A 107,522-nucleotide genomic window follows, 5' to 3' on the forward strand; every position below is an offset into this window, starting at 1 on the left:
GCCGCAAGCCACGGCTCCCAGTCGGGAGATTCCCGGAACGACGACGGCGATTGCCCGAGCCGTTGCCGAAAGGCGCGAGCGAAGGCATCCGGTGCATCGTAACCCGCACCCATCGCTATGTTTGTGACGCTTTGGGCGTCCATATAGGCCAGCTCGTGCGAAGCGCGCTTCATACGGACAAGCTGGACATAGCGATGCACGGATAACCCGAAGGTCGCCTTAAACTGCCGGTGGAAATGAAACTTCGAGAAGGCCGCAACACCGCTCAGCGTTTCCAGGTCCAGATCACTGCCAAGATGCCGATCGATGTAGTCCAGCACTCGCTGCATCCGGGTATGGTAGTTTTGAAGCGCCGCCTTCATCGTCCTTCCTCTGTGGCGGCTCCAGCTGGTTGTTCGACCCCTGATTGCAACTTGCTGTCCGGCCCATCAAGGAATCGCAGGGCTGTTGAGGTGAATGGAACGATGGGATCATAAATAGGAGCGTGCTCGCCGCCAGGAATAATCCATAACGCGGCATCCGGAATAGAACGGTAGATGCTTACAGAAATTTCAGCGGGAAAAAAGCGGTCGCGATCACCGTGCACAACAAGTGTACGAGCTGCAATGGTTGATAGATCTTGTTCGGTGAAATTCATATCATCATGGTTTTCGCCCAGCGCGTTGAACTGTGCGATGAGTTGACTGATCTGTTCGTCGCCGCGTTTTGCGCACTCTCGATACATTTCCTGAACTTGTTGGGGCATGACACCGAACGAAGCTCTGCGCATGATAACCCTTGCCTGATCTGGGAAATGGGTAGTTGCACTAATTAATACCATTGAGTCGATGCGCTTGGGTTGGCTCGTTGCCATGTGCAGTAGCGTCATTCCGCCAGAACTGATGCCCATGGCCGAGAAGTGATCAACCCCCAGCTTTTCAAGCAAGAGGAACACGTCACTGGCCGCTTCCCGATGTGTGAACTTGTTCCCGGGATTGGTGGAGTGACCATGGCCACGCAGATCCACGACGATCAGTCGATGGCGCTCCGAGAGCTTGGCGGTAAAGGGAAGCCAGTTCTGTGCACAACCGCCAAATCCATGCAAGAGTACCAGAGGCTTTCCGACTCCGTACTCCTCGTAGTACATCTCAATGTCGTTGATTTGAACGGTATGCCCGCGAGTGGTTGTCTGTTTGGGAGCGTACGTCTTTGTCATGGGTGTGTCTCTTAAATGCGCGATGAGGTGAACAGCGGCCTGCAGGCCCATGGAAATGAAACCTTCGAAAAGGCCGCAACACCGGTCACCGTTTCCAGGTCAGATCACTGTCAAGATGCCGGTCGATGTAGTCCAGTACCCGCTGCATCCGAGCACGGTAGTTTTGAAGCGCCGCCTTCATCGTCCCTCCTCCGTGGCGGCTCCAACTAGTCGCTTATGGCCATAACGTGCTCGACCGATCTTGCGGTTTTGTCACGGGTCGCGGAACATCGCCAAGGACCGTTTGCGGGCACGCCCAATTTATCGACGAGCGGCGGAAAAGGGGGCGTTTGCGGCTGTGGCTTTCATATCGCGCCGAACTCCGATTCAAGCTCAAAATGAGCCGATATGACCTGAGCGACTTCTATGGCCCGGGATCAAGCCGCTGCGGCCCAGCAAGCCGAGGGGCGTGCCCCGTGCCGATGATCGGGACGTGCTAAACAGCATATTTTTTGTGCTTCGATCGGGAGCACCATGGCGCGACCTGCCAGAACGCTATGGACCGCGCACCACGCGCAAGGCCTCCCGCTATGACAAGTTCGCCGCCAATTTTCTCGCCATGGTCCAGCTCGCCTCGTTGCGGCTGTGGTTGCGCGCTTATGAGTCTACAGTCTAGACTAGCCAGCCGCACCGCTTCCCCACGGCCCGTGGAACGCACCAGCCCCGTCGATACGCTCGAAACCATGCGCGCCGAAGAAGTCGCGCTGCGCCTGGATCAGGTTCGAGGTGCCGCGGCCCTGCCGGTAGCTGTCGAAATAGGCAAGCGCGGAAGACAGCGCCGGCACCGGCGAGCCGGCTTCGGAAGCCTTGGCCACGATGCGCCGCAGCGACGGATGCGCTTCCTGCATCAGGGCGATGAAGGCCGGCGCCATCAGAAGATTGGTCGAAGCGCCGCCGGAGCCGAACGCCTCGGCCATGGTGTCGAGGAGCTGCGAACGGATGATGCAGCCGGCGCGCCAGATCCTGGCAATGGTCGGCATCGGCAGGTTCCAGTTGAACTCCTTCGAGGCGCCGCTCATCACCGCGAAGCCTTGCGCATAGGCGGCGATCTTGCCGGCGAACAGCGCCAGTTCGAGATCTCCAAGCAATGCGTCCCTGTCACCGGAAATCTTCGCCACGCCGATGTTGCCATAGGCTTTTTCCGCCGCCAGCCGCTCTTCCTTGATCGACGACAGCACGCGCGCCGCCACCGCCGCCTCGATCGCGGTCGCGGGAATGCCGAGCTGCTGCGCCTCGATGACCGACCATTTGCCGGTGCCCTTCTGGCCGGCGCGGTCGAGGATGATGTCGACCACCGGCTTGCCGGTCTTCGGATCGCCGGCGGCGAGCACCTTGGCGGTGATCTCGATCAGGTACGAATTGAGCCTGCCCTTGTTCCAGTTGGAAAACACCGTGCCGATGTCCTTCGGCCCCATGCCGAGGCCGTCGCGCAGGATGCCGTAGATCTCGGCGATCATCTGCATGTCGGCATATTCGATGCCGTTGTGGATGGTCTTGACGAAATGACCGGCGCCGTCGGTGCCGAGCCATGCCGCGCAGGGCTCGTCGTTGAACTTGGCCGAGATCGCGGTCAGCACCTTCTCGACGCGTTTCCAGGAATCCTCGGTGCCGCCGACCATGATCGACGGCCCGTGGCGCGCGCCCTCCTCGCCGCCGGACACGCCCATGCCGATGAAAGTCAGGCCCGAGCCCGAAAGCTCGGAGAAGCGCCGCATCGTGTCGCGGAAATTGGCGTTGCCGGCATCGATGACGATGTCGTTGGCCGACAGCACGCCGCGCAATGCTTCGATCTGTTCGTCGACCGGCTTGCCGGCCAGCACCATGATGATGATCGGGCGCGGCGGCCGGATCGCGGCGGCGAGTTCCTCCAGACTGTAGCACGGCACCACCATATCCCTCAGCGCGCCGGCGTTCTCGACAAAGGCGTCGGTGCGTGCCCTGGTGCGGTTGAAGACGGCGATGCGGTGGCCGTGCTCGGCAATGTTGAGCGCCAGGTTGGAACCCATCGTGCCAAGGCCGATCAGACCGATTTCGGCTTTTTCCATCGTCTCTTCCCTGCTTCCGGATCGTTCGTTGAGGCCGCGATTTGCGGACGGTGTCCTTGTGGTGATGATTGACGGGCCTTCAAGCCTGCGTCAACCGCCTCGCCGAATTGTGTTGCCTGGATTGCCGGCCGACCTCGTACCGAAGCGCCTAGCGGTCCAGCCTTACGGCCCTGATGTCCACGGGCGCTTCGATCTTCACCATCTCGAAGTCCGAGACCAGGATGTCGATGCGCACCGTCCAGCGGCCGGGAACCGGGATGACGAGGTTGTCGACACGCCAGCTGCCGTCGCCGGGCTTGGTCGCCGCGCGCTTCAGCGGCTCGATGCCGGAATCGGGCTTCGACAACGCCAGCGTCACCTCCTTGGCGTCGAGCGGCCCGAAATCGCCGGTCATGATGATCATCGAAGCGACCACCGGTCCGGCATGGCCGGGCGTGATGCTGAGATCGGCCATCGCTTGCAGCGCATGGATATGGACCGAGACCGGCTGGGCGGCCGCGATCGCCAGTGCCCGTGGCGGCGGCGTGAAGCGCCAGCCCGCGGCAACGCCGAAAATCGCCAGCACGATCAACATCTCGACGCCGATCGAGCGAGCGAGCCTGCGCTGCACTTCCGTCGCTCCGGCCTCGGCCGCTGCGGTGAGTTTCCAGCGATTGACGGCGGCGAGCGTGAACAGAAAGACCAGCAATCCCAACTTGATCAGCAAAAGCTTGCCATAAGAAGTGCTGACCAGCGCCGCGGGCGTCTGCACCTGGATGATCGCCAACACGACGCCGGCGGCGACAAGTACGATCACGACGGGCAGGATCATGCGTGAGAACCGCCGCAGGATTGGCGCGGCCTCCGCCGATTGACCTTTCAGCACCAGGCCGAGCGGCATCAACGCGCCGGCCCATAAGGCGATGCCGGCGCCATGCAGGAACACCATCGCCCGCGTCAGCCATTGCGGTTCGGCGGCACTGGCGTGGCCGCTGGCGGCAAGCGCGATCCCCACCCCGACCAGTCCAGCGAGCGCAAATGGCTTGGCGACCGCGCGCGGTCCGGCCAGCGATAGCAGGCCGAGTCCCAGCGCGATCAGGGCGACCAGCACCGTCCAGCCGAAGCTGGTGTCGAGCCCGGTCCGCCAGATGACCGGCTGCGCCAGATGAGAGAGCGGCGCTTCGAGTGCATCGAGCCCCTGCAAGCCGAGCGACAAGGGTGCCGCGATTAGACCGCACAGGATGGACGCTATGACGAAACGCCGGCCGGCCTGTTCGCCCCGGGCCAGCCAGGCAAGGGCGAAGGCACCGCCGACGCCGAGGAAAAGGCCGATATAGAGAAGGACCTTGCCGATCCAGATCGCCGACCGCTGCGGCCAGTCGACGGCCTCGGGCACGGCCGGCGGCTCGCTTGGCGCGCCGATGGAAAACAGCAGCGAACCGCCGACCGGATGGCCATCGGCGGAGATGACACGCCAGCTCAGCACATGCGTGCCGGACTTGAGCGTCTGCGGATTGTCGATCTCGACCGTCTGGTCGCTGAGCCGAAAGGACGTCAGCGGAACCGGCGTACCGTCGGGCTTCACCAGGGTCAGCACCAGCGGCGAGACCGGCTCGCTGAAGGTCAATGAGAATTGTGCCGGCCCTTGTGTCAGCACCCCGCCGTCGGCCGGGTCGGTCCTGATCAACGCGGCATGGGCAAAGGCTGGATTTGTCGAGGCCATGACGACGAGCAGCATGACCATCGCCAACACCCCGCCGGCAACCCGGCCGACGAGCTTGCCGGCCATAGCGGCCGTCCTAAGTAGGGATATCGCGTTCATGTCATCGCCATCGAAGCGGCGGCGCGCGCTCTCGATGAGGGCGCGCCGCCAGGAGATCATTTCTTCGACAACAGCTTGATGCCGGGCGCCGGGTTCTCCAGCGCGTCTTCATCCTGCCCTGCCGCCGGGATCTCGATCCACCGATCGGTGGCGCCGTCGCATTCCTGGACCACCGGGAAGTAGAGTTTCTGGCCCGCGGGGAGATCCGCCGTCAGTGTCGCGCGGAAGACGAACTCGTCGTAAAATTCGTCCGGCAGGCTGCCACTGCTCCAGTCGACTTCCTTGACCCCATCGGTCACCGCCTGACCGTAGAGCTGGTAGGATTTGTCGTATTTGCCCTTCTTGGTCTGCAGCGTCCAGCCCGGCTTCGGCATCGGCTTCACCGCGATCACCCCTTCCGGAATCTGCACGCGCACGGCGGTCGTCGCCTTGCCGTCGCACCCGTGCGGCACGCGCAGGACAGCCTTATAGGTCGAGCCGACCGCCGCTTCCTGGGTTTCGAGCGTGATGTGCGCGAAGGCGGCACTGGTTCCCAAGACAAGAAACGCGCCGGCCGACAGAAGATACTTGTTCATGATGGTCCCTCTGATTTTAAAGGTGTCGAACGGGCGCGATCAGTTGGCGTGGTCATCCATGCCACCCATTTCGCCCATACCTTCGACAGCAAAATCCACGCTGACGGTGCCTGCCTTTTCGAAGGTCAGCGTGGCGGAGAACTTTTCGCCCTGCTTGGGTTGCCGCTTCAGGCCGATGAACATCAAATGATAGCCGCCAGGCGCAAGTGCCACCTTGCCGCCAGCCGGGATTTCCAGGCCGTCGGCAACCGGCCGCATGGTCATGACGCCGTCCTTGACGCCCATCTGATGCAGTTCGGCCTTTTCCGAGATGTCGGAGGAAATCGACAGCAGCCGGTCCGGCGCGTTACCTTTGTTGGTGACGGTGAAATAGCCGCCGGCGACCTTGGCGCCGGCCGGCGTGGCACGCGACCAGGGATGCCCGATCTCGAGATCGCCGACCTTGAATTCATGCGCGAAGACAGTCGGGGCGCCGACGAACACCAGCGCAAAAGCCAGCACGGCGATGCAGAGACGCTGCTTGAAGCTGCGTAAAATGCTGCCGGGCATGGCACGCGCGGCGGTGCGGAAAAATTGGGACATGGTTGCTCCATGATATGATGGTCCGCGCCGTTGCCGGTCGCGAACAGTTTGATCTTTGGATGGGTGGGCCTGCGAAAGGTTCCGCCGGGCAAACAGGCTCAGGCCTTCAGCGGCGGCGCGCGCGGGTTCGACGGCGAGCGCTCGCGCGCGAAGTCGAGATGGAGGATCGCCGGAAAGACGAAGGCGACTGCTTCAAAGGAAAGGCTGCCAAGCGCCAGGCCAGCCTCGGGCGGCGGCGCGAAGGCCGCCGAAGACATGCCGCAGCTGAGCACGCAGCATGCCGGCAGATGTGACGGCGGTGGGTTGCCGCCGGGAAGCTGGGCCGCCCCCTCACGGGTACAGATGACGTTGCCGAAGGCATCGAGTTGCGACGCATTCGGCCCGGTGCCGAAAGCGAACGCACCGAGCATCGACTGGAGTAACAGCAGACAGGCCGCGACAAGCGCGACCGGCATGCTCCACCGTCTCCGCCCCTTGTTCAAATGAACTGCCTGCTCAAACCATCTGCCTCTTCAAGCAATCACCGGAGATATACCTACCACGGGACCGGGACGTCGAAAATCGTCAAATCCAGGCTGCGGCAACGCGGCATATCAGGATTTTTGTGGCGGCCGGCTTTCCGGGATCGAGGTCAGCAATGTCTGGCGCGCCGACTTCAGGTGCTTGCGGCAGGCGGCATCGACCTTGCCGAGGTCGCGCGATTTGAGCGCCTCGATATAGGCGAGATGCTCACCGATCGCGACCTCGTTGCGCTCGCGCTCCTGTGCCTTGTTCCACTGGTAGTGGTAGTGGAAGATCATGGCGATGACGTCGTAGAAATCGACGATGAAGCGGTTGTGCGACGCCCGGTGGATGAGCCGGTGGAGGCGCTCGTCCAGCTCCGAGAATTCGGTAAAACGGGTGGCGATCTCGCTTGCCAGCCGGCGATGCTCGTCTTCCAGCCTGTCGAGATCGGCCCACACCGCGCTGTCCCGCGGCAGGGCGGCGAAGGCTGCCGCCGAGCGCAGTTCGAACATCTCGCGGATTTCGGTCAGCTCCAGCGCGAAGGCGCGGGTAAAACCCTTCAGCACCCAATGGCTGTTGCGGCGCTTCTCGATCAGGCCGAAGCGGGAGAAGCGGATCAGGAACTCGCGCACGCTGGTGGTGCCGACGCCGATCTCGCGCGCCAGTTCGAGCTCGTTGATCTGCATGCCGGCCTCGGCGCCGCCGGCGAGCAGTCTGCGCATGAACGACCGCTCGATGATTTCGGCCAATGTGTCGGTCTCTTCCTCGGGGAAGAAATCATCGGGGCGCGGTTCGCGCAGTACTGTCTTGGCACGCTTGTTCCAGGCGATCAGCCCGGTCTCTTCCATGCGCGCCAGAATGGTGCGGACGGTCGTGCGGCTGACGCCAAGCAAGGTGCCCAGTTCCGGCTCCGAAGGCAGGCTGCGCGTTTCGTCGAGCAGCCGCAGGCAGCGGTTGTAGGCATCCTTGTAGACGTTGTTGCTCTTCGACATCCCTGACCCGTTGCACACCGGCGCTTGCGGCGGCCGGTTTGAAGCGCAATATGACGTTCCCCCGACCCTGAAAAGCGAAATCGCTTTCTGGAACACCCGAGGATATGCGGAACTCCCCAGCGAAAAAACAATTGACGCAAAACTGTTTTTTCACGATAAAAGACATTATCTTTTAACGAGCGCGTGTCAATCCGCCCGCGCATCCCAGGATCACCCAGGAAACCGCCCGTGAACGCCTCCAACAGCATTCTTCTGTCCCCCGCCGACAATGTCGCGGTCGCCAACGGCCGCATCGAGATCGGCACCGCGCTGCCAGGCGGCGCCGTTGCCGCCGCCCTGATCGAGCCTGGCCACAAGGTGGCGATCAAGCCGATCGCCGCCGGCGAGTCGGTGGTGAAATACGCCCAGGCAATCGGTCGCGCCACCCAGGACATCGCGCCGGGCGAGCACGTTCATTCGCACAATCTGGTTTTCGAATCCGGCCGCTTGCCGGTGGTGCCGCCGAGCGAGGCCGAGCACGCAACCGAGGCCGACCGCGCCCGCACCTTCATGGGCTATCGCCGCGCCGACGGCCGTGCCGGCACGCGCAACTTCATCGGCATCGTCGCCAGCGTCAATTGCTCGGCCACCGTCTGCCATGCCATCGCCGACCAGGCCAACCGCACGCTGCTGCCCAAATATCCCGGCATTGACGGCTTCGTACCGATCGTCCACGGCCAGGGCTGCGGCATGAGCGGCACCGGCGACGGCATGATGGTGCTGCACCGCACACTGGCCGGCTATGCCCGCCATCCGAATTTCGGCGGCGTGCTGATGGTCGGGCTCGGCTGCGAGGTCAACCAGCTCACCCTTTACGGCCAGAAGGGCGTCGCCGCCGGCAAACGCCATTTCAACATTCAGGACGCCGGCGGTTCGCGCAAATCGGTCGAAAAGGCAATGCTGGTGCTGGCCGAAATCGCCGAGGAAGTCGGTCAATTGAAGCGTGAGCCGATCCCGGTCAGCGAAATCGTCGTCGGCCTGCAATGCGGCGGCTCCGACGGCATGTCGGGCATCACGGCCAATCCCGCATTGGGCGCGGCCGTCGATATCCTCGCCGGCGTCGGTGGCATCGGCATCCTTTCCGAGACGACGGAAATCTATGGCGCCGAGCACCTGCTCGCCTACCGCGCGGCAACGCCGGAGATCGCCCAGAAGCTCGACGGTTTCGTGAAGTGGTGGGAGGATCACGTCGCCAAGCACGGCGCCTCGATCGACAACAACCCGTCGCCCGGCAACAAGCGTGGTGGCCTCACCACCATTCTGGAGAAGTCGCTGGGCGCAGTCGCCAAGGGCGGCCAGACGCCGCTTAACGGCGTCTTCGGCTATGCCGAAAAGGTCACCGGCAACGGACTGGTGTTCATGGACACGCCCGGCTACGACCCGGTCTCGGCCACCGGCCAGGTGGCGGGCGGCGCCAACATCATCGTCTTCACCACCGGCCGCGGTTCGTGCTTTGGCTGCCGGCCGACGCCGTCGATCAAGGTCGCCAGCAACTCGACCATGTATCACACCATGGAAGAGGACATGGACGTCAATTGCGGCGTCATCGCCTCGGGCGAAAAGACCATCGCCGGCATGGGCCGCGAGATCTTCGAACTGATCGTCGAGACGGCTTCCGGCCGCAAGACCAAGAGCGAAGACTTCGGCTACGGCGATAACGAGTTCGTGCCCTGGCATCTTGGCGCAACGCTCTAACTCATTGTTTTTTCGCAATTCCGGGCGGAAAACCGCTGCACACTTTTCCTGGAATTGCTCTAGATTTGATTGATATCTGAAGACGGCCAGCCCGGACAACGGTCGGGAACGGGGAGGTTTCGCATGGAGAAACGCCGCATCGGCAAGACGGCGCTCGAAGTCACCGAGGTCAGCTTCGGCGGCGCGGCACTCGGCGGCCTCTACCGCGCCTGTTCGCGCGAGGCGGCGATGGAGACCTTGCAAGGCGCCTGGGAGGCCGGTCTGCGCTATTTCGACACCGCGCCCTTCTACGGTTTCGGCCTGTCGGAACGCCGCTTCGGCGACTTCCTGCGCTACAAGCCGCGCGATTCCTATGTGCTGTCGACCAAGGTCGGCCGCCTGTTCCGCCCAGTGCCGGACGACCAGGTTCCCGATCATTCCTATGTCGATCCGCTGCCCTTCGCGCTGGACTATGACTATTCCTATGACGGCATCATGCGTTCGGTCGAGTTCAGCTATGCGCGCCTTGGCCTCAACAAGATCGACATCCTGTTCGTCCATGACATCGGCGCCTATACGCATGGCGTCGAGAAGACCAAGCTGCATTTCCGCGAGTTGATGGATGGCGGCCTCAAGGCGCTCGAAGAGCTGAAGCGATCCGGCGTCATCTCCGCCTATGGGCTTGGTGTCAACGAGGTCCAGATCTGCCTCGACGTGATGCGCCGGGCGCCGCTCGACTGCATCCTGCTTGCCAGCCGCTATTCCTTGCTCGACCGCAGCGCGGAAGCGGAACTGCTGCCGCTGTGCCGGGCGCGACAGACGTCACTGGTCATCGGCGGCGTGTTCAACTCCGGCATCCTGGCGACCGGGCCTGTGCAAGGCGCGCATTTCGATTATCGCCCCGCCAGCCACGATGTGCTCGACCGCGTCGGTGCCATGGAAAGGATCGCCACCGAGGGCGGTTATCCGCTGGCCGCTGCCGCGTTTCAGTTTCCCTTGCATGAACCCGCGGTCGCCACGGTGCTGACCGGCACCGCCAAGCTGGCAAACCTGACCCGCAATCTCGAACTACTCGACGTCGACGTGCCGGAGACGGAATATGCCAAATACCGTCCCTATACGCTGGTGCAGGAGCAGGCGTGAAACTCGTGTCCGCTCGCAGTGAACGGGTGATCCAGGTCTCACATTCTTGCGATCCCAGAAAAGAATGAACATTCCATATTGACGAAATGATGGAATTAATATTCCATACGTTCACGGAACGGAAACGGGAGCGTTTATCGGCGGCAAGGGAGGAGCGGCGCGGCGATCTGGCCCTGCCAGACCTCGGCAGGACTGGCGCGAAACAGCGCTTGCATCGGCAGGGTCGATGCACTATCAAAACATGGCAACTGTTTTTTATTGATAAAGTTCTGTTTGGGCCGCGCCTATCCAAGCGGAGCTTCCGTAACGTTCACCGGGCGACTTAGGGAGGAAACCTAATGAAATTCGTGACCAGCATTCTCAACCGCCGCGCGGTCGTGGCTCTTGCGGCCGCCTCCATGCTTGCCGGCGTGATGCACTCGGCTCCGGCTTCGGCGGCGGACGTGACCATCCCGATCATCGTCAAGGACACCACGTCCTTCTATTGGCAGATCGTTCTGGCCGGAGCCCGTAAGGCAGGCAAGGACCTGGGCGTCAATGTTCCGGAACTCGGCGCACAGGCAGAAACCGACGTCAACGGCCAGATTTCGATCCTGGAAAACGCCGTTGCTGGCAACCCGGCCGCGGTCGTCATCTCGCCGACCGAGTTCAAGGCACTTGGCAAGCCGATCGATGAAGCCGCCGCCAAGGTCAAGGTCATCGGCATCGACTCCGGCGCCGACTCCAAGGCCTTCACCTCGTTCCTCACCACCGACAACGTCCAGGGCGGCCGTGTCGCAGCTGACGGTCTCGCCGCGGCCATCGGCGCTGCCAATGGCGGCAAGGTCGAAGGCAAGGTTGCCCTGATAACGGCACTTCCCGGCGCCGGCTCGCTCGAACAGCGCGCCCAGGGCTTCAAGGAAGAGCTCAAGGCGAAATATCCTGGCCTTGTGCTGGTGGCCGACAAATATGCTGACGGCCAGGCCACGACCGGCCTCAACATCGCGACCGACCTGATCACCGCCAACCCGGATCTGAAGGGCATCTTCGCCTCCAACCTGATCATGGCGCAGGGCGTCGGTCAGGCTGTGGCCGAGAACAACCTTGCCGGCAAACTGGCCCTGATCGGCTTCGACAGCGACGAGAAGCTGATCAAGTTCCTCAACGACGGCGTCATTTCCGGCCTCGTCGTCCAGGATCCGTACCGGATGGGCTATGACGGCATCAAGACCGCGCTTGCCGCCTCGAAGGGCGAGAAGGTCGAGGCCAATGTCGATACCGGCGCCAATCTGGTGACCAAGGCCAATATGAAAGAGCCGAAGATCGACGCGCTGCTCAACCCGAAGCTGAAGTAAGAGCAAGGCAGTATCGAAATCGTCTCCGGGGCTTCGTGCCCCGGAGACATAGGCTGCCAGCACAAACGGCTTGGCAATCCGCAGGCTTAAGCTAGGCTGTGTTTCGGGGGCATATCCTTGCCTCGCCGCGTGCCAATCGTGAGGCCAATCTGGGAGGCCAATCTGGGAGGATTGTCATGACGTCGACGGCGCAGGAACTGCATCCGGCACCCGTGCTGGAACCAGGGCGGACCATCCTCGAATTGCGCGGGCTGGAGAAGCGCTATCCCGGCACCCACGCGCTGAAGCCGGTCAACCTCGCCTTCAAATCCGGCGAGATCCACGCCATCGTCGGCGAGAACGGCGCCGGCAAATCCACGCTCATCAAGCTTCTGACCGGCGTCATGCCGCGCACCTCCGGAGAAGTGATCTGGGAGGGCCAGCCGGCAGCCTTGGCGACGCCGCACGAGGCGATGGCGCTCGGCATCAATGCCGTGCACCAGGAGGTCGTGCTCTGCCGTCACCTGACGGTCGCCGCCAACATGTTCCTCGGCGAGGAGAATTCGCGCTTCGGCATGCTGCAGCAGCGGGCCATGGTCAAGGAAGCGCAGAAGATCATCGACGATCTCGGCTTCGACCTGCCGGCCCATGTCACGCTGGGCGACCTGACCATCGGCCAGCAGCAGCTGATCGCGGCCGCGCGCGCCACCGTGCGTGGCACCAAATTCCTGATCTTCGACGAGCCGACCGCCTACCTGACCCGCAAGGAGGCAGACCAGCTTTTCACCCTGATCCGCCGTCTGAAGACCGAGGGCGTGACGATCATCTACATCAGCCACCGCATGGAGGAAGTGTTCGAGCTCGCCGACCGTGTTTCGGTGCTGCGCGACGGCACGCTGGTCGGCACCCGCAACATCGCCGAGACCAATGACGCCGAGCTGGTCAAGATGATGATCAACCGCTCCATCGAGCAGGTCTATCACAAGGAGCATTTCACGCCGGGTGCAGCAATCGTCGAAGCACGGAACCTGTCCGGCAAGGGATTTGAAAATGTCTCGATGACGGTTCGCGCCGGCGAGATCGTCGGGCTCTACGGCCTGATCGGCGCCGGGCGCAGCGAATTCGTCACCACGCTTTACGGCCGCCACCGCAAGTCTGCCGGCGATATCCTGTGGGAGGGCAAGCCGGTTCAGGTCAATTCCGAGCATGACGCGATCAAGCTCGGCATGGCGCTGGCGCCGGAAAGCCGCCGGGACCAGGGCCTTTGCCTCAACCTGCCGGTCGGCTTCAACCTCAACCTGCCGATCTACAAGCGCATTTCGAACAATTTGCTGATTTCGAACGCGCAGGAGAAGACGCAAGCCGATCGCCAGATCGCCGATCTTCGCATCAAGACGCCGACGCGGAGCGCGCTGGCGTCCAGCCTATCGGGCGGCAATCAGCAGAAGATCGTCATCGGCAAATGGCTGGCGCATGGCGCCAAGCTGTTCATCTTCGACGAGCCGACGGTTGGCGTCGACGTCGGCACCAAGGCCGAGATCTATCGCCTGTTCGGCGCGCTGCTGTCGAAAGGCGCCGGCATCATCCTGATCTCGTCCTATCTGCCGGAAGTCTACGAGCTCGCCGACACGCTGCATGTGTTCCGGCGCGGCAAACTGGTGGCAAGCCACGGCTTTCGCGCCGCCAGCCACGAGGACATTCTCACGCAGGCACTCGCCGAGAAACAAGAAAAGCTGGGAGGACAGATATGAGCACCGAGGCGATTGCTGTCGAAAAACCGAAGCGCAACTATAACGTCCTGTTTGGGCTGACGCTTTTGGCGCTGTTGATTCTGCTGTGGATCGTGCTTTCCGTGGCAACGCCAAGCTTCGCTTCGGGCAACAACATCGCCAATCTTTTGCGCCAGGGTTCGATGATCGCCATCATGGCGGTCGGCCAGACCTTCGTCATCATCACCGGTGGCATCGACCTGTCGGTCGGCGCCGTGGTCGGCTTCGCCACCGTCGTCGTCGCCATGATGATCAATGCCGGCTTCCCCATCTGGCTCGCCATTCTGGTGACGCTGCTGGTCGGGGTTGCCATCGGCATGTTCCACGGTTTCGGCATCGTCAAGATGGGCCTGCCGCCCTTCATCATCACGCTGGCGACGCTGACCTCGCTGCGCGGCATCGGCCTTTTGATGACCAATGGCAATTCGATCAACATCAACAGCGACACCTTCACCGCGTTCTCGCGCAATTCCTTCATCGGCATTCCCAACCTGTTCTGGATGGTCATCCTGGTCGGCATTCCGGCCTATATTTTCCTGCACCACAGCCGCTGGGGCCGGTACCTGTTCTCGGTCGGCTCGAACGCCGAGGCCTCGCGCCTCTCCGGCGTCAACGTGCAGCGCACCATCTACATGGCCTACACGCTGTCCGGCCTGTGCGCGGCCTTCGTCGGCGTGCTGCTTGCCGCCCGCATCGGCATCGGCAACCCGACCCAGGCCGAGGGCTGGGAGCTGCAGGCAATCGCCTCGTCGGTCATCGGGGGCACCTCGCTGTTCGGCGCCGTCGGCTCGGTGCACGGGCCGCTGCTCGGCGCCTTCATCCTGGCCACCATCAACAACGGCGCCAATCTGCTCAACGTAAACTCGTTCTGGCAGCGCATCATCACCGGCGCGCTGATCATCATCATCGTCTACTTCGATGGGCTGCGCCGCCGCGGCAAGTAGACAATCTCCGGATCAATCGCCGGGCCGGCGATTTTCATTGCAGGCTGGATTGAAGCATGAAAGCCGTCGTCTGCCGCTCACCGGGTGACCTTGCCCTGGAAGACCGCCAGGCGCCCGGCGCGCCACCGCCCGGCTGGGCGCTGGTCGCGGTCAGCCATGTCGGCATCTGCGGCACGGACTACCACATCTTCGAGGGCAAGCACCCGTTTCTCGCCTACCCCCGCATCATGGGCCACGAAGTGTCGGGAACGATCGCCGCAACTGGCGAAGGCGTCGAACTTGCCGTCGGCGAGCCGGTCGTCATCAACCCCTATCTTGCCTGCGGCAAGTGTATCGCTTGCCGGCACGGCAAGCCGAATTGCTGCGTCAGGATCGAGGTGCTCGGCGTCCATCGCGACGGCGCCATGTGCGAACGGATCCTGGTGCCGGCGCAAAATCTTTATCCGGCAAACGGCCTGTCGCTGGCCGACGCCGCCGCAGTCGAATTCCTGGCCATCGGCGCGCATGCCGTGCGGCGCGCGCAAGGCCAGCCCGGCGCCCGCACGCTGGTCATCGGCGCCGGCCCGATCGGGCTCGGCACCGCCATCTTCGCGCGCATCGCAGGGCTTGACGTGACGCTGCTCGACATGAGCAGCGAAAGGCTCGGCTTTGCCGCCAACGAACTCGGTTTCAAGACCCTCGACGGCTCGCGCGGCGCGGTGCCCGATCTGGTCAGGCAGGCGACCGGCGACGAAGGCTTCGATGTGGTCTTCGACGCCACCGGCAACACCCAGTCGGTGCAGTCGGCCTTCGCCCATGTGGCGCATGGCGGAACCCTGGTGCTGGTCAGCGTCGTCAAGGACGACATCAGCTTTTCCGACCCGGAATTCCACAAGCGCGAGATGACGCTGATCGGCAGCCGCAATGCGCTGCGCGCCGACTTCGACCACGTCGCCGCCTCAATCCGCAACGGCGCCGTGCCATTGCCCAAGCTCGTCACCCACCGCACCACGCTAGCCGAAACGCCGCGCGACCTCGCCCGCTGGGCGCATGAGAAATCCGGCCTGATCAAGGCTGTGATCGAGGTGGGTCATAACATGGCAGGCGGTGAACACGTCCCGAATTGACGACGCCCCGCGCAGGTCGACCCCCACTCCGTCTCGGCTTCGCCGAGCCACCTCTCCCCCGATCGACGGGGTAGAGGGAAGGGTGCGAGCCTATTGCAGCCAACGCTCCTCAGCCAGACTCGCTCCTTCTCCCGCCGCCAGCGGGCTACCTTCCTTTCCCTCCGGAGGGGGGAGAGGTGGCTCGGCGAAGCCGAGACGGAGTGGGGGAAGGCGGTCCTCAAACGCCAAGCCGCTGACAAGTAAGCGCGACCGAGCTGGTCTGATATCAGCGTGAGTCAGATAAATCACGGTCTCGTATAAGGCCGGCACATCCTAAAGTGCCGACAGTTTAAGCTCCACCCGCTCGGCCGGGAAGCGCGACTCCGAGAACTGGATCGGCTGGCCGTCGGGCGTGACGTTGACGGCGACCGTCACCAGCACGATGGCGCCGGGCTGCAGGCCGAGGTCGGCAAGGTCGGCGGCATCGGCATGACGCGCCGACAGCATGGTCGATTGCCTGAGATAGTCGTCTATGCCGAAACGCGCCAGCGATGCGGTGATGGACCCGGTTTGCGCCATCGCGGCATCGATGCCGGCAAAGCGCCTGGCATCGAACCAGCCGGCGGCGCGCGATACCGGCCGTCCATCGGCTTCGCCGCGCGTTTCCAGGCGTATCACGTCAGCTCCCCTGGCAAGGCTCAAGGCTTCGGCGACGCGACGGCTGGCCGGCTCGACCGATGACGCGAGCAGGACAGTATGCCGTTCGGACGCCTGCCCTTGCAGCCCCGCCGAAAAGCGTGTGCGCGCGCCGATCGGATAGGACAGCCGCTTGCGCGACAGCACGAAGGTGCCACGCCCTTGCTCTGCCCGCAGCACCCCTTCCTGCACAAGAGCGGCAATAGCACTGCGCACTGTGTGACGGTTGACGCCATAGCGCTCGGCAAGTGCCACCTCCGGCGGCAGCGCGGCATTTTCCGCAAAATCTCCAACCGCGATCGCGTGCAGGATCTTGTCGGCGATCTGCCGCCACAGCGAGACACCGCTACGCCGCTCGATGCTGTTGACCGTCAGGTGCCTGGTCATTGCTCGTCCGATCTGTTTGCCATGCGTCCTTTTGCGCCTGTCACGCACTCGTCATGGACTCGCGGTAAACAATAGGTATAATTTGTATAGTTGTCTATATCAATAGACAAATTTAGCCAAGAGGAATGTTGCCGATGCGAGGACAGGAAGCCCGTGACCAGGCAGAGCGCACGGCCGCCATGGCAACACTGGCGCAATCCAGCGGCGATGACATCGTTCGGCTCTGGAACGAGTCCGGGCTGCCTTCGGACGCTGAACTGCTGCGCGGCCCCGAGACCGGCCTTGTCACTGTGCGCGGCCGTATCGGCGGCGGCGGCGCGCCCTTCAATGTCGGCGAAACGACCGTTACCCGCGCCACCGTCCGTTTGCCGTCCGGGCAGGTCGGCCATTGCTATGCGCTCGGCCGCGACAAGCAGAAGGCAAGGCTGGCGGCCATCGCCGACGCGCTTTGGCAGGACCCGGCCCGTCGCGCCGAGGTGGAGACCGGACTCATAGCGCCGCTGCGGTCGGCCCTGACCACGGCGCATGAACGTCGCCGCGCCGAGACGGCGGCAACGAAGGTGGATTTCTTCACCATGGTTCGCGGAGAAGACTGATGGACATCGCGGCACAATCGATCGAGGGCGGTTTCGCCGATCCGGTCTTCAACGCCCAGACCGTGTTCCGCGCAGTCATGGATGCGATGGCGCGGCCGGGCAGCGTGCAGCCCCTGCCGGCGTTCGCCCGCCCGCCGGCGCCGCTCTCGGCAACCGCCGGCGCCGTGGCGCTGGCACTTTGCGACAACGACACGCCGCTCTGGCTTGACCCGGCTTTGCAGGCTTCCGCCGCGATCAAATCCTGGCTTGGTTTCCACACCGGCGCAGCACTGGCCAACACACCGGCCGATGCGCATTTCGCTTTGATCGCCACGCCGGCCGAGATGATGGCGCTCGACGGCTTTTCGCAAGGCACCCAGGACTATCCCGACCGGTCGACGACGCTGATCCTGCAAGTCAGCGATCTCGTTTCGGGCGCCCCGCTGTTGCTCGAAGGCCCCGGCATCGAAACCAGCGCCATGATCGCGCCGGCACGGATGCCGCGTCATTTCGTCGAGCAATGGAAGCAGAACAACCAGCGCTTTCCGCGCGGCGTCGACATCATCCTCGCCACATCAGACGGCGTCGCCTGCCTGCCGCGCACGACGCGTATCAAGACGATGGAGGCCTGAGATGTATGTCGCGGTAAAAGGTGGCGAAGCGGCCATCGCCAACGCCCACAGCCTGCTGGCCGACCGCCGGCGAGGCGACCGTTCGGTGCCCGCGCTACGCCTCGACCAGATCGTCGAGCAGTTGGCGCTCGGCGTCGATCGGGTGATGAGCGAAGGCTCGCTCTACGACCGGGAACTGGCCGCACTCGCCATCGTCCAGGCGCGCGGCGACATGATCGAGGCGATCTTCCTGGTACGCGCCTACCGCACCACTTTGCCGCGCTTCGGCTACACGAAGCCGATCGACACCGGCGCCATGCTGGTCGAGCGGCGCGTTTCGGCGACCTACAAGGACCTGCCCGGCGGCCAATTGCTCGGCCCGACCTTCGACTACACGCACCGGCTGCTCGACCCCGAGCTTGCCGCCGGCGGCGATGTCGCCGAGCCGCTGCAGCGCGAGACCGAAGCGCAAGCCATGCCGCGCGTCTCGGCGATCCTCGCTCGCGAAGGCCTCATCGAGCCCGACGGCAACATGCCGCAGGATCACGTCCCCGGCGACATCACCCGCGAGCCACTGGAATTCCCGATGGCGCGCGACATCCGGCTGCAGGCGCTGTCACGCGGTGACGAGGGCTTTCTGCTGGCGCTCGGCTATTCTACCCAGCGCGGCTATGCCCGCAACCATCCTTTCGTCGGCGAAATTCGTATAGGCGAGGTCGAGCTGGAGCTTGATGTGCCCGAACTGCCCTTCGCCGTGCCGCTCGGCACCGTCCGGGTCACCGAGTGCCAGATGGTCAACCAGTTCAAAGGCTCGGCCAAGGCGCCGCCGCAATTCACCCGCGGCTACGGCCTCGTCTTCGGCCAGAGCGAGCGCAAGGCGATGGCGATGGCGCTGTGCGACCGGGCGCTGCGCGCGACAGAACTCGGCGAAGATGTCGTCGCCGCCGCGCAGGACGAGGAGTTCGTCATTTCGCATTCCGACAACGTCCAGGCGACCGGCTTCGTCGAACATCTGAAGCTGCCGCACTATGTCGATTTCCAGGCCGAACTCGACCTCGTACGCCGCATGCGCGCGGAATACGACGCCCGCGAAAATCCAGTTAAGGCGGAAGAGAAGAGGGAGGCAGCGGAATGACCTTAGCTGCCCGCGCGGCCATGCCCACCGTCGTGGGAATGGCCGCTAAACCCTCCACCGTAGCCACCACTGCTCCCGGCAACGGTCTCGCCATGCGCGCCTTCCTTCGGCGCAGGAAGAACCATTCTTCGAAGGGCAAAGGCTACAGCGCAGACAAACACCAGCAGCAGGATTCCGAGGTGCACCCATCCGGTTGCGGTCATCTGAGCTTAGACCTGTTTCCGCGTCTTGGACGCCAATTCAATAGCACAACGCGGATGTGATCGCCATGACCGACATCGCCACCTACAACTTCGCCTATCTCGACGAACAGACCAAGCGGATGATCCGCCGCGCCATCCTCAAGGGCATCGCCATTCCCGGCTATCAGGTGCCGTTCGCTTCGCGCGAAATGCCGATGCCCTATGGCTGGGGCACTGGCGGCGTCCAGGTCACCGCCTCGATCATCGGCCCGGACGATGTGCTGAAAGTCATCGACCAGGGCGCCGACGACACCACCAATGCGGTCTCGATCCGTGCCTTCTTCAAGAAGGTCGCCAATGTCGCGGTGACGACCGATACCGCCAGCGCCACCATCATCCAGACCCGCCACCGCATCCCGGAACACCCGCTGACGGCGAGCCAGGTGCTGGTCTATCAGGTGCCGATCCCCGAGCCGCTGCGCTTCCTCGAGCCGCGCGAGACCGAGACACGCAAGATGCACGCGCTGGAGGAATATGGCCTGATGCATGTCAAGCTCTACGAGGATATCGCCAGGCACGGCCGCATCGCCACCACCTATGCCTATCCGGTCAAGGTCGAGGGCCGCTACGTGATGGACCCGTCGCCGACGCCGAAATTCGACAATCCCAAGATGCACCGCTCGCCCGCCTTGCAGCTGTTCGGTGCCGGCCGCGAAAAGCGAATCTATGCGGTGCCGCCCTTCACCGAAGTGGTCAGCCTCGACTTCGAGGACCATCCGTTCGAGGTGCAGACCTTCGACCAGCCCTGCGCGTTGTGCGCGGCCGAGAACGTCTATCTCGACGAGGTCATCCTCGACGACCATGGCGGCCACATGTTCGTCTGCTCCGACACCGACCACTGCGAGAAGCGGCGTGAGGAGGGCCATCGCGGCCATCTCGCCCCAGAAATCCATCTTGCCCCAGGAAACATGGAGCCGGCGCAATGACCGACGAACCGCTGCTGCGCGTCTCGGCGCTGTCCAAATTCTACGGCTCGCGCGTCGGCTGCGACAATGTCTCCTTCGACCTGTGGCCGGGCGAGGTTCTGGCTGTCGTCGGCGAGTCCGGTTCCGGCAAGACGACGCTGCTCAACTGCCTGTCGACCCGGCTGCTGCCAAGCTCCGGCACCGCCAGCTATCGCATGCGCGACGGCCAGTTCCGCGAGCTCTACCGGATGAGCGAGGCCGAACGCCGCTTTCTGATGCGCACCGACTGGGGCTTTGTCCACCAGAACCCGGCCGACGGGCTGCGCATGACGGTTTCGGCCGGCGCCAATGTCGGGGAGCGGTTGATGGCGGTTGGCGACCGTCACTACGGCAAGATCCGCGCCACGGCCGTCGACTGGCTGTCTCGCGTCGAGATCGACGAAGATCGCATCGACGACGAGCCGCGCGCCTTTTCCGGCGGCATGCGCCAGCGCCTGCAGATCGCCCGCAACCTCGTCACCGGCCCGCGGCTCGTGTTCATGGATGAGCCGACCGGCGGCCTCGATGTCTCGGTGCAGGCGCGCCTGCTCGATTTGTTGCGCGGCCTGGTCACCGATCTCGGCCTTGCGGCCATCGTCGTCACCCACGACCTTGCCGTGGCGCGGCTTTTGTCGCAGCGCATGATGGTCATGAAGGACGGCCGCGTCGTCGAAAGCGGTCTCACCGACCGCGTGCTCGACGACCCGCGCGCGCCCTACACCCAGTTGCTTGTTTCCTCGATTCTACAGGTCTGAAGATGATTGCTCTGGCGTGTGTTGGGCCGCAAACGAACGATGATTGGAGGACCTTCTGATGCCGACGCCTCTCGTTGTTTCCGATGTCGCCAAGAGCTTCACCATGCATCTGCGCGATGGCATCAAACTGCCTGTCGTCGCAGGCGTGTCTTTCTCGATCAGGGCTGGCGAATGCACCGTGCTCGGCGGCCCGTCCGGTGCCGGCAAGAGCTCGATCCTGAAGATGCTCTACGGCAACTACGCCGTCGACGAGGGTCAGATCATCGTCATGCACGAAAACGGGCTGATCGATCTCGCCACCGCCAGCCCGCGCACCGTGCTTGCCATACGCCGGCAAACGATCGGCTATGTCAGCCAGTTCCTGCGCACCGTGCCGCGTGTGTCGGCGCTGGATGTCGTGGCCGAACCGCTGGTCGAGCGCGGCGAGGACCGCGAGATCGCCCGCGGCAAGGCACGCGCCTTGCTGGCGCAGCTCAACCTGCCGGAAAAACTCTGGGCACTGCCGCCGGCAACCTTCTCCGGCGGCGAGCAGCAGCGCGTCAACATCGCGCGCGGCTTCATCACCGAGCATCCGATCCTGCTGCTCGACGAACCGACCGCCTCGCTCGACGCCAGGAACCGCGATGTGGTGATCGAACTCATCGCCGCCAAGAAGGCGGTGGGCGTCGCCCTGCTCGGCATCTTCCACGACCATGACGTGCGCGAAGCCATTGCCGACCGCATCGTCGACGTCACCGCTTTCGCGCCCGGAAAAATCGCCGCATGACGAGAAAACTGTCGGAGACGCCGCTGGTCCACCCGACGGCGGATGTGCAGAATTCGACGCTCGGCCGCTGGACCGAGATCGCCGACCGCAGCCGGGTTTCCGAGAGCACCCTCGGCGACTATTCCTACATGATGCAGGATTGCGCTGTCTGGTGCGCGACGATCGGCAAGTTTTCCAACATCGCGGCCGCCGTGCGCATCAACGCCACCAACCATCCGACGTGGCGACCGACGTTGCATCATTTCACCTACCGCGCCTCCGATTATTGGGAGGACGCCGAGCACGAGAGCGAATTCTTCGCCCAGCGCCGCGCCAGCCGCGTCACCATCGGCCATGACACATGGTTCGGCCATGGCTCGACCATCCTGCCCGGCGTCACCGTCGGCGATGGCGCCGCGGTCGGCGCCGGCGCCGTCGTGTCGAAGGATGTCGCCCCCTACACCATCGTCGGCGGCGTGCCGGGCCAAACCGATCCGCGAGCGCTTCGACCGCCGCACGGCCGAACGCTATCAGGCGCTCGCCTGGTGGGACTGGGACCATGCAAGGTTGCGCACAGCGCTCGATGATTTCCGGGAGCTGTCGGCCGAGGCCTTCCTGGAAAAATACCAGGGATAGTCGCTCACATCATTGCCATGGGCGAGCCTGTTTCATATCCCTGACACATCGCCGGGGCAGGACGCGATATTTCCCCCTGGAGATCGCAATGCCTGCTTCTGTCAAACCCTCGCTCGCCGGATTCTTTGCCGGCTCCAATCCGACCGCCCCGGCGCATCTCGGCACGCGCTACGACACATCAGGCAGTTTCCTGCTCGAGCCGGGTAACACCGTCGTCAGCCATCTGGTCAGCGGTTCGCCGTCCGAGGCTGTGGTGCTTGCGGTGCGCGAGCGGATGCTGGCGATGCCCGACGCCGACCGGCTGGCCTTCACACCCGTCTCCAGCCTGCACATGACGCTGTTCCAGGGCATCATCGAATATCGCCGCCGGCTGCCCTACTGGCCGCGGGACATGCCGCTCGACACCAGCATCGACGCGATGACCCGCCTCTATCTGGAACGGCTGAAGGGTTTCAAGGGCTTTGGCCCGTTCAACATCAAGGTGGTCGAGATCGTGCCGACCGGCCTCACCGTTGCCGGTGCGACGGATGACGACGTGCGCATCATGCTCGCCTGGCGCGACGCTTTGGCGATGCCGTTCGGCTACCGCCATCCCGACCACGACACCTATGTCTTCCACATCACCTTCGCCTATCAGATCCAGCGTTTTGCCGACGACAAGGCGGCCGAATGGCAGGCGCTGTTCGATGACTGCCTGGCGCTTTTCGCGCGGCAGGCCCCGGTGATCGAGATCAAGGCGCCCGCCTTCTGCAGCTTCAGGGACATGGAGCACTTCGAGGAGTTGCTGGTGCTCGGCTGATTGCCCGCGATGCGCATGACGCTTGCGTCTGTGGGCAGTAACAAAACTGACATCAATCCGACACCGCAAGTTCACGGGGCTGCGCTAGCGAGGTCCTAACAGACCTTCAACGCGACTGGACTGGAAACGACCATGTCAGCCACGCTCGAAATCCGCAGCGTCACCCGACGATTTGGCAAGAACACTGCCGTCAGCGATATCAACATCTCGATCCCGCAGGGTCAGATGGTGGGTATCATTGGCCGTTCGGGTGCTGGCAAATCAACCCTCCTTCGCATGATCAATCGTCTCATCGATCCCAGCCAGGGATCGATTTTTTTTGACGGTGCCGAGGTCTCCCAGTTGCGCGGTTCGCCGCTCCGGCGCTGGCAGCGCGACTGCGCCATGATCTTCCAGCAGTTCAATCTGGTGCCGCGTCTCGACGTGCTGACCAATGTGCTGCTGGGCAAGCTGAACCACCGTTCGACCATGTCAAACCTGCTCGGCATGTTTTCCCGCGCCGAGTGCGCCGAGGCGGTCGCCGCGCTCGAGCGGCTCGACATCGCCCGCACCGCAATGCAGCCTGCCGGCACCTTGTCTGGCGGCCAGCAGCAGCGCGTCGCCATTGCCCGCGCCATGATGCAGCAGCCCAAGGTGATCCTCGCCGACGAGCCGATCGCTTCGCTCGACCCGCTCAACGCCAAGGTGGTGATGGATTCGCTGCAGGACATCAATCTGCGCGAAGGCATCACTGTCGTCACCAATCTGCACACGCTGGACACCGCCCGCACCTATTGCAACCGCATCATCGGCATGGCCGCCGGCAAGGTCGTCTTCGACGGCCCGCCGGAAGAACTCAACCGCGAGGCCGTGCGTCTCGTCTATGGCGCCGACAGCAATGGCGGCGAAATCTCCGAGGCCATCACCTCGACCAGCGTTGCCTTCAAGCAAAAGATCGCCGCATCCGCCGGACCGCTCGAGCCCGCATTCCCGGGTTATTAAATCCATGATCCCGAAAGTGGGACCCGGTTTTCTCCGACAAACGGGAACCGTTTTGTCCGAGATCATGGGCCAAGAAAGAGCGACCTGGATCGCCAGCCCCCGTCAAGGGCACCTGTCAAAATCACCAACGCTGCCGGCGCGGGGCCGGAACCTACAGGAGAGATATCCAATGTTCAGGAAGATGGTTTTCAGCGCCGTTTCGGTGCTCGCCATGGCAACAAGTGCTGCCCACGCCGCCGACATGAAGGAATTTCGCGTCGGCATTCTCGGCGGTGAAAATGAGACCGACCGGCTGCGCAACTACCAGTGCCTCGCAGACCATTTGAAGGCCGAATTCGGTTTCGAGAAGGTCTCGCTGTTCCCGGCCGCCGACTATGACGGCGTCATCCAGGGCCTGCTCGGCGGCACTCTCGACTTCGCCGAACTCGGCGCCTCCGGCTATGCCAGCGTCTACATCAAGGACCCGAAGGCGGTCACCCCGATCCTCACCACCCAGCAGACCGACGGCGCCACCGGCTATTATTCGATCGGCCTGGCGCTCAAGTCTTCCGGCATAACCGACATCAAGTCGGCCAAGGGCAAGAAGCTCGGCTACGCCGATCCGGATTCGACCTCCGGCTATCTGATCCCGCTGACCCAGATTCCGAAGACCACCGGCGCCTCGAACGAAACCTTCTTCGCCTCGACCCAGTTCAACGGCGGCCATGAGAACAACATACTGGCCATGCGCGACGGCAAGGTCGACGTGGCGGTGGACGACTCCTCGGGCATCGGCGACTTCAAGAACGGCTACACCTCCGGCACCTTCCACAAGGTAACCGCCAAGGGCGCCGTCGACCCCAACGACTTCGTCGAAGTCTGGCGCTCGGGCCTGATCCCGAACGGTCCGCTGGTCGTGCGCACCGCGCTCGGCGACGAGATGACCGCCAAGCTGACCGCCTTCTTCACCGCCCTGCCGACCAAGGACAAGGCCTGCTTCGAGGGCGTCGAAGGTGGCGATTTCACCGGCTACGTTCCGGTGAAGGCCGACTTCTACAACGTCATCGTCGAAGCTCGTAAGGCAGCCATCGGCGGCTAACGGCGAAATCGGAAAGGGCGGTGTTCAAAGCACCGCCCTTTTTGTGCGTCCGATCATGACCCTTTCCGTGACAGCCCCCTCCGCCGCCACCCACCAGATGGCCGATGCCTGGCAACGCCAGACGTCGCTGCGCCGGCTCTACACAGTGCTCGGCGTCAGCTTGCTGCTTGCCGCGATGTTCGCGAGCATGTGGTTCGCCGACGAAGCCAATGCCGGACACTTCTTCGAGCGGCTGCCGCACCTTCTGGATTTCCTGAGCTGGCTGATCCCCAAGGATTGGAACGACGTCTGGCGGGCGCTGTTCGACATTGCCTCGCCGCATGACACCGGCACCCAGGAATACAATTTCCCGCTCGGCCGGGTCTATGTCTGGGGCAGTTTCTATATCCCTGAATATTTCGAGCTCATGCTCACCACGGTGAACGTGGCCCTGGTCTCGACCTTGATCGGCTTCATCTTCGCCGTGCCCTTTTCCTTCATCGCCGCGCGCAATCTGACGCCGCATCCCGTGCTGAGGCTCGTCGTCAAGCGCTTCATGGAGCTGCTGCGCGCCTTTCCGGAGATCGTCATTGCCGGCCTCTTCGCGGCCATCGTCTCGATCGGTCCTATAGCCGCCATCATCGCCATCGGCCTGCATTCGATCGGCGCGCTCGGCAAGCTGTTCTATGAGATCAACGAGAACATCGACATGCGCGCCGAGGAAGGCCTGAGGGCGGTCGGCGCCAACTGGTTCGAGCGGGTGCGCTTCGCCGACCTGCCGCAGGTGCTGCCCAACTTCATGTCCTATACGCTGCTCCGGGTCGAGATCAACGTCCGCGCCTCGACCATCATCGGCGCCGTCGGCGGCGGCGGCATCGGCGAGGAATTGAAACTCTCGATCTCACGCGGCTTCGGCGCCAAGACACTGGCGCTGGTGCTGCTGCTGTTCACGACGATCTTCCTCGTCGACCAGTTCTCCGCCTGGCTTCGCCGCAAGCTGATCGGCGAACAAGCCTTCCTGATGGGAGCTTAGCCATGATCCCGAACCGCAGGACCGCGTCAGCGAAAAGTGGAATCCGGTTTTCGGAAAAGATCATGGCAAAACCCGAAGATGGAGCCCCATCCCGGTTCTATCGGCATGGATCAGGCTCGTGATCATGGCGACGATGACCGCAGACGAAATCCGGTCGATCGAGGAGCGCTACCCGCAAGTGTTCCAGCGGCCGCTGTACAGGCGCTTCGCCCCGCTGTTCCTGTTCGCCGGCATCCTGCTTTATCTCATCTACGCCTTGTGGTTCTTCAACCTGCCGCAAGTGCTGCGGGAATCCCACTGGGAGCGCCTGCCACTCTTCCTGTCGCAGTGGGTCAGTTATGATCTGCAGCCCGAGTTCCGCCTCGACCAGCCCGAGATCACGCCGAAATACCCACGCTTTTCCGCGCTTGGCGAGAACCCAAATCCAGACTGGGTGATCAAGAATTCCGACGGCTCTTTCACCGTGCAGATTGACGGCCAGGCCAAGTCAGTCACTTTCGACAAGACCTATGCCACGATTGTCGCCTACGGGCAGACGGTGCCGGTGTCGCTGACCAGCGGCAAGCCGGTGGTAACTGGTCCGGTGCCCGACTGGCTGACCGTGCATGACGACGAGGTCGTCGCCAAGATGGGCTTTGTCGGCGAAGTGCGCGTCACCGTCGACCGCGTCAAGGTCCGCAAGCGCTTCCTCGGCTGGGCGAATTTCGTCTTCGACACCCGCTCGCCCTTCTTCGGCAAGTCGGCCCGTGAAGTGATCTCGCTGATCGTGTCCGGGCCCGAACTCAAGCCGGGCACCTCGAACCTCGCGCTGGCGGGGAACAATATCTGGAACAACGCCCAGTGGCAGCACGGCGACGTCTGGACGAAGTTGTTGCAGACCATTGTCATGGCCTTTCTCGGCACGCTGCTCGGTGGCATCGTCGCCTTCCCGCTTGCCTTCTTCGCCGCACGCAACATCACGCCGAACGGCCTGCTCAGCCAAGTGCTCAAGCGTTTCTTCGACTTCATGCGTTCGGTCGACATGCTGATCTGGGCGCTGTTCTTCACCCGCGCCTTCGGCCCCGGCCCGCTGGCCGGCAGTGCCGCGATCTTCTTCACCGAGATCGGCACGCTGGGCAAAACCTATTCGGAAAGTCTCGAGAACATCGACGACAAACCGCGCGAGGGCATCAAGTCGACCGGCGCCAACGGTTTGCTGGTGCAGCGCTATGGCGTGATGCCTGAAGTGATTCCGGTCTTCATCAGCCAGACGCTCTACCAGTGGGAATCCAACACCCGCGGCGCCACCATCATCGGCGCCGTCGGCGCAGGCGGCATCGGCCTGAAATTGTGGGAAGCGATGCGCACCAATTCCAATTGGGCCAACGTCTTCTACATGGTGCTGCTGATCCTGCTTGTCGTCTTCATCTTCGACAACCTCTCCAATTTCCTGCGCCGCCGGCTGAGCCGCACCATCCACGACTACAACAGGATCCAAGCGCAGCAGGGTTGATCAGTTCGCGATGTGGAACTTGCCAGAGGTCGGCGGGACAGCGAAGCTGCCGATCTCCCCCCTTGAGGGGGAGATGGCCGGCAGGCCAGAGGGGGGCGCGAAGGAACGCCAACCTCGTCTCGTTCGGTACTGCCGGTGAGCTCGCAGGTTAGCGGTTGGGCGGCGCCATCGGCCCCTACGCCGCTTTCTTCCACCCATTCCTGATATGCTTGTATCCCTCGCGATAAACAGCTTCCGGGGTTTCGGAAAAATCGCGCCACACCTTGGTCGCCGCCGCCAGGTCCTTGAGCGAACGCCCGAACGCCTCGATCGTCAGCCAGTCGTCATAGCCGCTCTTGCGGATGGCCGAAAATGTTTCCGTCCACGGAATGTTGCCACGCCCCGGCACGCCGCGATCATTCTCCGAGATGTGGATATGGACGACATTCCCGCGGTGCTTTGTATAGGCGCCGATCGGGTCGGCCTCCTCGATGTTGGCATGGAAGGTGTCGTACATCGCCTTGATGTGTGGCCGGTCGATGACATCGACATGCTCCGACAGATCCGCCATCGTGTTGACGAGATAGCATTCGAAGCGGTTGAGCGCTTCCAGCCCGATGGTGACGTTCTTCTTGCCGGCATGGTCGCCGATGGCGCGCTGCGAAGCGACCGAGCGCTTCTTCTCGGCCGCCGTCGGTCCGGTGCCGGAAAAGGCGCCAAGCGTCGAATGCAGCGGCCCGCTCAGCGTGCTGGCACCGAGCGCATGGGCGCAGTCGATAGCCCATTTCATGTAGTCGATGCCGGCCTTGCGGGTCGCGGCGTCGACCGAGATCAGGTTCATCGCCGGATCGCCCATCGCCGACACGGCGGTGCGCTCGAGCCCGATGCGGTCGAGCAGCTCACCCAATTTCTGGTAGTCGTCGGCCGTGCCGGCGAAGATCGGTATCTCGACGCCATCGAAGCCGGTCGCCTTGATGTCGCGGAGCAGCGGCTCGTGTTTCTTCGACACCGCCGTCGTCCACAAGAACATGCACATGCCGATTTTCATCGACGCCCCTCCCCCGTGAATTCCCCTCGCCGGTCGAAGCTACAGTTTCGTCCACGCCCCGTTCTTCTTCGACGACTTCACGCAGGCCTCGATGAAGGCCATGCCCTCGACGCCATCCTGAATGGTCGGGAAGACGACATCCTTGCCTGGCTTGCCGCCCTTCTTGCGTGCCGCGCGGATGGCGCGCGCCGCCTCCTGGTAGATGTTGGCGAAGCCTTCGAGATAGCCCTCGGGGTGGCCGGACGGCACGCGGCTGACACGGCCCGCCACCGGCAGTGCGCCGGCGCCATTACGGGTGATCAATTGCTTGGGCTGACCGAACGGCGTGTACCAGAGATAGTTCGGGTCGGCCTGCACCCATTCCAGACCGCCCTTGGAGCCGTAGATGCGCAGCTTCAGCCCGTTCTCATGGCCCGGCGCCACCTGGCTTGCCCAGATCATGCCCTTGGCCGGGTGCGTCTTGCCGGCTGGCTTGAAGCGCAGCATGACGTTGACATTGTCGTCGAGCAGCCTCCCCGGCACGAAAGCATCGAGATCGGCCGACAGGGAATCAAGCTCCAGCCCGGAGACGAAGCGCGCGAGGTTGTAGGCATGGGTGCCGATGTCACCCAGCGCACCACCGGCGCCCGCCTGCTTGGGGTCGGAGCGCCAAGCCGCCTGTTTCTGGCCGGTGGCGGCGAGATCCTCGGTCAGCCAGTCCTGCGGATATTCCGACTGCACGATGCGGATGTCGCCGAGTACGCCCTTGGCCACCATCTCGCGCGCCTGCCGCACCATCGGATAGGCGGTGTAGTTGTGGGTGAGCACGAACACCCTGCCGGTCTTCTCGACTATCGCCGCCAGCTTCTTCGCCTCGGCCAGCGTCGTTGCCAGCGGCTTGTCGCAGATGACGTGGATGCCAGCCTCGAGGAAAGCCTTAGCTGCCGGCACGTGGACATTGTTGGGCGTGACGATGGCCACCGCCTCGATACCGTCGGGCCGCTTGGCCTCGGCCTTGGCCATCTCGGCATAAGAGCCGTAGCTGCGCGCCGGGTCGAGCCCGAGCTCCTCGGCCGAGGCTTTTGCGCGTGCGGGATCCGATGACAGCGCGCCGGCGACCAGCACGAAATCATTGTCCATGCGCGCCGCGATCCGGTGCACCGCGCCGATGAAGGCACCCTGCCCGCCGCCGACCATGCCGTAGCGGATCGGGCCGCCTCCCGTTTCCGACTTCGATGCGCCGACCATGTTTTTCTCCTCGCCGTTGCCTACCTCCCCCTTGAGGGGAGGTCGATCCGCGCAGCGGATCGGGTGGGGTCGTTGAGGTGGATGTTCGGCATGAACCGACCCCACCCGGCCCTACGGGCCACCCTCCCCTCAAGGGGGAGGGGAAGCAGTGTTAAATTCCCATCATGCCGCGCAGCACTTTCTTGTCGGTGGCGCCGCCGGCGAAGTCGTCGAATGCCTTTTCCGTCACCCGGATGATGTGGTGCTGGATGAAGGGCGCGCCCTCCGCCGCGCCATCTTCGGGATGCTTCAGGCAGCATTCCCATTCCAGAACCGCCCAGGAATCATAGTTGTATTGCGTCAGCTTGGAAAAGATGCCGCCGAAATCCACCTGTCCGTCGCCGAGCGAGCGGAAGCGGCCGGCGCGGTTGGTCCAGCTCTGATAGCCGGAATAGACGCCTTGCCGGCCGGTCGGGTTGAACTCGGCGTCCTTGACGTGGAACGCCTTGATGCGCTCGTGATAGATGTCGATGAAGTCGAGATAATCGAGCTGCTGCAGGAGAAAGTGCGACGGGTCGTAATTGATGTTGCAGCGCTTGTGGCCGCCGACCGCGTCGAGTAACATCTCGAAGGTGGCGCCGTCGAACACATCCTCGCCGGGATGAATCTCGTAGCCGACATCGACGCCATTGTCCTCATAGACATCGAGGATCGGCTTCCAGCGCTTGCCGAGTTCGGAAAACGCTTCCTCGATCAACCCGGCCGGCCGCTGCGGCCAGGGATATAGGTAAGGGAAGGCTAACGCTCCGGAGAAGGTCACCGAGGCGTCCAGCCCGAGATTGCGCGACGCCTTGGCGCCGAACTTCATCTGTTCGACCGCCCATTTCTGCCGCGCCTTTGGATTGTTGTGCACCGAAGCCGGCGCAAAGCCGTCGAACTGCGCGTCATAGGCCGGATGCACCGCCACCAATTGCCCTTGCAGATGCGTCGACAGTTCGGTGATCTCGACGCCGGCATCGGCGCAGATGCCTTTCACCTCGTCGCAATAGGCCTTGGAAGAAGCCGCCTTCTTGAGATCGAACAACCGCGCATCCCAGGTCGGGATCTGGACGCCCTTGTAGCCGAGCCCGGCCACCCATTTGGTGATCGAGGCCAGTGAATTGAACGGCGCGGCGTCGCCCGCGAACTGCGCCAGAAACAGTCCAGGGCCCTTCATTGTCGTCGGCATCGGCATCCTCCCTCATTTTTCTCGCGACCGAGCATAGCGCCGATTGGAAGCAGGGCCAGCCACTTTGGTCTTTTTCACACCGCGCGATTGCGCGCGCCGTCATTCTGGTATTACCAAATATGGAAATTTGGTCAAGCCTCGCGATGCGCCATCCAGGCTCTCCAAGCACACGAAAGAGAGAGCTATATCTCAATATAATCAATGGTGTAACTTACACAAAAAGTTGCATTGCCGCGCTTCTTGCCGTCCAGAAGAATTTGCTGTAGACCTCGCTTAAGGCCCAATTGGTCGAACCAGTTTGCAGGAAAAGGCTGGGGATGCCTTGGGGGGGGACCTTTGCGTCGCCTTTTGGCGATGCAAGTCGCAGGCGAGCCATAAGGCGAACCACAAAGACGAATTTGGGAAGGACAGACCATGCATCTTTCGACGCACAACTGGATGCGCGCGGAGCCGTTGGAGACGACGCTCAAGCGCATCAAGAAATTCGGCTATGAGTCGATCGAGATTTCCGGCGAGCCCGAGCAGTACAAGACCAAGGAGACGCGGGCCTTGCTGAAGGAGCATGGCATCCGCTGCTGGGGCGCGGTGACGCTGATGTTGGGCGAGCGCAACCTCGCCGCCAAGAACCAGGGCCAGCGCGAGCGCTCCGTGCAGTATGTCAAGGACGTGCTGACCATGGTCAGCGAACTCGATGGCGAGATCATCACGCTGGTTCCGGCAACCGTCGGCAAGGTGGTGCCCGACGGCACCGAGGAAGAGGAATGGAAGTGGGTTGTCGACGCCACCCGCGAATGCTTCACCCACGCCAAGAAAGTCGGCGTCAAGATCGCCGTCGAGCCGCTCAATCGCTTCGAAACCTATCTGTTCAATCGCGGCGCCCAGGCGCTGGCACTGGCTGACGCGGTCAGCCCCGAATGCGGCGTCTGCCTCGACGCCTATCACATCCACATGGAGGAATTTAACGTCCACGACGCGATCCGCCAGATCGGCAAGCGGCTGTTCGACTTCCATGTCGCCGACAACAACCGCTTTGCCGCCGGCCTTGGCCAGATCGACTGGCCGAGGATCGTCGCGACGCTGAAGGAGGTCGGCTACGACGGCGCGCTGACCAACGAGTTCGTCGCCCCGGTCGACCGCACGCCGGCCGCACCCTACCCCGACATGGTCGAGCGCCACCCGGTCGACATCTCGCCCGAGCAGCTGAAGTTCATCCAGGATCACGGCTCCAGCGTGCTGACGGAGAAATTTTACACCGACCAGATGCGCATCACCGCCGAAACGCTGTTGCCGCTGATCAAGTAGTCGACTGCCTGTTGGGAAATTTGCCCTTCCGCCCTGACCGGCGGCAGGGCCGGGGATTAATATGCGCATCAAGACGGTCCAAGCCTGGTGGGTCCGCGTTCCGATCGAAGCCGCACGGCAGCACCGCAGCGACTTCGGCCAGGTGACGACCTTTGACGCCGCCATCCTGCGCATCGAGACCGATGACGGGTTGGTCGGCTGGGGCGAGGGCAAGAACGCCGCCGGCAGCGCCGGCAGCTATGGCGCGCTTGTCCATATGCTGAACCATGAGGTCGGCCCGCAATTGATCGGTCGCGATCCGGCCGATATCGGTGTCATCTGGGAGATGCTCTACAACGGCGTGCGCCATGACAGCGCCGCCCGCGCCGGCCACGCCATGCCGCAACTGGCGCGGCGCGGCGTGAGCATAGCCGCCATCAGCGCCGTCGACATCGCGCTCTGGGATATTTTGGGCAAATCGCTTGGCGTTCCTGTCTGGCGGCTCCTCGGCGGCCGCAAGCTCGACCGCATGCCGGCCTACGCGTCCGGCGGCTGGGCGTCCGCCGACGCCATCGGCGAGCAGTTGAAGTCCTATATCGCCAGAGGCGGCTTCAAGGCGCTGAAGATGCGCGTCGGCGCCATGGATGGCGCAGCCCACGTTTCCGCCGCCCGCGTCCGTGCCGCACGGCAAGCGCTCGGCCCCGATGTCGAATTGATGGTCGACGCCCACGGCACCTACACGGTGGCCGAAGCCAAGCGCTTCATCCACCTCGTCGGCGATCTGGATCTCGCCTGGTTCGAGGAGCCTGTTATCGCCGATGACAAACCGGGGATGGCCGAAGTGAGGGCATCAGGCGCCGTCCCGATCGCGACCGGCGAAAGCGAAGCGACGCGCTACGCTTTCCGCGATCTCGCCGTGCTCAAGGCAGCCGACATCTTCCAGCCGGATCCGGCCTTCTGCGGCGGCATCAGCGAGGCGATGAAAATCGGCACCATTGCCAGCGCCTTCAATCTGCGTTTTGCGCCGCATCTGTGGGCCGGCGCTCCCTGCTTCTTCGCCGGGCTGCATGTCTGCGCCGCCTCGCCATCGAGTTTCACCGTCGAATATTCGCTCGGCGCCAACCCGATGATCCATGATCTGATCGAAGAGACTGTCGAAGCAAAGGACGGTATGATAGCGATCCCGGAAAGACCGGGTCTGGGATTCACCATTTCGGAGCGGTTTCTGGAGGCGCACGCGCAACGCGATTGACGATGAAAGAAAAGAACCTTCTCGCGGAACTCGCCGCCTATCTCTTCTCCCATTCGGACAAGGAGACCGGCCGAACGCCGTCGGAACGTGAACTGGCGGAGCATTTCGGCGTCAGCCGCGGCCAGATCCGCGAGGCGCTCGCCATCCTCGAAGCCATGCGCATCGTCGAGCGCCGGGCCAAGTCCGGCATCTACATCGACACCAAGCAGGCCAGCGTCGAGGCAATGGCCCTGTTCGCGCGCGCCGGCCTGCCGCTCGATCCGATCCAGATCTATGAGACGGTCGAACTGCGCAAGATCCATGAGATCAAGGCGGCCGAACTTGCCTGTTCGCGCGCCACCGAGGAGAATTTCGAGCGCCTGCGCGAAATCCTGAAGGCGTCGGAAGACCGCATCGCGGCTGGCGAAGGCCTGGCCAAGGAGGATCGCGAATTCCACCTCGAGATCGTGCGCGCGACCAAGAACAGCGTCTTCCACAATGTCTGCAGCGTCTACTACATGATGGGCGAACAGCGCCTGCCGATCTATTTCAACGACCCCGAGCGCAGCGTGCGCTCGCATGCCGACCACATCCAGATCTATGAAGCGCTGCTGCGCCGCGACGGCAATCTCGCCCAGGCGCTGATGAGCGCTCATCTGCAGGGCGCGGAGAGCTACTGGAAGGGCCTGATCGAGGGCCGCGGCCAGGAACCCCAAAGCCCGGCGCTTGAAAGAGCCTGACCGAGATGGCCCGCATCCTCACCACGCATCCCCTGCACCCGCGCGCCTCGACCATGCTGGCCGGCGCCGGCGAACTCGTCGTCGCCTCCGCCATCGATCCGGGCATGCTGGCCGCCGAGGCGAGAAACGCCGACATCGTCATCGTACGCGCGCCACTGCCGCCGCAGCTTTTCGAGGGTGCCGCGAAGTTGAGGGCAGCGATCCGCCATGGCGCCGGGCTCGACATGATCCCGATGGAAGCAGCATTCGCCGCCGGCGTGCTGGTGGCGAATGTCCCGGCGGTCAATGCCCGCTCGGTTGCCGAACACGTCATGTTCGCGGCTCTTGCCCTGCTTCGCCGCTTCCGGGTCGTCGACCGTGACTTGCGGGCGAAAGGCTGGCTCGCCGGCCGCGAGCACGCCAACGCCAACAGCGAGCTTGCCGGCAAGACGATCGGCATTGTCGGCCTTGGCGCCGTTGGCCAGGCGGTCGGCCATATCGCCGCATACGGCTTCGACCTGAAGGTAGTGGCAACGACACGCAGCATGCAGCCGGCGCCGGACAAGGTCGGCTTCCTGTCGATCGACGCGCTGGTCGAACAGAGCGACATCATCGTTCTGTGCTGCCCGCTGACGCCGGAGACGCGCGGCCTGATCAACCGCGAGAGGATCGCCCGCATGAAGCCGCATGCGCTGCTGATCAACGTGTCGCGCGGACCGGTCATTGATGACGACGCCCTGATCGAGGCTTTGCGCAAACGCCGTATCGGCGGTGCCGCGCTCGACGTGTTTTCAACGCAGCCGCTGCCGCCAAATCACCCCTATTTCAGCTTCGACAATGTCGTCATCACCCCGCATATGGCTGGGATCACCGAGGAATCGATGATGCGCATGGGCGTCGGTGCGGCGGGGGAAGCGTTGCTGGTGCTGGCCAACAAACTGCCGGTCAACCTGCGCAATCCAGAAGTGATCGATCACTACCGGCGGCGATTTCCGGCCGGCATCTAGAGCAATTCCAGGAGAAGTGTGACACGGTTTTCCCGGGAAAAGCGCGTAGCGCTTTCCCTAGCGGAATTGCGTCAAAAACAAAGAGATAGCGCATCGCGGTTTCGCCCCAATTCTCCGCGACGCTGAACCCATGTCCGATCTTCGCCTCGCATTTCTAACCACTATCGCCGCGTCGATCTGTGCCATGCCGGCTTTTGCCGCGGCCGAGAGCAGCTATGTCTATTGCGACAACGGGCTGCGTTGCTTCAAACAGCCTTGCTCGTCGAACAGCGCGCTCGACCTCGCCACCGGCACGATCATCACGGGCGTGTCGATCGACAGCAGCGGATTGCCGCAGGCCGACAAGGCGATAACCGATCTTTCAGACGCGCTTTATGCCGGAAAGATCGTTGTCAGGGGATCGATCGAGCACCGCACCCAGACCATCACCGGCAAGGACTACAGCCTGCAGTGGCTCATCGCGACCCGCATCGTGCGCACCGCCAAGGACAGCGAACGCAAGCACTGTTCGTCCCACTGATAGTCACAGGGGTCACGGACCAAGCAGCCGCTCTACTTCAGCCGCGATCCGCAGCAGATGGTGGTCATGGCCATTGCGCGCCACCAGCATCAATCCTGCCGGCCGCACCATGCCCGGCATCGGCAGCGAGATCGCACAAAGGTCGAACTGGTTGGCGACCTGCGTGTTGCGCAGCAGCAGGCCCTCGATGCGATCACGCAACTCGGCATCTTCTGCCATCGAAACGGTGGTCGGCGCCGTTACCGGCGTGGTCGGCAGGGCCAGCACATCGACCGATGCCAGCCGCTCGTCCATGGCGGCGGCGAGCGCGGCGCGACGGCGCATTGCCCTGATGTAGACCGGGGTCGGCAGCATTGCTGCCCGCGACAAGGGTCCGCTGACGTGTGGGTCGACCGGCACCGGTGCCCCTGTCGCCAGCCAGTCTGCATGGATTTCGGCCCCTTCCATTGCCGCGATCGAACCACGCTTGGTGGCCGAACGCATGTCGGCGAGCAAATCGTCTATCGACAGATCCGCGACCCCCGCGCCTGCCAGTTTGGCCTTGCCGAGACAGTGCTCGAACGCTGCCGCGACCTCGCCTTCTGTGTCTCCGAATAGAACACCCTGCGGGATGCCTATGCGAACCCCTGCAAGGGCAATCGGCGCCAGCGCGGTCGGCTCCTCGCTGGCCGTCACGGCATCGGCGGCGGCGCACTGGGCAACGGTTCGGGCAAGCGGACCGATCGAGTCCAGTGTGCCTGACAACGGGAAAGCACCGGTCAGCGGCACGCGCCGCGCGGTCGGCTTGAAGCCGACAACGCCGTTGAGCGATGCCGGAATGCGTATCGAACCTCCGGTATCGGAACCGATCGATATTTCGCTCGTCCCCTCGCCCACTGATACGCCTGCACCCGAAGACGAGCCGCCCGGGATGCGGCTGGCATCGATCGCATTGCCGGGCGTGCCATAATGCTGGTTGTCGCCGATCGCGGTGAAGGCGAATTCGGTCATGTTGGTCTTGCCGATGATGACCGCGCCGGCCTGCCGCAACCGGTGGACAATGGCGGCGTCGCGTGTTGCCGGTGCGGCGTTCCTGAGCATAAGCGAGCCGGCCGTGGTCGGCTCCCCGGCGACATCGAACAGATCCTTGATCGAGACAATGGTGCCGTCGAGCGGTCCCAGCGTCACGCCTGCCCGCTTGCGGGCATCGCTGGCGTCAGCCGCGGCCCGCGCGGCCTCGGTATAAAGCTTGGTGAACACGCGCTCGTCACCGGCGCGGGCGGCGATGCGCGCAAGGATGTTTTTTTCCAGATGATCGCGGACTGACTGCATTTCGGTGTCGGACTCCGGACGCCTTGAACGTCTTAAGGGGTAGTGGCCAGCGATGGCTTGCCGAGACTTAACCCGGCGCAGGCGGTTTTGCACCCTGTCGACTGCGAGGAAGAACGCGATGCTCTACACAGGCAGCTGTCACTGCGGCAAGGTCGCCTTCGAATTCGAAGCCGAGCTGACTGGCTCCGTACGGTGCAATTGCTCGATCTGCTCGCGCAAGGGCGCCCTGTTGTGCGCCATCCCGCACGAAACCTTGCAGGTTCTGGCCTGGGGCGATGATCTCGGAACCTACACATTCGGCAACCATGCCATCGCGCACCGCTTCTGCCGCAGCTGCGGAATCCATCCTTTCGCGGAAGACGTCCGCGAAGGCGGTGAACGCAGCGCCTACATCAATCTCCACTGTGTCGTCGATCTCGATCCTTCCACCTTGCCGGTCTTCAACTTCGACGGGCGTTCAGCCTGAGTCCGTCGCCAGCCCATCGCATCGGCTGCATTGACAAGGTTCGTTTGTCGCTGCCATCACGACGGCATCGGCCCGAAAACCGTGATGGTTCTCGGGCCGGGGCATGGCGTCTGGGATTGCTTGTTTGTGTCAGCCGATGGAAGAGGCTACTCGGCCTGCTTCGGGCCGCGCAGGAACACCACGATGGCCGCCAGCAATGTCGCCGTGCCGCAATAGGCGAAGGCGCTGGCCACGCCGGCATGATCGACCAGCAGGCCGCCAAAGACGGCGCCCAGCGCAATCGCCACCTGGAACGTCGCAACCATCAGCCCGCCGGCGCTTTCGGCTTGATCCGGTGCTGCCCGCACCAGCCAGCTCTGCAACCCAACCGGCACCGCGCCAAAGGCAAAGCCCCAGACCGCAACCGCAGTGGCGGCGATCATCGGCGAGGCGCCGAAGACCAGCATCGAGGCGGCCGCCAGCGCGATCAACAAGGGCGCCAGCGCGACGGCTGCCTTGAGGTTGCGTTCGGCCAGTATGCCGCCAACGACATTGCCGAAGAAGCCGCCTATGCCATAGGCCAGCAGCACCAGCGAGATCGTTTCGATGTCGAGCACCGGGACCTTCTCGAGGAAGGGGCGGACATAGGTGAAGCCGGCAAAGTGTCCCGATGCGACCAGCAGCACGACGAGCAGCGATATCCTGATCATCGGTCGCTCCAGCACATCGAGCAGCGTGCGGAAGCTCGCCACACCGACAGGCGGCAACTTCGGAATGGTGGCCACCTGCACCAGCAGCGCCAGTGCGGCGACGACTGTCGCGATCATGAACGCCGTGCGCCAGCCCCAGACGTCGCCGACATAGGCGCCGACAGGAGCGGCCGTGACGGTGGCCAGTGAAACGCCGGTCAGGATGATCGACATGGCGCGCGGCATCAGGCGCATCGGAACCAACCGCAACGCCATGGCTGCCGACATCGCCCAGAAGCCACCCAGTGCGACGCCGAGCACGACGCGGGCAAGGAGAAGCACGGGGAGCGATGAGGCAAAGGTGGCCAGAAGGTTGGACAGAATCAGGAATATCGTCAGCATCCACATCACCAGCCTGCGGTCCATGCGCCTGGTGATGATGGCCATGGTGGGTGCGGCGATCGCCGCGACGATCGCGGTTGCCGTCACCGCTTGCCCCGCCACGCCCTCGCTGACGCCGAGATCGCGCGCCATCGGCGTCAGCAGGCTGGCCGGAAGGAACTCCGCCGTCACCAGGCCAAACACCCCAAGCGCAAGCGAGACCACGGCGCCCCATGCCGGTTCGGCTCGTTCATCGGAGTCCGCAGGGTTCAGAAGTGTGGCGTCGATGACGCCTGTCGCGGGTTCGGCCATGGTCAGTCTCCGATCTGTTTGCAGCGCCACATAGGGATTGACCGACTGCGGGCTCCACCCGTTACATGCCTTGCCGCCGCGGCTTGGCTATGTGGCCGGTCTCCGGTTTGTTTGCAGCGCAGCATTTGGCTGCAACGCAACATAGGGAGTGACCGCCTGGAGTTTCCATGCTAGAAACCCCATTATGTTTGACCATTCGTCCAAAATCCCGATCACAGGCGATCCGCTCACCGACATCTTGCGCGGCCTGCGTCTCGATGGCGTCGAGTATGGCCGCTGCGAAATGAAGGAGCCCTGGGGTATCCAGTTCCCGGCTCATCCCGGGGCGCGGTTTCATTTCATCGGCCGTAGAGGCTGCTGGCTGAAGCAGCCCTCGGGCGAATGGGTGGAACTGAATGCCGGGGATGCGGTGCTGTTGCCGCGCGGTGCCGCCCATGTCCTGGCCAGCGAACCCGGCGCCGAGGCCTGGCCGATTCACGGCTACGAGCTCGAAGAGGTCTGCAAGGACGTCTACTGCACGTCGAATGAAGAGATGTGCGGCAAGGACTGCCAGCCGGGAACGCTGCTGTTTTGCGCCAGCATGTACTTCAACCTCGATGGCCTGCATCCCCTGCTCGGCATGATGCCGGATGTGATGCGCACGCATGAACTGGAAGCCTATGAGCCGGGCATTCCGCATCTGCTGGACGCGATGGCGCGCGAAGTGACGATGGAGCGCGTCGGCTCGGGCGGCATTCTGGCGCGGCTTGCCGATGTGCTGGCCGCCACGGTCATCCGCTCATGGGTCGAACGTGGCTGCGGCGACTCATCCGGCTGGATCGCGGCGGTCAGGGACCGCGAGATCGGCCGGGTGCTGGCCGCCATCCACCTCGAGCCGCACCACGACTGGACGGTCGAGACGCTGGCCAGGATGATGGGCGCCTCGCGATCGGGATTTGCCGAGCGTTTCGCCACCATCGTTGGAGAAACGCCGGCAAAATATGTCACCCAGGTCAGAATGCACCAGGCAAGACAGTGGCTGGTTCGCGACCGGATGAAGATCTCCGTCGTTGCCGCGCGTCTCGGCTATGAATCGGATGCAGCCTTCAGCCGCGCCTTCAAGCGCGTCATCGGCTCGGCGCCTAGCCACCTGCGCGCCGAGGAACAGACCGATATCCGCCAGGCCAGCTGAGCCATGTCGGCCGGTGATTGCTAAGGGCCCGGCAGATGGCGCCGCTTATGGTTGCGAGTTGCGTGTCTCCGTCCAGTCGACCATCAATTTGCGTTCGGCAAAAAGCCAGGCGCCCTTCACCTTCATGAATTGGTCGAGATAGCGGATCGACGCCAGCATCAGCGTTCGCTTCTCACCCTTCACTGTCAGGTGATGCGCGATGCAGTAACTCTCCCCGCTCGCCCGGTCGCCGTCGAGGTGAATCGTGCTCTGGCCGTTGAAATGCGTGGTCGCCTGATACTGGTTCAGGTCGGCGAAAACAGGCGCGAGAGCGTCGCGGCCGTGAAGGACATAGGTCGGTTCGGCAGACCTGCTATCCATGAACACATGAAATACCGTGTCTTGCGCGAAGAGCGCCATTTGTCCCTTGGCGTCCCGTCGATCGGCGCAATGGGCATAGGCGTCTATCAGGTTCCGGATCGCGAGGCGGTCGGCCGCCTCTTCGGGCGTGATTGCATTGACCATGCGCTATCCCCTTGCCAGGCTGGCGGAACATCAAAGCAAGGAGAGCTATGGCGCATCGCTGGTGGCTTGTCGAGCACCCGGCCGCAACGGTATCCATCGTCAAGGACTCCACCCTCGGCGCCCTTGACGAGCGCGCTTTGGGCGGAGGGTAGCCGCGCTCAGCCCGCGTGCCTCAGGCTCACGCCGCTGCCCTTGTCGAACAGCACCACCTTGTCCGGGTTCCAGGCAAAGCGCACCGGCTGCTCGATGGCGACATCGGTCCTCGCCGGCACAGTGGCGCGCAGCATGGTGTCGCCGATGCGCAGCGTCAGGATCTTTTCGACGCCGTGGTTCTCGACGTCGTGGACACGCGCCTCGACCGGCGCGCCACTCTCGAGATAGACATCCTCGGGACGAATGCCGAAGACGAGCGGGCGACCATCGGTCGCCGCACTCGCCTTTAGCCCCCCAAAAGCCTTGGCTCCCCCTGAAAAAGGCAGTTCGAAGTTCAGCGGCGCCATCACCGCGCGGCCGTTCACGAGCGTGCCGTCGATGAGGTTCATCGGCGGCGAGCCGACGAAGCTCGCCACATAGGTATCGCGCGGATTGTTGTAGATTTCGTGCGGAGTGCCGGTCTGGACGATGCGGCCATGGTTGAGCACGCCGACCTTGTCGCCCATCGACATCGCTTCGATCTGGTCGTGGGTGACGAACAGGAAGGTGGCGCCGAGCTGTATCTGCAGGTTCTTGAGTTCCGTGCGCAGCGCCTCGCGCAGTTTGGCGTCGAGCGCCGACAGCGGCTCGTCCATCAGGAACACGCGCGGCTTGCGTACGATGGCGCGGCCGATCGAGACGCGCTGCATCTCGCCGCCTGACAGGCGATCGGTCTTGCGGTCGAGCAGGTGCTCGATCCTGAGCGTGCGGGCGGCGCGGTCGACACGGTCCTTGATCTCGGCATCGGGCAGCCGGCGGATCTTCGGCTTCAGCGGGAATTCGAGATTTTCCCGCACCGTGTAGCGCGGATAGAGCGAATATTGCTGCAGCACCAGCGCCACGTCGCGCTCGGCCGCACCCCAGTCGGCAACGTCGACCCCGTCGATGAAGACCTGGCCTTCGCTGGGCTTTTCCAGCCCTGCGATCAGCCGCAGAGCCGTCGTCTTGCCGGCGCCTGTCTCGCCGAGCAGCACAAAGAACTCGCCATCGGCGATGTCGAGATCGAGCCCGGTCAAGGCAGTGTGGTTGCCGAATGTCTTCGATATGTTTTTCAGCTGGATATGGGCCATCAGAGTCTCACATCAAGCGACTTGCCGCTTGCCTTGTCGAAGAAATGCGCCTGGGCCGGATCGATCCTGGCGAACACCTTCTCGCCGGGCCCTGCGACGAAGCCGCTCTTGGTGCGGGCGCGCAGCATCTTGGAGCCGACCTTGAGGTCGACGATGTCGAAAGAGCCGAGCGGCTCGACGATCTGCGTCTCGACCGGCAGGAACCCTTCGGCTGCGTCGCGGCGAATGAGGACGCCTTCCGGTCGGATGCCGAGCGCCAGCTGGCCGCCGGCATGGCCGTTGAGCTTCGACAGCAGCGTGCGCGGAAATTCGAAGCCGGCAGCAGCCCCGCCGACCGTCACCGAAACCGAGGAGGCCGTGTCGGTGACCGCCGCGTCGGCGACGTTCATCACCGGGCTGCCGACGAACTGCGCGACGAACAGATTGGCCGGGCGCGAATAGACCTCGTCCGGCGAGCCGACCTGCTGCAGCACGCCTTCATGCATGATGACGATGCGGTCGGCGAGACTCATCGCCTCGATCTGGTCATGCGTGACATAGATGGTGGTCGAGCCCTGCTTGATGTGCAGCCGCTTGATTTCGGCCCGCATCTCTTCGCGCAGCTTGGCGTCGAGCGCGCCGATCGGCTCGTCCATCAGCATCGCCTTCGGCCGCCGCACCAGCGCCCGACCGATGGCGACGCGCTGCATGTCGCCGCCCGAAAGCGCCGACGGCTTCTTGCCGAGCAGTTCGATGATCTGCAGTGTCTGGGCGACCGAGCGCACCTCGCTGTCGATCTCCGCCTTGCTCTTGCGCGTAGCGCGCAAGGGAAAGGCGATGTTCTCGTAGACGCTCATATGCGGGTAGAGCGAGAACGACTGGAAGACCATGGCGATGTCGCGGTCGGCGGCCTTCAGGTGCTGGATGGGTTTGCCGTCGATGAGGATGTCGCCCTCGTCGATCGTCTCCAGCCCCGCAATGGCGCGCAACGTTGTCGTCTTGCCGCAGCCCGACTGGCCAAGCAGCACGATGAACTCGTTGTCTGATATCTTGAGGTTGAGGTCCTTGATGACCTGGACGGCGCCGAAGAATTTCTGAACGCCGCGAAGCTCGATCTGGGTCAATGCTGTGCTCCCGGATTTCGCACCTGGCCGGTGCCAGCCTTCTCCTCTGGCGCGATCTTGGAGGTGATGTTGAAGCCGATCAGGCCGATCAGGATGATGGTCAGCCCGTATGTGTGCAGCAGCAGGTTCCAGGGCTGGCAGAGCGCGACGATGCCGAGCACCATCAGCACCTGGCTGCCGGGCTCCAGATATTTCTGGTTGATGGCGCGAAAGCTCATTTGCGGATCGCTCCGAAGGACATTCCGCGCAACAGATGATTGCGGAGCAGGAAGGTGAAGATGGCGACCGGCAGCAGGAACAGGAAGGTACCAGCAGCGATCACCGTCCAATCGGTAAGGCCTGAGCCGACCTGGCTGGGGATGAAGGGCGGCGCCGTCTGGGCGCGGCGGTTGGTCATGATCAGCGCGAAGGCATATTCGTTCCACGCGGTGATAAAGCAGAACACGGCGGTGGCGGCGATGCCGGTGGCGGCTTCCGGCAGCACGATCTTGAAGAAAGCCTGCATGCGCGTGTAGCCGTCGACGAGGGCTGCCTCCTCATACTCCTTGGGTATCTCGTCGATGAAGCCCTTCATCAACCAGACGGAGAAGGACAGGTTGAAGGCGGTGTAGAGGATGATCAGACCGATGTGCGTGTCATTCAGCCCGACAGCACGATACATCAGATACATCGGAATCGCGACCACCACCGGTGGTAACATACGCGTCGACAAGATGAAGAAGAGCAGGTCCGCTTCCCCCTTAACCTTGAAGCGGGAGAAACCGTAGGCCGTGAGCGTACCCATGCCGACGGCGAGCAGCGTGCTGCTGATGGCAATGATCAGGCTGTTCGCAAAACGATCGGGGTAGGGCGACAACTGCGGGCTGTCGCCGACTTTCAATATGCGCTCGCCGCCATCATAAACCGCCTTCTCCCACCACGGCGCCGCGGCGTAGGTCTCGGGGTCGACCGGCTTGGTCTGCTGCACCCGCTTGGTGAACAACTTGACGAACGGCGTCAGCTCCGGCTGGAACAGTACGGTCGGCGGCACTGTGGTGGCAAGCGCGCGTGGTTTGAAAGCGGTCGAGGCTATCCAATAGATCGGCGCGAGAAAGATAACCATCACGACCAGGACCGCGACAATGGCGATGCGGTTGAACGCTATCTCGCCGCTGGTGCGAACTGCGGCCATCTCAGCGCTCCTTCACCTTGTTGAGATACTTCACGTAGATGTTGGTTATGGCCAGCACCATGATTAGCACGATGTAGGCGAGCGCTGACGATCTGCCGGTATCCCATTGCTGGAAGGCGAGACGGTAAAGCTTGATCGCAATCAGCTCCGTCGTTGGCTGAACGCTCAGGACGTAGGCAAGATCGAACGTCTTGAAGGCCTCCATGGTTCGGAAAATGAGGGCAATCATCAGGATTGGCGCGACCAGCGGTAACGTGATGCGCGTGAAGGTGTACCAACTACCGGCCCGGTCGATTGCGGCAGCCTCGTAGAGATGTTTCGGCACTGCCGAGAGGCCGGCGAGCGAAAGCAGCATGACGAAGGGGGACCACATCCAGATATCGGTGATCGCCACGGCATAGAGGGCAGTGTCGGCATCCGACAGCAGGCCGAAACTGCGCAGGCCGAGGATATAGTTTATCGGCCCCCAGGACGGGCTGTAGAGGAGCTGCCAAAACAGCCCCACGACCGCCGCCGAGAGCATCATTGGCAACAACAGCAAGGTCGTGACCACCCCCTTGAAGGGGAAATCGCGATTGAGCAGGAGTGCGATCCCGAAGCCGATGATCATCTGTCCACCGACCGAGACGATCACATATTTGGCGGTGATGACAAAGTTGGTCCAAACGCGCTGATCGGCAAGCAGGTCGCGGTAGTTTTGCAGACCCACGAAACTCCACGGTACGTTGCGATTCGCCGCGAAGTCGGTGAACGAATACCCAAGCGAATAAATCAATGGGAAAATGTTGAAGACGATCAGAAACAGGACCGTCGGAATGATGAAAACATTGCGGATGGTGAGATCACTCCAGCCACGGGCGGCGGCCCGCGACTGCGGGTCCAGCGTATTCAGAACCGAAACTGCCAAAACTTCCTCCAGAAATCCCCTCAGAGCAGTTTCGAGAGAAGGCTGCCGCCTCCCCTCGAAACGAGCGCATGGGCCTAGTGAACCGGGCGGTTGTATTTCTTGAAGGTCGCGGTCCAATCCTTGATGACGCCGTTCATGGCCTCCTCGGCCGTCCCCTTGTTGTTGACGACGAAGGGATAGACGTTGTCGTTGAACTGGGTCAGCAACTCGGCATATTCCGGCGGTGTCCAGAAATCCCTTACGATCTTCATCGAGTCATAGAAGGCCTTGTTGTAAGGCGTCGCGTTCTGGAATTCCGCGGATTCGAGCACCGCCTTTGAACAGGTATAGCCGCCGAGTTTCGCCCACTTCAGCTGGGTCTCGTCCTTGACGAACCATTCGAGGAACTTCATCGCCTCGTCCTGTTTCTTGGAGTAGGAGACGACCGAAATGCCCTGCCCGCCCAGGGCGGCGACATGGACGCCTGTCGGGCCGGGGGGATTGGCAAAGAACCCCGTATCCGCGGCGTGCGGATTGGTGGCCGGGTTTGCGAGGGCGGGGAAGAAGGCGAAGAAATTCATGCTCATCGCCGCCAGCCCAGAGGTAATCGCCTGATTGTTCTCGAGGAAGAAGGATTTGTTCCAGCCGGGCGGGGTGAACTTGAAGAGGTCATGGTAGGCTTGCAGGCCGGCGATCGACTCCTTCGAATTCACGACGCCGTTGATTTTATAGGTGTCATACTCGCCGAGACTGCCGCCGTAGGCGAAGATCGTCTGCTCGGTTCCCATGGCGACCGCATCGTATGAATTGTCGGTATAGAGGGCGACGCCGTAGCGGTTCTTGTCGGGTCGAGTGAAGAACTCGGCAATGTCGTGAAGCGCCTTCTGGTCCTTCGGCACGCCAAGCTCGTAGCCGTATTTGGCCTTGAAGTTCGCTTTCTCGGTCGGATCCTCGAACCAGTCTTTGCGGTAGGACCAGCCGTTGACGTCGCCTTCGAGCGGAATCGCCCAGAACTTATTGCTCTTCAGCGGATACTCGCCATAGGCGAGCGTTGCAGGCAGGAAAACGTCCTTGAGTTTATGTTTGTTGAAGAAGTCCGTCAGATCAACCCAGTGCCCCTGTTCAGAGCCGACCCCAAGCCACTGGGAGTCACCGACGATCAGATCGTACGCATCGCCGTGAGCGTTCAGCTCAGCGAATGTCTTGGTCTGGAAATCGGGCCACGGCGTGGTCTCGATCGTAATCTTGACGCCGGTCTCGGCCGTATAGTCGTTGACGAGTTCCTGAAGATAATTGGCCGGATCCCATTCCGCCCAGAAGATGGTGAGTTCCTTGTCCTGCGCGTAGACGGACGTTCCGCAGGCGAGCGTTAAACCGATACCAGCAAGCAAGCTGGTCACAAACTTGCGCATAATGATTTCCTCCCTTGTGCGCATTCTACCGTGTCATGCGAGCCGGCAACGGGGCCGGCCCTGGTAGTTCCTCCCGTGATCGCACCTTTCCGGTTCCGGGCCTCCTCGCCCTGCCGGAAAATGGATCGCAGCCCTCACGTTCGATCCGCTTTTCTTCCCTGATCTGGTATTACCAATTTTGTGTCGGCGTCAAGCCCTTTCTTGGCAGTCCGGGGGAGTCATGCCTATCGGAATCCGGCTTTATCTGCCTGTTTTCCCATGATTTTCCTACTCAGTGATATGAGAGGCCGTTGTCCGGCATCCTTCACCGCTGCTAATATTGATAGTCGGTATGCAAATCTGGTCGAACCAGATGGCTTCTATTTCTGTGCCATCGTCGGGTCGAGGTTGCCGGCTCCGCCGGTCGATTCCGCGACCGCAGCGCGCACCAGCGCCGCGGCCGCCCATTGCGCGACCGACATCGTCCCGCGGCTGTCCAGGCCCCAAATATCCTTGAGCACGATCAGCACCTCGACGCCGAAGATCAGCGACAGCGCCTGCGCCAGCCGCTTGAACTCGCGCGGCGGCAAGCGGCCCTTGAGCGGCGCGATCGCCGCCTTCAACAAGTCGATGCGGTGGCCGCGCGTGAAGGCCGGCTCGCCGCCCAGCGTGCCAGCCTGGCGCCGCGCCCATTGATCGAGCGACAGCTTCAGCGCTGCCTTGAACGTCGCCTCGAAGGCCTCGATGCGCGGCAGGGCCGTGTCGAACAGGTCGGCGACCCGGCGCTCGGCATCGGCGGACGTCGATTGCCAGGTCAGGATTGGCCCCAGCCCCTCGTCGACGACAGCCTGCACCAATGCGGCCTGGCTCGGGAAATACCGATAGGCGGTGGCGCGGGAAACCTGTGCCGCCTCGGCGACCTCGCTGACCGAAGGCGTGACGCCCGCCTGCATCAGCCTCGTCGCCGTCTCCAGCATCAGTCGTTTCGTGCGCGCGCGCGGCCCACGCTCGACCACCGCGCCGCCTCCCCGTTCGGCGTCGTCACCCGCTGTGGATTGTTGACGTGAGACATCCATGTCAATACGATACGCGCGTCTCAAAAATTTGCAATGACCTCGTCTGCCATGGAGCGGTTACGCTGACACCCTACGGCGCCCCCCTCTGTCCTGCCGGACATCTCCCCCAAGAGGGGGGAGATTGGCTGCCCCCAACCTCGGCGCTTCTTCTGCAACGCTGGCGATTGGCGAAAGCAGAAATGAAATCCGATCTCCCCCCAAGTGGGGGAGATGTCCGCCAGGACAAAGGGGGGCGCCGTAGAGCACCAAGTCACGCCCTGCGCGGTGCCTGCTTTGAGCCACGCCAATGAAGCGCATCTATGTGGTGGGCACCGCTGACACCAAGGGCGAGGAACTCGCCTTCCTGGCCGATGCGATCGCGGCCACCGGTGCTATCGTTTGCCGCGTCGATGTCGGAACGCGCGGCGCAGCCTTCCCCGTCGACATCACCTCGAAGGAGGTGGTCAGCCATCACCCCGACGGTGGCGACGCGGTGCTCGGTGGCAATGACCGCGGCGCTGCTGTTGCCGCCATGGGCGTCGCCTTCGCCCGCTTTGCCCAATCGCGAAACGACATCGCCGCCATGATCGGCATTGGCGGCGGCGGCGGCACGTCGATCATCACGTCCGGCATGCGCGCGCTGCCGCTCGGCCTGCCGAAAATCATGGTCTCGACGCTGGCCTCCGGCGACACAGCACCTTATGTCGATGTCTCCGACATCGTCATGATGCCATCGGTGACCGACATGGCCGGGCTGAACCGGCTTTCCCGCGTCGTCCTGCACAATGCCGCCCAGGCGATATCGGGCATGGCAGCCAGGCCGGCACCGGCGCCCGACGGCAAGCCGTCGATCGGGCTGACCATGTTCGGCGTCACCACGCCTTGCGTGACCGCCATCGCCGACCAGCTTCGCTCGAGATATGACTGCATGGTCTTCCACGCCACCGGCACCGGTGGCCGCAGCATGGAAAAGCTGGCCGACAGCGGCCTGCTGTCGGGGATCATCGACATCACCACGACCGAAGTCTGCGACCTTCTGTTTGGCGGCGTGCTGCCGGCGACGAAGGATCGTTTCGGCGCGATCGCCCGCACCAGGCTGCCCTATGTCGGTTCGGTCGGCGCGCTCGACATGGTCAATTTCTGGGCGCCTTCGAGCATTCCGGACCGCTATCGCGGTCGGCTGTTCTATGAGCACAATCCGAACGTGACGCTGATGCGCACCACTGCTGACGAATGCCGCGCGATCGGTGAGTGGATCGGCGCCAGGCTCGCCCTCTGCGAGGGGCCGGTGCATGTCCTCATTCCGGAAAGAGGGGTCTCGGCGCTTGACATCGAAGGCGGCGCCTTCTTCGATCCCGAGGCCGACGCCGTTCTGTTCGAAGCCATCGAACGCACGATCAAGCCGAACGGCACGCGCCGCGTGACGCGCCTGCCGCTGCACATCAACGACCCCGAATTCGCCAAGGCCGCGATTGCGGCTTTTCTCGACATCGCCAGACAGTGAGAGATTGAAGACATGCCCGCCATACCGCGCAAGGACATACTGAAGAAATTCAGGGGAATGATCGACAAGGGTGTGCCGATCGTCGGCGGCGGCGCCGGCACCGGCCTGTCGGCTAAGGCTGAGGAGGCCGGCGGCATAGACCTCATCATCATCTACAATTCCGGCCGCTACCGCATGGCCGGGCGCGGCTCGGCCGCCGGCCTGCTCGCCTATGGCAATGCCAACGAGATCGTCAAGGAAATGGCCTACGAGGTGCTGCCGGTGGTCAAGAAGACGCCGGTCCTGGCCGGCGTCAACGGCACCGATCCTTTCGTCATCATGCCGCTGCTCCTGGCCGAGTTGAAGACGATGGGCTTTTCCGGCGTGCAGAACTTTCCCACCATCGGCCTGTTCGACGGCCAGATGCGGCAAAGTTTCGAGGAGACCGGCATGGGCTTCGGCCTCGAGGTCGACATGATCGCCGAGGCACACAAACTCGACCTGTTGACCACGCCCTATGTCTTCAATCCCGACGAAGCGCGGGCCATGACAAAAGCCGGCGCCGACATAATCGTCGCCCATATGGGCGTGACGACCGGCGGCTCCATCGGCGCCACCTCGGCCAAGTCGCTCGACGACTGCGTTGTCGAAATCGACGCCATCGCCAACGCCGCCCGTTCGGTGCGCAAGGATGTCATCCTGCTTTGCCATGGCGGGCCGATCTCGATGCCGGACGACGCCCGTTACATCCTCGACCGCTGCAAGGGCCTGCACGGCTTCTATGGCGCAAGCTCGATGGAACGGCTGCCGGCGGAAGCGGCGATCGCCCGACAGACGGCGGATTTCAAGGCCGTGACACTTGGTGGGAACACCACGAAGAAAAAGAAGGGATGATGAGAGATGACCGACAAGAGCAAAATGTTTGTCTATCCGAAGGACGTCAGCGCCTTCGGCTTCGACTGGGGCAGACTGTCCCTGACGGTGGCGCCCGAAGTGAATGGCGCGACGCGCTTTTCCGGTGGCGTCGTCGACCTGCCGTCCGGCAAGGGCCATACGCGCCACAACCATCCAGGCGCCGAGGAAATCATCTTCGTCATCTCAGGCCATGGCGAGCAGATGGTCGAGGATGAACAGGGCAACCCGGTTGTCGAGAAGGTCGGCCCCGGCTGCACCATCTATGTGCAGGAAAGCCGTTTTCACTCGACGCTCAACACCGGCGACGGGCCGATGCAGCTCTTCGTCGTCTACTCGCCGGCTGGGCCGGAACTGGGTCTGCGCGAACTGCCGGATTTCAGGCTGATCCCGCCGGGCGGGGAGTGATTTGATTTCGGCGGGGCAGCGCCTACCGTCTGACTTATGAAGCACCACCCCGGTTCCAACCCCGACCCCGGTCGCCGAACATCCCATAACCTGTATCAGTCACCGCCAGCGTATCCTCCAGCTTGATGAAGCCGCGCGTCGGGTGAAGCATGGTCGTCTCGACCGACAGCACCATGTTCTTCCCCAAAGGCTTCGCCGCATAGGTGCCTTCATAGGTGACCGGATGATTGGTCATCAGGAACGGCGCTTCGTGCGTGATCAGCCCCATGCCATGGGCGAAGAAATCCGTGTAGGGCGCGACCTTCGACGCCTTCAGCACACCCTCCGCATGGGAAATCATATCGCCGCCCAGCGTACCCGCCCTGACCTTCGAGAAAGCCGCCTGCTGCACCGTCTCGACCTCGGCCAGCAGATCCTCCAGTTCGGCATCCGGTTCGCCGAGAATGCCCATGCGGCAGAGGTCGCCGATATAGCCGTGATAATTGCCGCCGGAATCGATCGACATCACCTCGCCCTTCTTCCACGCCTGCGGCGAGGCGGCGCGGTTGTGGCTGGAACCCAGCGTCAGCAGGCAATATTCGAAATGCGCGCCGCGATTGGTCTCCTCGCGCCGAAGCTGCTCGATCATCTCGCTCTTGGTCGTGCCTTCGCCCGCCCAGCCGATGGTCGCCAGCATGGAATCGGTGATCAGTTCGGAGGCCGTGCGCAGCTTTTCCAGTTCGGCGTCGGTCTTGATGGCGCGCATGCTCTCCAGCATGGCGGTCGCATCGATCAGTTTGGCGTCCGGCAGCGCCTTGCGGATCAGCGTGTAGGCGTCCGACGGCAAAAACCCGGGCTCGATGCCGATGCGTGCATCGGCCTTGCCGATCTTACGCAGATGTTCGACCGCGAGATTGGCAGCGTCGAGCGTGCCCCAGCAGGCGGCGTGCAGCGTCGGTGTCCAGAACGGGTGGTTCTGATGCTCGCCGCCTTCCATGCGGTTGCCGATATAGGCGGCGTGGTCGGGCCCGCCCTTCTCATAGATGACGACAGGCAGATAGCGACTGTGGCCGATCGCATCCATGGCGGCAAAGAAGATAAATTTGTAGCCGCCAAGCAGATATTGCGTGTTGTGCTTGGAAGTCGCCAGCAGCACGTCGATGCCGGCCTCCTCCATCAGCCGATCGACCCTGGCCTGGTCGAACGGGATATTGCTGGCGGCATTCTTGCCCGGAGCAATGTTCATCTCTCTCTCCCTGGATTGCTGGGATCGCCGGCTATTCTGCTCCGATCCCTTGGCTGTGGATTAAATCTGCACCATTTTGCTCACTCTGGTCCAGCCAGAAATAGGCGAAACGGTGTGTTTCAATCTCACTATCCCGTTATTGCGCAGCGTTCACTCAAATCTGGTCCGACCAGATAGATTGAATTGAACCGCCTCCTCCAAACTGGTCCAGCGGACGAAAATTTCAAAGCCAAGCGAGGATGCGCCAATTCCGTCTCTGGCGAAACCCTCGGCAAGGCTCATAATCGCCACCGCAAGAATGCTGGCTGGCTCGCCAGCGTTCGAGGGGTACTGGCGCACCCGGCCGGGTCGCGGAGAGGACGGAGTTCGATCATGTCAGGTTTCACGATTTCCAGACGCACGATGCTTGCCGGCTCGGCAATGCTGCTGGCTTCCACCGCCATGCCGATATCAGGCTGGGCGCAGACGCCGAAGAAAGGCGGCCGGCTGGTGCTTGCCGCCGATTCCGAACCACGCAACCTCAACCCGGCGATCGTTGCCTCCAACGGCGTCTTCTTCATCTCCAGCAAGATCGTCGAAACGCTGGCCGAAGCTTCCTTCGACGGCAAGGACGGGCTTGCGCCGCGATTGGCCGTGAGCTGGGAAGGCGCAGCCGACGGGCTTTCCGCGACGTTCAAACTGCGCGACGGCGTCAAGTGGCATGACGGCAAGCCGTTCACCTCGGCAGACGTCGCCTTCTCGGCGCTGCAGATCTGGAAGCCGCTGCAGAATCTCGGCCGCACCGTGTTCAAGGATCTCGCCGCCGTCGACACCCCGGACGAACTCACCGCCGTGTTCAAATTCGCCAAGCCGACCCCGTTCCAGCTGATCCGCAACGCGCTGCCGGCGCTGAGCAGCGTGGTGCCAAAGCACATCTACGAGGTCGGCAAGATCGAGGACAACCCGGCCAACAACGCGCCCATCGGCACCGGGCCGTTCAAGTTCGCCGAATACAAGGCCGGCCAATATTACCGGCTGACGAAGAACGCGGATTACTGGGGCAAGGACGAGCCCTATCTCGACGAGATCGTCTATCAGGTGCTGCCAGACCGCACGTCGGCCGCGAGTGCGCTCGAAGCCGAGGAGATCCAGCTCGCCGCCTTTTCCGCCGTGCCGCTGGCCGATCTCGACCGCATCTCCAAGGTACCGGGCCTGAAAGTGATCTCCAAGGGCTATGAGGGGCTCACCTATCAGCTCGTCGTCGAGATCAACCATCGCCGCAAGGAACTGGCTGACGTGAAAGTGCGCCAGGCGATCGCGCATGCCATCGACAGGGATTTCGTCGTCAAGACGGTGTTCCTCGGCTATGCCGCCACCGCCACCGGCCCGGTGCCGAAGAACGACCCGCAATTCTACACCGCTGATGTGCCGACCTATGCCTTCGACATCGCCAAGGCCAACACGCTGCTCGACGAAGCCGGTTACAAGAAAGGTGCCGATGGCAACCGCTTCTCGCTGAAACTTTTGCCGGCGCCCTATTTCAACGAGACCAAGCAGTTCGGCGACTATCTGCGCCAGGCGCTCGCCGCCATCGGCATCGACGCCCAGCTGGTCAACAACGACTCGGCCGCGCACATCAAGGCCGTCTACACCGACCACGCCTTCGATCTCGCGGTCGGCCCGCCGGTGTTCCGTGGCGATCCGGCGATCTCGACCACCATCCTGGTACAGAGCGGCATTCCCGACGGCGTGCCGTTCTCCAACCAGGGCGGCTACAAGAACGACGCGCTCGATGCGCTCATCGCCAAGGCATCCGAGACGCTCGACACCAGCGCCCGCACCGATCTCTACAAGGAATTCCAGAAACAGGTGGCGGCTGATCTGCCGCTGATCAACGTCGCCGAATGGAGCTTCATCAGCGTCGCGCGCGACACGGTCGGCAACATCGCCAACAACCCGCGCTGGGCGGTGTCGAACTGGGCGGACACGTATTTGGCGGGCTAGCAAGATCCACACGGGATGCTTGCGCATCGTTTGGGCGAATGCTCATCATCGGCAATGAGAGTTCCTTCGCGCCCCACCTCTGTCCTGCTGGGCAATGCCGGCGGCTTCACCCTCCCCCTTGTGGGGAGGGTCGACGAGTGGTTGCCGCGAAGCGGCAGCCGGTCGGCGGGTGGGGGTTGTGGCGCAGGCCTAAAAGAGACCCCCACCCCGCTCCGCTTCGCGGATCGACCCTCCCCACAAGGGGGAGGGTAACGCCGCCATGACCCGCGCTCTCACCCTCCTCCGCCGTCGCCTGGTCGGCAGCATCTTCGTGCTGCTGATCGTCGTCATCGGCACCTTCCTGCTGCTTGAAGCAGCCCCCGGCGACGCGGTCGACGCTTACATCGTCTCGACCGGCGGCGACGCCGGCATGATCGAGCTGTTGCGCCATCGCTGGGGTCTCGACCAGTCGGAGCTGACGCGGCTGGCCAATTATCTCTGGGCGCTGCTGCATCTCGATCTCGGCCAATCGGTGACGTTCTCGCGACCGATCCGCGACGTGATCCTCGAACGGCTGCCCAACACGCTGCTCTTGATGGTCAGCGCCACCGCGCTCTCCTTCGGGCTGGGCTCGGCACTCGGCATCTATGCCGGCGCCAGCCCGGGTAGTTTCCGCGAACGCTTCCTGTCGATCGGCTCGCTGGCGCTCTATGCGGTACCGGGTTTCTGGCTCGGCCTGGTGCTGATCGTCGTCTTTGCCGTCGACCTGCGCTGGCTGCCGATCGGCGGCATCGAGACCCTGGCATCGGATAAGACCGGCCTCGACCGCGCCGCCGACATCGCCGTCCATCTCGTGCTGCCGGTTTCTGCCCTCGGCTTCATTTATCTGGCGCTCTATCTGCGCATGATGCGCGCCGGCATGGCTGAGGTCTGGCGGCAGGATTTTGTCTTGGCTGCTCGCGCCAGGGGATTGTCGCGGCGCCGCATCGTGCTTGCCCACGTCGCCCGCAATGCCCTGCTGCCGCTGGTCACCATGCTCGGGCTGCAATCGGCGCAGATGCTCGGCGGCAGTGTCGTCATCGAGAGCGTCTTTTCCGTGCCCGGCCTCGGCCGGCTGGCGCAGGAAGCGGTGGCCGCGCGGGATACCCCATTGCTGCTCGGCATCATCCTCGTCAGCGCCGTGCTGGTCATCGTCATCAACCTGATCGTCGACATCGCCTATGCCTTTCTGGATCCGCGCGTCGGCGCCAGCGAGGCCGGTGGATGAGCCCGCTCCGCCGCTTTCTGCGCACGCCCGAGGCGGTCGCCGGCGCCATCCTCCTGGCGGCGCTGATTGCCATGGCGCTGTCGGCGTCGCAGCTGTTCCCCGGCGACCCGCAAGCGATTGCCGGACCAGCGCTGCTACCACCGCTTCAGGACTGGTCGCTGCCGCTCGGCACCGATCGCCTCGGTCGCGACGTCCTGGCCGAGCTGTTCCATGGCGCGCGGACCTCGCTGGCCGTCGGGCTCGTGGCGGCGGCGGCGGCGCTGGCCATCGGCTTAGTGGTTGGCACGCTGGCCGGCTTTGCCGGCGGCCTCGTCGACGAGGCGCTGATGCGCATCACCGACGCCTTCCAGACCGTGCCGAGCTTCCTGCTGGCGCTGGCCTTCGTCAGCGTCGTCGGACCGTCGCTCGGTATCGTCGTGATTGCCATCGCGCTCGGCACCTGGACCGGCCCGGCGCGTGTCGCGCGCGCGGAAGTCCTCTCCATTCGCGAGCGTGACTATGTTGCCGGCGCCAGGGTCATCGGCATGCATCCGCTGGCAATTGCCTTCCGAGAAGTGCTGCCCAACGCCTTGCCGCCCGTGCTGGCGATGTCGTCGGTGATCGTCGCCGCCGCGATCCTCACCGAGGCGGCCTTGTCCTTCCTCGGCCTGGGCGACCCCAATCGCGTCACCTGGGGCGGCATGATATCAGAAGGCCGCGCCGTGCTGCGCACCGCGCCCTTCCTGTCGATCGTCCCGGGCATAGCGCTGGTACTGACCGTGCTCGGCGTCTATCTCGCCGGCGAAGGCATCGTCGAGACGACAGCCGTGAGACGAGGCCTATCGTGACCGCGCTCGCTTCCATCCGCGACCTGACGGTGACTTACCGTCGCGACGGCAGCGAGGTGGCTGCGCTGAAGACTGTCAGCCTCGATGTCATTGCGGGCGAACGCCTCGCTATCATCGGCGAAAGCGGTTCGGGCAAAAGCACATTGGCATTGGCGATTGCCGGACTGTTGCCGGCGTCTTCCAGGATTTGGGGGCGCATCGACTGGTTTCTACCATCGTTACCATCCTCTGGTGCCAAGGCACCCCCCTCTGTCCTGCCGGACATCTCCCCCTCAAGGGGGGAGATTGGCAGTTTTGCTGCTGGCTCCAGTCCTGCCTTGGTGATTGGCGAAAGCGTAGATGAGGGCGCAATCTCCCCCCTTGAGGGGGAGATGTCCGGCAGGACAGAGGGGGGCGCGAAGGAACGTCAACCTTCCCGTCTTCTCGACAGGGCCCCCCTCGGCGGCCGCGACATCGGCTTTGTCTTCCAGGATCCCTCCGCCAGCCTCGACCCCGTCATGACCGTCGGCAAACAGATCGCGGAAGTAGCCCACACCCATCTCGGCCTCACATGGCCCCACGCCTACGCGCAGGCGAAAACCTTGCTCGGACGCGTTCGCCTGCCCGATCCAGACTCGGCCTTGCGCGCCTTCCCGCACCAGCTCTCCGGCGGCCAGAAGCAGCGTGTGGTGATTGCCGCCGCGATTGCGGCCGGCCCCAAATTGCTGATCGCCGACGAGGCAACGAGCGCGCTCGACACCATCGTGCAGGCCGAGATCGTCACCTTGATCCGGCGGCTGGTGGCCGAGGACGGGATGACGCTGCTGTTCATCAGCCACGACATCGCGCTGGCGGCCGAACTCGCCGAACGCATCGCTGTGTTTCGCCATGGCCAGTTGGTTGAGCTTGGCGCGACCGCCCAGATTATCGATGCACCTGTCCAGGCCTATACGCGCGCGCTGCTCGACGCCCATATCGGCCTCGACGCCGCGCCGCTGTTCAGCCGAGCTGGACTCTACGCATGAGGCTGCTCACGGTTTCCAACCTCACCAAACGCTACCGTCGCGGCGGCAAGTCCATCGCCGCCGTCGACGACGTCTCCTTCCATATCGAGCCCGGCGAAACGCTGGCGCTGGCCGGGCCTTCCGGCAGCGGCAAATCGACGATCGCGCGGCTGGTGCTGCGGCTGGTCGAGCCGGACGCTGGCCGCATCGACTTCGAAGGCAATGATTTCCTGGCTTTGAGTGGCGCGGCACTTCGAGCGCGCCGCGCGCGCTTGCAGATGGTGTTCCAGGACCCGCTTGCCGCCCTCAACCCGCGCGCCACGGTGGCGCGTGTGCTTGACGATCCCTTGCGCATCCATGGCATCGCCTCGCGCACTGAGCGCCCGCGCCGCATCGCCGCCTTGCTGGAGCGCGTCGGACTGACGGCCGATCTCGCCCCGCGCGCCATCCATGAGATCTCCGGCGGCCAGCGCCAGCGCGTCGCCATCGCCCGCGCCATAGCGACGAAGCCGTCATTGATCGTGCTTGATGAGGCGGTCTCGGCACTCGACGTTTCGGTTCGCGGACAAATCCTCGAACTGCTGCTCGACCTGCAACGCGAGGAGCGGATCGCCTATCTCTTCATTTCACATGATCTCGGCGTCGTCCGCGCGCTCGCCCATCGCGTCGTCCTTCTCGACGCGGGACGGATCGCCGAGAGCGGCGATGCCCGTGCCGTCATCGACGCCCCGCAATCGGCCATCGGCAAGGCATTGGTGGCGGCCGCACCGAGACTCGTCAGAACTGGACCATGATCCCGAACCGAAGGACCGCGTCAGCGAAAAGTGGAACCCGGTTTTCGGACAAGATCATGGTCAAACAATAAACAAGGACGCATCATGACCGACCCCGAAGCCCGAGCCGAGAAGCTGTCGCACGAACTCGATTCCGCCTTTCGCAACCGCGCCGATCTCTACCGTCTGTTCCTCGACGAACTGACCGGAGAGCTGGGCGCCGACAAGGCCGAGGCGATCATGACCCGCGCCATCGAACAGCGCGGCAAGGAAGTGGCCGCTGCCGCCTTCGCCAGCTTCGGCCCCAACGATGCGCGCGCGATCGGCGAAGCCTTCCTTGCGGTCAGCCCGGACGACGGCCGCATGTACCCGACCGATGTCGAACGCAGCGACGATCGTATCGCCTTCAAGGTCAAACGCTGCCCGCTGAAGGATGCCTGGGTCGAGGCCGGGCTCAGTGACGAAAAACTCGCCACGCTGTGCCGCATTGCCGGCGCCTTCGACCGGGGCCTGTTCGAGGCGACGGGCGTGCGTTTCGACAACGTTACCTGGACACCGGGCCATGGCTCCGGCTGCTGCCATATCGCACTGACCAACAGGGCCAGCGATCAGAAAGCAGACGATGCAAGATGACAGCCAGGCTGTTGATTTCCACTAGGAACTGACCCGGCAACACCGGATATTTCCATCGAGAATTGACCCATGTTTGAACCTTGCCCCGCGTTTTTCAGCGGGGGCTACGGAGTGATCGACATGGCGTTATTGAGCGTGATCCGACGCTGGCATTTTCGAGAGCATTTATCGATCCGGGAGATTTGCCGCAGGACCGGCCTGTCTCGGAATACCATTCGCAAATACCTTCGCCTGGGCGGCGTGGAGCCGAAGTTCATGGTTCCCGAGCGGCCTAGCAAGCTTGATCCTTTTGCCGACCGATTGTCAGCCTGGCTGAAGACGGAAGCCAAAAAGAACCGCAAGCAGAAACGCACGATGAAGCAGTTGCATGCCGATCTTGTGAGCCTCGGCTATGAGGGGTCCTATGGTCGTGTTGCTGCTTTTGCTCGGGAGTGGAAGGCGGATCTGCAGAGAGAATTACAGACTTCGGGGCGTGGGACTTTCGTTCCACTAGCCTTCGATCCGGGTGAGGCTTTCCAGTTCGACTGGTCGGAAGACTGGGCGATCATCGGCAATGAACGCACCAAGCTACAGGTGGCCCACACGAAGCTCAGTTACAGCCGGGCCTTCACCGTTCGAGCTTACCTTCTGCAGACGCATGAGATGCTGTTCGACGCCCACGACCATGCTTTCCGCGTCTTAGGTGGCGTGCCTGGGCGCGGCATCTACGACAACATGAAGACCGCCATCGACAAGGTCGGGCGTGGCAAGGATCGCGACGTCAATGTCCGCTTCATGGCCATGGCCAGCCACTACCTGTTCGAGCCCGAGTTTTGCAATCCAGCGTCTGGCTGGGAGAAGGGCCAGGTCGAGAAGAATGTTCAGGATGCTCGCCATCGACTGTGGCAGCCGGTGCCACGCTTTCCTTCGCTGGAAGCCCTGAATGACTGGCTGGAGCTTCGATGCCAAGAGTTCTGGGCGCAGACCCCACATGGCAAAATGCGCGGCACCATCGCCGATATCTGGGCTGAGGAAGTGCAGGCTCTCATGCCGACGTCCCGACCGTTCGACGGCTTTGTCGAATATACCAAGCGGGTTACCCCGACCTGCCTCGTGCATCTGGAACGCAACCGCTACAGCGTTCCGGCATCCTTTGCCAATCGGCCGGTGAGTCTTCGGGTCTATCCGGACCGTGTCGTTGTCGCCGCGGAAGGTCTGATCATCTGCGAGCACCGACGCATCATCGACCGATCGCATGATCGGCCGGGACAGACAGTCTACGACTGGCGGCACTATCTGGCGGTCGTGCAGCGCAAGCCCGGTGCTCTTCGCAATGGCGCACCGTTCACCGAGCTTCCCGAAGCCTTCAGAATGCTGCAGCAGCAACTGCTCAAAAAGCCGGGTGGCGACCGTGAGATGGTCGATATCCTGGCGCTCGTGCTTCAGCACGACGAACAGGCCGTGCTGTCGGCCGTCGACATGGCGTTAAAATCCGGCGTTCCGACCAAGACCCATGTGCTGAACCTGCTGCATCGCCTGGTCGACGGAAAGTCCTCCACGCCGCCGCCGATCGACGCGCCACAGGCCTTGACGCTTACCAACGAGCCGAAGGCCAATGTCGAACGCTACGATGCCTTGAGGAAGACCTCGGAGGTGCGCCATGCGCCATAATCCTGCCAGCGGCGCAATCGTCATCATGTTGCGAAGCTTGAAGATGCACGGAATGGCGCAGGCTGTCGGTGAACTCACCGAACAGGGATCGCCGGCGTTCGAAGCCGCCATTCCCATCCTGTCGCAACTCCTCAAGGCCGAGACGGCAGAACGCGAGGTCCGATCGACAGTCTATCAGCTCAAGACCGCACGCTTTCCAGCCTATCGTGATCTGAACGGATTCGACTTCTCTAGTAGCGAGATCAACGAGGCTCTGGTTCGCCAACTCCACCGTTGCGCCTTCCTCGACGAAGCCAACAACATCGTTCTGGTCGGCGGACCCGGCACTGGAAAAACCCACGTTGCGACCGCCTTGGGTATCCAGGCGATCGAGCATCATCACAAGCGGGTTCGTTTCTTCTCCACGGTCGAGCTGGTCAATGCGCTCGAGCAGGAGAAGGCACAGGGTCGCTCAGGACAGATCGCCAACCGGCTTGTCCATTCCGATCTCGTCATTCTCGATGAGCTCGGATACCTGCCGTTCAGTGCATCAGGTGGCGCATTGCTCTTCCATCTGCTGAGCAAGCTCTACGAGCGCACAAGCGTCATCATCACCACCAACCTCAGCTTCAGCGAATGGGCCAGCGTCTTCGGCGATGCCAAGATGACGACAGCGCTGCTCGACCGACTGACGCATCATTGCCACATCCTCGAAACCGGAAACGACAGCTTCCGCTTCAAGAATAGCTCAGCTCATGAACCGAAAAACGCGAGGGAGAAAAACAGGAACTTGACCACCACACCAGACCCGAAACATACATAAAAGGCGGGTCAAATCTCGGTGGAAACGCCGGGTCAGTTCCTAGTGGAAATCAACACGCTCACCTTCAGGCGAACAGCCCTTCTCCGGAACGGTCCCGGCGACGCGAAATCCTTCACCGCTGCTTTTCCCACTCCCGCGACGATTTCCCTCGGAACGCCCCCGCTTATGGTGACTTGCCAAAGTATTTGGTGTGCAACTGCTCCACGAGACCGCGCTCATGAGCGCCTATGAGTTCAACGGTCAGCCGCCTTGTAACGGGACTGTTAAGAGGAAGTCCGAAGCCGTATTTGTCCGGCTCGAAGACGTCTCCGATGACATCGACCCTTCGTTCGGGGTGTCTGTGGGCGTAATATTCCAGCACCGGGGCATCGCCGATGATCGCAGCGATGTTGCCGTTGAGCAAAGCCGCCACGGCTTCATCAATGTCCGGGAATGAATGCAAGTCCAACCGGGAACCATGGGCAAACTCCTCCGACACACTCCCGGTGAAGACCCCTACAGCCTTACCAGGAAGATCAGAAAGGCTGTTGATTTGGTTCGTCAGCGAGAGCGTGGTCATCACTGTCGCCACGGAGGAGGTAACAAATGCCAGTACGGCAATCCCGCATACGAGCCACAATCCCTGCCATATCCGCCCAACCCACCCGAAAATATTCCTCCGGCTGGATGATTTGCCTGCGGCAATCGACATGACCGAGAAGAAGCTTTCCGCTACGCCGTCACGCCATCGGCGCGGAAAGTTGGGGTCAAACCTTCGGTCGAAGAGGGTTAGCAGTATGGTCGCTGCTGCGACGACAAGGGCAATCCATGCATAGGCGCGAAGGAATCCTGAATCCCTCAATCCTGTTATGACCTCTAGAAACCCCGTGCCCTGATGTTCGTTGACCATTATCCTCAGTCCAGCGTCGAACCATGGATAGGTGAAATCGATCCGTTGCGCCCGACCTTGCGTAATGGTGAGGTTGGTGACGGCGACATCGATGTCGCCGTTCGCAGCAGCGTCGATCAGCGCACGGACCGTCGGGAACGTTTGGTATTTGGTCTGAAGGCCTTGCGCCTCTGCTAGCACCTCCCAAAGCTCGACCGCCATCCCGGTGAAATGGCCTTTCTCCTGAATGACAAATGGCGGACTCACATAGAGCCCGACCCTGATCGGTTGTTTGGGATGAGGCATTTCTTGCGCGAATGGACTGCCCACTGACAGGAGGAGGCATAGTGTGACCAGGTAGAGGGCGTTCTTTGAAATAAAATCCTGCCTGCGGCGCCTCACATCCTTAGCTACGCCGGCGAAAACGACCACTATCAGCATGACTACGATGGCTAGGGCCGCAAGTTGCGGCTGTTGCTGCTGGAGCCGCCTCTGCATCGGCCAAACGATCGCGATAATGAATAACGCGCCGGCGATTGGTGCAACAATGATGGTGGAAAAATAGAGCCCAGCCGCGACCGAAATTGCGGCGATGATGCCAAGTAGCATCGCAAGGGTTCGGTCAGTCTCCATTAGAGACATTTTGAAAATCGTCAGGCTCCAAACGGCGTTCGGCGAGAATCGGAACGCTGCCGAACACCGTTTGCACCACGGCCTCAGGGTTTTTAACAGATATCTCAGCACCGGCGACCACATTTAGATCTGTGATCAATCAGAGGAATTCGACTTGTTTTTGCGGACGATCTTCCGAATCAAAAGAATAATTCCAATGGCCAGCACAAGGCATCCACCGATCAAGCCAGACGGCGACTCATGCCGATAGCCGGATGCGAAAACGAGAAACCCGAGAACTATAAAGACAATGGCGGTCAACTTGTTGACCAACAGCGAATCTACAGCCATTTCGATCTCCATCCAAATGAAAGCCAAGGCCTTGAACCAGAAAGCGGCCCCAGAAAGGATATAATCTTGGGCGTGCACGGGCAGCGGCCGAGAGGCCGAGCGTAGCAAATGCCGCGACGGAGGCGCCCATGCCAGCCACGAAACCGCGACGCGACAGATCAGTATTGATCCGGCGTGTTATGACGTGAAACTCTGGTTTGTGACAAAGGCAGCCGATTTTGTGGACGTCGTCTGTCAGCGTAGTGCAGGTAAACAAGTAACTTCCCTCCTGATCGCCGCGACAAAGCAGTAACTTTATCTTTCGGTGATAAGTTCGCATTGCGAGAGGTCGCCATCGATCAGATCACCCGCTGTCGGGTGACGCGGCCAAGCGGCTGGCTAGTCATCGACGCGTAAGGCAACTGGGGGCAATTTAAAGGCGGCGACAATCCACCCAATGCCATGCAATATTAAGTCTATTCCTAGGAACGTACCAATTACCCAAAGGCCCGATTCCGGCCAACCAACGAGAATCAAGACCCCGGCGACAAACCCAAACAAACCCGATATAAAAACCATCCATATACCGGTGGCTACCTGACGAATACAAAGGATCGCTCTTGCCGCTCCCGACACCATTAGCCGATAATTCGGGTGAGTATCAACGCACCAACCGCAGGCTGACTAACCAATAGGTATCCAAAAACGATGTAAAGCAATGTATGCCATATGAACCCACGCCACCCTTCTGCCCAAATCGAATATAATATTTCAAAGACACCAGAGACAATTATACAAATACCGATAATTACAGCACTTATTACAGTTGCGAGTACGACGTCGCCGAGTACAATAAAACCACCAAAGACCAATACAAGCCCCAATATCAATGCGCTCAAAAAAGGTCTCTTGGATACTGTAGATACGTTCTGCTGGGTCACATTTTCCTCGCAGTCCCCGATCGGCTTTCCGCTCCTTGTCTATTCTTGGCATCGAGCCGTATAGATCGTGCCGTCTCAACGCTAGAAACGACAGTAGCGTGAGTTTGGTGGCGTCGATGCGCTTCCGCTACTGCTCCGAGAAGGGCCCCAGCGCCAGCTCCGATCACTGTGCTTCGCGTGCCAGGTCCAATTGCGTCGGCAAAAAGCACGCAACCATGGTTTTCCGATTTTTCATTTCCATATCTGCTATGCAGGTCGGTTATCGTATTCCACTCAATGCTTGGCGACATCACTCCCGCACTCGAAAGAATGAAATCGACTTCCAGAACCTTGAGGTCATCCACGTGGATAAGGACCAACGTACTGCCGCATGCTATCCCTTGTGCGTAGACGTCGTATCATACTGAATCTGAAGTTGTCACCAGCCATCATTACCGCCATCTGCCTTCTGGCGGCGCCCGTCGCCTACGCAGCGGACATCAAATTGTCCGTCAGCGCCTTCTATCGGGAGCGGATAGCGCTCCCTCCAGATGCGGCGCTGCATGTCGAACTCATAGATATGGCGGAGCCCGAAGCAGTGCTTGGCACGGCGACAGTGGCGCCGTCGGGACAAGTGCCGAGCCGCAGCAGCGAAGCCGGAACTGGTAGTTCGATGAGTGTGGGGAAAGGCGGTAGCGCTCTCCCGCTACAATTTTGTCAATAAGATCAATAGGTTACGAGAAAACCGCTACCGTCGGCCATACTGAGTGCTCTCGTGATGTCGACAAGCGGCTTCAATCGGCCATGCGTGCCGTCATTGGAAATGGCTTACGAGACCTTCCCCCGCGTGGCTGGAAAAGCCCCTGGGTGTTTCTCTGCCGTCCATGACGGCTACCTCAGCCTGCCCCGAGCCCGATTTCTTTCTGAAAGGCGTGATCATCTCGAAGCATGTCGCTAACCTCGATATAGGCCATCTCCATGAAATAGTTTAGCAATTTTTGATTTGAGCCGTAGGCCATCGGCAGCAGTTCGCGTAATGCCGATCGGACGTATTCGGCATTTGCCCGTTCGGACGGTTTGAGCAGGCTACGCGACCACCGCCTCTCGCGCTTCCAGCCATCTGTCGGGGGGCGTTTCGGCTCCCACCGACTTCCAGCCTCGGGAGTCGAGCGTTGTGTAGTCAGGATGATGCCGGCGCTCGCTCCGGGCACGTGGGCGGGAGCGGCATGGCGGCTGCGCTTATAGAGGCTGATCGAACACCATTCTGCTCTCCTGCATTTCGGCCGAAAACCGGCTCCCGGCATCCGCGGATTAGCGGCGGTCCTGCGGCGGCAACGACGCCGCATCACCAGAATCTCCTGAGGGCCAGCCAATCTCTATCCACTTTCCGACACGACGGAGTGGCTGTCGGATAGCGATGAAGCTGTGATGCGTTTCGTCGCCTTCTTCCTGCGGATCATGGTGCAGACAGTGCCGGCATGGTCACGGGACCACCTGTCCCCATGCCTGTGACGATTATCGCGAAGCGCGCGACCGAAATTCAAGATTCGATCGCTGCCAGGCAGATCCTCCCACCCGCCGCTTCAACGTCGGCAGGATCGCAGGCGATCCGCCATCGTCCTTCCTTCGAAGAAAGGTTGCAAAATTGTAACTTGAAGAAAAACGTAGCACTGAATTACGAGATATCGAAAACAGGTCGTTCGATGTCCCGAGAATCTAAACCAAAAGAGTTGCATATACCATCCGATTTATTTGGTGTTTACGCTACATTGATTCGAGGATCGTGCGACGGCGATTTCAGGTCAAATTTCATCACAAGTTATCTTTACATTGATTGTATGGCGGCGCATTTGAAAGCGGCGCGCAAAGCATCAGGCTCGCCTTTGTCGTCATTCCCCGAGGACGCCAGAAAGCCGCTCTAGACTGTGATTTTTCGTGGGATGAGGGCGCTGTCCAACGGGTAATTTTCGTCTCGATGGGGAGAGGGGTCGGGCGACCCTTCGCGGAGCATCGAGGAAGCGCCGTACGGATTCAAGGTCTTGTGATAGATCGCTGCCATACATCCCCTATGCTAGACTACAGCGATGGACACAGTTGACGGAGAGGCAGCGCAAGAAATAAACGCGCAACCCACGTTTGGGATTCACAGCATATTCCAAAACGACGAAGTGCTGGCTTAAGATTACTTCGATTTGACCTCATCCGCGGCGACAGGTTGGACGGCGGCGGACACAGTTAACGGAGAGGCATATGAAGCGCATCATCATCGCCGCGCTCATCGCAAGCATGGCAGCACCCACATGGGCAATGCCGGTCGGAGCGCTGAGGCCGTCAGTTTCCGATACGGTTACGAACGTCGATCTAAGGAGGCCTCCCCGCCATAGACCGGGACACGGAGCACGGCCACCGCACCACAGGCCTCCCCATCATCGGCCCTCCCGTCCCCACCGTCATTACCGTCATTCGAGGAACAATAGTGGCGCCGTCGCGGCGGGCGTGATTGGCGGGATGCTGCTCGGCGGTATGGCGGTCTCGGCTGCCCGCCAGCACAATCACAGCGCCTGGAATAACCATGTGAACTGGTGCTCGCAGCGCTACCGCTCCTATCGGGTTTCGGACAATAGCTGGCAGCCTAACAATGGCCCGCGCCGGCAGTGCATCTCGCCATTCTGAGCGTGCTCCGGGTTCGCTGGTTGCGGCGAACCCGATTGGATTGGTTGCAACGGCTTAGTGCAAGCTGGTACCGGAGCACAAACCGACCCAGGCAAAGGCCGGCGAGGCCATTGGCGTCAGCCAGCCGGAAGCGTCCCGCCTGTTCAAAGGGTATTTCCGAGAAGGTGCATGAATGAACGGGCTTTGCCGATCAGTTCACACATGTTCGCACGGATGACATCCCACGGAATGTCTACGCCATATTGGCCGGCAGTCTGGCCAATGCGACGAACTTTGGTCCGAAACGGATGGCCAGATCTGGTGGAATCCCGACCAGATGCGGGATAAGCACCCCGATATGGTACTGGTTCACGGCAAATCACCGAAGGACGCCGAAAAGATCGACTCGCCCTGAGCAATGTCCCGCAGGTCCTCTGGAGAAAACATGGTTCTCTGTTTCATTACGCTGATGCGCCAGTTCGGGAGGACTATTGTGCTGAGAAACCTGTCAATCGCGGCAATTGGCGTCTTAATGATTGCTAGCTTCAAGCATTCCGCGTCTGGCGCGTCGATTGGGGCGGGCAATCCCTATCCCGTCAGCAACTACACATGCCAGGACGGCACGCGTCTGGCAGTGCGTCTCCTCGGTGATCGCGCTTCGGTATCCGTCAACGACGCGGCCGAGGTTGATCTGCCCTCAATGGGCCCAGAGGGAACGATCTATTCGAACGGCCAATGGACGCTCACCATCATACAGGGACGCCTGTCGTGGGGCGTTGGCCGAGCTGTGCCGTCCGCATGCGCCGGCGGTTGAGCATCTCATCTCCCTGTAAGGAAAATTGATATGCAAAGACTATTCAGTTCGATCGCGCACTGCATCGCCGGCTGGCGGCGTCATTGGCTCTGTTCTGTTGCAACGTTTTAACCGCCGGCTTTGTGCCAAGGGATCTTTTTGCTGCGGCCAAATGCAATCGAACCACGAACACCGGCCGAGGCATGGCGGCGACGTGGGCGTAGTCTTCGGAATTCCGGGTACGCGTAAGCTCCTTGTGCATTCCAAGTCGCCACTCGGGTAAGCGCTAGAGAACGATAACGCGGGCGCCGTTGCGTACTGTCCCGTAGAGTTCAAAAATGTGCTCGTTCAACATCCGGATGCAACCGGACGATGCGGCTTTGCCAATAGTCCACGGCTCATTGGTCCCATGAATGCGGTAAAGCGTATCCTGGCCATTGCGATACAGATACAGCGCCCGTGCTCCGAGAGGATTGTTTGGGCCTCCGGGGACGCGCTGCGGTAAGCTCGGATTACGGCGTCGCATGTTGGCGGTAGGAGTCCAGGTTGGCCATTTGGCTCTTCGTCCGACTATCGCCTCTCCACTCCACCTCTGTCCGTCCCGACCGACTGCAATCCCAAAGCGGATCGCCCTGCCGGCATCTTCGACATAATACAGGAAGCGCTCTTGCTTATTGATAAGGATTGTTCCGGAAGGTTCCTTGCCCAAATAAGGCACCATTTGCCGACGGAACTGCTGGGGAATATGTGCCTTGTCGACGAGAGGAACGTCAAACGGCTTGTCTGGGATCCTCCCGATATACCAACTCTTCTGGGAGGCTTCCGCGCGACCAAATAGCGCCAGAAATGATACCCCTCCAACAATCACGGATCGTCTGTTTAAAGAATTTACCAAATGAATCTCCTATCCTCGATCAGGTCACGTCAGCCGAATTCACCAACTACTTGCTCTACAGTTGGCGGCCAAGCAGATAGTTGCTGGCCAGAAGGCTGCTTAATGAAGGTCTGTTGTCGCCAGGCCGCTCAGCCAAGGGCGGATGCTTGATGCCCGGCCAGCCGGCTTCGCGTGCCTCTTTGGGGGAGATTCCAAACTCTCTCCTGAATGTTCGGCTGTACGTCGAAGGGTCTACAAAGCCCCATTCCTCCGCGATGCTGGAGATCGGGCGTCCGTCCGTGCTGTCACCCAGAACATCCCTTGTCTTCAGCAATCGTTGACGCCGGATGTAGTGTGACACGCCTCCAGCCGGTTCGAAAATCCGATAAAGGCGGGAGCGTGAGATGCTGAGTTCCTGGCAGAGCCTTTCCGGCGTCAGGTCGCGATCGGCAAGCCTGGCGGCAATGAGCCTGTTCGCGCGGGCCATGATGACGGCATCGATCGGTTCCTGGGCCTCGAAAAAGTGATCCCGGGATGGGGAGATGCACGCGGCGAGCAGGCTGGTGGTCGCTGCCGCAATATACGGAACATCGTTCTCCGTGCGGTTTGGAAGCGAATGATAAAGCAGCAGGATGTAATCCGCGACGAACGCCGCCATCTCCTGGCGGATGTCCAGCGTGAAGGGCTGCGAGAACGCGAAGTCTCGCGGAAGGAACAGGCAAATCACGCCATCATCCTCGCCCTGACCCTGATGCGGCATCGCCAGGCACTGCCAGCGCAAGGGTCCTATCCGGGGCTGCCCGCCGTCTGAAGGGATTGTCTGCGGCACGCATAGAAGCCAATGATCGAAGACCGGATTCTTCTTGCTGCTCCAGCGGCGATGATAGCCGGTTCCGGGATATTCGATGCAGGCCAGCACGAGGCCGCCCAGCTGCCACACCCGCTCGCGCGCGGCGAACGAACCGAACTTGTCTCGAAGCAATTCGATGTCGGCAATGCTGGAGTGCCAGCTTCGATAAAGGTCGAACTGTTCAGCGGGCGGCGCCGACGAGGTGTCGATGTCGACGACGCATCTCAGAGGCTCTGTGGTTCCAATCTTGGCGCTTGCGCTGATAACTCGTGCCTTGTCCTGCATGAGGCAACTCATCGCTTGGAAGAAAGTGACAACCCCAGGGAATTGTTGATGAGAAGGGTGCCCAGGGTGCCGACACCATCGATCGGCTGATCGATGCTCAGCCAGGTGGAGTGCTTGACGCCTTGCCATCCGAGTTCGCGCGCCTCCTTGGGAGACACGCCGAACTCCAATTTGAACATCCGGCTATAGGTGGAAGGATCGGCGAAGCCCCACGCCTCGGCAATGCTGGAGATCGTTCGCCTGTCCGAACTGTTGGCCAGGGCATCGCGTGTCTTGAGCAGTCGCTTGCGGCGCACATAATTGGCCACTCCGCCCGCCGGCTCGAAAATCCGATAGAGACGCGACCGTGAGATGCCGGCCGCACGGCAGAGCTTGGCGGGCGTCAAATCGGGGTCGGTCAATCTTTCCACAATGGTTTTGGCGATACGCGCGGTGGTAACGGCGTCCACGGGTCCTTGCGCGGCTGCGAGATGATCCTTTGAGGGCATCAGTGCCGCGGCGAAGAGATTGGCGGTCGCCGTGACGATGTGCGGCAGATCTCCTTCCCTCAGATTAGGGAGAGAGCGGTAGAGCAGGATCGCGTAGTGGGCCAGGAAGGTCAACGTCGCGTCGCTTGCTTCGATTTTTGACGAGCGGGTCGCCGGCCACGTGCGCGGCAGAAAGAGCCTGATGAACAGGTCATCATGGGTCACCGCGACATCGGGCAGTGCCAGGCACCTCAGGCGAGGCTTTCCAAGGGCCATCTTGCCGCCACGGGATCGTGAAAACGGCACGGACAGGACCCAATGATCCAGCAGCGGCCGCTTCCGATGCTCCCATCGAATGTCGTAGCCGAAACCGGGAAACTTGATTGTGCCGAGTGCCAGATCCCCCAATTGCCATACCTGATGACGGGCCGGGAACAGGGACTGTTCGGCACGAAGAAGCTGCATTTCGGCAACCCCGGCGTACCAGGTCCGGAAGAAATCGAACTGTTCGGCGGGAGGCACCGACGAGGTGTTCTGGTCGATCGCGCATCTCAGAGGCTCATCAGCATAGGGATCGGTGGGAATGCCGGCTGCACTTACTCTTGCGTCCATTGTGACTCCTGTCCCGCCGTCGCCAGGGGAGGCCCATGGCGAGCGAGCATAGCTCCCGCAAAGCCGTCGGCCAGGCTTTGAAGCGATTTGTGGGTCTCCAAACGCTCGACGAACTCCAGCAGTTTACTGCGTATCTTGAACATTGCTATCTCACGCCTGGTACGCCGGGAACTCCGGGTACCGCTGCCCACCCGAACCTGCCGAGTGTCGTAGGCGACATGTCGAGCGGCCAGCTGGTGCGGATGAAGAAGCGTTGCGCCGACGTACTGGGTAACTCGGCCTTCTACGATCGCGACCTGCGTCAGCTCTGCTTGCTGATCGCGCGCCGCTGAGCGGCGGTTGAGCTCCCGCGAACAGCAGATGGGGCCCGCTTCGACGGGCCGCATTAATGACAAATGCCCGTCATCTCTGGTGCGGAACAGGTCTGTCTCTTTGTCTTTCGACAGGTAACCATCGTCGGCGGACGTTATATCAGGTAAATCAAAAGTAACTTCAACCAGAAACATCTCAGACAACCTGGTAGCCATAGTCTAAACCGTCAATTCGGCGACTTTACGCGTAAGGTCAGCGATATAGCTTTGCGTCGACAGATCGGTTCCTGTCGCTGCCACGAGGATTTCGCTTGGGGTCTTCGACCGGCCATGCTGATGGACCTTGTCGTTCAGCCAGGATTTCAACGGCATGTAGTCGCCCTTTTCGAGGCCCTCTTCGATCGACGCTTCCTTGCGGGCGGCGGCGAAGAGTTGCGACGACATGATGTTGCCGAGCGTATAGGTGGGGAACGACCCCACCATGCCGGACGACCAGTGCACATCCTGTAGAACGCCCAGCGTATCGTTCGGCACGTCGAGGCCGAGATAGGATTTGACCTTATCGCGCCAGATCGCGGGCAGATCGGCCACGCGCATCTCATCTGCTATCAGGCCGGCCTCGATTTCGGAGCGCACCATGATGTGGAGGTCATAGGTCAGTTCATCGGCTTCCACCCGAATGAGGCTCGGCCGAGCGGCGTTGATCGCACGCCAGAAATCATCCACCGATACGTCTGAAAGCTGCTGCGAAAAATGCTCTTTCAGTTCATCGAAATGCAGTTCCCAGAAGCGGCGCGAGCGGCCGACACGGTTCTCCCATAGCCGCGACTGCGACTCATGCATGCCGAAGCTGGTGCCGCCCACGGCATAGAGATTGACGAAATCAGTCGTGAAAACGGTGCGCGAGAAACGCTCGGCAACACCCTGCTCATAGATGCCGTGGCCGGCTTCATGCCAGATGGCGAAAAGACCGGCCGGCAACCATGTTTCCCGGAAACGGCCGGTGATGCGAACGTCCGAGCGCGTTAAGGAAATCTCGAAGGGATGTACGGTGTTATCCAGGCGGCCGCGATCGAAATCGTAGCCGAAGCGCGCGGCCATAACGCTGGAAAAAGCCCGCTGCGTTTCGACGGGATAGGCGCGCTCCAATATTTCGTTGCGAACACGCGCCTGCCTTGCCTCGGCAAGAAGCGGGATCAGTGCCTTCCGCAAGTCTCCATATAGATCGCGCAACGTCGACCAGCGCATGCCCGGCTCGTAGGTCCCCACCAGCGCGTCATAGGGATGGTCGTCGTAGCCGATGGCGCCGGCGATCTGGCGCTGAATCTCCATCGTGTGTTCAAGAAGCGGCGCGAAAGCCGCAAAATCGTTGGTGGCGCGTGCCCTTGCCCAGGCCGCATGCCCGCGGGTCTTCAGCTCCGCAGCACATGCGACCAGATGCGCCGGAATACGCGACAAGGTGCCGATCGACGCAGCCGCCTGTTCCACCATGAGGTGGCGGACATCGCCGACGCGTACGCCCTTGAGTTCGCTGCGGGTATCCTCGATCGCGCGCAGCATCTTGTCGCTGGTGGCGATGTCGCGAGCAAGCCCCATCAGCGTTGCAATCTGCTTGCCGCGCGCTTCGACGCCGCCTTGCGGCATCATCGTGCGGGAATCCCAAACCAGCAGATTCACCGCGCAGAAGATGTCATTGACCTTCGCGATTTCCGTTTCGAACAGAGCAAAGCTCATAGGATGCCTTTATGATTGGATGGTGGGGTCCGGTGCGCCGAACCCTGTCAAATGACAGGCCGCATATTGGCCGTTGCCGCGCGGCGTCAGCGCCGGCCGTTCGCCGTGACAGCGGTCGAAAGCATGCGGGCAACGGCTGGCGAAGGGGCAGCCGACCGGCAGGTTCAGCGGGCTCGGCAATTCGCCGCGCGCCGCAATCGCGCTGCTTCGGCGCGCTGGGTCGAGTTCCGGCGCCGCGTCTAGAAGCGCCTTGGAATAGGGATGCCGCGGGGCGGTGAACAGCGCCTCAGACGGGCTGATTTCCATGACTTGCCCAAGATACATCACCACCACGCGGTGCGAAATATGGCGCACCAGGCGAAGATCATGGGCAACAAAGATCACCGTCAAATGCAATTGTTCCTGCAACTGCAGCAAGAGATTGACCACCTGCGCCTGCACGGAGACATCGAGCGCCGAGACCAGTTCGTCGGCGACGATGACATCCGGCTCCACCGCCAGCGCCCGGGCAATGCCGATACGCTGGCGCTGACCGCCTGAAAATTCGTGCGGATAGCGGGCGGCAGCATCCTGCGGCAGCCGAACCAGTTCGAGCAGTTCCGCGATGCGTCCCGATATCTCCGCCTTGGGTCGCATGCGGTGGACGCTCAGCGCCTCACCCAGGATTTGGCTCACCGTCATGCGCGGGTTCAGTGAGCTGTAAGGGTCCTGGAAGATCATCTGCACGCGGCGATTGAAGCCTCGACGCTCCGCCGGCTTCAACTGCGCGATATCCCGGCCTTCGAAGCGGATAACGCCGGCATCAAGGTCGGACAGGCGCACAAGACAGCGCGCGAGCGTGGACTTGCCGCAGCCCGATTCGCCGACGACGCCCAGCGTTTCGCCACGATAAACATCGAGCGTCACCGTGTTCAGCGCATGCACCATCGGCCGTGGCTGGCCCGCAAGCCGCGATATCAGCGAAGACGGCAAGAGAAAGTGCTTGACCACGCCCTCGACCGACAGGATCGGGATCGCGGCGTTTGGGCGCGCGGCGTTCATAGGATCCCCTCCATGGCTGCCACATCACGCTGGCGGAAGCAGGCCGACATCCGGCCTTCACTGACCGATACCAGCGGCGGCCGCGCGGTCCGACAATGATCCGTGGCAAGGCTGCATCGCGGATGAAAGGCGCAGCCAGTGGGAAGTGCGGTGAGGCTCGGCGGCGTGCCGTCGATCGAGGCAAGCATGGAGCGCACGGCATGGCCACGCGGAACCGACCCGAGCAGGCCACGCGTATAGGGGTGGTGCGGCTGCGCGAAAACATTGGCCACCGTGCCGGTTTCGACGATCCGCCCGGCATACATCACCGCCATGCGGTCGCAGGTGGCGGCGACCACACCGAGATCGTGCGTCACGAGCACGACACTCATCGACAATTGGTCGCGCAGTTGCAGCAGAAGCTTCAGGATCTGGTCCTGGATGGTGACGTCGAGCGCTGTCGTTGGCTCATCTGCCAAGAGCAGCTTCGGCGAACAGGCGAGCGCAATGGCGATCATGGCGCGCTGGCGCATGCCACCCGAAAACTGATGCGGATACTCCTGAAGCCGACGCTCGGCCGCCGGAATGCCGACAGTGTTCATCAGCTCCAGCGCCCTCGCCCGCCGTTCGCGGCGATTGAGGCTAGTGTGAGCGATCAGGTTTTCCTCGATCTGCAGGCCGACCTGCAGCACTGGGTTGAGCGCCGTCATCGGCTCCTGGAAAATCATAGCGATCTCCCTGCCGCGAATGCGGCGGAGTTCTTCATCCGGCAGCGCAAGAAGATCGCGGCCGCCCCATTCGACGCGCCCGCTCACTCGCCCCGGTTCGCGGATAAGCCTCATGATCGAGCGCAATGTCACGCTTTTGCCCGACCCGGATTCACCAACGAGGCCCAGTACCTCGCCCGGCGCTATATCGAGGTCGATGTCGGCGGTGGCAATCGCCGTTCCGCGTGGCGTGTCGAAGGTTGTGGTCAGGCCGCGAACCTTCAGGCTCATTGTTTGATCCGTTGCCCTGGTCATCGACGCACTCTCAGGAGTTCCGCGATGCCATCGCCCACCAAGCTGAAGCCGAGTCCTGTCAGAACGATCGCGGATCCGGGGAAAACGGAAATCCACCAAGCTGTCGACATGAAGTTCTTGCCGTCGGCAATTTGCACGCCCCATTCGGAAGCCGGGGGCTGTGCTCCCAGGCCGAGATAGCCGAGGCTGGAGCCCAGCAAAATGGCGAGTGCCATATCGGTCATCCAGTAGACGATTGCGGGCGTGATGGCGTTTGGCAACAAATGGCGGAAGATGATGCGCATGGGCGTATACCCCATCGCACGGCCGGCATCCGCATAATCGAGACGCCGCTGCACCTTGATCTCGCCGGCAACAAGCCGGGCGTAGAACACCCAGCCGACAACGCCAATCGCGATATACATATTGATCAGGCCTGGCCCGAGCACGGAGACAACGGCGATGACCAGGACGAGGAACGGGAAGGTTACCACCACATCGACGATGCGGCCGAAAATCGCTTCCGAAATGCCCCCGGCATAGCCGACCAGAGCGCCGACAAAGGTCCCGATGATAAAGGGCGCGATCGTTGCGAAAACGGCGATCTGTAAATCGATCGTGTAGGCATGAATGACGCGCGAAAAGACATCACGGCCGAAACTGTCAGTGCCGAAGAAATGCGCAGCGCTCGGTCCCTGAAGCAGCGCATTATAGTCGAACGCCTCGGGGGCGTAGGGTGCAAACAAGGACGGGATGAACGCCAGCATCAGACTGAACGCAAGGATGACGCCGCCGACAATCAATGTCCGGGGCGTAGCGCTGAGCCTGAACCGCGACTTTGGCACAGCGCTTTCGGTGACGGCTAGGCTCATCGGGCCACCCTCGGGTCCAGCCACGCCTGGACGATATCGGTCAAAAGGAAGGTCAGTGAGACGAGGATGGCAAGTGCGATCGTCAGTCCCTGCAGCATGGGATAGTCACGACCGTAGATGCTGTCGATCATCAGCCGGCCGGCACCCGGAACGGCAAACACCGTTTCGGTGATGACAGCGCCACCCAGCAGCGTCCCGATCTGCAAGCCGAAGAGCGTGACCATCGAGATCATCGCGTTGCGCAGGACATGCCGGAACAGGATGACATAAGAACGCAGGCCCTTGGATCGGGCAAAGTCGACATACTCGGCGTTGATGACGCCAATGATCGCGGCGCGCAGATTGCGCATCAGCACGGCGGCGAAGCTCAACGCCAGCGTCAAGGCCGGCAGAAATAGATGATAAATCTTGTCGCCAAATGTCTCGCCATAACCGCCGACCGGAAACCATTTCAGCGTCGCGCCGAAAAGAGTGAGCAGCAAGATGCCGATATAGAAGACGGGCATCGACAGGCCAACCTGAAACGCCCCGCGGATGATCGTGTCGGGCGCGCGCTCGCGCTTGAGCGCGGCAACAAACGCCAGCGGCACGGCAAGCAGGAGAGCGATCACAGCCGCCATCGCGGTCAGCATCAATGTCACCGGCAGGCGCTGCAGGATCAACTCCAACACCGGCAGCTTCAGGGTAATCGATGTGCCGAGATCGCCTTGGAAAACGCGGCTCACGAAATAGAGGAACTGGATCGGGATGGGCTTATCGATACCCAGTTCGGCGTTGATGCGGGCGACATCCGCATCGAGCCCACGGTCACCAAGCATGGCGCTGGCAGGGTCGCCGGGCAACATCCGGATCAGGACAAAAGTCACGATCAGGATGAAGACCACGGTGGGTACCATCTGCAGGATGCGGCGGATTATGTAGCTGAAAAGTGACAAACAACCTCCTCGATGCCCGGTGATGAAAACGCCGGCGCGGACCGGCAAGAACCCGATCCGCGCCGATCCCGAAATTACTTATCGAGCCAGGCCTTGGAGAAGATGTTGTTGCCCAGCGGGATTTGCAGGAAGCCGTGAACCTTCTTGCTCAGCGCCACTGGATAGGGCGTTTCATAGAGCGGCACGACGGGACCGTCGGCATTGAAGATTTCCTGAATGCGGGCGTATTCTTTCGCGCGCTTGTCCGCATTGATCTCCTTCTGCGAAGCCTCGAACAGCTTGTCCGCTTCCTCGTTTTTCCAGCCCGAGTGCAGCGCATCGATCGTCGGAGAGTAGACGAAATAGGACGTGATCTCGCTGGGATCACCAATGTCGTCCGTCCAGGCGCTCGGGCGCATGGGGAAGACGCCGTCGCGATACTGCTGGGTCCGGCTTGCATTATCCAGTTGCTGAAGCTCAAGTTTGATGCCGATCTGTCCCCACATCTGCTGCAGGGTTGTGGCAATTCCAATTTCGTCCTGGTTTCCAGCCAGCACAAGGATGCTGGTCGAGAAGCCGTTTTCGAACCCCGCCTCCTTCATCAGGCCCTTTGCCTTTTCTAGATCATAGGGGAAGAGCGGCTTGTCGCCGGCATGCAGCGGGGTTGCCGACGACATATACGACGTCAACGGCGTGCCGACACCGTGGGTAACGATCTGGACGACCGCATCCTTGTTGACGGCGTATTTCATCGCCTCGCGCACCTTCGAATTGGACATCGGATTGTCCTTGCCGGCGAGCTGCGGCCGCACATTCAGTGTAACACCCATGACGCGCGTCGAAGGGAAGAGCTGCATGTCGACGGCGTCGTCGGACTTCAGCTCATTGACGCGTGAATAGGGGATGAGCTCGGCTCCATTAAGTTCGCCCGAACTGAGCTTGAGGATGCGCGTGGCATCGTCGGGGATCACCTCGAAGGTAACGCCGTCGAGATACGGAAGCGGCTTGCCGTCTTCGCCCTGGCGCCAGTAGTGGGGGTTGCGCACCAGCTTCATGGTCGAGCCGCGCTGCCAGGATTCCAGAACGAACGGACCGGAACCAACCGGGTGCTCGGCGAAGGCCTTCGCCTTCTCCGCTTCGGTTGCGCCTGGCGCAGCCTCGAATGCCTTTTGCGGCAGAATGCCGGTGTTGAACACGCTCAGTGCCGACAGGATGGCCGGGTCAGCGTGCTTCAGCTTGATTACAATCGTCTTGCGGTCCGGCGCGGTGACGTCTTCGATCGAGTCGACGATGAAGCCCCAGATGCCATTGCCTGGCTTGGCGGCGCGCTTGAGCGACCAGATCACGTCATCGACGGTAATAGGTGAGCCGTCGGAGAACTTGATGCCGTCGCGCAGCTTCAGGCTCACGCTTAGGCCGTCGTCGGCAACCTTCCACTCGGAGGAGAGGCCGGGCTGCACGCCCTTGCCGTCGTCGGTCGGCAGAAGCAGCGTGTCGTAGAGGTTGGAGAGAACCCAGATGTCGACATTGCCATCGTTCAGCACTGGGTCCAGCAACAGGCTGTCGGCATAGCGACCGTAGGTCATCGTGCCTCCCCGCTCGAGGGCAAATGCCGATACGCTGGCGCCTAGAAGAAGCGCTGCAGCCAGCGCGGTCTTGGCTATTGTCTTCATCGTATTCCCCTTTTTTGATGGTAACTGTTATTGTTGACCATAACGATTTCACAAGCTTTCAAAAGTGTCAACAGCTTTGTCGAGGCATAGAAGCCAGCATTTTCCTTAGGTCGAACGTAGCCGATTGACAAACGGTGAGGAGAAGGGCAGGATAACCGTTATAGTAAACCATAACAGTTGGATCGACCGCGTCTATGGAGTTCTTCATCGATCGCGAGCTGCCAGTGCCCTTGCGCACGCAGCTTCATGGCCTCATCGAATACGGCATCGCTTGCGGAGAATTGCCCATTGGCGAGGTGCTGCCTTCGGTGCGCGAACTCGCGGAGAGGGTCGGGGTGGCGCCTGTGACGGTAAGCCAGGTCTATGCGGACCTGAAAGCTGCCGGCTTGATCGATACGCGGCCGGGCTCCGGCTCCTTCGTGATCGACAGCCAGCAGGCCCGCCTCGCCGGCCGGCCCGACACGAGCAGCCTACACAGCCTCGTCGATCAGCTCATCGAGGAAAGCCGCGCGCGCGGGATCGGCCCGGCCGAACTGGTGTCCCTGGTCAGCTCCAGGGTGTTTCATCGAGACCGGATCAGGCCCCGTTTTCGTATCGCGATGGTCGGGCTCTTTGATGACGCAACAGCAAGCTACGCCGGGTTCATTTCCAGCCGGCTTGGCCGCGGCGTGACCGTCGAGCCCGTCACCATCGCCGCGTTGGAGCGCGACCCCGCCGCCAAGGCGCGGACGAATTCGGCTGACCTTGCGGTGACCTTCGCCAACCGCCATCGCGAGGTCGCTACGCTCGTTACCGACACCAAGGTGGTTGTGATCAGCTTCACGCCGTCGGAAGAAACCCGCATGGCGCTTGCCTCGCTGGACTCGCTCGCCTCCATTGCCGTGGTGTCGCGCTTCCCCGACTTTTTGTCGATCATGAAAAACGGCGTGCAGCGCTTCGCCCCGCATGTGAACGAGATCGTCGCCACGCAGCTGGAAACGCCCGACCTCGGCACGATCATCGCCGGCGCCAGTGTTGTGGTCTACTCCTCCGGCGCGGAGGGAGTCGTCGCCCACCTGCAGCCGGGTGTCCAATCGCTTGAATACCGCCACGCACCGGACACGGCCGACATCGAACGGGTCATCGTTCCGATCATCCGCGCGGCGGGCGGCAAGCCGCAGCCCACAGGCAGCCTGCCACGCAAGCGGCGGACTTCTACCAACACATAGACCGACAATCGGGAAAGGGAATATCGTGAGGGTTTCTGAAACGAACTGGCTGCAGATCGAGGCGTATCTGAGGGCGGATGATCGGGCGATCCTGCCGCTCGGCAGCACCGAGCAGCACGCGCAACTATCGCTGTCTGTGGACTCGATCCTGGCGGAAAAGATAGCCGCGGATGCCGCCGAACCGCTTGGCATTCCGGTCTTCCCGGTAGTTGCCTACGGCATCACTCCCTATTTCCTCGCTTATCCCGGCACGATCAGCCTGCGCCTGGAAACCTATGTGCGGCTCGTGCGCGACATTCTCGATGGCCTGAAGAAACAGGGTTTTCGCCGCATCCTGATCGTCAACGGCCATGGCGGCAACCAGCCGGCGGCCAGTCTGGCCGTCGAATGGATGGCCGACAATCCCGGCACCGCGGTCAAGTTCCACAATTGGTGGAACGCGCCGCAGACCCACATCAAGGTGCAGGAAATCGACACCGTCGCCTCGCATGCGTCCTGGATGGAGAATTTCCCCTGGACGCGTCTTCCCGGCATCGCGCTGCCCACTCAACGCAAGCCGATGATCGACCTTGCGCGCATGCGGGTAATGGACCCGGACGCGGTGCGCGCCTATCTAGGCGACGGCAATTTTGGCGGACTTTACGAACGGCCAGACGAAGAGATGCACGCCATCTGGGAAGTCGCGGTCAAGGAAACCCGCGCGCTCCTCGAAGGAGATTGGGCATGAGCGGTCCAATCGTCATCTGGGGCGCTGGCGCGATCGGCGGCACCCTCGGCGCGGCCTTCATCCGGGCCGGCCATGAGGTGATTTTCGTCGACAATGCTGCCAACCACGTCGCGGCCATCAACGCTAACGGCCTGCGGATCGACGGACCGATCTTTCAGGACACCGTTAAGGCCAAGGCCTTCCTTCCACAGGAGCTCGAAGGTACGTTCGAGCGCGTGTTCCTGTGCGTGAAGGCACATCATACCGAGGCCGCCAGCCGAGAACTCGTCAAGCACCTTGCGCCCAACGGCTATGTCGTCTCGGCGCAAAACGGCCTCAACGAACGCGTCATCGCATCTATCGCTGGTGAAAGCCGGGTTATCGGATGCTTCGTGAATTTCGGCGCCGACTATCTGGAGCCGGGCGTCGTGCACTATAGCGGCCATGGCGCTGTCGTGGTGGGCGAGTTGGACGGCAGGAGAACCGACCGTATCAACGACATCTTCGCTCTGCTACACGCTTTCGAGCCCAAGGCGGTTTTGACGGACAATATCTGGGGCTATCTCTGGGGCAAGCTCATCTACGGCGCCTTGCTCTTCGGCACTGCGCTGACGAATGACAGCATTGCCGATGTGCTGGCCAATCCGGGCTATCGCCCGGTTCTGGCCAAGCTTGCACGGGAAGTCGGCAAGGTCGCCAGCGCCAGAAAGGTGGTGCCGCAACCTTTTGACGGCTTCGATCCGACCGCCTTCGCGCCGACGGCAAGCGCCGCCGACGCCGTTCGTTCCTTCGACGAGATGGTTGCGCATAATCGCAAATCGACCAAATCGCATTCGGGCATCTGGCGCGATCTCGCTATCCGCAAGCGCAAGACTGAGGTCGACGCGCAAATCCTGCCGGTGGTCGAGATCGGCGGCTCGGTTGGCGTGCCGACACCGCTCACCGCCAAGGTAGTTTCCATGATCCACGAAATCGAGGATGGCAAACGTCCGCTCAGCCTCGCCAATCTCGACGAGCTCGCGAGGATCGCAGCATGAAAATCGACTTCGATGGCAAGACCGTCATCGTCACCGGAGCGGCGCATGGTTTTGGCCGCACGATCGCACACGGGTTCGCAAGCCGAGGTGCTGCCGTTCACATCTGCGACGTCAACGAGGCTGGCCTGAAAGAGACCGTTGCGTTCTGCGACGCCAAGGCCCAGGCGCATTTGCTGGATGTCGGTGACCGCACAGCCGTGCAAAGGACCGTCGCGGTCATTGAGGCGAACGCAGGTGCGATCGATATTCTCGTCAACAATGCCGGCGGTGTTCGCGGTCAAGTCGGGCGACCGATCGAAGAGATTTCCGAGATGGATTGGCAGACGATCTTCGACGTCAATCTCTCCGGCGCCTTCTTCATGACGCAGGCCGTCGCTCCTTCGATGAAGCGGCGCAAATTCGGCCGCATCATCAATATCTCCAGCGGGGCAGGTCTTGGCATTTCACTGACCGGTATCCAAGCCTATACCAGCGCCAAAGCGGGCCAGATCGGCCTCACGCGGCAGCTCGCGCATGAACTCGGCCCCTGGAACATCACCGTCAACAATGTCGCGCCCGGTTTCGTGCGGTCCAATCCGTCGACCGAAAGACAATGGGAAGCGATGGGCGCGGAAGGCCAGGCCAAGCTTCTTCAAAACATCGCGCTAAAGCGGCTCGGCCTGCCGGAAGATATTGCCGCCATGGTGATGTTTTTCGCCTCCGACCATGCGGGCTGGGTCTCGGGTCAGGTCATCAGCGTGGATGGCGGCAAATGAGCGAAGTTCAGACCTATCTGGACGCCCATTTCGCTGAAGCGCTGGAAGACCTCAAAGCCTTCTGCCGCATTCCGAGTGTCAGCACCGATCCAGCCTATGCCGAGGGCATCGCCGCCGCCGCCAATTTCGTCGCACAGCGGCTGAAGCGTGCCGGTTTCGCTTCCGTCGATTTGCTGGACACCGGCGGCCACCCCGCAGTGTACGGCGAGATAGTCAGCAACCCCAAGCTGCCGACGGTACTCGTCTATGGTCATTATGACGTGCAGCCACCAGACCCGCTGAAGAAGTGGACGACGCCCCCGTTCGACCCGGATGAGCGTGACGGCAGGCTCTATGCGCGCGGTGTCTCGGACGACAAGGGCCCGCTGCTGATCCCCATCCTCGTGGCCGAGGCCTATTTGAAAACCACGGGGCGCCTGCCGGTGAACCTGAAGGTTCTGATCGAAGGCGAGGAGGAAACCGGCAGCCCGCATTTCGAAGCCACCTTGCAAAAATACCAGGCGCTGCTGGCCTGTGACTTGGTCATTTCCGCCGATGGGGCCATGTGGCGACCGGACCGACCGTCGATGACGGTCGCCAGTCGTGGCCTGGCCGCCTTGGAGGTTGCTGTTAGTGGCGGCTCGAAGGATCTGCATTCTGGCCGTCATGGCGGCAGCGCCCCCAATGCTATTGGTGCGCTGGCGTCACTTCTTGCCTCGTTGCATGGCGCGGATGGCCGCGTGGCGGTCGATGGGTTCCTTGACGGCACCACTCCGCCGGACCCGACGATCATATCCGCCATCGAAGCCGCCGATTTCGACGCCGAAGCCTATTATCGAGAGATCGGTTCACCCAAGCCCGACCCGATCACGGATGGCCGGGCGTTGTTGATCCGCCAATGGCTGGAGCCGACGCTGGAATTCAACGGGATTTCCGGTGGTTACCAAGGCAGCGGCAGCAAGACCGTTATACCATCCTCGGCAAGCGCCAAGATCACCTGCCGCCTTGTTGCCGGGCAGAAGCCCGACCATATCGTTGCGGTGGTGAGGCGGCATCTCGAAGCCCGCCTGCCAGCCGGTTTCGCTCTGGATGTCCATCGGCACGGCCCCGGCAGCGAAGCCTTCTTCGTCAATCCCGATCTGCCGGCGCTGAAGGTGGCCGAGGGCGTGCTGGCTGAATTGCTCGGCCGCCATCCGCTGCGGGTCGCGATGGGCGCGACGATCCCAATTGGAACCGCCTTCCGCAAGCAACTCGAAAGGGAAACGATCTTCTTCTCGTTCTCCACCTCCGACGAGGATTATCATGCGCCGAACGAGTTCTTCCGGCTGGGAAATTTCCGAACCGGCCTCACTGCCTGGGCACTGCTGCTGCAGCGGCTCGCCGCCTAGAGCTTGTCGTCACCCACTGCGCCGCAAGGCGAAAACTTCAGCCCCACCCAGCTTGGACGAGCTTTTGAAAAGGACCATGGATGATGAACACATTGCCGGCTTTGCATACAGGACAACCTCGCGTCGAGTTCGGTCGTGTCAGCCCAATTGCGGAACTCGATATTCCCTTCGCTATCATCGAGGGTTCGCAGCCAGGCCCCTGCCTGCTTATCACCGCCGGCGTTCATGGTTCCGAGTTCTGTTCGATCGAGGCCGCAGTGCGGTTGATGCGAACAAGCCCCCAAGAGATCAAAGGAACGCTACTGATCCTGCCGATCCTCAATGTGCAAGGTTTCCACAAACGCAGCATCTATGTCATGCCGCAGGACGGAAGGAACCTGAACCGCATGTTTCCGGGCAAGCCCGATGGAACGGTGAGCGAGCGGCTGGCAAACTGGCTGGTGACGAACGTCTATCCGTTGGCGGATACCTATATCGATCTTCATGGCGGTGACCTTGATGAAGCGCTCGCGCCGTTCACCATTTTTCCAGCCGGTTGCGAAAAGTCCAAGTCGCTTGCGGCTGTCTTCGGCATTCCGGTGGCGGTGGCGACTGGCAGAGCCGGCAATACGATCGACGCCGCTTACAAGGTTGGCGTGCCAAGCATCCTGCCGGAAGTGGGCGGCAACGGCCTGTGGGGCGAAGCGACCGTAACCCGAATGACCGACGGTATTCGCCGGGTGATGCGCCACATCGGGATGGTTTGCGATGCCCCCGAAACGGTATCGCAGGAACCGCTCAATGTCGTGACAATGTGGGTTCCGACGGCTCCCCGCACAGGATTGTGGTATGCGCGCAAAGAGCTTACCGAGTCCGTCGCTAAGGGCGAACCTCTCGGCGAGATCCGCAATGTCTTCGGCGAGGTTCTGGCCAGCGTGCACTCTGAAAAGGATGGCTTCATCCTCTACCGATTGACCAGCCTGTCGGTCAACGAGGGCGAAGCCTTGCTTGGGGTGGGAACGCCGGTTTCCAGTTAAGCCGCGCGCCGCTGCAATGGACATTACGGAGTAGGCTGCATGACGGCTGATACGGTGACCGGGACGGGATTGGCTGGCTTGGTTGGCGGCGATGTCGCCCGCCTTGAATTGGCGCCGACAGGACCACTTCGGGTCGGCGTCATCGCCGCCCCTGCCCCTTCGACACTTTTCGTCACGTTCGATGGCGAAACCGGGCTCTATCGCGGGGTGACTGTCGACCTGGCAGTGGCGCTTGCAGCGCTGCTGGACGTTCCCCCCGAGATCGTCAACTTCCCGAATTCTGGCGCATGCACGCAAGCGCTCGAATTGGGAGCGATCGACGTGAGCTTCATGCCCGTCGATGACGAGCGGCGCAAAAGAGTGGCCTTTGGCCCAGCCTATTACATCCTCGAAAGCACCTATCTTGTGACGGTCGCCTCCGGCATCACCACCCTTGCCGAGGTGGATCGCGAGGCGGTGCGTGTGGTAGGCATCGCCAATACGACTACCATCCGCAGCGCGACGCGCACCCTGACAAAAACCGTGCCGATGCCCAAGGAGTCGATTGCCGAGGCCGTCGATCTTTTTCTCACCGGGCAAGCGGATGCGCTGGCGCTCTCACGAGACGCCTTCCAGGCATTGCTATCGCAAATGCCGGCGGCGCGCATTCTCGATGGCGGGTTTCAATCGACCGGCATCGCCATCGCGGTTGGACTAAGAAAGCCGGCGGCTCTTTCCTTCGTCAGCACCTTCATGGACGAAGCAAAAACCTCCGGCCTCGTCCGCCGCGCACTCAACGCCGCAGGCTTTGCGTAGTCGACGGGGAAGTCAGTCAACTTGAGAGCGGCGGTGCAAAATTAGTCCACGGTAGCGGCGGGATCGTCCCGCTTCGGGCGGCGTAAAAGCCGGCCACCTATTTTCCTTCTGCGACGAATGCAGGAGGGTTGGGGATCTACACCGTGGAATTATATCTGAAGGTCCGTCTGGCTTGCTCGGAAGGAATGAGCCGGCGTCAGGCTGCAAAGCATTTCAACATATCGCGCGATAGCGTGGCCAAGATGATGTCGTATTCGACGCCGCCGGGCTATCAGCGTCAGTCACCGATCCGGCGGCCTAAGCTGGATGCGTTTGTTTCGACGATCGATCACTGGCTTGATGAGGACATGAAGGTGCCGCGCAAGCAGCGCCATACGGCCAAGCGGGTGTTCGACCGGCTTCGTGGCGAGTGTCGCTTCACCGGCGGCTATACTATCATCAAGGACTACATGCGCGAGCGGGAGCAGCGTCGCTAGGAAGTGTTCGTGCCGCTGTCGCATCCGCCAGGGCATGCGCAGGCCGATTTTGGCGAGGCGATGGTCGTCATTGGCGGTGTGGAGCGGAAGGCGCACTTCTTCGTGCTCGACCTGCCGCATAGCGACGGCTGCTATGTGCGGGCCTATCCGGCGGCTGTGTCGGAGGCATGGGTGGACGGCCATATCCATGCGTTCGCCTTCTTCGGCGCAGTACCGCAATCGATCGTCTACGATAACGACCGCTGCCTCGTGGCCAAGATCCTGCCCGACGGCACCCGCAAGCGCGCTACTCTATTCAGCGGGTTTCTGTCCCACTACCTGATCCGGGATCGTTACGGCCGGCCTGGCAAAGGCAACGACAAGGGGAACGTCGAGGGTCTCGTCGGCTATGCCCGTCGCAACTTCATGGTGCCGATCCCGCAGTTTGCGACATGGGAGATGTTCAACGCCTGGCTTGAAGAGCAATGCCGCAAGCGCCAGCGCGACAGGCTGCGCGGCGAGAACGAGACAATCGGGGAACGGCTACAGCGCGATCTGGCCGCGATGCGCGCGTTGCCGGCCTCGCCCTTCGATGCCTGTGATCAGGCCAGCGCCAAGGTAACGGCCCAGTCGCTTGTCCGCTACAAGACCAACGACTATTCCGTCCCGGTCGCCTATGGCCATCAGGATGTCTGGGTCCGGGGCTATGTCGACGAGGTGGTGATCGGCTGCCGCGGCGAGATCATCGCTCGCCATCCCCGAAGCTGGGAGCGGGAAGACGTCGTCTTCGACCCACTGCATTACCTGCCGCTGATCGAACAGAAGATCAATTCGCTGGATCAGGCTGCACCTCTCCAGGGCTGGAACCTGCCCGAAGAGTTCGCCACGCTGCGCCGCTTGATGGAAGGCCGCATGGCAAAACATGGCCGGCGTGAGTACGTGCAGGTTCTTCGCCTGCTGGAGAGCTTCGAGCTTGCGGACCTGCATACGGCAGTGAAGCAGGCCCTTCAACTCGGAGCAATCGGCTTCGACGCCGTCAAGCATCTGATCCTGTGTCGGGTGGAGCGCCGGCCGCCGCGACTGGACCTGTCCATCTACCCATACCTGCCGAGGGCGACGGTCGAGACGACATCGGCGAAGGCGTATATGCGACTGCTTTCCGCGCATGGGGAGGAAGCGGCATGAGCACTGACGTGCCCGAGATCCTGCTCTCCCATTATCTCAAAACCCTCAAGCTTCCGACCTTCCAGCGCGAATACCAGAAGCTGGCTCGGCTATGCGCCACCGAGGGCGTCGATCATGTCGGATACGTCACCCGGCTTTCCGAAAGGGAGATGATCGAACGGGATCGCCGCAAGGTCGAGCGCCGCATCAAGGCGGCAAAGTTCCCGGTCGTCAAAAGCCTGGACAGCTTCGACTTCACCGCCATCCCGAAGCTCAACAAGATGCAGGTGCTGGAACTGGCGCGTTGCGAATGGATCGAGCGGCGCGAGAATGTCATTGCGCTTGGTCCCAGCGGCACGGGAAAGACCCATGTGGCGCTCGGCCTCGGCTTGGCTGCATGCCAGAAGGGCCTGTCCGTCGGCTTCACCACGGCCGCAGCACTTGTCAGCGAGATGATGGAAGCGCGCGACGAGCGGCGTCTGCTCCGTTTCCAGAAGCAGATGGCAGCCTACCAGCTTCTCATCATCGATGAGCTGGGCTTCGTGCCGCTCTCCAAAACCGGCGCGGAATTGCTGTTCGAGCTGATCTCGCAACGCTACGAACGGGGTGCCACGCTGATCACCAGCAATCTTCCGTTTGACGAATGGACGGAAATCCTGGGGTCCGAGCGTTTGACCGGCGCGCTGCTCGACCGCATCACCCACCACGTCAACATTCTCGAGATGAATGGCGACAGCTATCGCCTCGCGCAAAGTCGCGCCCGAAAGGCCGGCTGAACTACCCTCCAAAAATCGCCGCGCACGCATAAGACCCCCGCTCGGGCTACGCCCTCCCGGACGTCTCATGCGCGCGCCGAAGTGGCCGACTTTTACGCCGCCGCGTGGCCTGATTTTACTCCGCCGTTGACACGCCTCGCCTTTCACCGACAATGGTTCGGCAGAGTAGCTATCCTCCCCAAAGCGCAAGGCCTGCGGCCAACGACTACCTGCCGGTGCAGGCATCAATGAGGAAAGCGAGACGGCACCCATAAAAAGGTTGGCTTCGTGGCATAAAAGCCTGTGCGCCAGCGTTAGTGCAGGATGAGGGTTCGTGCTCAGGAGGAAATCCATCATGCGCACTATGCTCGTTCTTGCTCTGCTCGCCTTTGCCATGCCCGCCTATGCCGCCAACCATGCGGTCCAGATCAAGGGCATGAAATTCAACCCGGCGAAAATCTCGGTCGCCGTTGGCGATACCATCACTTTCACCAATGCTGACCCGATGACGCACACCGCCACCGCGCTTGACGGCTCCTTCGACACCGGCCGTCTCGCCACCGGCAAGAGTGCCAAGGTCAAGGTATCAGCGGCCGGCGCACACCCGTTCCATTGTGCGATCCACAGCTCGATGAAGGGCACTGTCACAGCGAAATAGCGGCATCGTCGCTGGGCTGTCTTCCGCGCGGCGAGTGATTATCGATTTGACAATCACGTCACGCGGAATGACTCGCTAACCGATTGTCGCAAGCGTAGAATCCAATTGTCGCTGGCCACTTTAGCGGGCGCTGGCGCTTGAAAGAGCCGATCACGCTTTCGCCCCTCTGGAGGGAGAGAGCACATGCTTTTCACTGGCATTGCCGATTCGGAACAATTAACGATCCTGACCAAGGCCTTGAACGACCATTGCCTGGCCTGTGGTATCGCCAATGAATCGGAGCGGGAGATGATCGCGATGCTGGTCATGTCGCTGTTCAACAACGGCGCGACAAGTGCTGAGGAATGAAGGCCGGACTTCTCGGGGTCTCAGATCGCAATCAGCGCTATCAGCAGCGTCGCCGCTAGGCGCCTCATTGGCGCACGGTCACCGTGGCGGCCAATTCGGAAACTGTCTGGCCTGGCTGAGTAGCCGCGCTTCTCTGAGGATCGACGCCCGATTAGGGCCAACCATAGAGACAATATCGCTAATCTGTTCCTCGGTGATGCCGGTTTCAATCGCTAGCGCGCGAATGCTTTCAGCAGCCAACTGAGGCCGCCTTGTTTCCTCGGCCATCGAACTAGTCCTTGGCTCCCTCGATCACAGTAAGCCTCCCGCCGCCAGATGGTTCCCTCAGGCGCTCGGCTGCTGCAGTGGGTTTAGTCTGCTCTTCGCTCGAAAGTCGGCTTCCAATCGCTCGCTGCTGGCCTTCGTAGTCGGGGATAAGCCCCCATTCCAGAAACCTCAATCGACCGACCGTTCCTGGCGCACCTTGCGCGTTCAGAAGTGAACCTACATGGACGAGGTGGCTGAGAAACTAGTCATCTCAAAGTCATCACAACCCCAGCCCACGCTTTCTGCCGAAGGTCCACTCGATGCCGCCATTGTCGCGGGCGATGCCGGCGATGTGCTGGCCGATGCGCTTGTCGAGCGTCGGCTGCCAGGGCACGAGCTGGAAGCCGACGCCGTCATCAATCATGGCGAAGCGGCCGGAGGCGAGATTGGCCGTTCCGGCCAGCCGGCCGCTGACATATTCGCCAGCCTGAGCCTTCATAAAGCTCAGCCCGCGCTCGGCCGCCATCACACGGCCGACGCGGGCGACCTCGGTCTGCTCGAGCCGACTGAGCAGATCCTTCGGCGCCCGAATTCGACCGTCGTCCAGGCGCCTGGCAAGGCCCATATCGACGAGACTTTGACGACGCCGCTCCGTTGCGTCGGTGACTTCCCGGCCGAACCCGGCCTGTGCGAGCGGTGTTCGGTTTGCCGAGGCCAGTTCCCGGTCGAGCCAGGTCGCGCCGTCGCTTGTCACCTGATTGTCGAGGTCGAGGAAGGAGAGGGTGCGAACAGTAAAATCCCTGCCCCGGTTGCGGGCGTCGTAGGCAGCACCTTGCTCGGCGATGTCGTCGGGGATCTTCCAGCGGTCGGCATCGATCCGCTCGACGATACCCGCCCGCCGCAGCGCTTCGAGCCGGCGCACATGCGCGCGGATGAAAGCATCGGGATCGCCCTTCACGCGCTCGATCCGCAGCCGTGCCGCTTCCAGATGCTCGCTCGGCCGGTAGATGCCGCCGTGCTCGGCTGCCAGGTCGCGGATATTGAGATCGGCTGCGCGCGGTTCAGCCTTTGTGGGGACCGGCTCGAGGGCGACGATGTGGCCGCGCCTAACCTCGTCGAACTTCGTGTCGTCGCCGGTCTCGAGATAATGCGTGCGTCCGTCGACGCCATCGATGACGACATAGAGCCCGCCATCGATCCCGTCGCCGGCAAGTCCCTTGGCCAGGACCCGTCCTATCACCGGCTCGGTGATCTCTGTGCCATGGGTGACATACTGATTTGGGCCGCGCTCCTCGGCGATGTCGTGGTCGGCGAGTGCCTGATGCATGGTCTTGATGATGTCGTTGCGCGTGCCGAGGTCGCGCAGAACGTGCTCGGCATCACCGGCAATCATCCAACGGCCGGACTCCGTCTCGGAGGCGAGACCGTAATGTTCCAGACACCTGGCCCGATCGATCAGGAGATGGCGGTTGGCGCGCAACGTGTAGGTCTCGCTTGCGCCGGGACGCAGGTCTACGATGCCACGCTCCTCCTGCTCGGCAAGCAGCATCCGGTCGAGGCGGGTCAGCCGCTCGGCCTCCACCTCGGCTCTCAGCTTGTGGGCGATGTCGATCTCGGTCTGCGGTCCGAGCTCAAGCGTCACCAACTCGCCAGCGCGATGGCGGATGCCGTGGGCGATATAATCGCCGGCGATGTTGAGCACCTTGCCCTGATCAGTCACGCCGCGCACCAGGATGTGAGTGTGAGGGTGGCCGGTGTTGTGGTGGTCGACGGCGATCCAGTCGAGCCTGGTTCCGAGATCGCTCTCCATCTGTCGCATGAGATCGCGGGTGAAGGAGCGCAGGTCCTCCATCTCGACGGCATCCTCTGGAGCGACGATGAAGCGGAACTGATGCCGGTCGCCACGGCAGCGGTCGATGAACGCTCTGCCCTCGTCATTGTCGCGACCGTCTTCGAGCGCAGAATAGACCCGGCCCTTCTCGCCGTCACGCGCCACCCCGTCGCGCTCAAGGTAGCGCAGATGGGCATCGACCGCCCGGGTTGAGACGCCTCGCATCTTCGGACCGCGCGCGCCACGCTGGGACGCGAACTTGACCACGCGTGCCTTGACCATCACCCGCCGCGCCCGGAAGCGGCCTCCGCCCCCTTCCCGGCCCCAGCCGCTGCCGTCGCGCGCCAGGCCAGCGGCGATGCTGGCGCCGCGTCCCCTTGCGTTGAACCGGCCGCTGCCCTTGCCCGCTGACCCGCCGACTCGGTTCGGATTGCCGCCGGCCTTGCGGACGGCGATCTTCACCTGCGCGAGAAACGGCATCGCACTTGGGCTGACCCGCGTGCCGCCGCTTCGCACACGCCCAGGCCTGACACGGAAATCTCTGTCGTCACGGTCCACCATGACGGCAGGATCAGCGGCGGATTGAGGCTCCGCAAGACGCCGCAAGCTCTGATCGTGCTCCAGCGTACAAAGACTGGCAGTGGCGCGGAGACGGCGGATCACACATCGCGGCGGCGCAACGGATTTGCGAGCACCATCAGTGCGTTAACGGCACTACCGCCGCCGCCCACACGTCTCAAAGTCTCGGAAGGGCTCCGTTTTCGCAGGCGGAAACAATGTGCAGACAACAACTTACCGAGCAAAGCGAGGTGCGGGCGCAAGCTCGCTTTATCTTGCCGTCCTAATCGGTTGTGTAAGCGTCCGGTCTCTGCACCCAGATCGAGTAGTGCAAAATCGCAGCATGTCGGGTTCCTTCGTTGCATGGAGGATCTCCGGTGAATTTGAGACATTTCGAGAACAAGGCGCGGCAATCCTATTGGGTGGTTCACGTTGAGGCGTGGCAGCGCAGCGGACTGACGCGGACGGAATACTGCCGTGTGCATCGCCTGACGAAGGACACGCTCGATCGTTGGCTGAAGTACTTCGCGGGCAGCGACGCGGCGCGTAAGCACGCGGAATATCAGGCGGAATTGCGCCGTCAGAAGCGCCTGGAAGAGCGAGCGAAGCGGCAGAAAAAGCGGGCTCGGCTGCGCTTTGCGGTGAGCACGGATGTGCGTGACCGTGCTGTCCAGGCGTTCTGGGCGATGCATGTTGAAGCGATGAACTGGAGCGGCATGGGCGTTCGCGAATACGCCGCCGCATTGCAGCTCTCGCCGTATTCGCTGCGCCTCTGGCGTGACCGACTGGACGAGGGCGAGGTCGAAATCGACTGGCGGGCGCATCTTCATCCCTCCGCCCGTCCGTCCGTTAGCACTAGTGCTAACGGAACTCCGGCGGAATCGAGCTTGACGGCCTCATCGAAGGATGATCCGGGGCCGCCCCGGGAACCTGCCCGGCGCTTCTTCAGCGACGGGGAAAAGCACGCCATCGCTCTGGAGAGCGACCAGCCCGGCGCCAGCGTCTCGCAGGTCGCGCGCAAGCACGGGATCGTCACGGGCATGCTGTTCCGCTGGCGCGTGCAGTTCGGCGTGGCGCAGAAGAAGCGCGCAAAGCTGGCGCCCGTCGCGCTGGCTGACGGCTGGCCAGCGACACTTCTGTTGCGTGACCTCGTGCAGCCGCCGGATGGAATGACGGCGATCGATCTGCCGGACGGACGGCGTGTCTTCGCACCTGCCGGCAGCGATACGGACGCCGTTCGTGAGCATCTCGAAAGCGAAGGAACGGAGCCATGATGATCGTTCCCGCCGGGATGAAGGTGCATCTGGCGCTGGGCTACACAGACATGCGCAAAGGTCTCGACGGGCTCGCCATGCTGGTGCAGCAAACGCTGAAGCAGGACCCGTTCTCGGGTCATCTGTTCGCCTTCCGGGGCAAGAAGGCGTCGATGCTGAAGATCCTGTTCTGGGACGGAAACGGCCTGTGTCTGTTCACTAAACGGCTCGACCAGGGCAGCTTCGTGTGGCCGGTGATGGCCGGCTATGATGGCTCGATCACGCTGACGCCAGCGCAGCTTGCTATGCTGATCGAAGGCATTGACTGGCGCGCTCCCGAGCGTGTCTGGAGACCAGCTCGGGCCGGCTGAAAACACTCCGCCGATCGTTGCGGAAATGGCCAGAATCCTTGGGGTCGTGGGCCTCTTGTGATAGAATCGAGCATGCGGCTCGACCTTTGATTTGCCCTCCGACGTAGACCTCCTGCACCGGCTCGTGCGCGAGATGGCGAGCGTGGTCGAGAGTCGCGATGGGGAGATCGAACGCCTTCAGTCGATCATCAAAAAGCTCCAGCGGGCTCAGTTCGGCCGGCGCTCCGAACGCCTCGATCCCGACCTGGTCTGCCCCCTGAAAAGTGGTCCTCCCTGATGTATGGCTTTCGAGCCGATGGAGGACTTAAGAATGCCGAGAAAGAGACACGCTGCAGAAGAGATCGTCACGAAGCTTCGGCAGGTTGACGTTCTGAGTTCGCAGGGCAAATCGATCGCCGAAGCGATCCGATCGATAGGCGTGACGGAAGTAACATATTACCGTTGGCGGTCCGAATACGGCGGTCTGAAGGGCTACCAGGTTAAGCGTCTGAAGGAACTTGAGACGGAGAACTCGCGGCTTCGGCGGGCCGTCTCCGACCTGACGCTGGACAAGATGATCCTGGCGGAAGCTGCGCGGGGAAACTTCTAAGCCCCGCGCGTCGCCGTGCTTGCGTGGATCGTGTTGTTGCTGAACTTGGCGTTCCCGAACGACGGGCGTGCCGGGTTCTCGGTCAGCATCGCTCCACGCAGCGCAAGGTTCCGACGACACCTGATGATGAAGTGGCCTTGACCGCCGACATCATCGCGCTTGCCCTCCAATACGGCCGCTACGGCTATCGTCGCATCACGGCGATGCTGCATCGTGCGGACTGGGTGGTGAACGTCAAACGGGTCGAACGGATCTGGCGGCGTGAGGGGCTGAAGGTTCCGCAGAAGCAGCCCAAACGTGGCCGTCTCTGGCTGAATGATGGTTCGTGCATCCGGCTGCGGCCGGAATATCCCAACCATGTCTGGTCCTACGACTTTGTTGAAGATCGCACCCACAACGGAAGGAAATTCCGCATGCTCAACGTGATCGATGAGTTCACAAGGGAATGCATCTCTATCAGGGTAAGCCGGAAGCTAAAGGCCGTCGACGTGATCGATGTTCTGGCCGACCTTTTTATCCTGCGCGGCATCCCAAGCCACATCCGGTCCGACAACGGCCCGGAGTTCATCGCCAAGGCTTTGCGCGAATGGATTGCGGCTGTCGGTGCCAAGACGGCTTACATCATGCCCGGCAGTCCTTGGGAGAATGGCTATTGCGAGAGCTTCAACTCAAAGCTCCGTGACGAGCTGCTCGACGGCGAAATCTTCTACACGCTGAAGGAAGCCCAGATCGTCATCGAAGGATGGCGACAACACTACAACACGGTGCGCCCGCATTCATCTCTGGGCTACAAACCGCCGGCGCCAGAAGCAATCCTGTGGCCGGCTGCGCAACCCGGACCAGCTTCGCCGGCCACCCCGGCCGTAGCGCCAAGACCAAGCATGCACTAACATTCAACATGGATCACCCGATGGGGGCCGGCCAGAAAGCCTAGCGAATGACGCGGCTGAAATGATAAATGCTGAGTCGCTCGTCGAGGCCCTCACACGGCTTCGGTTTGAAGTGCCGGCCGGGAGGTGCAAACTCTCGGTCGGTGCGCCTAGGCTGCGCCCGTTCTTGGAAATCGTCAAGCGATGACGGGCTTACTTGCCCAGCCCCTGAAAAGCAGGCTTCGCAGATGCCGACGCGGTCGCCGCGGCGTGTCCCTGAAAATTGGCCCGCCGGCTCACGGTGGCGGGCTTTACCTGTTTGACCGGATAAATGAAGTTCCGATTTGCAAATGCATCCGCGTATCGGCGGCAGCTTGCGCAATGGCGAATTCAGACACAACGAAGTCTATGGCTCGCTCTAAACGTTGCGCAGCTTGATATTCGGAGCATCGAAGCCAGATGCGACTTAGCCGTCTAAATCGAGCCTTTTGTCCGATTGGGATTCTAGGAGAAATGCTTTCGAAATCGCCATCGAAAGAAACAAGTACGCGCTGATCTTCCTCTGCCGCCGCGGCAACCAATGGGTCAACGGCGCCGGCAGGCAGAAGATCGCGAACAAACTCTATATTGTGCCCCAGTGCCCCAAGTGCGTCTGATACGGAAACCGGAACATTCTCATCCAGCATAAAACGCATGCATTGATTTGAATGCTTTTACGCGCTTTTGGCGAGTCCTTTTTCATGCCGAAGTGCTTCTTGGATATCCTCTCGTGTGAGAGAGGGGTATTCCCGCATTATATGATCCTCTGAGAAGCCCGCTTCTGCATATCTGCGAATGGTCGCCGTTGGGATGCGGGTCCCCGAAATGACCCACGAGTTTCGCATCGTGAATTTATGTCTATCCACATGACCAATCTGGGACGTGTCGCGTTTCTTGAGTTCCAGGACCTTTGCGGATACGTCGCTGATCACATCGATGATCGGGAGCATGGCATATTGCCCGTCACGTAAACTCTCAACCTTGCTCGTGTTCGGATCCAGGAAATGGACCACCTTCTTGACGACATAGAGCTTGGTGTCGGCCCAATGCTCGTACCCTCGCCGGATAAGCTTAGCGGCGACACGCTTGAGTTCCTGAAAAGAAATATGATGGCCGTTGCGAAGAACGGATAGCGTTTTCAGTCCTACAATATCCTTGAATGAATAGATGCGGCTGTAGGCCTCCGCGCGCTTTTCGTAGGCGTGTCGCGGCACAAAAAAGCCGCGTCGGTCCCAGGCGCGCAGCTGCCCCTTTGTCAGGCCTGTCAGCCGAACAGCATGGTCTTCGGTGAAGACCGCGATAACCGGGCTTGTCTCGGCAGTGGCCATAATGCGATCCTACGCTCACTTTCAAGTCAGAAGAAGGGCCGATGTTCCGCTTTCCCGATGACCGGCCGGCGTTGAATTCATCCCTGAAAATGGCGGCGGCGCCGGAGTGAGGTTGCGGAAATGAAATACCGGCTTGCTATGGCTCTCTTGGCCTTCGCCCTAGCGGGCAAAGCTTGCTCTAAGCGAGCCCGCCGCTCCATTTGCGAAGCGACGGCTCCAGCATTGCCGAGAGTTTGGGGGCGGCCGTGGGCCGCACCTTCTCGTTAAGCTGGTATCAGGACGGCGATGCGGTGGACGCCAACCACTGCACTTGTATTTGTCGCCTCGTCGGTCTTGCCCTTGGCGCACGTATACATGTCGCCTTCCTTGAGCTTGAATTCCTTGTCCACCTTTTTGATGGTGAATTCGCCCGCAGCGATTGTGCACACCATATCGTTGTCCATCATCATTGCCGGAGCGTGTGCACCGGGCTGAAAGACCACGTCGACAATTGCGATGCTCTTGTAGGCGGAAATATCTGCATTGCCGGTGCCGACCTCCACTATCCTGACTCCGGGCGCAATCTCCTTGCCATCCTTCGGGCCATATTCCTTGGTTTTTGCAGATGCCGCCAAGGCGAACAATGGCGTTACGGCGGCGGCCGTCACACCGAGAGCGATTGCAGATCTGCGATTCATGTTATCCATCGCATCCTCCCTTATTGTCACGCGTGAATGTGCGGGACGGTTCATATTAGCAGAAATGCATTTGCTAGGCTCTTCCCGATTTACCCCGGCGCTTAGGGTTAACTTTCGGCGTGATCGTCTCGATCCGCACCTTGTCGCCGATTTCCTTTGCCATAGACAGCGCCTTGTCCTTGGTGGTCAGCACCGTACGCCAGTGCGGCTTCTCGAAAACGCTCACGACGTAGGTTGTGGCCGGCTTGTTAGTCATCTCTGCCCCTGTGAGTTGAAGAGCCCGCGCTCCCGGCCGTCGGCGCGCGGCCGATCAGGCTAATCGCCCGATCTTCGGCAGGCGATGGCCCTCAGCCTCTTGTGCGCGGTTTGATTTAGCGCAAGGCGTTGGGTGCCAGCCGCGGGCAGGATGACGGGCGGGATGTAGAGCGCTTCTGCTGCCGTCCTTAAGGAGATTGTCATGAAAAGAATATCGAGAAGGGCAGCAATCGGGCTCGCTGCCGTTATGCTCATGGCCGGCGGCGCCGGTGCCGCCCAGGCTGCTTCGACTGTCAAGGTCTCGCTGTGGGACAAGGGGGCGAGCGCGGAGATGCCGACGGGGCTCGCTTATGCGACGCCGGGCCTTGATATCACCAAGGCGACCATGGGGATCAAGGCGTCTCCGGGTTCGGTGAAGGCGGGCGCGGTCACATTCAAAGTGAAGAATGACTCCAAGGACACCATTCACGAGATGATCGTGATGTTTATGGCCGATCCAACCAAGCCGCTTCCTTATATCAGCAACGAGAACCGCGTCGACGAAGACAAGGCTGGCGACAAGGGCGAGGTTTCGGAGCTCGATCCTGGCAAATCAGGCACATTGACCGTCGATCTGAAGGCTGGAAAATACCTGCTGATCTGCAACGTGCCAGGTCACTATGGGGCGGGCATGTGGGCTGAATTCACTGTCAATCCATAGGAATGCCGTTGGCTGCATGGACCTAGCGATTCTTGGGCTTGATCTCTTCGATCTCGGCGCCCGCGCCGACTCTGTAGACTGACACCGCGACTAGGCGCATAGTTCGCCCATGTCGCTGCCTCAACGCACCGATCTAACGAACGGAGCGCGGGCCGATCGGAGGGCCGATCTTCGGTAGGCGATGGAGGGCACCACCTGCCGCCATTGCGGACATGCCGCAATCATGTTCCAGCGAGCGAGGCGGCTAGGTGCGCGTGGTTGTTGAAGAGCGCCACCTTGTCGGGATAGGTGATCCTGATTTTCCGCCGGCATCCCTCGCACTCATAGCTGGCGACGACGCGGAACCAGGAGCCAGTTTTGGTCAGGACCAATTGACAGTGCGGGCATTCGAAAGTCAGATCGAAAGACATTAGGCTCTGGGACAGAGACATTGCAGGGCTCCGAACACAGGCGGGAGCACCGAAGTTGGCTTCCAAGCGTCCGTATGCCGTAAGAAGACGGACGACCTGCGGACAGTATGCCTATTGGGCCAATTGGCCAATGAATTCGTCGCGCCTCCTCTAGAGCCTCACCAGCGCGCGTTCACCCTGGCCGCTCTCCAACATCGGCGAAGCGCCCCGCACTTCCTGGCGGGTGCCTGTGGCCAGTCTGCGCTATTGGTTATCATGCGTCCGTCTGGTCTTGCTCAATCCAGTCGCGCCAATGGGTAGGATGGACGTCGACATGCATTCCACCAAGCGCGTGCTTCCACCCTTCCAAAGTCCTTTCGCAGGGAAATACCAGCGCGTGCATGCCTTCCTCGTCCAGAACGGCTAGTTCCAGGCTCTGGAAGAATGGCGCGTTGAGGATCGACTGCCACATCAAACCATCATGCGCCCACTCAGTCACTTTTCGTGCAGTAAAAAAAACGGGCCTATGCCGCCCGCTTCTCGCCTTCGCTGATCCTGACCTTGCGCATCTTGCCTTGACCGGCCGGCTTAAAGGCGACGATCGGCGCCGACCTGAGTTGCCTGGCGTAGAGATAGATCATCCCGGTAAGCGCATGGCGCTGGTGGACCACGCCGCGCAACTCATTCACCATCGCCATGATCGGCCCCAAGGGCAGCGCATCGAACATCTCGAGCAGCGCCGAGGTCTTTCCCTCGACCAGATCGGGACAGGCCCGCAATAGGTCACTGATGGCCCACAGCGAGGTTTCGTCGATCAGGGCGTTGTTACCCCTGCCTTCGGCCAGGATGCACAGCACAAGCCGCGCATGCTCGACGCCATGGCGATCAATGATCCATCGGATAGTACCTACAGCACGGGTTTCGCCGGGCTGAGGGTAAAGGTGCGCGCCGACGATCCGAACGTCGAATTCCTGGCAGAGCGCTTTCACGCGAGGATCGGAGACTGCGCCGGTTCTATCGGCCATTATGCTTGCCCCTTCGGTTCTGCCTTGGCGAGTCCCGCAGCGAGCGCACGTTCATTCATATCATCGGTCGCGCCGGCTAGTTGGATGACAAAATCTGACACCCATTCCCTGCACATCGTGAAGCGCTGAATGGTGCCGTCCGGCTTATAGAACTGGAAGGCCAGGTATGCGCCGTCGTCGGATGTTCCCAACCAATAGCGCTTGATCAACACATCTTCGAAGCTGCCAAATTGGGCTTTAAAGTTTGCGCGGTTATGCTCGACCATGTGAGTGAACTCTGGCGGCGCTTTCCACCATTTCTCAGCGGTCATGTCCTTATCGACCATTGACGGACCTCAGAGCGTCACGAAGGCCCAAAGCCACCTGCCTGCGCATTTCGGCCATGCTGTCCTTGGATGGCGGCGTATTGCCGTTCCAGTTGTGAGTCTGGTTGATGGTGATCGGGCGATTGTCGGCGGCGGATGCGGCTTGGGATGTCGACCCCTGGCCCTGCATCGCCTTCATTTGGCCGGGCGTGAAAATGCCGACCGTCTCATCGGGTGACTTGAAGAACCGGACCTGTTGGGTATCACCGGGCGCGATCATGCCACCGGTTGAGAACCCTGCCGCCTTGTTCGATGCGGCGAGAGCCTGTGCATAGGCTTGGGCATATCCCGCCCTTGCACTCATCACAGTCGGGTTGCCAATCGAGGTGCTAGCCAGTAACGACATAAGTGAACAACACGCCTAGCGGACTGTGCCCCCCCGCTGGAGGTGGCATATTTCAAGAATGGGAATTCGAAATGACCGAAGACGCTGACACTCGCACGGGTGAGTTTGTTGAACTGACGGCAGATGTTGTCGCGGCCTACGTTCAGAACAACCCAGTCCCTGTCGCAGAACTACCTAACCTGATTGCGTCAATTCATTCCTCACTGTCTGGCCTCAGCCAGGCAAAACCCGTCGAGCAGCAGGTCCAAGCGCCCGCCGTAAACCCTAAGAAATCGATATTCCCCGATTACATCATTTCGCTGGAAGACGGTCGCAAGTTCAAGTCCATGAAACGGCACTTGGGCTTGCTTGGAATGACGCCAGACCAATACCGTGCGAAATGGGGTTTGGCTAAGGACTATCCTATGGTGGCGCCAAATTACGCTGCACAGCGCTCTGCCCTGGCGAAGTCGATTGGCCTAGGCCGCAAGGCAACGCCGGTCAAGACGGCGCCTGCGAAGCGGAAGGCGAGGTGACACGCCTCTCCATCGCCGAAGAGCTTGAGAGCGCCGCCGACCGCATCGCGGACGTGTCGCGGCCGGATCTGCAGATCATCCTTCGCCGCGCTGCCTTGATGCTCCGGAACGTCGCTGGCGTGCCGCTGGAGCCCGCGATGGAAGACGCGCTGAACTCCATAGCCGCTGAAATGAAAATTGGCCGGTCGGACCTCATTCAGATCGTACTGCGAGAGTGGCTGGAAACGAACGCTTATCTGCCTGTCCGGATGATCGACGAGGAAAGCGAAACCGATGGCAGTGCTTAGGTCGAAGCGGTCGCGGCGACATTAACTACGTCGCCATCTCCAATGGACCTATAGCGTCGGCTGGACCGTTTCCCCATTATGGAAAATCACCAGCACAGATTTTACTGTCACATTGAAGCCGGCGGAACCTGGGGAGTTTGGGACCGCACCGCCAACAGGCCAGTGAGGCTAGGAGGCGGTGATCTCCACCACTGCACATCCCAACGAGCACACGCCGCAGCGGGCGTGCTGACCCGGATTTATGATAATGGACTGGATGCGCTTGCCGTGCGTCTGGCAGGGGTAGCCAACCTGAAGATCATCGCTTCACCTTCGGCGTGATCTCCTCGATCTGCGCCTTAACGCCATCTTGGACCATCGCCTGTTCAAGCGCGTCCGCTTCTGCCTTGTCCTTGGTGGTCAAAATCGTTCGCCAGTGCGGCTTGTCGACGCTCACAATGTAAGTCGTTGCGGGCTGTTCAGTCATTCACTTCCCCTGATGATTGGAAGCCCGCGCCCCTCTGGCGGAGAGAGCGCGGGCCGATCGGAGGCCCGATCTTCGGTAGGCGATGGAGGGCACCACCTGCCGCAAGCAAGCATTTAGATGCTGCTAATGTTCCGTCAAGCCGGTTCCGCTAATGGACCTTGGCGTCAGCCCTTCTTTATCGCCTCTCTCAGTGCAGTAGCTGCCTCGGGCCGACCGGCTGTTTGCTGGCTCTCGGGAGTAATCTCCCCCGCCTCCTGTTCGATGTTTCTTCGTCCCCTATAGACGAGCCTGAACACGAGCGCGAAATACCCGACCTGCAACACAACAGCCGCGATGACGCCCCAGATTACCCCCTTCATAATGGACCCCGTGTCGAGATAGGCCCAAGCCGCGACGACCACCGCCGTCGTCAGCATCCCCACCAGAAACTGCGGAAAATACATCGCCCCAACCCTTTGCCGTTCCCCAACGGCCTCCCTCCTGCAAAATCTCATTAATTTAGCAGGCACGCAAGTACTATTAGCAGCCTCTAATGTTCCATTAGCCTATATCGCAAAAGGAAACCGGCACCAGATGGCTGTGGGGACTGCGGCAGGATTTTTTTGGAGGAACTCTCTTACCTGCATTCGACGCCTAGAATGCCAGACGGATCAGCCTATCCATGCAGAAGCATATAGACGATCCCGACTACGCCCACGAGCGCATAGACGCCAAGAAGGAATCGGACAGGGAAGAAGTCACGCCCCGAAAGCCCGGAGCCGGCGCCACGCTTGCCCATGGCAATACTAGATTCCACACACTTGCGCTTGTCGCCCTTCATTTGGATGGAGCCTTAGCCTCTAAGAGCCTCACCAGCGAGCGTCCCGCCGGCCGCTCCTACACCGCCGAAGGGTCCCCGCGCGTCCCCTGGCACCTGCTGGCTTGGGATTGCGCTCGTATTAGCTGTAGCGCAGATTGCGAGTCGGCCGGGTGCTCTATCACTTCCGGTCAGGCCCGACAGCCCTATGGCCCCCCGCCGAGAGACTGTCGGGCCGCCCGTATCTATACCGCCCGCTTCTCGCCTTCGCTGATCCTGACCTTCCGCATCTTGCCACGGTCGGCCCGCTTGAAGGCGATCGGCGCCGACCTGAGTTGCCGGGCGTAGAGGTAGATCATGCCGGTAAGCGCATGGCGCTGGTGCACCACGCCCCGGAGTTCATTCACGGTGGCCAGTTGCCCTTGCCCTCGGCAAGGATGCACATCACCAGCCGCGCGTGCTCGGCGCCGTGCTTGTCGATCAGTCGGCGGATGGTACCCGTCGCACGGGTCTCGCCTGGGTCGATTGCGATAGGAGTTGCGTGGCTCCGGTCGTTTTGCGCAAGTAACGAGATCGCATCAGGCAGTCCTCCCCCTGAAGGCAGGCATAGCACGGAGGGCTGAATCGGCAAATCGTCGAGCACACCCTTGCGGGCGAAGCTTATGTTGGCAGCTTCTTGCCGAGCTGTCTGGAGCAGGCTCATCCAGTCAGGGAACCTATTTCGCTGAGGGAACTATTTCGCTTCGACGACGTTTGTGGATAAGCAGAAATAGTGCCCAATCAGCGAGGACTTGATCATGAAGTTCCTGTCCGGCATGGCGGCCGCCTTGATATCAACCTTTGTGCTAACGAGCACTGTTTCTGTTGATGCCGCACCGATGTTCGTGCCTAAGGCACAAAGTGCGCAGCTGGTGTGATCCAAATTCGGGATGGCGCCAGATGGCGCCACAGGGGTTACTATCGGCCAGGATACGGCGGATATGACGACTCCTTCCCAAGCGGGATTGTCGCCGGAGCACTGATTGGCACCATGTACGGCGGCGGTTATTACGGCGACCCGTATTACGAGGCGCAATATCGCCCGTACTACCGATACCACCATAGGTACCACCACCGACACTACTACCACCACAGGTATGGTGGCGGCCTTTCATCATTTTGGTGAAGCTGCGGCTGGGATAGGCTGCTCACACAGGGCCTCACTAGCGCGCGTTTCATGGCTAGCACAGCCGTTCGAATGATGCCATTCGGTTAGGTTGGGCGCATGTTTGCTCCAGCCGGTGCCACACCTCGTCCCCCGAAGCTCGCCGGTTAGGCCCGACATCCGCCCGGCCCAACCTCTGGCTGTCGGGCCGCTCTAAGATGTGCCAAGCGGCGGGGTTCTTCATCGGTTGGGAAAATGTAGTGGCGAGTTGTCACGCTCACGACCCCTCTCCTTTTTCACGGCGTCCCCATGCCAATGAAAGCGCGGAACCTCTGTGGATTGCAAGACATCAAGTCGCTAGCGGCAGTTTGCCGGGGAGATGGTCGGCGCCACCTTGCGGGATGCTGAGCGCGCCCAATCGCATCGGGGTATTCCAGACGCGGACCTGCAGGTCATCCTTCGACGTGCAGCGTCGATGGTGAGAAGCGTGCCGGCTGAAGCTTCTCGAAGAATGCATAGACTGGCTGCCTCACCGGCACTGATGCCGGCTACGTAGACTGAGACCGCGACAAGGCGCATAGTTCGCCCATGTCGCTGCCTCAACGCACCGATCTAACGAACGACAATGGCAAACCAGAAGACCATCTGGTGGCGGCTATTGCCGCCCTTTACGCTGCCGTCAAGGGGCTAGATGCGTCCCTTGAAGTGATTGCCGGCAAGATCAAAGCTCCTGCTGAGGGAGCGTCGCAGCGTTGACCTATACGGTGATTTGGTACGGGAAACAGGGGATCGTTGAAAAGACGCCCTTCGATGCCGAGAAGGCTGCGAGGGACCACGTCTTTACTACCTTTCCCCATCGAAAGCGGGATGACGGCGTCGTTGCGGTGGAAATACGCAAAGACGACGGAACGGTTGTTTTCAGTCGAGCAGGAGGTAGCTAAAATCAGCGCTGCGGCTTCGGCGTAATCTCCTCGACTCGGACGTTGTCGCCGATCTCCTCGGCCATCGCGCCTGAGCCTTCGGGGTGTCCGCCATTGGCTTGCCTCACTGTCTCGAAGACCCGCCGCTTACGGGATGAGACAGGCTGAAGTTTCACCGCTCGTCTAGGCAGTTAGGCCACGTTGGCTAAATGCGTAACGCCTTTGTATCCTTGGGCGATGAAAACCACGCGCCCGTCCTATGCCGTCTACAGCCCGCCAGTGCTTGGCCTCCCATACCTAGCCGTCATTCTGGCCCCAGGTGGGGCCGTTACGGCCCGGCCTTTCGACACGGCTGAAGACGCTTCCGCCTTCAACAGGTTGATGGCGGAAGCCGAACACCCCGGCAAGGTTCGGAATTGATTCGCTAACCGACTGTCGGAAGCGTACAGTTCCGGCGTCGCCCGCCTTCAACGGCATACGGACGATTGAAAGAGTACATCAAGCTTTCGCCCTTGAGGGAGTATGCGAGATGACCATTCGCGGAACCGCTGACGAAGTACAGTTGGCGGCACTCACCAAAATTCTAGACGACTATTGCGAGCAAGCTGGGATGGAAGGCTCGCATCCCGCACGCCAGCACCTAGCGCGTCGGCTGATCGCTCTTTTCAGCGGCGGTATCGACAGTCCAGACGATATCAGGATGGCCTTGGATGGCATCGCAAAGGACTGGAAGCCAACCGGAACCAATTCGCACGGGCTCTAGGACTTCTCCAGCATTCGCGGTTCCCGTGCGCATGGGTGAGCCTGACAAACCGGCGCCGGTCGGGCCGACGCGGCATTGAGCCCTATTCTTGCAAGCCTAGATCGTAATGCACAATTGCATCCAGGACCATTTCGTACACGCTGCCGGTTTCTTCCTCGATCTCGGTGCTGCTGATCCCGATCGCCTTGGCGTCTGCGAACAGCTTCTGGATCGCCTCGGCAACCGAGATAACGTCGGCGCTGACGATGCCGGACAGATTGTTGCTCAGCCATTGGTCGAGGAAGTTGATGCCGCGCGTACTCATGTCGGCATAGCTCGCTGCGGCGGTTAGGTTCCAGCATCGCGATCGAGCTTTACAGAAAGGCCGCGCGCCCCAGCCATTTCCACCAGAAGCAGCTCAATCTCATCGTTGGTGAGTTTGGTCTTGACGGCCTTGCGTAGGTCGGCAATCGCCGCAGCGATGGAAACCGGCGTCATCTTCGCGTGGTCATCAAGCTGATGACCGATGGCCAAGACCACATCAGCATCAATGTTTCGAGGCAGTTCGCGCATTATTCCCCCACCGGAAATATTGCGCGGCGGGAGCCCGCTGGCAAGCCTAACTCTTGCTGACCCCGGCCTCGTCGACTTCGGCTTCCATAGCGTCGCTGACACGCTTTGGCTTGTCCGTCCCGACCAATGGCGTGCCGTCAAAGCCCTGCTGCCAGGCGTCGGCGTACTCATGCCAGTATTTCGGCACGACGCGCTCCTTGCCGTCCTTCCGCGCCTGAACCCCGTACATCCAGGCGTAGGCGATGCGCTCCTGGTCCTTCTTAGCCACGGCCATTTTCGTCTTCCTCTCGAAAATCCTGCAACCTAAGCTTCGGCCCTGTGTTCATCTGTTCGACGGATGCCGGGGCGGCGTTGAGAGCTAATATTGCCCCCGATGAGCAGAGCCGAGTTGTCTCCGCGTCCACCATTCCTCATTCAAACAGACTGACGACGCGGTAGGATTACCAAGAATGGGCACGCTTGGCGGGAAGAATTCTTCCAATCCAATTGAGAGCGAGCCTTTAGGGGTTCACGTGACACCCGATGATCGTGCGACTGAGGAATCTCCAACGCCGATCCTCGCCGCACATCGAAAAAGTGCCTTGTCATTAGCAACCTCGTTCAATGGTCTTTACCCATTTATTCTGCCGCTTCTTTTTTTCTACGCAATTATGATCACGGGCCTCGCTTGGCACATACTCCCGGCATACTTTGAGGCTCGGCCGGATGCCGTTAATGATTCGGGGCCGCCGGCACCATCAAACGGCAATCAAAACGGCGTTCCATGACGTAAGCCCGGCGAAGTCGGATACGTCTGCCTCATTCACTATGATGAATGGCCCGCGCCTGTTGCACAGTACGCGGGCCGACCAATGAGGGACAATGGTCAGCGGCCTTTATGGGGGGATGCACGCCGCCTCACCCGAAACAAATGAGCAGCTACAATGTTCCTGCGGGCAACAAAAAAGCCCGCCGCACCTTTCGGCAAGGCGGGCAGTCAGGAGTGCTGGGGATCAACCAGCATGGCGTCAACGAGCGACGGAGGTGTTGTTTGCGCCGGCCTCCGCCGTAGAATGTCATTTCTTCTTCGAAGCTTTGGCTGGTTTTGCGGGCTTCTTAAGGTCGGACTTTAGCACTTTCTGGTACGCTCTGGACGCCAACCTGACGGATTGTCTGGTGACCTCCTCGACTGCCCGCTTCTTCTCTACGAACGTTGACCCGAATTGAGTCCCTAACTCAAAACGCCTACGCTCAAGCAGTGTGGTCATCGTTGCCTCCTTCAGCACCCTCTCCCAGCTCAGTGAAGTAGCTATTCACAAAGCGCAGATTTCGGTCAGGTTTGAAATAGTGCTTTCGCTTTATCCATACAAAACCATCCCCTTTTGAGATCACAGCCACGTCAATCGCTCCACCCACAGTCTCAAGCTCACGCGAAACACGCCTTTGAAGCGACGTCAGACTTACGAGCGATTCGGCCACGCGCGCGAGGCGGCGATCCCAGTCGTTGAGACGAGGTTGCGTGTTCATGAGTGCCTGGCTGTTTCGGGAGAAAGGCGACGATCAGAAGCTGATGTCGAAGGTCTCGGTCTTGATGCTGCTGGCGTACTGGAAGCCCAAGTCGCCAACCGAGATCAGTTGCTGATCCTCGTTGCTGGCAGACACGAGCGATGAAGGCGAACGCCTCGTCGTCATTCACCTCGCCCTTCACGACACGCTGGTAGTGCTCGCTATAGTCGTTGCCGACGATCTGGGTGGCGGCCGGCGTGTTCGTGCCGAGGATCATGATCGAATCGCCGGGCATCTTGCCGATGGCGCGCTTCCACGTCTCGATTGAGTCGTTCGCCTTGAACTCGTGGATTTCGTCGGCCAGGATCGCGGTCGGTCGCGGCCCGGAAATGGATTCCCCGTTTGCGAGCGCCTGAAATTTCGAGCCGGTTTCGAGGTGCTCGATCTTCCAAGCGTTGTCGCCTTCACCCCGGATGACCACTTCGCCCCGGTTCTCCAGCGTATCGTCGTCGTCGATCTCCTCGCCTTCGGCGGCCGGGACCGCAGCGCGGCACATCGCGACGGCATCCTTGAACAGCACGTTCGCCGTCTTGCGGTCCTGGCCGATCGAATAGACTTCCGACCGGGCGATCCCGTAGTAGCCGAGCAGGTAAAGGCCGGTGGCCGCCATCCATGGCGATTTCGCCTGACCCTTGCCCGTCTCGACCCAGGCCGACCGAAACCGCATCCGGCCGCTGGACATGCGCCAGCCGAACAGACTGCCTGAGCAGAACACATGCCAGGGAAGCAGGCTGAACGGCCGCCCCTCATGCGCGCCGGCAGTGATGCTCAACACTGCCGGTGGAAAGCCGATAGCTCGAGCCGCGATTTCAGGTCGCCAGTGCAGCCCGCGCGCCGGGCCGTCCTTCAGATCCTTCAGGTGGCGTTCGGCCGCCGCGATATGGTGCTCGCCGGCGATGATCTTTCCTGCCAGGACGTTTGCGGCGTACTGGCTGGTAGGGTCATTTCGAAACTGGTTTGAGGTACGCGTCGGCGGCCCTGGGGGTCTTTTTGCCACGTTGCACCTTTGTCGCGTTGCACCGGCGCCAGGCCAAGCTCTGCTTCGAGCGCTCGGATCGCTTCGCCTGCCTGCCGCATCACCGACCAGTAGGGATTCCACTGTCCGACCTTCGCCTTCTTGCTGGTGGGCTCCAGAATCGGACCATATTCCGCGACGTGGCGCGATGCCCGTTCGAACTGGACGCGATATTCGACGAGGCGGCGCACGGCGTGGCCATTGGCGACTGACAGCGTGACCGCATCGCGCAACTCGCGGACAACGATGCCCCATTCTTCGTGCGCCGCCGCGATATCGAACTCGTCGGCGTAGAGCGAAGCCCAGTCCGGTTCATCCGGCGTGCCGTTTCCGCCTTCAATCCCTTGCATGCCAAGGCCTCACGGGGAAAATCACCGATCATCCCCCCTACTCAAATTTCATCTCGGTGCGAACGAAGGGGGGACGCGGGTACCGGGCGGGCAGGTTGGCGACTTTTTGACCCCCTACCCATGCCCATGGTCGAAAAATTTCGGGTCGGGGTTCACCATGAAACGACCGAATAGTGCTTGACCTGTTATCCTCGCCTTGTAGTGGCCTCGTCATCTCGCATTCCATGGGTGGTTCGGATCAACGGGCCTGCCGTCTATGTCCGCACCGATGACATAGCCCCGCGCTTCCTCGCGCTGGATCAGGGTGTCGTGGTCGGTCTTGCAAACGGTCTCGGTGTTGGCGAGGTCGAAGAACAGCGCCTCGTCGCCCTTGTGCTTGAGCTTGTGGTTGACGACCGCTGCCTGCGGATGGTGGCGGTTGCCCTCGATAACCAGGCATCCGCAGCGTTGGCACGTCCACAGGTCGCGGCGTAGGGTTTGGCGTCGAATGCCATGAGGTCCGCACCAGCGGGGGTCGCGGTAGAGCTTGCGATAGGCCTCGGCCTCGGCAGAGCGAGGATGGGGTTTCCTCGGCATTTGGCACCTTTGCGGTTTGAGCGCATACAGGTCGGCTAGTCGCGGTGAGGAACAAGTCCGCTCCTCCGAGTTAAGACAATTAGCGGA

At 61.6% G+C, this 107,522-nt stretch carries 120 protein-coding genes and 4 pseudogenes (1 of these 124 cut by a window edge); 65 read left to right on the plus strand and 59 right to left on the minus strand.

Annotated features, from left to right (window positions below):
- On the minus strand, positions 1-362 hold the 5' portion of the coding sequence (locus BPNPMPFG_RS16300) for an AraC family transcriptional regulator (protein WP_258596522.1). 520 nt of this gene lie to the left of the window's left edge; 362 of the gene's 882 nt are visible here — the first part of the coding sequence; it begins with the start codon at positions 360-362; its stop codon lies off the left edge, out of view.
- Complete coding sequence (locus BPNPMPFG_RS16305; protein WP_258596524.1) at positions 359-1,195, minus strand: alpha/beta fold hydrolase; 837 nt, start codon at positions 1,193-1,195, stop codon at positions 359-361. Before BPNPMPFG_RS16305 ends, BPNPMPFG_RS16300 begins: the two co-directional genes overlap by 4 nt.
- A gap of 377 nt (positions 1,196-1,572) precedes the next feature.
- Here BPNPMPFG_RS16305 and BPNPMPFG_RS16310 point away from each other — a divergent pair.
- A pseudogene (locus BPNPMPFG_RS16310) lies at positions 1,573-1,772 on the plus strand (transposase); the annotation flags it as partial.
- Positions 1,773-1,851: 79 nt separating this feature from the next.
- On the opposite strand, the gene gnd reads toward BPNPMPFG_RS16310, so the two are convergent.
- The 6 genes from gnd to BPNPMPFG_RS16340 form a co-directional block, all read right to left on the minus strand.
- Entirely contained in the window at positions 1,852-3,279 is a 1,428-nt protein-coding gene (gene gnd, locus BPNPMPFG_RS16315) for an NADP-dependent phosphogluconate dehydrogenase (protein WP_258596525.1), read from the minus strand.
- A 148-nt stretch (positions 3,280-3,427) separates the two neighbouring features.
- The gene (locus BPNPMPFG_RS16320; protein WP_258596527.1) at positions 3,428-5,047 is read right to left on the minus strand and encodes a copper resistance CopC/CopD family protein; all 1,620 of its coding nucleotides are present in this window, start codon (positions 5,045-5,047) and stop codon (positions 3,428-3,430) included.
- 89 nt (positions 5,048-5,136) lie between these two features.
- On the minus strand, positions 5,137-5,655 hold the full coding sequence (locus tag BPNPMPFG_RS16325; protein WP_258596528.1) for a YcnI family copper-binding membrane protein: 519 nt from the start codon (positions 5,653-5,655) through the stop codon (positions 5,137-5,139).
- 39 nt (positions 5,656-5,694) lie between these two features.
- Positions 5,695-6,237, minus strand: a complete 543-nt coding sequence (locus tag BPNPMPFG_RS16330; RefSeq protein ID WP_258596530.1) for a copper chaperone PCu(A)C — start codon at positions 6,235-6,237, stop codon at positions 5,695-5,697.
- A gap of 98 nt (positions 6,238-6,335) precedes the next feature.
- Entirely contained in the window at positions 6,336-6,692 is a 357-nt protein-coding gene (locus BPNPMPFG_RS16335) for a DUF2946 family protein (protein WP_258596531.1), read from the minus strand.
- A gap of 138 nt (positions 6,693-6,830) precedes the next feature.
- Positions 6,831-7,733, minus strand: a complete 903-nt coding sequence (locus BPNPMPFG_RS16340) for a GntR family transcriptional regulator (protein ID WP_258596533.1) — start codon at positions 7,731-7,733, stop codon at positions 6,831-6,833.
- Positions 7,734-7,961: 228 nt separating this feature from the next.
- Between BPNPMPFG_RS16340 and BPNPMPFG_RS16345 the strand changes: the two genes are divergently transcribed.
- The 6 genes from BPNPMPFG_RS16345 (at position 7,962) to BPNPMPFG_RS16370 (ending at position 15,721) form a co-directional block, all read left to right on the plus strand.
- On the plus strand, positions 7,962-9,467 hold the full coding sequence (locus tag BPNPMPFG_RS16345; RefSeq protein ID WP_258596535.1) for a UxaA family hydrolase: 1,506 nt from the start codon (positions 7,962-7,964) through the stop codon (positions 9,465-9,467).
- A 123-nt stretch (positions 9,468-9,590) separates the two neighbouring features.
- Positions 9,591-10,589, plus strand: coding sequence for an aldo/keto reductase (locus BPNPMPFG_RS16350; RefSeq protein ID WP_258596537.1), 999 nt, complete (start codon positions 9,591-9,593; stop codon positions 10,587-10,589).
- 338 nt (positions 10,590-10,927) lie between these two features.
- Entirely contained in the window at positions 10,928-11,923 is a 996-nt protein-coding gene (locus BPNPMPFG_RS16355; protein WP_258596539.1) for an ABC transporter substrate-binding protein, read from the plus strand.
- Between the two features lie 176 nt (positions 11,924-12,099).
- Positions 12,100-13,653: a sugar ABC transporter ATP-binding protein gene (locus tag BPNPMPFG_RS16360; protein ID WP_258596540.1), complete on the plus strand. Its 1,554-nt coding sequence runs from the start codon at positions 12,100-12,102 to the stop codon at positions 13,651-13,653.
- On the plus strand, positions 13,650-14,615 hold the full coding sequence (locus tag BPNPMPFG_RS16365; RefSeq protein WP_258596541.1) for an ABC transporter permease: 966 nt from the start codon (positions 13,650-13,652) through the stop codon (positions 14,613-14,615). Before BPNPMPFG_RS16360 ends, BPNPMPFG_RS16365 begins: the two co-directional genes overlap by 4 nt.
- A 56-nt stretch (positions 14,616-14,671) precedes the next feature.
- The gene (locus tag BPNPMPFG_RS16370) at positions 14,672-15,721 is read left to right on the plus strand and encodes a zinc-binding alcohol dehydrogenase family protein (protein WP_258596542.1); all 1,050 of its coding nucleotides are present in this window, start codon (positions 14,672-14,674) and stop codon (positions 15,719-15,721) included.
- Between the two features lie 312 nt (positions 15,722-16,033).
- On the opposite strand, the gene phnF is transcribed toward BPNPMPFG_RS16370, so the two are convergent.
- Positions 16,034-16,783 carry a phosphonate metabolism transcriptional regulator PhnF gene (gene phnF / locus BPNPMPFG_RS16375; protein ID WP_258596544.1) on the minus strand — a complete coding sequence of 250 codons (750 nt, stop codon included), beginning with the start codon at positions 16,781-16,783 and terminating at the stop codon, positions 16,034-16,036.
- A 134-nt stretch (positions 16,784-16,917) separates the two neighbouring features.
- Here phnF and phnG point away from each other — a divergent pair, with 134 nt between their 5' ends.
- The 13 genes and pseudogenes from phnG to phnE (BPNPMPFG_RS16440) all read left to right on the plus strand — a co-directional run bounded on the left by phnG (position 16,918) and on the right by phnE (BPNPMPFG_RS16440) (position 27,788).
- Positions 16,918-17,379 carry a phosphonate C-P lyase system protein PhnG gene (gene phnG / locus BPNPMPFG_RS16380; RefSeq protein WP_258596546.1) on the plus strand — a complete coding sequence of 154 codons (462 nt, stop codon included), beginning with the start codon at positions 16,918-16,920 and terminating at the stop codon, positions 17,377-17,379.
- Complete coding sequence (gene phnH, locus BPNPMPFG_RS16385; RefSeq protein WP_258596548.1) at positions 17,379-17,990, plus strand: phosphonate C-P lyase system protein PhnH; 612 nt, start codon at positions 17,379-17,381, stop codon at positions 17,988-17,990. Before phnG ends, phnH begins: the two co-directional genes overlap by 1 nt.
- Before the next feature lies 1 nt (position 17,991).
- A complete protein-coding gene (locus BPNPMPFG_RS16390; RefSeq protein WP_258596549.1) occupies positions 17,992-19,104 on the plus strand; it encodes a carbon-phosphorus lyase complex subunit in 1,113 nt (370 codons plus the stop codon).
- A complete protein-coding gene (locus BPNPMPFG_RS16395; protein WP_258596550.1) occupies positions 19,101-19,367 on the plus strand; it encodes a hypothetical protein in 267 nt (88 codons plus the stop codon). Before BPNPMPFG_RS16390 ends, BPNPMPFG_RS16395 begins: the two co-directional genes overlap by 4 nt.
- Positions 19,368-19,372: 5 nt before the next feature.
- A complete protein-coding gene (locus tag BPNPMPFG_RS16400; protein ID WP_258596551.1) occupies positions 19,373-20,272 on the plus strand; it encodes an alpha-D-ribose 1-methylphosphonate 5-phosphate C-P-lyase PhnJ in 900 nt (299 codons plus the stop codon).
- Complete coding sequence (gene phnK, locus BPNPMPFG_RS16405; RefSeq protein WP_023760811.1) at positions 20,269-21,045, plus strand: phosphonate C-P lyase system protein PhnK; 777 nt, start codon at positions 20,269-20,271, stop codon at positions 21,043-21,045. The genes BPNPMPFG_RS16400 and phnK overlap by 4 nt, the downstream gene beginning before the upstream one ends.
- 58 nt (positions 21,046-21,103) lie before the next feature.
- The gene (gene phnL, locus BPNPMPFG_RS16410) at positions 21,104-21,811 is read left to right on the plus strand and encodes a phosphonate C-P lyase system protein PhnL (RefSeq protein WP_258596552.1); all 708 of its coding nucleotides are present in this window, start codon (positions 21,104-21,106) and stop codon (positions 21,809-21,811) included.
- Positions 21,808-22,426 (plus strand): annotated as a pseudogene (locus tag BPNPMPFG_RS16415) (DapH/DapD/GlmU-related protein). The gene phnL and the pseudogene BPNPMPFG_RS16415 overlap by 4 nt, the downstream one beginning before the upstream one ends.
- A gap of 88 nt (positions 22,427-22,514) precedes the next feature.
- Positions 22,515-23,225, plus strand: coding sequence for a DUF1868 domain-containing protein (locus BPNPMPFG_RS16420; RefSeq protein WP_258596553.1), 711 nt, complete (start codon positions 22,515-22,517; stop codon positions 23,223-23,225).
- A 132-nt stretch (positions 23,226-23,357) separates the two neighbouring features.
- Positions 23,358-24,206 carry a phosphonate ABC transporter ATP-binding protein gene (gene phnC, locus BPNPMPFG_RS16425; protein ID WP_258596554.1) on the plus strand — a complete coding sequence of 283 codons (849 nt, stop codon included), beginning with the start codon at positions 23,358-23,360 and terminating at the stop codon, positions 24,204-24,206.
- A 169-nt stretch (positions 24,207-24,375) separates the two neighbouring features.
- A complete protein-coding gene (phnD, locus tag BPNPMPFG_RS16430) occupies positions 24,376-25,284 on the plus strand; it encodes a phosphonate ABC transporter substrate-binding protein (protein WP_258596555.1) in 909 nt (302 codons plus the stop codon).
- 55 nt (positions 25,285-25,339) lie between these two features.
- Positions 25,340-26,296 carry a phosphonate ABC transporter, permease protein PhnE gene (phnE, locus tag BPNPMPFG_RS16435; RefSeq protein ID WP_258596556.1) on the plus strand — a complete coding sequence of 319 codons (957 nt, stop codon included), beginning with the start codon at positions 25,340-25,342 and terminating at the stop codon, positions 26,294-26,296.
- Between the two features lie 124 nt (positions 26,297-26,420).
- Entirely contained in the window at positions 26,421-27,788 is a 1,368-nt protein-coding gene (phnE, locus tag BPNPMPFG_RS16440; RefSeq protein ID WP_258596557.1) for a phosphonate ABC transporter, permease protein PhnE, read from the plus strand.
- A gap of 175 nt (positions 27,789-27,963) precedes the next feature.
- Here the strand turns inward: phnE (BPNPMPFG_RS16440) and BPNPMPFG_RS16445 are convergent, their stop codons facing one another.
- From BPNPMPFG_RS16445 to BPNPMPFG_RS16455, 3 genes are all read right to left on the minus strand, one after another.
- Positions 27,964-28,815, minus strand: coding sequence for a sugar phosphate isomerase/epimerase family protein (locus BPNPMPFG_RS16445; RefSeq protein WP_258596558.1), 852 nt, complete (start codon positions 28,813-28,815; stop codon positions 27,964-27,966).
- A gap of 39 nt (positions 28,816-28,854) precedes the next feature.
- Positions 28,855-30,042, minus strand: coding sequence for a Gfo/Idh/MocA family protein (locus tag BPNPMPFG_RS16450; protein WP_258596559.1), 1,188 nt, complete (start codon positions 30,040-30,042; stop codon positions 28,855-28,857).
- 151 nt (positions 30,043-30,193) lie between these two features.
- The gene (locus tag BPNPMPFG_RS16455; protein ID WP_258596560.1) at positions 30,194-31,249 is read right to left on the minus strand and encodes a sugar phosphate isomerase/epimerase family protein; all 1,056 of its coding nucleotides are present in this window, start codon (positions 31,247-31,249) and stop codon (positions 30,194-30,196) included.
- A gap of 414 nt (positions 31,250-31,663) precedes the next feature.
- Here BPNPMPFG_RS16455 and BPNPMPFG_RS16460 point away from each other — a divergent pair, with 414 nt between their 5' ends.
- The 5 genes from BPNPMPFG_RS16460 (at position 31,664) to BPNPMPFG_RS16480 (ending at position 36,007) form a co-directional block, all read left to right on the plus strand.
- Positions 31,664-32,551, plus strand: a complete 888-nt coding sequence (locus tag BPNPMPFG_RS16460; protein ID WP_258596561.1) for a sugar phosphate isomerase/epimerase family protein — start codon at positions 31,664-31,666, stop codon at positions 32,549-32,551.
- A 61-nt stretch (positions 32,552-32,612) separates the two neighbouring features.
- Positions 32,613-33,782 carry a mandelate racemase/muconate lactonizing enzyme family protein gene (locus BPNPMPFG_RS16465; RefSeq protein ID WP_258596562.1) on the plus strand — a complete coding sequence of 390 codons (1,170 nt, stop codon included), beginning with the start codon at positions 32,613-32,615 and terminating at the stop codon, positions 33,780-33,782.
- 2 nt (positions 33,783-33,784) lie between these two features.
- Entirely contained in the window at positions 33,785-34,501 is a 717-nt protein-coding gene (locus BPNPMPFG_RS16470) for a FadR/GntR family transcriptional regulator (RefSeq protein WP_258596563.1), read from the plus strand.
- A gap of 5 nt (positions 34,502-34,506) precedes the next feature.
- Positions 34,507-35,487, plus strand: a complete 981-nt coding sequence (locus tag BPNPMPFG_RS16475; RefSeq protein ID WP_258596564.1) for a hydroxyacid dehydrogenase — start codon at positions 34,507-34,509, stop codon at positions 35,485-35,487.
- Between the two features lie 130 nt (positions 35,488-35,617).
- Positions 35,618-36,007, plus strand: a complete 390-nt coding sequence (locus BPNPMPFG_RS16480) for a hypothetical protein (RefSeq protein ID WP_258596565.1) — start codon at positions 35,618-35,620, stop codon at positions 36,005-36,007.
- A gap of 12 nt (positions 36,008-36,019) precedes the next feature.
- Here the strand turns inward: BPNPMPFG_RS16480 and BPNPMPFG_RS16485 are convergent, their stop codons facing one another.
- Positions 36,020-37,318: an amidase gene (locus BPNPMPFG_RS16485; RefSeq protein ID WP_258596566.1), complete on the minus strand. Its 1,299-nt coding sequence runs from the start codon at positions 37,316-37,318 to the stop codon at positions 36,020-36,022.
- Positions 37,319-37,436: 118 nt separating this feature from the next.
- Here BPNPMPFG_RS16485 and BPNPMPFG_RS16490 point away from each other — a divergent pair, with 118 nt between their 5' ends.
- Complete coding sequence (locus BPNPMPFG_RS16490; protein WP_258596567.1) at positions 37,437-37,784, plus strand: GFA family protein; 348 nt, start codon at positions 37,437-37,439, stop codon at positions 37,782-37,784.
- A gap of 146 nt (positions 37,785-37,930) precedes the next feature.
- Here the strand turns inward: BPNPMPFG_RS16490 and BPNPMPFG_RS16495 are convergent, their stop codons facing one another.
- A complete protein-coding gene (locus BPNPMPFG_RS16495; RefSeq protein ID WP_258596568.1) occupies positions 37,931-39,145 on the minus strand; it encodes an MFS transporter in 1,215 nt (404 codons plus the stop codon).
- 184 nt (positions 39,146-39,329) lie between these two features.
- On the opposite strand from BPNPMPFG_RS16495, the gene BPNPMPFG_RS16500 reads away from it, so the two are divergent.
- The gene (locus tag BPNPMPFG_RS16500) at positions 39,330-40,316 is read left to right on the plus strand and encodes an AraC family transcriptional regulator (RefSeq protein WP_258596569.1); all 987 of its coding nucleotides are present in this window, start codon (positions 39,330-39,332) and stop codon (positions 40,314-40,316) included.
- Between the two features lie 45 nt (positions 40,317-40,361).
- On the opposite strand, the gene BPNPMPFG_RS16505 is transcribed toward BPNPMPFG_RS16500, so the two are convergent.
- The 8 genes from BPNPMPFG_RS16505 to BPNPMPFG_RS16540 form a co-directional block, all read right to left on the minus strand.
- Positions 40,362-40,820 (minus strand): nuclear transport factor 2 family protein, encoded by a 459-nt coding sequence (locus BPNPMPFG_RS16505; protein WP_258596570.1) that lies wholly within the window; start codon positions 40,818-40,820, stop codon positions 40,362-40,364.
- Positions 40,821-40,978: 158 nt separating this feature from the next.
- Positions 40,979-42,082 (minus strand): ABC transporter ATP-binding protein, encoded by a 1,104-nt coding sequence (locus BPNPMPFG_RS16510; RefSeq protein WP_258596571.1) that lies wholly within the window; start codon positions 42,080-42,082, stop codon positions 40,979-40,981.
- Positions 42,082-43,185: an ABC transporter ATP-binding protein gene (locus tag BPNPMPFG_RS16515; RefSeq protein WP_258596573.1), complete on the minus strand. Its 1,104-nt coding sequence runs from the start codon at positions 43,183-43,185 to the stop codon at positions 42,082-42,084. Before BPNPMPFG_RS16515 ends, BPNPMPFG_RS16510 begins: the two co-directional genes overlap by 1 nt.
- Positions 43,182-43,403: a hypothetical protein gene (locus tag BPNPMPFG_RS16520; RefSeq protein ID WP_258596575.1), complete on the minus strand. Its 222-nt coding sequence runs from the start codon at positions 43,401-43,403 to the stop codon at positions 43,182-43,184. Before BPNPMPFG_RS16520 ends, BPNPMPFG_RS16515 begins: the two co-directional genes overlap by 4 nt.
- Complete coding sequence (locus BPNPMPFG_RS16525) at positions 43,400-44,356, minus strand: carbohydrate ABC transporter permease (RefSeq protein WP_258596576.1); 957 nt, start codon at positions 44,354-44,356, stop codon at positions 43,400-43,402. The genes BPNPMPFG_RS16520 and BPNPMPFG_RS16525 overlap by 4 nt, the downstream gene beginning before the upstream one ends.
- Before the next feature lies 1 nt (position 44,357).
- Positions 44,358-45,263: a carbohydrate ABC transporter permease gene (locus BPNPMPFG_RS16530; RefSeq protein WP_258596783.1), complete on the minus strand. Its 906-nt coding sequence runs from the start codon at positions 45,261-45,263 to the stop codon at positions 44,358-44,360.
- Between the two features lie 74 nt (positions 45,264-45,337).
- Positions 45,338-46,654 (minus strand): ABC transporter substrate-binding protein, encoded by a 1,317-nt coding sequence (locus tag BPNPMPFG_RS16535; protein WP_258596577.1) that lies wholly within the window; start codon positions 46,652-46,654, stop codon positions 45,338-45,340.
- Between the two features lie 359 nt (positions 46,655-47,013).
- A complete protein-coding gene (locus BPNPMPFG_RS16540) occupies positions 47,014-47,709 on the minus strand; it encodes a TetR/AcrR family transcriptional regulator (RefSeq protein ID WP_258596579.1) in 696 nt (231 codons plus the stop codon).
- Between the two features lie 286 nt (positions 47,710-47,995).
- On the opposite strand from BPNPMPFG_RS16540, the gene BPNPMPFG_RS16545 reads away from it, so the two are divergent.
- Genes BPNPMPFG_RS16545 through BPNPMPFG_RS16555 form a run of 3 tightly spaced genes read left to right on the plus strand, consistent with a single transcriptional unit; the run spans position 47,996 to position 50,491 of the window.
- The gene (locus BPNPMPFG_RS16545) at positions 47,996-49,192 is read left to right on the plus strand and encodes a Tm-1-like ATP-binding domain-containing protein (protein ID WP_258596580.1); all 1,197 of its coding nucleotides are present in this window, start codon (positions 47,996-47,998) and stop codon (positions 49,190-49,192) included.
- Between the two features lie 12 nt (positions 49,193-49,204).
- Positions 49,205-50,065 (plus strand): phosphoenolpyruvate hydrolase family protein, encoded by an 861-nt coding sequence (locus tag BPNPMPFG_RS16550; RefSeq protein ID WP_258596581.1) that lies wholly within the window; start codon positions 49,205-49,207, stop codon positions 50,063-50,065.
- Between the two features lie 6 nt (positions 50,066-50,071).
- Entirely contained in the window at positions 50,072-50,491 is a 420-nt protein-coding gene (locus BPNPMPFG_RS16555; protein ID WP_258596582.1) for a cupin domain-containing protein, read from the plus strand.
- Positions 50,492-50,525: 34 nt separating this feature from the next.
- Here BPNPMPFG_RS16555 and BPNPMPFG_RS16560 read toward each other — a convergent pair whose 3' ends face one another.
- Positions 50,526-51,716 carry a M24 family metallopeptidase gene (locus tag BPNPMPFG_RS16560; RefSeq protein ID WP_258596583.1) on the minus strand — a complete coding sequence of 397 codons (1,191 nt, stop codon included), beginning with the start codon at positions 51,714-51,716 and terminating at the stop codon, positions 50,526-50,528.
- A gap of 372 nt (positions 51,717-52,088) precedes the next feature.
- Between BPNPMPFG_RS16560 and BPNPMPFG_RS16565 the strand changes: the two genes are divergently transcribed.
- The 8 genes from BPNPMPFG_RS16565 to istB (BPNPMPFG_RS16600) all read left to right on the plus strand — a co-directional run bounded on the left by BPNPMPFG_RS16565 (position 52,089) and on the right by istB (BPNPMPFG_RS16600) (position 60,613).
- Complete coding sequence (locus BPNPMPFG_RS16565; protein ID WP_258596584.1) at positions 52,089-53,699, plus strand: ABC transporter substrate-binding protein; 1,611 nt, start codon at positions 52,089-52,091, stop codon at positions 53,697-53,699.
- 259 nt (positions 53,700-53,958) lie between these two features.
- Positions 53,959-54,945, plus strand: a complete 987-nt coding sequence (locus BPNPMPFG_RS16570) for an ABC transporter permease (RefSeq protein ID WP_258596586.1) — start codon at positions 53,959-53,961, stop codon at positions 54,943-54,945.
- Positions 54,942-55,772 carry an ABC transporter permease gene (locus tag BPNPMPFG_RS16575; RefSeq protein ID WP_258596587.1) on the plus strand — a complete coding sequence of 277 codons (831 nt, stop codon included), beginning with the start codon at positions 54,942-54,944 and terminating at the stop codon, positions 55,770-55,772. The genes BPNPMPFG_RS16570 and BPNPMPFG_RS16575 overlap by 4 nt, the downstream gene beginning before the upstream one ends.
- Positions 55,769-56,776: an ABC transporter ATP-binding protein gene (locus BPNPMPFG_RS16580; protein WP_319945995.1), complete on the plus strand. Its 1,008-nt coding sequence runs from the start codon at positions 55,769-55,771 to the stop codon at positions 56,774-56,776. Before BPNPMPFG_RS16575 ends, BPNPMPFG_RS16580 begins: the two co-directional genes overlap by 4 nt.
- Complete coding sequence (locus tag BPNPMPFG_RS16585) at positions 56,773-57,549, plus strand: ABC transporter ATP-binding protein (protein WP_258596588.1); 777 nt, start codon at positions 56,773-56,775, stop codon at positions 57,547-57,549. The genes BPNPMPFG_RS16580 and BPNPMPFG_RS16585 overlap by 4 nt, the downstream gene beginning before the upstream one ends.
- 84 nt (positions 57,550-57,633) lie before the next feature.
- A complete protein-coding gene (locus tag BPNPMPFG_RS16590; RefSeq protein ID WP_258596589.1) occupies positions 57,634-58,161 on the plus strand; it encodes an L-2-amino-thiazoline-4-carboxylic acid hydrolase in 528 nt (175 codons plus the stop codon).
- A gap of 120 nt (positions 58,162-58,281) precedes the next feature.
- Positions 58,282-59,811 (plus strand): IS21 family transposase, encoded by a 1,530-nt coding sequence (gene istA / locus BPNPMPFG_RS16595; protein WP_258595114.1) that lies wholly within the window; start codon positions 58,282-58,284, stop codon positions 59,809-59,811.
- Entirely contained in the window at positions 59,801-60,613 is an 813-nt protein-coding gene (gene istB / locus BPNPMPFG_RS16600; RefSeq protein ID WP_258596590.1) for an IS21-like element helper ATPase IstB, read from the plus strand. The genes istA (BPNPMPFG_RS16595) and istB (BPNPMPFG_RS16600) overlap by 11 nt, the downstream gene beginning before the upstream one ends.
- 163 nt (positions 60,614-60,776) lie before the next feature.
- Here istB (BPNPMPFG_RS16600) and BPNPMPFG_RS16605 read toward each other — a convergent pair whose 3' ends face one another.
- The 4 genes from BPNPMPFG_RS16605 to BPNPMPFG_RS16620 form a co-directional block, all read right to left on the minus strand.
- Entirely contained in the window at positions 60,777-62,090 is a 1,314-nt protein-coding gene (locus BPNPMPFG_RS16605) for a transporter substrate-binding domain-containing protein (RefSeq protein ID WP_258596591.1), read from the minus strand.
- 13 nt (positions 62,091-62,103) lie between these two features.
- Entirely contained in the window at positions 62,104-62,253 is a 150-nt protein-coding gene (locus tag BPNPMPFG_RS16610; RefSeq protein ID WP_258596592.1) for a hypothetical protein, read from the minus strand.
- Entirely contained in the window at positions 62,250-62,444 is a 195-nt protein-coding gene (locus BPNPMPFG_RS16615) for a hypothetical protein (protein WP_258596593.1), read from the minus strand. The genes BPNPMPFG_RS16610 and BPNPMPFG_RS16615 overlap by 4 nt, the downstream gene beginning before the upstream one ends.
- Before the next feature lie 617 nt (positions 62,445-63,061).
- Entirely contained in the window at positions 63,062-63,364 is a 303-nt protein-coding gene (locus BPNPMPFG_RS16620; protein ID WP_258596594.1) for a DUF308 domain-containing protein, read from the minus strand.
- A gap of 370 nt (positions 63,365-63,734) precedes the next feature.
- Here BPNPMPFG_RS16620 and BPNPMPFG_RS43175 point away from each other — a divergent pair, with 370 nt between their 5' ends.
- Positions 63,735-64,067: a YbaY family lipoprotein gene (locus tag BPNPMPFG_RS43175; protein WP_413776862.1), complete on the plus strand. Its 333-nt coding sequence runs from the start codon at positions 63,735-63,737 to the stop codon at positions 64,065-64,067.
- A gap of 172 nt (positions 64,068-64,239) precedes the next feature.
- Here the strand turns inward: BPNPMPFG_RS43175 and BPNPMPFG_RS16625 are convergent, their stop codons facing one another.
- Positions 64,240-64,692, minus strand: coding sequence for a hypothetical protein (locus BPNPMPFG_RS16625; protein ID WP_258596595.1), 453 nt, complete (start codon positions 64,690-64,692; stop codon positions 64,240-64,242).
- A gap of 153 nt (positions 64,693-64,845) precedes the next feature.
- Here BPNPMPFG_RS16625 and BPNPMPFG_RS16630 point away from each other — a divergent pair, with 153 nt between their 5' ends.
- The 4 genes and pseudogenes from BPNPMPFG_RS16630 (at position 64,846) to BPNPMPFG_RS16650 (ending at position 66,809) form a co-directional block, all read left to right on the plus strand.
- Entirely contained in the window at positions 64,846-65,265 is a 420-nt protein-coding gene (locus BPNPMPFG_RS16630) for a hypothetical protein (RefSeq protein WP_258596596.1), read from the plus strand.
- Positions 65,266-65,866: 601 nt separating this feature from the next.
- Positions 65,867-66,016, plus strand: coding sequence for a BA14K family protein (locus BPNPMPFG_RS16635; protein WP_258596785.1), 150 nt, complete (start codon positions 65,867-65,869; stop codon positions 66,014-66,016).
- A 176-nt stretch (positions 66,017-66,192) separates the two neighbouring features.
- Positions 66,193-66,387 (plus strand): annotated as a pseudogene (locus BPNPMPFG_RS43180) (hypothetical protein); the annotation flags it as partial.
- Positions 66,388-66,440: 53 nt separating this feature from the next.
- Entirely contained in the window at positions 66,441-66,809 is a 369-nt protein-coding gene (locus BPNPMPFG_RS16650) for a hypothetical protein (RefSeq protein WP_258596597.1), read from the plus strand.
- Between the two features lie 265 nt (positions 66,810-67,074).
- Here BPNPMPFG_RS16650 and BPNPMPFG_RS16655 read toward each other — a convergent pair whose 3' ends face one another.
- From BPNPMPFG_RS16655 to BPNPMPFG_RS16665, 3 genes are all read right to left on the minus strand, one after another.
- Positions 67,075-67,509 carry a L,D-transpeptidase gene (locus BPNPMPFG_RS16655; protein WP_258596786.1) on the minus strand — a complete coding sequence of 145 codons (435 nt, stop codon included), beginning with the start codon at positions 67,507-67,509 and terminating at the stop codon, positions 67,075-67,077.
- Between the two features lie 229 nt (positions 67,510-67,738).
- On the minus strand, positions 67,739-68,797 hold the full coding sequence (locus BPNPMPFG_RS16660) for a helix-turn-helix domain-containing protein (protein WP_258596598.1): 1,059 nt from the start codon (positions 68,795-68,797) through the stop codon (positions 67,739-67,741).
- 8 nt (positions 68,798-68,805) lie between these two features.
- Positions 68,806-69,876 (minus strand): helix-turn-helix domain-containing protein, encoded by a 1,071-nt coding sequence (locus BPNPMPFG_RS16665; RefSeq protein WP_258596599.1) that lies wholly within the window; start codon positions 69,874-69,876, stop codon positions 68,806-68,808.
- 35 nt (positions 69,877-69,911) lie between these two features.
- Here BPNPMPFG_RS16665 and BPNPMPFG_RS16670 point away from each other — a divergent pair, with 35 nt between their 5' ends.
- Positions 69,912-70,208 (plus strand): hypothetical protein, encoded by a 297-nt coding sequence (locus BPNPMPFG_RS16670; protein WP_258596600.1) that lies wholly within the window; start codon positions 69,912-69,914, stop codon positions 70,206-70,208.
- Positions 70,209-70,406: 198 nt separating this feature from the next.
- Here the strand turns inward: BPNPMPFG_RS16670 and BPNPMPFG_RS16675 are convergent, their stop codons facing one another.
- The 6 genes from BPNPMPFG_RS16675 to BPNPMPFG_RS16700 form a co-directional block, all read right to left on the minus strand.
- The gene (locus BPNPMPFG_RS16675) at positions 70,407-71,921 is read right to left on the minus strand and encodes a carboxypeptidase M32 (protein ID WP_258596601.1); all 1,515 of its coding nucleotides are present in this window, start codon (positions 71,919-71,921) and stop codon (positions 70,407-70,409) included.
- A 9-nt stretch (positions 71,922-71,930) separates the two neighbouring features.
- Positions 71,931-72,962 carry an ABC transporter ATP-binding protein gene (locus tag BPNPMPFG_RS16680; protein ID WP_258596602.1) on the minus strand — a complete coding sequence of 344 codons (1,032 nt, stop codon included), beginning with the start codon at positions 72,960-72,962 and terminating at the stop codon, positions 71,931-71,933.
- Positions 72,959-73,939, minus strand: coding sequence for an ABC transporter ATP-binding protein (locus BPNPMPFG_RS16685; RefSeq protein ID WP_258596603.1), 981 nt, complete (start codon positions 73,937-73,939; stop codon positions 72,959-72,961). The genes BPNPMPFG_RS16680 and BPNPMPFG_RS16685 overlap by 4 nt, the downstream gene beginning before the upstream one ends.
- A 20-nt stretch (positions 73,940-73,959) precedes the next feature.
- The gene (locus BPNPMPFG_RS16690) at positions 73,960-74,745 is read right to left on the minus strand and encodes an ABC transporter permease (protein ID WP_495885006.1); all 786 of its coding nucleotides are present in this window, start codon (positions 74,743-74,745) and stop codon (positions 73,960-73,962) included.
- A gap of 65 nt (positions 74,746-74,810) precedes the next feature.
- Positions 74,811-75,749, minus strand: a complete 939-nt coding sequence (locus BPNPMPFG_RS16695; RefSeq protein ID WP_258596604.1) for an ABC transporter permease — start codon at positions 75,747-75,749, stop codon at positions 74,811-74,813.
- Positions 75,750-75,823: 74 nt separating this feature from the next.
- Positions 75,824-77,401 carry an ABC transporter substrate-binding protein gene (locus BPNPMPFG_RS16700; protein WP_258596605.1) on the minus strand — a complete coding sequence of 526 codons (1,578 nt, stop codon included), beginning with the start codon at positions 77,399-77,401 and terminating at the stop codon, positions 75,824-75,826.
- Between the two features lie 194 nt (positions 77,402-77,595).
- Here BPNPMPFG_RS16700 and BPNPMPFG_RS16705 point away from each other — a divergent pair, with 194 nt between their 5' ends.
- The 11 genes and pseudogenes from BPNPMPFG_RS16705 (at position 77,596) to BPNPMPFG_RS16755 (ending at position 87,665) form a co-directional block, all read left to right on the plus strand.
- Complete coding sequence (locus BPNPMPFG_RS16705; protein ID WP_258596606.1) at positions 77,596-78,609, plus strand: GntR family transcriptional regulator; 1,014 nt, start codon at positions 77,596-77,598, stop codon at positions 78,607-78,609.
- Between the two features lie 25 nt (positions 78,610-78,634).
- A complete protein-coding gene (locus BPNPMPFG_RS16710; RefSeq protein ID WP_258596607.1) occupies positions 78,635-79,336 on the plus strand; it encodes a creatininase family protein in 702 nt (233 codons plus the stop codon).
- The gene (locus BPNPMPFG_RS16715) at positions 79,333-80,352 is read left to right on the plus strand and encodes a ketopantoate reductase family protein (protein WP_258596608.1); all 1,020 of its coding nucleotides are present in this window, start codon (positions 79,333-79,335) and stop codon (positions 80,350-80,352) included. The genes BPNPMPFG_RS16710 and BPNPMPFG_RS16715 overlap by 4 nt, the downstream gene beginning before the upstream one ends.
- Complete coding sequence (locus BPNPMPFG_RS16720; protein ID WP_258596609.1) at positions 80,349-81,107, plus strand: SDR family NAD(P)-dependent oxidoreductase; 759 nt, start codon at positions 80,349-80,351, stop codon at positions 81,105-81,107. Before BPNPMPFG_RS16715 ends, BPNPMPFG_RS16720 begins: the two co-directional genes overlap by 4 nt.
- A complete protein-coding gene (locus tag BPNPMPFG_RS16725; protein ID WP_258596610.1) occupies positions 81,104-82,474 on the plus strand; it encodes a dipeptidase in 1,371 nt (456 codons plus the stop codon). Before BPNPMPFG_RS16720 ends, BPNPMPFG_RS16725 begins: the two co-directional genes overlap by 4 nt.
- Before the next feature lie 80 nt (positions 82,475-82,554).
- Complete coding sequence (locus BPNPMPFG_RS16730; RefSeq protein ID WP_258596611.1) at positions 82,555-83,490, plus strand: succinylglutamate desuccinylase/aspartoacylase family protein; 936 nt, start codon at positions 82,555-82,557, stop codon at positions 83,488-83,490.
- Positions 83,491-83,529: 39 nt separating this feature from the next.
- Positions 83,530-84,285, plus strand: a complete 756-nt coding sequence (locus BPNPMPFG_RS16735) for a transporter substrate-binding domain-containing protein (protein ID WP_258596612.1) — start codon at positions 83,530-83,532, stop codon at positions 84,283-84,285.
- A 143-nt stretch (positions 84,286-84,428) separates the two neighbouring features.
- Positions 84,429-85,925 (plus strand): annotated as a pseudogene (istA, locus tag BPNPMPFG_RS16740) (IS21 family transposase).
- Entirely contained in the window at positions 85,922-86,680 is a 759-nt protein-coding gene (gene istB / locus BPNPMPFG_RS16745; RefSeq protein WP_258596613.1) for an IS21-like element helper ATPase IstB, read from the plus strand. Before istA (BPNPMPFG_RS16740) ends, istB (BPNPMPFG_RS16745) begins: the two are co-directional and overlap by 4 nt.
- 334 nt (positions 86,681-87,014) lie before the next feature.
- Complete coding sequence (locus tag BPNPMPFG_RS16750) at positions 87,015-87,317, plus strand: cupredoxin domain-containing protein (RefSeq protein WP_258596614.1); 303 nt, start codon at positions 87,015-87,017, stop codon at positions 87,315-87,317.
- 183 nt (positions 87,318-87,500) lie between these two features.
- Positions 87,501-87,665, plus strand: coding sequence for a hypothetical protein (locus BPNPMPFG_RS16755; protein ID WP_258596615.1), 165 nt, complete (start codon positions 87,501-87,503; stop codon positions 87,663-87,665).
- Positions 87,666-87,743: 78 nt separating this feature from the next.
- On the opposite strand, the gene BPNPMPFG_RS16760 is transcribed toward BPNPMPFG_RS16755, so the two are convergent.
- Together BPNPMPFG_RS16760 and BPNPMPFG_RS16765 are read right to left on the minus strand one after the other, a co-directional pair.
- Complete coding sequence (locus BPNPMPFG_RS16760; protein ID WP_258596616.1) at positions 87,744-87,932, minus strand: hypothetical protein; 189 nt, start codon at positions 87,930-87,932, stop codon at positions 87,744-87,746.
- A 259-nt stretch (positions 87,933-88,191) separates the two neighbouring features.
- Positions 88,192-90,222: a DUF3363 domain-containing protein gene (locus BPNPMPFG_RS16765; protein ID WP_258596617.1), complete on the minus strand. Its 2,031-nt coding sequence runs from the start codon at positions 90,220-90,222 to the stop codon at positions 88,192-88,194.
- A 455-nt stretch (positions 90,223-90,677) separates the two neighbouring features.
- Between BPNPMPFG_RS16765 and tnpA the strand changes: the two genes are divergently transcribed.
- The 4 genes from tnpA (at position 90,678) to BPNPMPFG_RS16785 (ending at position 93,403) form a co-directional block, all read left to right on the plus strand.
- Positions 90,678-91,574: an IS66 family insertion sequence element accessory protein TnpA gene (gene tnpA / locus BPNPMPFG_RS43185; RefSeq protein ID WP_413776863.1), complete on the plus strand. Its 897-nt coding sequence runs from the start codon at positions 90,678-90,680 to the stop codon at positions 91,572-91,574.
- Entirely contained in the window at positions 91,571-91,924 is a 354-nt protein-coding gene (gene tnpB, locus BPNPMPFG_RS16775) for an IS66 family insertion sequence element accessory protein TnpB (protein ID WP_258596618.1), read from the plus strand. Before tnpA ends, tnpB begins: the two co-directional genes overlap by 4 nt.
- A 133-nt stretch (positions 91,925-92,057) precedes the next feature.
- Positions 92,058-92,201 carry a transposase gene (locus BPNPMPFG_RS16780; RefSeq protein WP_258596788.1) on the plus strand — a complete coding sequence of 48 codons (144 nt, stop codon included), beginning with the start codon at positions 92,058-92,060 and terminating at the stop codon, positions 92,199-92,201.
- A gap of 33 nt (positions 92,202-92,234) precedes the next feature.
- Positions 92,235-93,403, plus strand: a protein-coding gene (locus BPNPMPFG_RS16785; RefSeq protein WP_258596620.1) for an IS3 family transposase whose coding sequence is annotated in 2 segments (ribosomal slippage) — positions 92,235-92,499 and positions 92,499-93,403 — 1,170 coding nt in all. Because the reading frame shifts where the segments join, the coding sequence is not laid out codon by codon here.
- A gap of 290 nt (positions 93,404-93,693) precedes the next feature.
- Here BPNPMPFG_RS16785 and BPNPMPFG_RS16790 read toward each other — a convergent pair.
- The 4 genes from BPNPMPFG_RS16790 to BPNPMPFG_RS16805 form a co-directional block, all read right to left on the minus strand.
- Positions 93,694-94,077: a DUF5615 family PIN-like protein gene (locus BPNPMPFG_RS16790; RefSeq protein WP_258596622.1), complete on the minus strand. Its 384-nt coding sequence runs from the start codon at positions 94,075-94,077 to the stop codon at positions 93,694-93,696.
- 18 nt (positions 94,078-94,095) lie between these two features.
- Positions 94,096-94,749 carry a DUF433 domain-containing protein gene (locus BPNPMPFG_RS16795; protein WP_258596623.1) on the minus strand — a complete coding sequence of 218 codons (654 nt, stop codon included), beginning with the start codon at positions 94,747-94,749 and terminating at the stop codon, positions 94,096-94,098.
- A 263-nt stretch (positions 94,750-95,012) separates the two neighbouring features.
- Positions 95,013-95,435 carry a hypothetical protein gene (locus BPNPMPFG_RS16800; RefSeq protein ID WP_258596625.1) on the minus strand — a complete coding sequence of 141 codons (423 nt, stop codon included), beginning with the start codon at positions 95,433-95,435 and terminating at the stop codon, positions 95,013-95,015.
- Between the two features lie 64 nt (positions 95,436-95,499).
- Positions 95,500-95,682 (minus strand): hypothetical protein, encoded by a 183-nt coding sequence (locus BPNPMPFG_RS16805; protein WP_258596627.1) that lies wholly within the window; start codon positions 95,680-95,682, stop codon positions 95,500-95,502.
- Between the two features lie 201 nt (positions 95,683-95,883).
- Between BPNPMPFG_RS16805 and BPNPMPFG_RS16810 the strand changes: the two genes are divergently transcribed.
- Positions 95,884-96,381: a cupredoxin domain-containing protein gene (locus BPNPMPFG_RS16810; RefSeq protein WP_258596628.1), complete on the plus strand. Its 498-nt coding sequence runs from the start codon at positions 95,884-95,886 to the stop codon at positions 96,379-96,381.
- 221 nt (positions 96,382-96,602) lie between these two features.
- Here BPNPMPFG_RS16810 and BPNPMPFG_RS16815 read toward each other — a convergent pair whose 3' ends face one another.
- From BPNPMPFG_RS16815 to BPNPMPFG_RS16835, 5 genes are all read right to left on the minus strand, one after another.
- Positions 96,603-96,812 carry a hypothetical protein gene (locus tag BPNPMPFG_RS16815; protein WP_258596629.1) on the minus strand — a complete coding sequence of 70 codons (210 nt, stop codon included), beginning with the start codon at positions 96,810-96,812 and terminating at the stop codon, positions 96,603-96,605.
- 232 nt (positions 96,813-97,044) lie between these two features.
- Positions 97,045-97,242 (minus strand): hypothetical protein, encoded by a 198-nt coding sequence (locus BPNPMPFG_RS16820; protein WP_258596630.1) that lies wholly within the window; start codon positions 97,240-97,242, stop codon positions 97,045-97,047.
- 52 nt (positions 97,243-97,294) lie between these two features.
- The gene (locus BPNPMPFG_RS16825) at positions 97,295-97,795 is read right to left on the minus strand and encodes a hypothetical protein (protein ID WP_258596631.1); all 501 of its coding nucleotides are present in this window, start codon (positions 97,793-97,795) and stop codon (positions 97,295-97,297) included.
- Positions 97,795-98,121, minus strand: coding sequence for a hypothetical protein (locus BPNPMPFG_RS16830; protein WP_258596632.1), 327 nt, complete (start codon positions 98,119-98,121; stop codon positions 97,795-97,797). The genes BPNPMPFG_RS16825 and BPNPMPFG_RS16830 overlap by 1 nt, the downstream gene beginning before the upstream one ends.
- Entirely contained in the window at positions 98,111-98,380 is a 270-nt protein-coding gene (locus BPNPMPFG_RS16835; RefSeq protein ID WP_258596633.1) for a hypothetical protein, read from the minus strand. Before BPNPMPFG_RS16835 ends, BPNPMPFG_RS16830 begins: the two co-directional genes overlap by 11 nt.
- A gap of 197 nt (positions 98,381-98,577) precedes the next feature.
- Here BPNPMPFG_RS16835 and BPNPMPFG_RS16840 point away from each other — a divergent pair, with 197 nt between their 5' ends.
- Both BPNPMPFG_RS16840 and BPNPMPFG_RS16845 read left to right on the plus strand, forming a co-directional pair.
- Positions 98,578-99,021, plus strand: a complete 444-nt coding sequence (locus BPNPMPFG_RS16840; protein WP_258596634.1) for a Ros/MucR family transcriptional regulator — start codon at positions 98,578-98,580, stop codon at positions 99,019-99,021.
- Complete coding sequence (locus tag BPNPMPFG_RS16845; RefSeq protein ID WP_258596636.1) at positions 99,018-99,308, plus strand: hypothetical protein; 291 nt, start codon at positions 99,018-99,020, stop codon at positions 99,306-99,308. The genes BPNPMPFG_RS16840 and BPNPMPFG_RS16845 overlap by 4 nt, the downstream gene beginning before the upstream one ends.
- A gap of 298 nt (positions 99,309-99,606) precedes the next feature.
- Here BPNPMPFG_RS16845 and BPNPMPFG_RS16850 read toward each other — a convergent pair whose 3' ends face one another.
- The 4 genes from BPNPMPFG_RS16850 to BPNPMPFG_RS16865 form a co-directional block, all read right to left on the minus strand.
- On the minus strand, positions 99,607-99,774 hold the full coding sequence (locus BPNPMPFG_RS16850; protein WP_258596638.1) for a hypothetical protein: 168 nt from the start codon (positions 99,772-99,774) through the stop codon (positions 99,607-99,609).
- 164 nt (positions 99,775-99,938) lie between these two features.
- Positions 99,939-100,217, minus strand: a complete 279-nt coding sequence (locus tag BPNPMPFG_RS16855; protein WP_258596640.1) for an exopolysaccharide production repressor protein — start codon at positions 100,215-100,217, stop codon at positions 99,939-99,941.
- Positions 100,218-100,815: 598 nt separating this feature from the next.
- Positions 100,816-100,977 carry a hypothetical protein gene (locus BPNPMPFG_RS16860; RefSeq protein ID WP_258596641.1) on the minus strand — a complete coding sequence of 54 codons (162 nt, stop codon included), beginning with the start codon at positions 100,975-100,977 and terminating at the stop codon, positions 100,816-100,818.
- Entirely contained in the window at positions 100,974-101,273 is a 300-nt protein-coding gene (locus BPNPMPFG_RS16865) for a hypothetical protein (protein WP_258596642.1), read from the minus strand. The genes BPNPMPFG_RS16860 and BPNPMPFG_RS16865 overlap by 4 nt, the downstream gene beginning before the upstream one ends.
- 1,029 nt (positions 101,274-102,302) lie before the next feature.
- On the opposite strand from BPNPMPFG_RS16865, the gene BPNPMPFG_RS16870 reads away from it, so the two are divergent.
- Both BPNPMPFG_RS16870 and BPNPMPFG_RS16875 read left to right on the plus strand, forming a co-directional pair.
- On the plus strand, positions 102,303-102,470 hold the full coding sequence (locus BPNPMPFG_RS16870) for a hypothetical protein (RefSeq protein ID WP_258596643.1): 168 nt from the start codon (positions 102,303-102,305) through the stop codon (positions 102,468-102,470).
- A gap of 693 nt (positions 102,471-103,163) precedes the next feature.
- On the plus strand, positions 103,164-103,397 hold the full coding sequence (locus BPNPMPFG_RS16875) for a hypothetical protein (RefSeq protein WP_258596645.1): 234 nt from the start codon (positions 103,164-103,166) through the stop codon (positions 103,395-103,397).
- An 82-nt stretch (positions 103,398-103,479) separates the two neighbouring features.
- Here the strand turns inward: BPNPMPFG_RS16875 and BPNPMPFG_RS16880 are convergent, their stop codons facing one another.
- The 3 genes from BPNPMPFG_RS16880 to BPNPMPFG_RS16890 are packed head-to-tail and all read right to left on the minus strand — an operon-like array spanning position 103,480 to position 104,223.
- Positions 103,480-103,701, minus strand: coding sequence for a DUF768 domain-containing protein (locus BPNPMPFG_RS16880; protein ID WP_258596647.1), 222 nt, complete (start codon positions 103,699-103,701; stop codon positions 103,480-103,482).
- 23 nt (positions 103,702-103,724) lie between these two features.
- Positions 103,725-103,949 (minus strand): hypothetical protein, encoded by a 225-nt coding sequence (locus tag BPNPMPFG_RS16885; protein WP_258596649.1) that lies wholly within the window; start codon positions 103,947-103,949, stop codon positions 103,725-103,727.
- 46 nt (positions 103,950-103,995) lie between these two features.
- The gene (locus BPNPMPFG_RS16890) at positions 103,996-104,223 is read right to left on the minus strand and encodes a hypothetical protein (RefSeq protein WP_258596650.1); all 228 of its coding nucleotides are present in this window, start codon (positions 104,221-104,223) and stop codon (positions 103,996-103,998) included.
- Positions 104,224-104,398: 175 nt separating this feature from the next.
- Between BPNPMPFG_RS16890 and BPNPMPFG_RS16895 the strand changes: the two genes are divergently transcribed.
- Positions 104,399-104,716 carry a hypothetical protein gene (locus BPNPMPFG_RS16895; RefSeq protein ID WP_258596651.1) on the plus strand — a complete coding sequence of 106 codons (318 nt, stop codon included), beginning with the start codon at positions 104,399-104,401 and terminating at the stop codon, positions 104,714-104,716.
- 288 nt (positions 104,717-105,004) lie between these two features.
- Here BPNPMPFG_RS16895 and BPNPMPFG_RS16900 read toward each other — a convergent pair whose 3' ends face one another.
- From BPNPMPFG_RS16900 to BPNPMPFG_RS16915, 4 genes are all read right to left on the minus strand, one after another.
- A complete protein-coding gene (locus BPNPMPFG_RS16900) occupies positions 105,005-105,196 on the minus strand; it encodes a hypothetical protein (protein ID WP_258596652.1) in 192 nt (63 codons plus the stop codon).
- A gap of 158 nt (positions 105,197-105,354) precedes the next feature.
- Positions 105,355-106,176, minus strand: a complete 822-nt coding sequence (locus tag BPNPMPFG_RS16905) for a terminase large subunit domain-containing protein (RefSeq protein ID WP_319946000.1) — start codon at positions 106,174-106,176, stop codon at positions 105,355-105,357.
- 173 nt (positions 106,177-106,349) lie between these two features.
- A complete protein-coding gene (locus BPNPMPFG_RS16910; RefSeq protein ID WP_258596653.1) occupies positions 106,350-106,859 on the minus strand; it encodes a P27 family phage terminase small subunit in 510 nt (169 codons plus the stop codon).
- A 210-nt stretch (positions 106,860-107,069) separates the two neighbouring features.
- Positions 107,070-107,435 carry a hypothetical protein gene (locus BPNPMPFG_RS16915; RefSeq protein ID WP_258596654.1) on the minus strand — a complete coding sequence of 122 codons (366 nt, stop codon included), beginning with the start codon at positions 107,433-107,435 and terminating at the stop codon, positions 107,070-107,072.
- Positions 107,436-107,522 lie beyond the last annotated feature (87 nt).

Source organism: Mesorhizobium sp. AR07, from assembly GCF_024746815.1.
Classification (GTDB): Bacteria; Pseudomonadota; Alphaproteobacteria; order Rhizobiales; family Rhizobiaceae; genus Mesorhizobium.

What these genes read in the sequence shown, in the direction of transcription:
- BPNPMPFG_RS16660 (WP_258596598.1), bottom strand. Translation starts at nt 68,797, where the DNA reads ATGCAGGACAAGGCACGAGTTATCAGCGCAAGCGCCAAGATTGGAACC.
- BPNPMPFG_RS16890 (WP_258596650.1), bottom strand. Translation starts at nt 104,223, where the DNA reads ATGGCCGTGGCTAAGAAGGACCAGGAGCGCATCGCCTACGCCTGGATG.
- phnC (WP_258596554.1), top strand. Translation starts at nt 23,358, where the DNA reads ATGTCAGCCACGCTCGAAATCCGCAGCGTCACCCGACGATTTGGCAAG.
- BPNPMPFG_RS16825 (WP_258596631.1), bottom strand. Translation starts at nt 97,795, where the DNA reads ATGGCCGATAGAACCGGCGCAGTCTCCGATCCTCGCGTGAAAGCGCTC.
- BPNPMPFG_RS16505 (WP_258596570.1), bottom strand. Translation starts at nt 40,820, where the DNA reads ATGGTCAATGCAATCACGCCCGAAGAGGCGGCCGACCGCCTCGCGATC.
- BPNPMPFG_RS16805 (WP_258596627.1), bottom strand. Translation starts at nt 95,682, where the DNA reads ATGACTAACAAGCCGGCCACAACCTACGTCGTGAGCGTTTTCGAGAAG.
- BPNPMPFG_RS16910 (WP_258596653.1), bottom strand. Translation starts at nt 106,859, where the DNA reads ATGCAAGGGATTGAAGGCGGAAACGGCACGCCGGATGAACCGGACTGG.
- phnH (WP_258596548.1), top strand. Translation starts at nt 17,379, where the DNA reads ATGGACATCGCGGCACAATCGATCGAGGGCGGTTTCGCCGATCCGGTC.
- phnG (WP_258596546.1), top strand. Translation starts at nt 16,918, where the DNA reads ATGCGAGGACAGGAAGCCCGTGACCAGGCAGAGCGCACGGCCGCCATG.
- BPNPMPFG_RS16810 (WP_258596628.1), top strand. Translation starts at nt 95,884, where the DNA reads ATGAAAAGAATATCGAGAAGGGCAGCAATCGGGCTCGCTGCCGTTATG.
- BPNPMPFG_RS16680 (WP_258596602.1), bottom strand. Translation starts at nt 72,962, where the DNA reads ATGAACGCCGCGCGCCCAAACGCCGCGATCCCGATCCTGTCGGTCGAG.
- BPNPMPFG_RS16445 (WP_258596558.1), bottom strand. Translation starts at nt 28,815, where the DNA reads ATGAAAATCGGCATGTGCATGTTCTTGTGGACGACGGCGGTGTCGAAG.
- BPNPMPFG_RS16765 (WP_258596617.1), bottom strand. Translation starts at nt 90,222, where the DNA reads ATGCCGTTTCTCGCGCAGGTGAAGATCGCCGTCCGCAAGGCCGGCGGC.
- BPNPMPFG_RS16670 (WP_258596600.1), top strand. Translation starts at nt 69,912, where the DNA reads ATGGCGAGCGAGCATAGCTCCCGCAAAGCCGTCGGCCAGGCTTTGAAG.
- BPNPMPFG_RS16575 (WP_258596587.1), top strand. Translation starts at nt 54,942, where the DNA reads ATGAGCCCGCTCCGCCGCTTTCTGCGCACGCCCGAGGCGGTCGCCGGC.
- BPNPMPFG_RS16725 (WP_258596610.1), top strand. Translation starts at nt 81,104, where the DNA reads ATGAGCGAAGTTCAGACCTATCTGGACGCCCATTTCGCTGAAGCGCTG.
- phnF (WP_258596544.1), bottom strand. Translation starts at nt 16,783, where the DNA reads ATGACCAGGCACCTGACGGTCAACAGCATCGAGCGGCGTAGCGGTGTC.
- BPNPMPFG_RS16675 (WP_258596601.1), bottom strand. Translation starts at nt 71,921, where the DNA reads ATGAGCTTTGCTCTGTTCGAAACGGAAATCGCGAAGGTCAATGACATC.
- BPNPMPFG_RS16490 (WP_258596567.1), top strand. Translation starts at nt 37,437, where the DNA reads ATGCTCTACACAGGCAGCTGTCACTGCGGCAAGGTCGCCTTCGAATTC.
- BPNPMPFG_RS16520 (WP_258596575.1), bottom strand. Translation starts at nt 43,403, where the DNA reads ATGAGCTTTCGCGCCATCAACCAGAAATATCTGGAGCCCGGCAGCCAG.
- BPNPMPFG_RS16895 (WP_258596651.1), top strand. Translation starts at nt 104,399, where the DNA reads ATGGGCACGCTTGGCGGGAAGAATTCTTCCAATCCAATTGAGAGCGAG.
- BPNPMPFG_RS16475 (WP_258596564.1), top strand. Translation starts at nt 34,507, where the DNA reads ATGGCCCGCATCCTCACCACGCATCCCCTGCACCCGCGCGCCTCGACC.
- BPNPMPFG_RS16800 (WP_258596625.1), bottom strand. Translation starts at nt 95,435, where the DNA reads ATGGATAACATGAATCGCAGATCTGCAATCGCTCTCGGTGTGACGGCC.
- BPNPMPFG_RS16815 (WP_258596629.1), bottom strand. Translation starts at nt 96,812, where the DNA reads ATGTCTCTGTCCCAGAGCCTAATGTCTTTCGATCTGACTTTCGAATGC.
- gnd (WP_258596525.1), bottom strand. Translation starts at nt 3,279, where the DNA reads ATGGAAAAAGCCGAAATCGGTCTGATCGGCCTTGGCACGATGGGTTCC.
- BPNPMPFG_RS16360 (WP_258596540.1), top strand. Translation starts at nt 12,100, where the DNA reads ATGACGTCGACGGCGCAGGAACTGCATCCGGCACCCGTGCTGGAACCA.
- BPNPMPFG_RS16655 (WP_258596786.1), bottom strand. Translation starts at nt 67,509, where the DNA reads ATGGTGCCTTATTTGGGCAAGGAACCTTCCGGAACAATCCTTATCAAT.
- BPNPMPFG_RS16685 (WP_258596603.1), bottom strand. Translation starts at nt 73,939, where the DNA reads ATGAGCCTGAAGGTTCGCGGCCTGACCACAACCTTCGACACGCCACGC.
- BPNPMPFG_RS16915 (WP_258596654.1), bottom strand. Translation starts at nt 107,435, where the DNA reads ATGCCGAGGAAACCCCATCCTCGCTCTGCCGAGGCCGAGGCCTATCGC.
- BPNPMPFG_RS16400 (WP_258596551.1), top strand. Translation starts at nt 19,373, where the DNA reads ATGACCGACATCGCCACCTACAACTTCGCCTATCTCGACGAACAGACC.
- BPNPMPFG_RS16535 (WP_258596577.1), bottom strand. Translation starts at nt 46,654, where the DNA reads ATGCGCAAGTTTGTGACCAGCTTGCTTGCTGGTATCGGTTTAACGCTC.
- phnK (WP_023760811.1), top strand. Translation starts at nt 20,269, where the DNA reads ATGACCGACGAACCGCTGCTGCGCGTCTCGGCGCTGTCCAAATTCTAC.
- BPNPMPFG_RS16485 (WP_258596566.1), bottom strand. Translation starts at nt 37,318, where the DNA reads ATGCAGTCAGTCCGCGATCATCTGGAAAAAAACATCCTTGCGCGCATC.
- BPNPMPFG_RS16865 (WP_258596642.1), bottom strand. Translation starts at nt 101,273, where the DNA reads ATGAGCCTGCTCCAGACAGCTCGGCAAGAAGCTGCCAACATAAGCTTC.
- BPNPMPFG_RS16460 (WP_258596561.1), top strand. Translation starts at nt 31,664, where the DNA reads ATGCATCTTTCGACGCACAACTGGATGCGCGCGGAGCCGTTGGAGACG.
- phnL (WP_258596552.1), top strand. Translation starts at nt 21,104, where the DNA reads ATGCCGACGCCTCTCGTTGTTTCCGATGTCGCCAAGAGCTTCACCATG.
- BPNPMPFG_RS16760 (WP_258596616.1), bottom strand. Translation starts at nt 87,932, where the DNA reads ATGGCCGAGGAAACAAGGCGGCCTCAGTTGGCTGCTGAAAGCATTCGC.
- BPNPMPFG_RS16570 (WP_258596586.1), top strand. Translation starts at nt 53,959, where the DNA reads ATGACCCGCGCTCTCACCCTCCTCCGCCGTCGCCTGGTCGGCAGCATC.
- BPNPMPFG_RS16790 (WP_258596622.1), bottom strand. Translation starts at nt 94,077, where the DNA reads ATGCGTTTTATGCTGGATGAGAATGTTCCGGTTTCCGTATCAGACGCA.
- BPNPMPFG_RS16420 (WP_258596553.1), top strand. Translation starts at nt 22,515, where the DNA reads ATGCCTGCTTCTGTCAAACCCTCGCTCGCCGGATTCTTTGCCGGCTCC.
- BPNPMPFG_RS16855 (WP_258596640.1), bottom strand. Translation starts at nt 100,217, where the DNA reads ATGTATTTTCCGCAGTTTCTGGTGGGGATGCTGACGACGGCGGTGGTC.
- BPNPMPFG_RS16755 (WP_258596615.1), top strand. Translation starts at nt 87,501, where the DNA reads ATGCTTTTCACTGGCATTGCCGATTCGGAACAATTAACGATCCTGACC.
- BPNPMPFG_RS16880 (WP_258596647.1), bottom strand. Translation starts at nt 103,701, where the DNA reads ATGAGTACGCGCGGCATCAACTTCCTCGACCAATGGCTGAGCAACAAT.
- BPNPMPFG_RS16365 (WP_258596541.1), top strand. Translation starts at nt 13,650, where the DNA reads ATGAGCACCGAGGCGATTGCTGTCGAAAAACCGAAGCGCAACTATAAC.
- BPNPMPFG_RS16700 (WP_258596605.1), bottom strand. Translation starts at nt 77,401, where the DNA reads ATGAAGACAATAGCCAAGACCGCGCTGGCTGCAGCGCTTCTTCTAGGC.
- tnpB (WP_258596618.1), top strand. Translation starts at nt 91,571, where the DNA reads ATGATGATCGTTCCCGCCGGGATGAAGGTGCATCTGGCGCTGGGCTAC.
- BPNPMPFG_RS16840 (WP_258596634.1), top strand. Translation starts at nt 98,578, where the DNA reads ATGACCGAAGACGCTGACACTCGCACGGGTGAGTTTGTTGAACTGACG.
- BPNPMPFG_RS16605 (WP_258596591.1), bottom strand. Translation starts at nt 62,090, where the DNA reads ATGCTACTTGGCATCATCGCCGCAATTTCGGTCGCGGCTGGGCTCTAT.
- BPNPMPFG_RS16635 (WP_258596785.1), top strand. Translation starts at nt 65,867, where the DNA reads ATGGCGGTCTCGGCTGCCCGCCAGCACAATCACAGCGCCTGGAATAAC.
- BPNPMPFG_RS16500 (WP_258596569.1), top strand. Translation starts at nt 39,330, where the DNA reads ATGTTTGACCATTCGTCCAAAATCCCGATCACAGGCGATCCGCTCACC.
- BPNPMPFG_RS16320 (WP_258596527.1), bottom strand. Translation starts at nt 5,047, where the DNA reads ATGGCCGGCAAGCTCGTCGGCCGGGTTGCCGGCGGGGTGTTGGCGATG.
- BPNPMPFG_RS16875 (WP_258596645.1), top strand. Translation starts at nt 103,164, where the DNA reads ATGACCATTCGCGGAACCGCTGACGAAGTACAGTTGGCGGCACTCACC.
- BPNPMPFG_RS16870 (WP_258596643.1), top strand. Translation starts at nt 102,303, where the DNA reads ATGTCGCTGCCTCAACGCACCGATCTAACGAACGACAATGGCAAACCA.
- BPNPMPFG_RS16545 (WP_258596580.1), top strand. Translation starts at nt 47,996, where the DNA reads ATGAAGCGCATCTATGTGGTGGGCACCGCTGACACCAAGGGCGAGGAA.
- BPNPMPFG_RS16885 (WP_258596649.1), bottom strand. Translation starts at nt 103,949, where the DNA reads ATGCGCGAACTGCCTCGAAACATTGATGCTGATGTGGTCTTGGCCATC.
- istB (WP_258596590.1), top strand. Translation starts at nt 59,801, where the DNA reads ATGCGCCATAATCCTGCCAGCGGCGCAATCGTCATCATGTTGCGAAGC.
- BPNPMPFG_RS16350 (WP_258596537.1), top strand. Translation starts at nt 9,591, where the DNA reads ATGGAGAAACGCCGCATCGGCAAGACGGCGCTCGAAGTCACCGAGGTC.
- BPNPMPFG_RS16715 (WP_258596608.1), top strand. Translation starts at nt 79,333, where the DNA reads ATGAGCGGTCCAATCGTCATCTGGGGCGCTGGCGCGATCGGCGGCACC.
- BPNPMPFG_RS16850 (WP_258596638.1), bottom strand. Translation starts at nt 99,774, where the DNA reads ATGACTGAACAGCCCGCAACGACTTACATTGTGAGCGTCGACAAGCCG.
- BPNPMPFG_RS16495 (WP_258596568.1), bottom strand. Translation starts at nt 39,145, where the DNA reads ATGGCCGAACCCGCGACAGGCGTCATCGACGCCACACTTCTGAACCCT.
- BPNPMPFG_RS16585 (WP_258596588.1), top strand. Translation starts at nt 56,773, where the DNA reads ATGAGGCTGCTCACGGTTTCCAACCTCACCAAACGCTACCGTCGCGGC.
- phnE (WP_258596557.1), top strand. Translation starts at nt 26,421, where the DNA reads ATGGCGACGATGACCGCAGACGAAATCCGGTCGATCGAGGAGCGCTAC.
- BPNPMPFG_RS16390 (WP_258596549.1), top strand. Translation starts at nt 17,992, where the DNA reads ATGTATGTCGCGGTAAAAGGTGGCGAAGCGGCCATCGCCAACGCCCAC.
- BPNPMPFG_RS16395 (WP_258596550.1), top strand. Translation starts at nt 19,101, where the DNA reads ATGACCTTAGCTGCCCGCGCGGCCATGCCCACCGTCGTGGGAATGGCC.
- BPNPMPFG_RS16465 (WP_258596562.1), top strand. Translation starts at nt 32,613, where the DNA reads ATGCGCATCAAGACGGTCCAAGCCTGGTGGGTCCGCGTTCCGATCGAA.
- BPNPMPFG_RS16630 (WP_258596596.1), top strand. Translation starts at nt 64,846, where the DNA reads ATGCCTGTGACGATTATCGCGAAGCGCGCGACCGAAATTCAAGATTCG.
- BPNPMPFG_RS16525 (WP_258596576.1), bottom strand. Translation starts at nt 44,356, where the DNA reads ATGGCCGCAGTTCGCACCAGCGGCGAGATAGCGTTCAACCGCATCGCC.
- BPNPMPFG_RS16820 (WP_258596630.1), bottom strand. Translation starts at nt 97,242, where the DNA reads ATGTGGCAGTCGATCCTCAACGCGCCATTCTTCCAGAGCCTGGAACTA.
- BPNPMPFG_RS16830 (WP_258596632.1), bottom strand. Translation starts at nt 98,121, where the DNA reads ATGGTCGATAAGGACATGACCGCTGAGAAATGGTGGAAAGCGCCGCCA.
- phnD (WP_258596555.1), top strand. Translation starts at nt 24,376, where the DNA reads ATGTTCAGGAAGATGGTTTTCAGCGCCGTTTCGGTGCTCGCCATGGCA.
- BPNPMPFG_RS16550 (WP_258596581.1), top strand. Translation starts at nt 49,205, where the DNA reads ATGCCCGCCATACCGCGCAAGGACATACTGAAGAAATTCAGGGGAATG.
- BPNPMPFG_RS16835 (WP_258596633.1), bottom strand. Translation starts at nt 98,380, where the DNA reads ATGATCGCGCCCGGTGATACCCAACAGGTCCGGTTCTTCAAGTCACCC.
- BPNPMPFG_RS16330 (WP_258596530.1), bottom strand. Translation starts at nt 6,237, where the DNA reads ATGTCCCAATTTTTCCGCACCGCCGCGCGTGCCATGCCCGGCAGCATT.
- BPNPMPFG_RS16355 (WP_258596539.1), top strand. Translation starts at nt 10,928, where the DNA reads ATGAAATTCGTGACCAGCATTCTCAACCGCCGCGCGGTCGTGGCTCTT.
- BPNPMPFG_RS16905 (WP_319946000.1), bottom strand. Translation starts at nt 106,176, where the DNA reads ATGTCCAGCGGCCGGATGCGGTTTCGGTCGGCCTGGGTCGAGACGGGC.
- BPNPMPFG_RS16735 (WP_258596612.1), top strand. Translation starts at nt 83,530, where the DNA reads ATGACGGCTGATACGGTGACCGGGACGGGATTGGCTGGCTTGGTTGGC.
- BPNPMPFG_RS16325 (WP_258596528.1), bottom strand. Translation starts at nt 5,655, where the DNA reads ATGAACAAGTATCTTCTGTCGGCCGGCGCGTTTCTTGTCTTGGGAACC.
- BPNPMPFG_RS16555 (WP_258596582.1), top strand. Translation starts at nt 50,072, where the DNA reads ATGACCGACAAGAGCAAAATGTTTGTCTATCCGAAGGACGTCAGCGCC.
- BPNPMPFG_RS16900 (WP_258596652.1), bottom strand. Translation starts at nt 105,196, where the DNA reads ATGACCACACTGCTTGAGCGTAGGCGTTTTGAGTTAGGGACTCAATTC.
- BPNPMPFG_RS16780 (WP_258596788.1), top strand. Translation starts at nt 92,058, where the DNA reads ATGGCGAGCGTGGTCGAGAGTCGCGATGGGGAGATCGAACGCCTTCAG.
- BPNPMPFG_RS16665 (WP_258596599.1), bottom strand. Translation starts at nt 69,876, where the DNA reads ATGGACGCAAGAGTAAGTGCAGCCGGCATTCCCACCGATCCCTATGCT.
- BPNPMPFG_RS16370 (WP_258596542.1), top strand. Translation starts at nt 14,672, where the DNA reads ATGAAAGCCGTCGTCTGCCGCTCACCGGGTGACCTTGCCCTGGAAGAC.
- BPNPMPFG_RS16305 (WP_258596524.1), bottom strand. Translation starts at nt 1,195, where the DNA reads ATGACAAAGACGTACGCTCCCAAACAGACAACCACTCGCGGGCATACC.
- BPNPMPFG_RS16795 (WP_258596623.1), bottom strand. Translation starts at nt 94,749, where the DNA reads ATGGCCACTGCCGAGACAAGCCCGGTTATCGCGGTCTTCACCGAAGAC.
- BPNPMPFG_RS16590 (WP_258596589.1), top strand. Translation starts at nt 57,634, where the DNA reads ATGACCGACCCCGAAGCCCGAGCCGAGAAGCTGTCGCACGAACTCGAT.
- BPNPMPFG_RS16650 (WP_258596597.1), top strand. Translation starts at nt 66,441, where the DNA reads ATGGTTCTCTGTTTCATTACGCTGATGCGCCAGTTCGGGAGGACTATT.
- BPNPMPFG_RS16750 (WP_258596614.1), top strand. Translation starts at nt 87,015, where the DNA reads ATGCGCACTATGCTCGTTCTTGCTCTGCTCGCCTTTGCCATGCCCGCC.
- BPNPMPFG_RS16510 (WP_258596571.1), bottom strand. Translation starts at nt 42,082, where the DNA reads ATGGCCCATATCCAGCTGAAAAACATATCGAAGACATTCGGCAACCAC.
- phnE (WP_258596556.1), top strand. Translation starts at nt 25,340, where the DNA reads ATGACCCTTTCCGTGACAGCCCCCTCCGCCGCCACCCACCAGATGGCC.
- BPNPMPFG_RS43175 (WP_413776862.1), top strand. Translation starts at nt 63,735, where the DNA reads ATGCTATCCCTTGTGCGTAGACGTCGTATCATACTGAATCTGAAGTTG.
- BPNPMPFG_RS16340 (WP_258596533.1), bottom strand. Translation starts at nt 7,733, where the DNA reads ATGTCGAAGAGCAACAACGTCTACAAGGATGCCTACAACCGCTGCCTG.
- BPNPMPFG_RS16565 (WP_258596584.1), top strand. Translation starts at nt 52,089, where the DNA reads ATGTCAGGTTTCACGATTTCCAGACGCACGATGCTTGCCGGCTCGGCA.
- BPNPMPFG_RS16335 (WP_258596531.1), bottom strand. Translation starts at nt 6,692, where the DNA reads ATGCCGGTCGCGCTTGTCGCGGCCTGTCTGCTGTTACTCCAGTCGATG.
- BPNPMPFG_RS16455 (WP_258596560.1), bottom strand. Translation starts at nt 31,249, where the DNA reads ATGCCGACGACAATGAAGGGCCCTGGACTGTTTCTGGCGCAGTTCGCG.
- BPNPMPFG_RS16705 (WP_258596606.1), top strand. Translation starts at nt 77,596, where the DNA reads ATGGAGTTCTTCATCGATCGCGAGCTGCCAGTGCCCTTGCGCACGCAG.
- BPNPMPFG_RS16540 (WP_258596579.1), bottom strand. Translation starts at nt 47,709, where the DNA reads ATGGATGTCTCACGTCAACAATCCACAGCGGGTGACGACGCCGAACGG.
- BPNPMPFG_RS16450 (WP_258596559.1), bottom strand. Translation starts at nt 30,042, where the DNA reads ATGGTCGGCGCATCGAAGTCGGAAACGGGAGGCGGCCCGATCCGCTAC.
- istA (WP_258595114.1), top strand. Translation starts at nt 58,282, where the DNA reads ATGGCGTTATTGAGCGTGATCCGACGCTGGCATTTTCGAGAGCATTTA.
- istB (WP_258596613.1), top strand. Translation starts at nt 85,922, where the DNA reads ATGAGCACTGACGTGCCCGAGATCCTGCTCTCCCATTATCTCAAAACC.
- BPNPMPFG_RS16480 (WP_258596565.1), top strand. Translation starts at nt 35,618, where the DNA reads ATGTCCGATCTTCGCCTCGCATTTCTAACCACTATCGCCGCGTCGATC.
- BPNPMPFG_RS16615 (WP_258596593.1), bottom strand. Translation starts at nt 62,444, where the DNA reads ATGGCTGTAGATTCGCTGTTGGTCAACAAGTTGACCGCCATTGTCTTT.
- BPNPMPFG_RS16470 (WP_258596563.1), top strand. Translation starts at nt 33,785, where the DNA reads ATGAAAGAAAAGAACCTTCTCGCGGAACTCGCCGCCTATCTCTTCTCC.
- BPNPMPFG_RS16560 (WP_258596583.1), bottom strand. Translation starts at nt 51,716, where the DNA reads ATGAACATTGCTCCGGGCAAGAATGCCGCCAGCAATATCCCGTTCGAC.
- BPNPMPFG_RS16720 (WP_258596609.1), top strand. Translation starts at nt 80,349, where the DNA reads ATGAAAATCGACTTCGATGGCAAGACCGTCATCGTCACCGGAGCGGCG.
- BPNPMPFG_RS16730 (WP_258596611.1), top strand. Translation starts at nt 82,555, where the DNA reads ATGATGAACACATTGCCGGCTTTGCATACAGGACAACCTCGCGTCGAG.